The organism is Corallococcus terminator (genome assembly GCF_003611635.1).
GTDB lineage: Bacteria > Myxococcota > Myxococcia > Myxococcales > Myxococcaceae > Corallococcus > Corallococcus terminator.
In genome coordinates this window covers 1-98,487 of record NZ_RAVZ01000004.1, presented here as the reverse complement: position 1 = coordinate 98,487, position 98,487 = coordinate 1, and the positions used below count along the sequence as shown (strand labels likewise).

Here is a 98,487-nt window from a genome sequence, read left to right as displayed (position 1 = left end):
GGCGGGTGCTGGGGCTCGTGCCCAAGGAGAAGCTGCCCACCTACAACGTCTTCTACGAGGGCCGCACGTTCGGCCACGGCCAGCCGGGCATGGCGGAGACGCACCGGGGCGTGCCGCTGGGCGACTACCTGTTCCAGTTCGACTTCGGCGTGGTGGCGCCGGAGGTGTGCGAGGACATCTGGAGCGCGGATGGCCCCATGCGCCGCCGCGCGTACTCCGGCGGCGAGCTGGTGGTGAACCTGTCCGCGTCCCCCTTCCGGCTGGGCTTCTGGGACACGCGGCGTGAGCTGCTGGCCACGCGAGCCTCCGACCACCAGGTCACCATCGCGTACGCGAACGCGGTGGGCAGCAACGACGGCCTCATCTTCGACGGCGGCGGCTTCATCAACCAGAACGGCCGCCCCGTGCTGGAGACGCCGCGCTTCCAGGAGGGCTACACCACCGCGGTGGTGGACCTGGACCGCACGCTGCGGCTGCGCACGGAGAACACCACCTGGCGCGTGGACCGCGAGTCCTGGGTGACGTCCGGCGGGCAGAAGGTGCCCACCGTGGACTGCACACAGGTGAAGACGAAGCGCGAAAAGCTGGCCTACCCGGTGCCCGCGCACCGCAGCTTCTTCCTGCCCGCTCCGGAAACCCGCAGGCCCGCGCGCGTGGCGCTGTGCGAGGACATCCTGGACGCGCTGGCGCTGGGCGTGGGCGACTACTTCGAGAAGACGCGCGCCTTCAAGCTGTTCGGCATCGCGCTGTCGGGCGGCCGGGATTCGCTGCTCACGCTGCTCATCGCGCACCGGTACGCGAAGCGCGCGCGGCCGGACAATCCGGGCTCGCTCATCCAGGCGTTCTACATGCCCAGCCCCTACTCCAGTCAGCAGACGCGCGACGCGGCGGAGACCATCGCGCGCGAGCTGGGTGTGGCCTTCCAGGTGGTGTCCATCGAGGAGGCCTTCGAGCGGGAGAAGGCCGCGGCTCAGCAGATGCTGGGCGACACGAAGCTCACGCCCATCACGGAGCAGAACATCCAGGCCCGCATCCGCGCGCAGCGCATGTGGAACTGGAGCAACTCCTGCGGCGGGCTGTTCCTCCAGACGGGCAACATGAGTGAGAAGTCGGTGGGTTACACCACCATCGGCGGCGACCTGATGGGCGCGCTCGCGGTCATCGCCAACGTGCCCAAGACGGTGGTGATGTACCTCTTGGACTACCTCCAGGAGACCACCGGCTACGAGGGCATCCGCAAGGTGCTGGCCAAGCCCGCGGGCCCGGAGCTCGCGCATGATCAGGTGGGCGAGGAGGAGCTGATGCCCTTCCCCATCCTGGACGCGTGCTTCTACCTGCACGCGGGCGAGAAGCTCACGCCGTCGGAGATGCGCACCGCGCTCACCGCGATGTTCCCGGAGGTGGAGGCGCAGCGGCTGGGGGGCTACGTGGACCGCTTCGTGAAGCTGTTCCAGCAGTCCATCTACAAGTGGGTGCAGGCCCCGCTGTCGCTGCACATCGGCAACCTGGACCTGGACCGGGAACGCGCGCTGCAACTGCCTGTCGTTACCGGTTCGGCGTGGCTTCGCGACGCCTGAAGGATGTCTGCCTTTGACGCAGGGGAGGGAGGCGGACGGGCCCCTCTCCCCTGTGAAGTGGCTCTGAAACCACGTCTCCTCGCCTGCTGGGGGGGCGAGCGGGGCGGCTGTCCTTGATTCCCCGTCAATGCCTTGCCGGATGTGGCTCGCACGACAACCTTCATGTCAGTCAGTCGACGATGGAGGTATGGGATGAAAGCGAAGATTCTGGCGGGCGCCGTCGCGGCGCTCATGTACGGAACGGGTGCGGCGGCGGCGGAGAAGGATTGCCCTCCAGGGCAGGCCGCGGTCCACAAGGACAAGGCCCAGATGGACCAGGACAAGAGCGCGCAGGCGGCGCCTGAGTCGGTCCAGGAGGAGGACATCATCCTGGAGGAGGTTCCGCAGGATGAGTCGCTCCAGGGGACTGGAGGCAGCGGTTCGGCGTCGATGGATGACTCCCAGAGCCCGAGCACCAGCGGCACCGGGGGAAGTGGTGCCATCTACCTGAACCAGCAGTTGCGGTGCGAACCGGTGGAACAGTCGGGGACGGGCGGCAGCGGCGGCATCACGGAGCCGCAGTCGAGCGCGCCCGTCGAGCCTCCGCCTCCCGCGGCGGCCCCCGTGGCACCCGTGGCCCCCACGCCGCCTCCGCCTCCCGCGAGTGACATGAGCACGAGCGAGAGCGATCTGTCGGGCACGTCGTCCAGCGCGGACGCCACGGGTGGCAGCGGCGTCGCGCCGGCCACGGACTTCCGCCCCTCCGCGACGGCTGACGACATCGAGCCGTTGGAGGTGGAGAAGAAGAGCAAGAGCGACACGAAAGGTCTGACGCTGCTCATCGGCGGTGGTGTGGAAGGCTACACCGGCGCCCTGGCTCCGCAGCTTGCCCCCGGTCCGTCCGCGGGCGTGACGGCGTCGATCAAGCCGACGTCCGTGCTGGGCATCGAAGTCGGTTACTCCGGCGCCTTGAACAACATCAAGGACGCGGGGGTCTTCGGTGCCGACGACGGTCCGGACCTGGTCCGCAACGGTGGTCAGGCGGCCCTGACGCTCGCCATCACTCCGACGCCGGTGCAGCCGTACCTGCTGGGCGGCATCGGCATCAGCAACTACCACTTCCGCGGTGGCGAAGCGCTGGGCTACAGCGATGACACCGTCGGCAACGTGCCCGCGGGTGTGGGCGTGCGCGGCCACTTCGGCCACTTCACGGCGGACCTGCGCGGTAGCTACAACTTCCTGTTCGACAAGCAGTTCGCTCCCAACATCGAGAGCGGCGGCGACCCGTCGGGCGGTGGTAGCTACAACGCGTCGCTGAACGTGGGTGGCACGTTCTGAAGCTGAAGCCTGAATGAAGACATCCATGGCAGGAGCTGGCGGCGGGGAGCCCGGAAACGGGAGCCTCGCCGCCTCTCTCTTTTTTCCGTCATTCCGGGGGCGGGGCGGCAGGGTGTCCGGAATCGACCGGCGCCTCGCCGCCCTCGTGCTTTTTTCACCGAGCGGGCGGGCGTTCAGAGCGGCGGAAGGCTGCGAGCGCCGTTAGAGTGCGCATTTTTCCACGGTGGATTCCCGCCAAGGAGTCGCGCACATGAGCTTGGGCATTGAAGACGTGAAGGTGGGTACCGGGGCCGAGGCCACCGCGGGCAAGAAGGTCACCGTGCACTACGTGGGCACGCTCACGAACGGCACGAAGTTCGACAGCAGCCGGGACCGGGGACAGGGCTTTTCGTTCAGCCTGGGCGCGGGTCAGGTCATCCAGGGCTGGGACCAGGGCGTCGCTGGCATGAAGATTGGCGGCATCCGCAAGCTCACCATCCCGCCGGACCTGGGCTACGGCGCTCGAGGCGCGGCCGGCGTGATTCCCCCGAATGCCACGCTGCTGTTCGAGGTGGAGTTGTTGGAAGTTCGTTAGGACCCGACCTTCACCCCCAGACACCGGAAAAAGAGAGGCCGTTCATGGCGACGCTCGAGATCACGAAGGACAACTTCAAGGAGACGGTGGGCAAGGACGGCATCGTCGTGCTGGATTGGTGGGCGACCTGGTGTGGCCCGTGCCGCGCGTTCGCGCCCGTGTTCGAGAAGACGTCCGAGCTGCACAAGGACATCGCGTTCGGGAAGATCGACACCGACGCGCAGCCGGACCTGTCCGGCGCCTTCCAGATCCGCTCCATCCCCACGCTGATGGTGTTCCGGGACGGCATCCTCCTGTTCGAGCAGCCGGGCGCGCTGCCCCAGGCGGCGCTGGAGGACCTCATCAAGCAGGTCCGCGCGCTGAACATGGATGACGTGAAGCGCGAGGTCGAAGAGCAGCGCAAGGCCAAGGGCAGCGCCCCGGAAGCCTGACGTCTGGCCGAGCCCCTGCCCGTTCGCGGGCAGGCGCCCCTACGGCGCGGCGGCGGTGCAGACCCCGCCGCCATTCAGGTGCGCCTGGTCCACGATGCTCTGGGTGACGAACGCCTGGAGCGTCCTCAGGTCATAGGCACCGGGTTGGTAGACGACCGGTTGCCCCTGGGCGTCCCGGAGTTCGCCGCCGTCCAGGCCGTGCAGGTCCAGCAGGTCCTGGGATGCCAGCCCCTCCGGGGTGATGACGTGGTTCGCGTCCGCCGTGGCGGCGATGGCTTCGAAGCGAAGCTGCACGCCACGGTGGGTGCCCAGCCGGTCGTAGAACATGTGCTCGGCGTGGATGGTGAGCTCCGCCTCCGCCACGGAGCCCTCCGGCACCACCAGGCCCTGCGTCCCGTCCACGCCGTTGATGCAGTCCACCATCCGCGCGTTGACGGGGAAGCCCATGTGGAAGGTGTAGAGGCCCCGGGCGGGGTCACGGTGCTGCGCGCGGCCCTCCACGAAGTAGCTGAAGCCGCGCTCGCGCATCATCGCCAGGTCGTCAGGGGACACGGAGTCGCCCGCGACGGTGCGCGCCTCTGGCGGGCTCACCCGGAAGCCCACGCCGTAGCGCCCCGCCTCCAGTCCCGTCAGCCCGCTGAGCGGCACGTCCCCCTTCTGCACGTCCACCAGCACGTGCTCCGGTGAGGCGTGAACGTCCCCGGCCGCGGAGGTGAGGGTGAAGTCCCCCACGGACACCAGGTACTTGCTGAACTGCACGGACCAGTTGTCCTGGAAGAGGTGATCCGCGTAGCCGCGCTGCGTGCCATCGCCTCCGCTCAGCGTCAGCCGCACGTCACCCCGGGCCGCGGTCTCCCCGCAGCCGGTGGCCGCGAGCCCCAGCGTTCCCAGCAACAGGGGAAGGCGCGTCCACCGGGCCTGGTTGCGTCGAATGCTCATGCAGCAGGTTGGTATTTGTAACATGGTTGCAAGTCAAGTGCGGGTTGCGATATCCACGGGGCGCTGTCTGGAGGACCGCCTGCGTCGGGTGGTCACCGTGGAGCGAGGTCGTTGCCTGTGTTCATCCCGACGCTGGTGCTCTGGCTGTTGAGCGCGTCGCCCGAAGTGCCCGTGACTCCCCCCGTGCCCGTGGACGCCGCGCCGCCCGTGATGCCGGCGGACGCGTCCGCGTTGACGCAAGCAGTGCACGTGCTGCTGCGCCTGACGATTGACGACACGGGCGAGGTGTCCCGGGTGGACGTGCGCGAGTCGGGAGGTGTGCCGTTCGACCGGGCGGCGATGGCGGCGGCCCTGCGCTGGCGCTTCGAGCCCGCGCGCCGGGGGGATGTGGCATTGGAGGTCCAGGTGGACGTGCCGGTGACGTTCGAGCCGTCGGCTTCACCAGGAGGGGTGGCGACTTCCTCGACTGAAGAAAACACTCCTCCTCCAGGCCCGAAGCCGCCGTCGTTCTCCACCACGGTGCGAGGACAATCCGTCGCGCCGCCTCCGGTGGCGGTGGGGGACTTCCACATCACGGTGGGACAGCTCGCGGATGTGCCGCGCAACTCGGCCACGGACCTGCTGTTGCTGGCGCCGGGCGTGATGCTCGCGAACCACGGCGGGGAGGGCCACGCGGAGACCATCTACCTGCGCGGCTTCGACGCGGGCGAGGGCAAGGACGTGGAGATGCGCCTCAACGGCGTGCCCCTCAACGAGGTCTCCCATGCCCACGGCCACGGCTACGCGGACACGTACTTCATCATCCCGGAGCTGGTGCAGTCGCTGCGTGTGACGGAGGGACCCTATGACCCTTCCCAGGGCGACTTCGGCGTGGCGGGCACGGTGGACTACCAGCTCGGGCTGGAGCGTCGGGGCATCACCGCGTCCGCCAGCTACGGCAGCTTCGCGTCGCGCCGGCTGTCCCTGGTGTGGGGACCTCCCGAGTCCACCGACGCCACCTTCGTCGGCGTGCTGCTGCGCCAGGGCCACGGCTTCGGCCCCAACCGCGCGTACGCGAACGCGGGCCTGATGGCCCAGACGGAGCTGCGCCTGGGACCGGAGACGCGGCTGCGCCTGTTCGGCGCCAGCTACGGTGCGCGCTTCTCCACCGCCGGCGTGGTGCGCGAGACGGACGTCGTGGACGCGCGCTTGCCCTGTGACGCGGACGCGGACTCGCAGTTCTTCTGTCTCTACGACCCGAACCAGGGAGGCGCGAGCCAGCGGCACCTCGCGTCCGTGGAGCTGGTGTCGCGGCTGGAGCGCGGTGGGCGCTTCGTGCAGCAGGCCTTCGCGGTGACGCGCCAGATGCGCAGCCGGGAGAACTTCACGGGCTTCCTCCAGGACACGCCCCCGGTTGGAGAAGCGCAGCGCGGTGACAACACCGAACAGTCCTACCAGGGCACCACCGTGGGCCTGCGAGGGCGCTACACCCCGGGCCTCACCTGGGCGGGCCAACCCCAGCCGCTGGAGCTGGGGTACGTGGCCCGCTACGACAACGTGCACACCCGCGCGCGGCGCCTGCGCGACAAGGGCGGCGCGCCCTATGCCACCGTCTTCGACAACCAGGTGCGCACCACGAACCTGGGCGCGTACCTGTCGCTGCGCGGGGCCCCCATGGAATGGCTCACGCTCCGGGGCGGCGTGCGCGTGGACACCTTCCTGTTCGGCGTGGAGGACCTGAACCGTCCGGAGTCGGACCGGCAGGGCTCGCGCATCCCCGAGGAGTCCGTGGAGGCCTACGGGTTCTTCGCCAGCCCCCGCGCCAGTGCCGAGGTGCGCCTGACGCCCCAGCTCACGTGGCTCACCAGCGCGGGCCTGGGTGCGCGCTCCAGCGACGCCGCGGGCCTGTCCGACGCGGAGTTCGCACCGTACGCGCGGGTGACCTCCGGTGAGACGGGCCTGGGCTGGCGCTGGGCCGACGACGCGGGCGCCTCCGCGTTGGAGGTCCGGGGCGCGGTGTTCGCAACGCGCGTGTCGCAGGATCTGGTGTTCAGCGAGACGACGGGACGCAACCAGCCCATTGGCCCGTCGCAGCGGCTGGGCGCCTTTGGCACCGCGCGCTTCCAGTGGAACCAGCGGCTGGATGTGCAGGCGAGCCTCGCGTGGGCCCGCGCCACGCAGCCGCTGCCCGGTGCGTCCTCGTGGCGGCTGTGGGACGGCGCGGTGATTCCGTACATCCCGCAGGTGCTGGGCCGGGTGGACGCGGCGTGGCGCGGCACCGCCACGGTGGCCCGGCAGCCGGTGGGGTGGAGCCTGGCGTTGGGGCACAGCGCCATCGGGCCCAAGCCCCTGCCATTGGACCGCTACAGCGAATCCATCTTCCTCTTCGACGTGGCGGCCCGCGCCCGCTGGCGCGCAGTGGAGCTGGGCGTGACGGTGGAGAACCTGCTGGACGCGCGCTGGCGCGAGTCCGAGTTCAACTACGTGTCCAACTTCCGCGGTCCCGACGCGCCCGCGTCCCTGCTGGCCACGCGCCACTTCTCCGCCGGTGCCCCGCGCACCGTGCGCGGCACCCTCACCGTGTACCTGGACCTCCAGGAGGACCGGCCATGACCTCTGCCTTGCGTCCCTCGCGTCGTGCCTTCACGTGGCTCCTGGGCGGTGCGCTCGTGGCGGGCGTCCACGCGTGCGGGCTGTCCGGCACCGGCGGTCGGAGCATCACCTTCCGCATGGGCCTGCGCACGGCCCTGGCGCCCGGTGAGGACACCGTCGGCGTCTTCACCACGGACACCGGCTGGCGCGTGGCACTCACCACCGCGCGCATGGTGCTGGGCCCCATCTACCTGTTCGAGAAGGCCTCGCCGCTCCAGCCCCAGGCCCTGCTGCGCCGCGTGGGCGACCTGCTGCTGCCCACCGCGCACGCGCACGAAGGGGACTTCTTCTCCGGAGGTCGCGTGCTGGGCGAGTGGGACCGGGAGGTGGTGTTCGACCTGCTCGCGCAAGCGGGACAGGCGCGGGTGCTGGGGCAGTCCCCGGGCATCGCGGGCGTGGCGCGGTCGCTGTCGCTGCTGCTCCAGCCGCCTTCCCGGGCGCTGGGAGCGGAGGGCGACGTGATGGAGGGCCGCTCCCTGTTCCTGGAAGGCGTCGCGACGCAGGCGCAAGCGCGAGTGCCCTTCCGGATCGCGATGGACTTCCCGCCTCCCGTGGAGCTGCAACGCGTGGACTTCGTTCCCATCCAGGCGGACCTGGACGACGAGGGGTTGTTCGCGCTGGAGGCACAGCCGCACCGCTGGTTCACGGGCACGCGCTTCGACCGGCTGACGGTGCCGACGGAGGGCACCGTCGTGGACGTGGGGCCGGAGACCCAGGTGCACCGCGCGCTGAGCGTCAACGTGCGGCGCTTCGATGCCTTCACCGGGGCGTGGGAGCCCGCGGTCTGAAGGGAAGGGCGGGAGCTCAGCCCGGCTGCCAGAACGGTGTCAGCGTCAGCTCCACGTTCCCGAAGGGGTCCGCGCGCACGCGGTCCTCGTCGACGAAGATGTTCTTCAACACCCAGCGCTCGTGCTCCTGACGGAACACCTCCAGCACGTGGTGCACGGGGTTGATGACCCAGGCGTGGTGGATGCCCGCGCTCGCGTAGCGGGGCAGCTTCGTGGCCAGGTCCAGCTTCGCGGTGGCGGGCGACAGCACCTCGCAGATCCAATCCGGCGCGCGGTCGATGAAGGAGCCATTGGGCATCGTCGGGGGCCGTCCGCCCACCCAGCCCGCAAGGTCCGGCACCAGCACGTCCTGGCCCAGGAGCAGCCGGGGCTCGGAGGTCCACCACCAGCCCTCCGGCGAGCGGCCCAGCAGCGAGGACAGGCCCTTGCGACGCGCGACGGACGGCGAGGAGATGTAGAGGACGCCATTGAGCGCTTCGCCCACCAGGTAGTGGGGCAGCGTCTGCACTTCCTCATGGGGATCGAGCGGCTTGTGGGGGATGGGCTGGCGCATGCGGTGGGCCTCGGGGTGGGGCTTCACCGTAACGAGCGCGCCCTTTTCGCCGCATCGGACCGCCGGGGAGGGCGACCTTGTCCTGGTGGACGTGGGCCCCTCCCCGCTGGACGTGTCTGGCTATTCGCGCTCCAGCACGAATTGAATCTTCTCCGCCGGCACGGGTCCGAACTGGAACAGGTAGATCTGATCCCCGGGTTCGGATGTGAACGTCAGCGTGTGGGTGATGCCGCCGCAGATGAACCGCGCGGGTGCGAGCACCGACGCCACGTCCGTCCCGCCCGCCGTGTCGTTGGTGACCTTCGTGGCCACTTCCTGGTCCAGGTAGAGCGTGACGTGCTCGGGGTTCTCCGGGTCGGAGATGAAGGACGTGTAGCCCCCGAAGCCCGCTTCTCCCGAGCGCAGGGTGACGTCGTAGAGCGCGTGGCCGGTGTGCGTGTCGGGCGGGAAGTCGAAGGGCGTGCGGCCCGCGGTGACGGCCTCCGGTGTGTTGACCAGCGTGTGCGCGCACGCGTGCTCCAGCGCCGGGTCGCGCGCTCCCGTGGTGAAGTCCAGCGCGCCGTCGCCCAGGCCTGACGTCGTTGGCGCCAGCGCGTGTCCGGCCCCGTCCTTCAACGCGGTCAGCTCCACGGTGTAGCGCGTGGAGACCTCCAGCGGCCGGGTGCTCTCCTCGGTGCGCGGCACGGTGACGGTGAGCGTGCGCGCATCCCCGGACCAGCTTCCGGTGAGCACGCGGGCCGGCACCGTGGAGTCCGTGCGGTCGCGCAGCGTCACCTGCGCGAAGGTGGGGTCCATGGGTTCGCTGAAGCTGAGCGAGAGCACCTTGCGAAAGGCGATGAGCGGCTTCTCGCCGGAGGTGTCCAGGTACATCTCCAGCGGGTAGACGTCCGTGGCGCCCTCGCCTGGCTGCGAGGTGGTGACGGTGGCGGTGGACGTCGGGTCGGTGCCGGCGTCAAAGCCCGTTCCCGCGTCGGCGCTGGTGCCCGCGTCGGAGCCCGCATCCGCCAGGGTGCCGGCGTCCGGCGTGACGGTGGGCTCTTCGTCATCACAGCCGGTCAGGGCGAGAACAGCGCAGGTGGCGAACAGGAAGGCGGCGGAGGACGGACGCATCGGGGCGGTTCCTTCAGGGGACGTCACGGGGGAAAGGCCCACGCCGGAGCACCCTTCCGAGGGAGATGCTCCAGCGTGGGAGCAGACCTTGTTCAGGTCCGCGTCAGCGTGGGACGGAGGGTCAGCGCGCTAGCACTGCGACCCGTCGCAGTTGTCGTCGATGCCGTTGCCACAGATTTCAGTGGCACCGGGGTTGATGCCGGCGCCGGAGCCCGGCGTGTCGTTGCAGTCAAAGCGCTGCGTCGTGTAGCCGGAGGGCGGCGTGCACGCGGTCAGCACGGAGGTGGTGTTGTTGCCGTACCCGTCGCCGTCCGCATCCTGGTAGTAGCGGGTGCGCGTGTCGTTGAGGAACTCCGGCACCACCGTGATGGCATTGCCCGTCGCCGGGCCCGTCGCGACGATGTACGTCGTGCCGGCTGTCAGGTCGTAGACGGACACGGACACGAGCGAGCAGCCAGAGGCCGACACGGCGTGCGTCAGCGCGGAGGCCACCGTGGCGCTGGTGCTGCCATTGACGACGGTGATGGGCACGTTCTGCGTCCGGTAGAAAGCGTAGGAGCCGGTCGTCGCCGGCACGTACGTCACAGAACCCTCCGCGCCGGAAGGCAGCGCGAGGTCATAGGCCTTGTGCTTCGTGCTGATGCCGGGCGCGCTGGTGGTGCGCGTGGCGTTCGCCGTGATGGACACGTGGTCCGTGGGGTTGCCGGCGTGGGCGCACGCGTGCGTGGTGATGCCCGTGCCCATCGACGTGCAACCGGCCTCCAACTCCTGCGAGCCCTGGGCCTCGAACGTGGACTCCGGCTCCTCCATCGGGCCGCAGGCCACCAGGCCGAACGACAACAGCGCGCTCAGCGCGGTGCGCTTCGTCTTCATCATGGGGTTGTTCCTTTCGGGATGCCGGGCGCGGGGTGCCATGCGGCTTCAAGCCGCCGGTGCGCCCGGTGGCTGAGGTCATGCCGTAAAGGTAACTCAGTTGCAATAGTTTCCCGGGTGATTCCAGGCCCGGGTCACTGGAGGTGTTCGATGACGAGCCCGAGCTCGGTGAACGCGGTGGGGCCGAAGGTGACGGTGTACTGGACCTTGTCGGTCAGCTCGTAGCCGACCATCTGCTTCAGGCCGTCGCAGAAGGGGCCGGTGGCCTGGGTGGCGACGGGGTCGATGACACGCTCGCCTTCCTTCACGGTGACGGCGATGTCCGGGGTGCTCACGAAGAGGACGAAGTCCCCGGTGGCCCACGCCTTGAAGTTGAACGTGCCCACGGACTGGCCGTTCTCCTGGCGCAACTTCACGGTGTAGTGCGTGTGGAAGTCGTCCACGCGCGGCTGCCGGTCGGGGGACGCGGTGACGGTGGAGAAGGGGCCATTCGTGACGTGGAAGCAGGCGTGCTCGCCGTTGTCGCCGAAGTCGAAGCCCTCGCGCGGGACGTAGTCCGGGTCCGGTACGCACGACAGGCCCTGCTCGCTGGCCAGGTAACCCCGGTCGCAGTGACACCAGTCGCCTTCCGGCTCCCGGTGGATGTGCCCGTTCGGCTTGCACGGGTCGGTCTGCTCCTGCGGGTTTCCGTCGTCGGGCCCGGCGTCGCCGCCGCAGGCGGTCAGCGCCGCGATGCTGCCGGCCAGGAGGAGGGCACGGAACGGGATGCGCATGGGGGGACTTCCTAGCTGGAGTCTGGATGTAGATGCAATTGAGATACAGAAGTTGTCGGATGTTGGGAAGGCCCGGGCCCGCGGTGGCGGTCCCGGGCCTTCTTTCAGACGCCCCTGGAGGGGTTACTCCTCGTGGCCTTCGTGCGCCGTCTCCTCGATGACGAGCAGGAAGGTGGCGGCCTGGGGGACGACGGCCGCGAAGTCCACGCGGTAGTCGATGCCACCCTCCAGGTCCGCGGTGACGGCGGTGCGCAGGGTGCCGCAGACCTCCTGCGGGACCTGGTAGCGGCACTCCAGTCCGACCTCCTCATTCGTGGCCGCGTTGACGATGCGGACGGCGCGGTAGCCGGAGGTGAGGAGGGCGTACTCGTTGGACTCCTCTGGCGTGAAGATGACGGAGCCCGCGTAGCCCAGCGTCCACTGCTGATAGGTGATGGCCGGGAGGGTGATGTTGTACGCGGTGTGCCCGACGCTCACGTCCACGAAGGATGGACCGCCGAGGGGCGCCGCGGTGACGGCCTCGAAGGGGCCGTATTCGGCGTGGAAGCAGGAGTGTTCGGCGACCTCCTCCAACTCCTCCGTGTCCTGGCAGGCGGCGAGCAGCTCCGACTGCTGGGTGATGGGGGCCGCGGCTTCCGGCGTCTGCTCCTCGGTGGTGCCGCAACCGGCGAGCAGGAAGACCGCGCTGGCGGCGACGAGGGCATGGGTGGACAGGTGCTTCTTCATGGGGGGCTCCTGGGCATGGGTGCTGCGGGGTGTGAGGGCAGGGGCTAGGAGCGGTCCGGGCGCAGGACGAGCCACGGGACGCGCACCTCGCCCGAAGGCAGGCGCTCGGGTGGGAGCTGGAGGTGGGCGCTGTGCGCGCTGGGGGAGAGGCCGGAGGCGCGCTCCCAGGCGTCGCGGAAGGACGCCTCGTCCGGGAAGGTGACGCGCGACACGCAGCCCGCGGCGTAGCAGTGGGGGGCTTCGGCCTGGACGGGCCGCACGTCCCGGCTGATCCGCTCGTGCCACGAATCCAGCGCGGCGCGAGCGTCCTGCGTCCACGGCTCCGCGCTGTCACCGGACGCAGTGAGTTCGGCGAGCACCGCGTCGCGGCGGGCCTGGGGGCTCGCGTGGTCCGCGCGCAGGGCCTTCACCAGCCGCACGCGCGTGTCCGGCAGGGCGCGGCGTGCGCGGTCGCGCAGCTCCGGCTGGGGAGGCCCCTGGACCTTCAGCGCCGCGTCCAGGAGTGCCTCCGGGGGAGGCTCCAGCTCGGCCAGGGGCTCGGCGGGCGCGGCCTCCCGCACCGTCGCGGGCCGGGCGACGGCCACGGGGTGTGGTGAGGGCTCCACGGGTGTCGGGTGCGTGACGGAGGGTGGGGTGGGGATCGCGTCGGCGGAAACTTCCACGGGGCGCTGGAGCCAGCCGAGCGCCAGACACGACAGCACCACCCCCGTGCCTCCAACACTCCAGACGATGCGGTTCATGGGTCCCCTCAGGACGCACCCGTGGCGGTGCGCGAGCCGCCTCGCCTTCCGGCCAGGGGCCCGCAATAGATGCCATCAAGATCCATATGCAATCAAGTTGCATTTAAGGATGGCCTCCCGGGCTGGGAAGGGTCACGGGGTGGACGTGACCTCCTTTCCACGAAGGTTTGCTGTCCCTGGGGGCCGGGCTTGCGGAAGATGGGGTGTTGTCTTCCCCGCAGGCCCGAGGTGCCGTCGCATGAGAGGGTCGTCCTTCTTGTCGCGTGTGCTGGTGTTGACCGTGCTGGTGCTTCCCGCGTTGTCCCAGGCGGGCTCCTACCTGCGGGTGGTGAGCTGGAACCTCCGCCACGAGGGATGGGCGGCGGAGCAGACCTACCTGGAGGACGCGCAGCAGTTGTGGAACCAGTTCGGTTCGGGCAGCACGTCGAACAACGGCTTGGACCTGGTGTTCCTCCAGGAGGTGATGAACGCGGCGGCGGCGCAGGCCATCGCGCAGAACCTGACGCAGGTCTCAGGGATGACGTGGACGGCGGCGGTGACGCCGCTCATCGGGAGGTCGTCCTACAAGGAGTCGTACGCGGTGCTGTACCGGACGGACACGGTGTCGCTCCTGTCGTCCACGGTGTGGAGCGACACGGGAGACCTGTTCGAGCGCGAGCCGCAGGTGGTGAAGGTGCGCCACGTGCCCACGGGCGCGGACTACACGTTCCTCAACTGGCACACGGTGTGGGGCGTGGCGGCGGACCGCACGCTGGAGGCGCAGGCCATCGACGCGGTCTTCGCGTCCGTGCAGTCCTCGAGCGGCACCGACCAGGACGTCATCCTGGTGGGCGACCACAACATGGCCTGCACCCATGCCTCCTGGAGCGAATTGAAGGCCGTATCGCCCGCGGTGACGTGCAGGCTGGATACGCCCACCACGCTGAACTCGACCGGGGGCTTCGCCAACGCGTATGACCACTTCTGGTTGCAGGACACCTACGTGACGGAATTCTCCAGCACGGGCCGCGACTACATCGGGAACACGAAGGACTACGTCACGCGGCTGTCGGATCACGCGCCGGTGTGGCTGTCCCTGTATTCCAACAGCGACACGGACTGACGCCGCATGCGCTGGAAGCAGGTCCTGACCGGTGTGCTCCTGGGCGCGGTGCTCCTGGCTGCGTGGTGGGCCGCGTCCCGGAAGGACGAACCACCGCGCGTCCCGGTGCCGTTCGCGTCCGTGGAGGTCGCGGACGCGGGGGTGCGCGAAGTTGTCCCCGCGGTGGAGACACGCGAGGCGGCGGACGCGGGCCTGTGGCTGCGGGCGACGCTGGAGGGGGCGCATCCGTTCGTCGGAGAGGCGCGCGTGGGCGCGGCGTTCATCTCCGACGAGGACCTGCGGTGGTGGAAGCAGGGGCAGGCGCGCGGGGAACATGCGGGGCCTTCGCGGTTGGAGGACCTGGCCAACGTGCGCGGATGGGTGACCGCGCCCGTCACCGCTTCCGCGCAGGGCGGAGTGCTGGGGCCGCTGGAGGTGCCTCCAGCGCCGCGCTACCAGTTGGTCGCGTTCGAGCCGGACGGGACGTTCTGGTGGGGCGACCACGTGCCGGTGTCTGTTCCGGAGTCAGGGACGCTGGACGCAGGCGAGCTGCGGGCGACGCGGCCCACGGGCGTGCGCGTGCGGCTGGCCGGTGCGAGGGATGCGGCGGGGGCGTTCTCCGTGCGCATCGAGCGCGACGTGGATCCGGCGGATGCGGAGCGGGCCAGTGCCTTGCTGGTGGTGCTGCGGCTGGTGGCGCCGGAGTTGATGGTGGCGCTCCAGGACGGACTGCCGGTGCCGCTCGTGAAGGACGGCGACACGGCGCTGGCGCCGCTGCCTCCGGACCGGGCGGTGCGCTTGTGGTTGCGCGCGCCGTCGGGAAGGGAAGGGGGGCCGGTGGACGTGCCGCTGCGCGAGGGCGCGGTGGGCACGGTGACGCTGGACGTGGCTCGGCTGTTCCCCGAAGGCGTGGGTGGCACGGTCACCCTGCGGGGCCGGGTGCTGCTGGGGCAGACGTCACGGTCCGCGGGGCCGGCGGTGTTGCGCACGGAGGAGGGCCGGGAGGTGCCGGTGGACGTGGAGGGGCGCTTCACGGTGCCGGATGTGCCGACCTGGCGCGCGTCGCGCTTCACGGTGTGGCGGGAGGAAGGGGAGGCGGGACGGCCGATGGCGCCCTCGCATGCGGAGTTCACCTTCACACCCACGGCGGAGACGGCCGGGACGGCGGAGGTGGTGTGGCGCATGCCGGTGTACCGGTGGCTGGTGTTGCGGATGGATGGCTTCACGCGGGTGCAGCTTCAATCACAGGCGCAGTCCCCCTATCCGGTGTACCTGCTCCAGCGCCGCGATGCGCGAGGCGCCTGGAGTGATGTGGCCGCGCAGGAGTTCATCCCCGAGAAGGACGACGTCGCGGTGTCCCTGCTGGAGCCCGGCACGTACCGGGTGCAGACCGCGTCTTCACCCTATGCGCTGCGCCCGAGCACCGAGGCACGTGCAGGCGCGGACGACGCGGACGTCGAGGTGAAACTTTCGGCGGAAGAGGTCCCGGCCCCTTCCTGCGAGGTGCGCGTCACGCACGAAGGGCGTCCCGTGGTCGGGGCGCTCGTGACGGCGGACGGTGGGGACCGCTCGATGCCGCCCGTGCGCGGGGAGACGCGCACGGATGGACGGTGGCCCCTGGGGCCGGTGCGCTCCGAACTGCTCCAGGTGCGGGTGCAGGCGGAGGGGCATTCGGACTGGGAGGGCGACGGGGTGGAGGCGTGCCGTCGCTCGGGCGTCATCGAGGTGAGGCTGTAGGCCTCGCGCGGGTCCCTGTCAGGCGGCGGAGGCGGTTAGAACTTCGTCGGCGACGAGGGTCGGCGTGGCGCCGTCCTCTTCCTCTTCCTCGGTGGCGCGGGCCTGGACGCCGAGTGCTTCCACCCACAGCTCCAGGATGTCCATCAGGGCGCTGCGCGTCTCGCCCTGGAGCGGGGCCAGCAGCCGCGCCATGCGCTCCTGCACCAGCGCATCCGCCTCCTCCGCGACCGCGCGGCCTGCGTCGGTGAGGCGCACGCGCACACGCCGACGGTCATGGCGCACCGAACGTTCGCGGCGCACGAGTCCCCCCTCTTCCAGACGGTCCACCAGCCGGCTCAAGCGGGGCATGGCGAGTCCACCCAGGCGATGGGCCAGTTCGCCCACCGGCAGCAGACACTCCGCGCGCAGCCACCAGAGGGCCTGGAGCTCCAGGGGCTCCCAGCGGGGATGTGGCAGGGACGCCAGGGGGCTGGCCAGGGCGCCGCAACGGGCCGCATCGACAAGGAGGTTCCGCAACCGAGCCACCTGCACGCGCACATCCACCGAGAGCTCCGTCATCCACCCCTCCATCCCGGAGATGGGCCAGCATCCGGCCACGCCAGCCCCGCCCTGGGGTTCCGCGGGCAAAGCCCGCATGGGACTCAACGTGGATACGTGACGGACATATCGGCCGGGTCGGACACGGTGATTTTCAATTGGCGCTTCGCGCGTCAGCGAAAGGCTACGGCGTCGAAGGACTTCCCATCGGTCGAGAAAGCCAGATGGTGCGGGTACACCGCCCACAGCCTTCCACCCGTGACCTTCAGCTTCGCGAATCCCGGCGCGGGCGTGGGCACCTCCAGCGCTTCGTGCCGTGTCCCCCCCATGCGAAGGACCTGGGGACCCACCGTGACGAACAGGTGCCCCTGGAAGGACGCCGCCGAATACAGCCGACCTTCCGGCAGCGCGATGGGTGTGGCCTTGTCACTCCCGGCCGGAAGGAAGAGGACCTCTTCGTGGGTGGACAGGTAGAGCCCACCGTCGGGTCCAGGGTGGACGCTCCGCACCCCCGCCTTCGTGAGGTAGCGGGGCTCCAGCGCTTCGCCCTGGAGCGTCCACAGGCCTTCATCCCCGAAGACGAAGAGCGTGCCCCCGTGGGTGAAGAATCCCCGGAGGTCCTTCTGCTTCGCCTTGAGGCGCTCGAAGAGCGGCCCCCTGTTGGTGGGCGTGAGTCGCCCCAGGCCATTCGTGGAGCAGATGACGTAGCTGATGCCTTCGTGCGCGACGCCGTTCTCCAGGTCGAGCCCGGGGGGACCGGAGACCTCCTCGACGGTCCACGCGCCGGAGGTGTCCTTGAACGCGACCGCGGATACGCCGAAGGCCGTCAGGCCCCAGTAGAAACCCAGGACCTGGAGGACCGGTGCCACGTGTCCGTACGGCAGGGCCTTGGGCAGGCGGATCCGCTTCCAGTCCGTGCCGTCGTGGATCAGCAGCCGGTTGAAATCCACTTCGTAGGAGGGCGCGAAGGGGTCCACCTCGTCCTCCTCCACCGTCACCTGATCCATCCACACAGTGTCGGACCAGGGCTGGTTCCAGGCGATGCCCTCATCGAAGTCCCACAGGTCGTCGCCGGACACGTGCCCGTAGTCCGCGGTCGGATGGGGCGTGCCCGCGAGCGCCACGATGTGGCCCGCGTCCGTCACGTGGACATCCGCGAACCCCAGCGACGTGGAGAAGCGGTCCTCGGAGGCGGTCTTCTTTTGCGCTGTCATCCCGCGCTTCTAGCGCCGCGCCCGCGGCTCAGTCCCCGCTCGCCCTGCGCTTCGCGGACTTCGCCTTGGCGTGCGCCTTGTCGAAGCCTTCGTAGAAGCGCACGGCCTGCTCGCCCACCATCTGGATGTGCTGGTTGTTGAGGTACGCGGTGATGGGCGCGGCGACCAGCGGCATGGCCCGCCCCAGCGTGCTCATGCCGCCCTTGGCGAGCAGCAGCGCCGCCAGCTTCCCCAGCACCTTGGGCCCGGAGCGGTGCAGCGGCCCCAGCCCGTTCGCGTAGCCGAACAGGTCCAACAGCTCTCCGCGCGCGCGCTCCGTCTTGAGGTTCGCCTTGTAGAGCGTGGCCACGTCGGTGAGCAGGATGATCTGCAGGTAGGCCATGAACACCAGGTCCGCCGGCAGGGAGATGAGCCCGAACACGCCGCTCACCCCGCCCACCATGCTGGCCAGGCTCTTCTTCTCATCCACCAGCCGCTGCGCCAGCTCCTTGGTGTTCGCGGACGGGTAGCGCTTCTCCAGCGCCGCCACGCGCACCTTGGCGCGCCCCACCTCCTGCTGGATGAGGTCCGACAGGCGCACCGCGCCCAGCTTCTTCAGCTCCGCGGGGGTGAGCTTCTTCATGAAGCCCAGCCGCTCCGTCACGCCGTCGTAGAAGGCCATGTCCTCCTCCTTGCGGCCGCGCTCGCGGCCTGTCGTCTAGTAACCCCGCTCGGCCAGATACAGGTCCACCAGCGCGCCCTCCTCGTACCAGGCGTGCCGCATCTCCGCCTGGAACCACCGCGAGTCGGGACGAGCCTGACGGATCTCCACCTTCACCCGGTTGGGCCCCGTGTCGATGACCGACGCGCGCGCCTTGCACGCCGCGCCCGGCTCCTCGCCGAAGCCGCCCTCCAGGCACACCTCGTCCCCCACCGACAGGCGCCGCGTGTACTCGCTGGCCAGGTAGAACGCGTCGTCACAGCCGCTGCGCACGGAGGCCTTGCCCAGCGCGGCGCAGCGGTTCTTGGCGGGCGCGGGGAAGACCGGCACGTTCGAGGACATCGCGTCCTCCTCGTTCGGGTCCTTCTGGTACATCGCCGACCTGCAGCCCGCGCCCATACACGCCAGGGCCAGCAGGCCCGCCCACGTCCACCTCATCGCGCCATCACCTCCGGGACGGGGGATGCCCGCGCCCCCACGCCTACAGGAAAGGGCAGGGAGCATGGCAGACGGGGCCAGGGCCGGCAAAAGGAGCCGGACCCCGGGGGCCGTCCTCAGGCGATACGGCGCGCGGGGCCGGGGATTTCCTCGGTGATGCCGGGAACCACCCGATTCTTGCCGTCCACGAACACCACCGTGGGCTTCCAGGCGGTGAGCTCCGCCTCCTCGACCTCCGCGAAGGTGGCCAGGATGACCAGGTCGCCTGGCTGGTTGAGGTGCGCGGCGGCGCCGTTGATGCAGATGACGCCGCTGCCGGACGGACCCTCCAGGGCGTAGGTCTCCAGCCGGGTGCCGCGCGTGACGTTCCACACCGCGACCTTCTCGAACGGGAGGATGTCCGCGGCCTGGAGCAGGTCGCGGTCAATGGTCACCGACCCCTCGTAGTCGAGGTCGGCCTGGGTCACCGTCGCGCGGTGGATCTTGGACTTGAAGAGGATACGGCGCATGGCGGGGGGGCCCTCTGGAAGCGGCGCAACCGTAACGGCTCCCCCGTCCGAGGACAACATCCCCGGTGGGCCGCGCACCGCCTGCTCCCCTGCAAGCCCCCCACCCTGGGGCGCCTGGCTACTTGGTGAAGTTGACCAACTGGCTCAGGTTCAGGGGCACGGACTGCGCGTCCGAGGTCAGGTTGCCCGTCATGCTCACCTGCGCGTTGCCGCCCGAGCGCAGGGCCATGGCCGCCGACGCCGCGCTCGCGAAGTTGATGGTCAAAGGCAGCGTCACCTGCTTCGTCCCGCTGCCTTCGAGCATGCCCAGGTTGCCCGTGGACAGGGTGCCCACGTTGGCGCCCGCCACCTTGATGGCGCCGGTGATGCCCGCCACCGGCAGGGGGAAGCTGTTGCGGTTGGTGATGGAGAGGGGGAACTGCACCGTGGCCCCACTCAGCGTGACATTGGTGATGCGCGGGGACTGGAACTGCACCTGGGGAATCTTGGGCACCGGGAACGTGCCCTCCTTCTCCAGCGGGAACTTCAGCACGCCCAGCGGCGTCTGGATGCCCAGCGTGCCCTGCGCCTTGAAGGCCGCCGCGTCCTTGTTGAGGAACGTGGTCACCACCGGCGCGATGTCCGCGAACTTCACGTTGGCTGGGAAGACGAGCTCGCTCTTGCCGTTGGACTTGAGGGCCAGGCCGTTCTTCGGCTTGCCCGCGACCAACTGCTTGCCCTCCACGAAGAAGGCGTAGTCCACCGACGCCAGCTTCAGGCCCAGGCTGTTGGGGTTGTCCACCTCGTACACCAGGTCCACCGTGGCATCCGACAGCGACGCATTCGCCAGCCGCGCCGTCTTGAACTTCATCGTGGGCTTCTTGAAGGCGCCGCTCAGCAGGCTCTGGAGCGCGGCACAGCCGCTGAGCATGGTGATGGACAGGGCGAACAAAACCAGGAACGCGCGATTCTTCATGGGCATGGGCGTAGCAGAGGACGCACCCCGGGCGCGCGGGATTCAATCGCGTCCAGGACCGGGCCTCCGGCGGCGAGGGTGCACCTTCCGCACACCAGTGGTATGCGGCCAGGGACTCCCCCGCGCCGGAGGTTGGCCCGCCGTGACAGGTGGCATCTTCTCTCACCCCCTCGCCACCTCCCCGGGAGCGCCCGCCGGGCTCCCGCGTGGACCGTGGGCGCTCTTCGCGCTGACGGCGCTGCTGGCGCTCGCTGGCTGCTCCCGCCCCTCCAGCGGTGCCACCATGGATGCTCCAGGAGGCGCTGGAACGGCCTCCGCCGCGATGCGGCGCATGGCCCTGAAGCCGTGCCGCCTGGACGGGGTGGCCGCGCAGACGCTGTGCGGCACGTTGGAGGTCTTCGAGGACCGGGCCGCCGCGACGGGACGGAAGATTTCGCTGCGCGTGGTGGTGGTGCCCGCGCTCGCATCGCAGCCCAAAGAGGATCCGCTGGTCTTCCTGGCGGGCGGCCCCGGCCAGGCGGCCTCGCGCACGCGCATCCTGCCCGCGCTGGAGCGGATCCGCCGTCAGCGCGACATCATCTTCGTGGATCAGCGCGGCACGGGGGATTCGCACCCGCTGGACTGCGAGGCGCTCAATCCGTCACGCGTGTCGCTGGCGGAGCGCTTCGCGGACCGCGAGGACGCGGACGTGCTGCCCCAGTGTCGCAAGGGCTGGGAGGCGGACGAGCGGCTCTACACCACGTCCATTGCGATGGACGACCTGGACGACGTGCGCGAGGCGCTGGGCTACGCGAAGGTGAACCTGTGGGGCATCTCCTACGGGACGCGCGCGGCGCTGGTGTACATGCGCCAGCACCCGGACCGCGTGCGCACCGCCATCCTGGATGGCGTGGCCCCCATGGGGCAGTACCTGCCGCTGTACGCCGCGCGCGACGGCCAGCGCGCCCTGGACCTGCTGCTGGAGGCGTGCACGAAGGACACCGTCTGCGCGACGGCGTACCCGGACCTGAGAGCGCGCACCGAGGCGCTGCTCGCGAAGCTGGACGCCGCCCCCGCGAAGGTGCGCCTGCCCCATCCGCGCACGGGCGTGACGGAGGACTTCGTGCTCACCCGGCGCGTCTTCACGGCGGAGTTGTTCGCGCTGCTCTACAGCCCGGACGTCGCGTCGCTGGTGCCGCTGATGCTGGACCGCGCGTCGAAGGACGACTGGACGACCTTCGTCGCGCTGTCGCTGGGCCTCACGGACGAGGTGGCTCGCACCACCAGCCGGGGCATGTTCCTCGCGGTGGTGTGCGCGGAGGACGCGCCCTTCTTCACCGTGGAGGATGCCGAGCGCGAGGCGAAGGGAACGTGGTTCGGCTCGCGCATGGCCATGGATGTGAAGAAGGCGTGCGCGCAGTGGCCTTCCTCCACCGTGCCGAAGAGCTTCCGCGCGCCGGTGGTGTCGGACATCCCCACGCTGCTGTTGTCCGGCGAGTTGGATCCGGTGACGCCGCCGCCCTGGGGTGAAGAGGCGAAGCGAACGCTGTCGCACAGCCTGCACGTGGTGGTGCCGGGGCTGGGACACAACACGGTGGGCGCGGACTGCGCGCGCTCGCTGATGGCGGAGGTGCTCACGCGCGGCAGCGTGGAGGGCCTCACGCCCGACTGTGGGAAGGGCCTGAAGCGGCCGCCCTTCTTCACCTCCTTCGCCGGCCCCGTGCCGTAGGTCAGGAACCGTGCGCCCATGATTGAAGCCAGGAACCTGCACAAGCAGTTCGGCAAGGTGACGGCGGTGGAGGACGTGACGTTCACCGCGGAGGACGGCGTCATCACCGGCCTGCTGGGCCCCAACGGCGCCGGCAAGACGACGACGCTGCGCATGCTCTACACGCTCATCCGCCCCGACAGTGGCACCGCCACCGTGGACGGCGTGGACGTGGCGAAGGAACCGGAGAAGGCCCGGCGCGCGTTGGGAGTCCTGCCGGACGCACGCGGCCTCTACCCGCGCCTCACCGCGCGCGAACACGCCCGGTACTTCGGCGAGCTGCACGGGCTGTCCGGCGCCACGCTGGACGCGCGCGTGGAGGAACTGGTGGAGCTGTTGGACATGAAGGACATCGCGGACCGGCGCACGGAGGGCTTCAGCCAGGGCGAGCGCGTGAAGGTGGCGCTGGCGCGCGCGCTGGTGCATGGGCCGCGCAACGTGCTCTTGGACGAGCCCACCAACGGGCTGGACGTGATGGCCACGCGGTCGGTGCGCACGCTCTTGCGCAGGCTGAAGGCGCAGGGCTGCTGCGTGGTGTTCTCCAGCCACGTGATGCAGGAAGTGGCCGCGCTGTGTGACCGCATCGTGGTGGTGGCGCGGGGGCGGGTGGTGGCGGACGGGACGGCGGACGCCCTGCGCGCGAGCACCGGCAAGGACAGCCTGGAGGAAGCCTTCGTGAGCGTGATTGGCAGCGAGCAGGGGTTGCGCGAATGAGGCGGCTCGTCGGGACGGTGCTGCGCAAGGAAGTGTACGACCACGTGCGCGACCGGCGGACGCTGGCCTCCGCGTTGATTTTTCCGCTGTTGGGCCCGCTCGTGTTCCTGGTGATGTTCAACGTGATGGCCTCCTGGTACCGGCAGGACCGGCCGCTGGAGATGCCGGTGGTGGGCCGCGAGCACGCGCCCAGCCTGATGGCCTTCCTGGAGCGCTACGGCGCCAGACTGTCGGAGGCGCCGAAGGACTACGAAGCGCTGGTGCAGGCCGGCAAGCTGGACGTGGTGCTGGTGGTGCCGGACGACTACGCGCAGGACTTCGCCGAAGGGCACACCGCGGCGGTGCGGTTGGTGGTGGACAGCTCGCGCAACAAGGCGCGCCAGTCCGTGCAGCGCGCGCAGCGGATGCTGGCGGTGTACTCGCAACAGACGGGCAGTCAGCGCCTGTTCGCGCGCGGCGTGTCACCGGAGCTGGCGGTGCCCGTGCGCGTGGATGAGCTGGACCTGTCCACCCCGGAGAAGACGGCGGCCACGGTGCTCACCACCATCCCGCTGTTCCTGGTGATGGCGGCGTTCGCGGGCGGCATGCAGGTGGCCAGCGACACCATGGCGGGGGAGCGCGAGCGCGGTTCGCTGGAGCCCCTGCTGCTCAACCCCGCCCCTCGCGGCGCGGTGGTGGCGGGCAAGTGGCTGGCCACGTGCGCGATGGCGGCCACGGGCGTGGTGCTGTGTCTCTTGGGATACTTCCTGGTGGTGAAGCGCGTGCCCCTGGAGGACCTGGGCGTGCGTGCCCGGTTCGACGCGCCGGCCGCGATGGGGATGCTGGCGGCGGTGCTGCCGCTGGTGCTCGCCGCGTCCGCCGTGCAGATGTGGGTGTCCACATACGCACGGTCGTTCAAGGAGGCGCAGACGTACCTGTCGCTCCTGATGGTGCTGCCCACGCTGCCGGGGATGATGCTGGCCCTGTCGCCCATCCAGACGCAGACGTGGATGTTCGCCGTGCCGGTGCTGGGCCAGGAGATGCTCGCCGCGGAGGTGATGCGCGGTGAAACATTGGGGCCGGTGCCCTTCCTGCTCGCGCTCCTGTCGTGCCTCGCGGTGGCGGTGGTGGCCCTGCGCTTCACCACGCGGCTGTTGTCCCAGGAGCGCATCATCTTCGGCAGGAGCTAGCAGGCAGGCTCGCGGCGGCAGGCTCCCCGCGAGTGTCTTCGGGGTGCCGGTTGTCATCCTGTTCGCGTGACAGGGGCGGCGAAGTGCCGTCCAATGACACGTGATGACGCCCGAGCGAGAAGTCGATGCCCTCCTGCCCCTCGCCCCGACGTCGGTGGCCTCCTCGCAAGGGGAGCCCCGGTTCGGGACGTATCAAGGGGAACTGCCCGAAGTGGACCTGCCCCGCCTCTTGGGGAAATGGGCCCCGGGGCGCACCACGCGCCTGCTCAAGCGCAAGCGCTGGCACTACACCTTCGTCGCCACGCAGGAGGTGGCGGCGCTCTTCGCGGTGGTGGACCTGGGCTACACGGCCAACGCCTTCGCGGTGGCGGTGGACCTCCAGGAGAAGAAGCCCCTGTGCGACGTGAGCTTCCTGGGCGTGCCCGGGCCGCTCGCCGAGGTGAGCGACAAGCCGGGCGCGGGCCTCACGGCGGCGTTCCGCACGCTGGGCGGCAAGATGTCCGTCAAGCGCGGCGAGGCCGACGAGCGCTACCAGGTGGAGGTCGACGTCAGCCGCATGCGCACGCAGTCGCTCCAGACCTTCCAGTGGAAGGGCGAGCTGCTGGTGGCGGGTGGCCCTCCGGCGCTCACCGTCATCGCGCCGGTGGCGGGCGACGGGCTGGTGAACGTCACCCAGAAGCGCAGTGGCCTGTTGGCCTTCGGCAGCCTGGAGGCGGGCGGCAAGCGCTTCCGGCTGGACGGCGGCGTGGGCGGCATGGACTACACGCAGGGCTATCTGGCGCGGCACACCGCCTGGAGATGGGCCTTCGCGGCGGGCCGGCTGCCGGACGGCACGCCCCTGGGCATCAACCTGGTGGAGGGCTTCAACGAGGGTGTCACCGAGGCCAACGAGAACGCCGTCTGGCTGGGAGACAAGCTCTACCCGGTGGGCCGCGCGCGCTTCGAATACAACGCGAAGGAGCTGCTCGACCCCTGGCGCATGACGACGGACGACGGCGCGGTGGACCTGCGCTTCAAGCCCATCTACGTGCACCGCGAGGAGCGCAACTTGCGCCTCATCGTCAGCCACTTCGCCCAGCCCGTGGGCTTCTTCGAGGGCACCGTGCGCGTGGGCGGCCGTGAGTTGGCGGTGTCCAACGTCCCGGGCGTCAGCGAGGATCAGGACATGCTCTGGTAGGTGCGGAGCTGGCCGCGTTGATGCGCGGTCTGTCCCGGCTGGAGGCGGCCGTGCATGTGCGTGGCGCGAAGCCTTGACGCCGTCGCCATGATTCAAGGAAGCACCGGGCGCGCGCTGTAGGCTTGCGCCCTTGTCTGCCTTTGAGGAGGACCTCGCGCCATGTCCTGCCCGCACTGTGGTCAGCCGCTGCCTGAAGACCCTCCGTCGCGGACGTGTCCCCATTGTGGCCGGACCGTGACGCGGGCCGGGGACGCGCCGGATTCGCCGGTGATGGATGACGTGGCGCAGAAGGCGCAGCGGGCCGTGGACTCGGCGGGCCGCGCGGTGCAGGGCGTGCTGGATGACCCCCGGCTGCGCGAGCGATTGCCTGGGGGCTCGCTGCCGCTGCTCGGCGCGGGGCTGGTGTCGGCGGCGGTGCTGGTGCCGGTGCTGCCCTTCGTGGGCGGGGGCCTGGACCTGCCGTGGGCGGTGTTGATGCTGGTGGCGGCGGGGATGCTGGGAGCGCGCGAGTGGAGCGCTGCGGGCAGGCCGCTGCCGGATGCGCTCAAGCCGGTGGTTTCGTGGGCCGCGCATCCGGCGTTCCTGCCGATGTTCACCGCGCTCACGGTGACGCAGGCGTTCCTGTCGCTGGGGCTGGGCGTGGCGGCCCTCTTGTGGGTGCTGGCGGCGCTGGTGGTGGGCTCCGTGCAGTGGCGTGCGTTCCGGCTGTCGTCCGCGGCGCAGGCGGAGCTGCCCCGGCGTCCGGCGGAGGTGCGGCTGAAGCGGTGGGTGTTCGCGGGCGTGGCCGCGTGTGCGCTGGGCCTGCTGCTGCCGTGGAGCGCGTGGTCCGGTTCGCTGGTGCCCACGGCGTATCTGCACCGCGAGCGCACCATCACCGTCGACGACAACTTCGGCCGGGAGATCCACGACGACAATCAGTGGAGGTTCAACACGCTGGTGTCCCCATCCACGCGAGGTGGCGGCAGTGGACGGGGCCGGATGGGCGCGACGGGCGTGTTGTTGGGGTTGCTGGCGCTGGGCGTGCTGGGGTCGGTGCGGCGCGCGCGTCAGGCGGTGCCCACGGTGGTGGCGCCGGTGCTCGCCGGGCTCATCACCTTCTGGGCGTTGACGGGCCTGTCGGCGAGGCCCGGACCGTGGCTGTTCCTGCTGGGCATCCTCGCGGTGGACGTGGCCGTGGCGCGAGAGTGGTTGGGGCACCGGGGCGCGGCGCCCCCTCCAGAGCCTCCGGCGTCAGCGTGACGGGGTGGCGCGGGCCTCGACGATGGCGCGGAAGGAGCGGCGGTGCAGCTCCTCCAGCGTCAGGCCGGTGGCGCGGACCTCTTGCTCCGTGAGGGCGCCGCACGCGAGTCCGCGCAGGAAGAAGTTGAGCAGGCCCTGGCCGGTGGCGGCGTCGTCGAACACGCCCCCGAGCATCGTGGCCTGGGCGGCCTTGTCCACGAACGCCTTGAGGCGCTGGGACGACGGCTCCAGGCCCTCCAGGAAGAAGGCGTAGACGGCGGCGTAACGCACGGGGAGCTGGGCGGGGTGCAGGTCCCAGCCCTGGTAGTACGCGCGCTCCAGCGAGTGGCGCGTGTTGCGATAGGCCACCTGCCACGCGCGGTGCACGGCGTCGGTGTTCTCGCGTCGCTGGGTGGGGAGCAGCGGGGTGTCGCCCTGTTTGCGGTGCGGGCCCACGGGCATGACGGTGGTGGCACCGTCGGACAGGCGCACGCCGGTGCCGGCGAGGAGCACCTGCACGGTGTCGCGCAGGTAGTCACAGGCGGGGTGGAGCATGCCCTGCACGTGCGCGCTGACGTTGAGGGCGGCGGTGTAGTCGTAGGAGCCCAGGTGCACGTGGGAGCAGCGGCCCTCGCCCGCTTCCACGAGGGAGCGCAGGTGGGGCCGGCCGCGGGCGTCGAAGAGGGCCTGGGGCGTCTCCACCATCAGCTCCAGCATCAGCGCGCCGGAGGGGAGGCCGTGGACGGACTCCAACTCCGATAGCAGGTGCGCCAGGGCGGTCACCTGTTCGGGCACGGTGACCTTGGGCAGGGTGACGACGAAGGACGGCGGGAGCCTGCCGCCGGTGTGCTCCAGCAGGGCGGTGACGAAGAGGTCCAGGGTGCGGGAGGCGCGGGCGTACAGCTCCTCCGTGAAGGACTTCACGCGGATGCCGATGAACGGGGGCAGGGTGCCCTGCTCCAGGCCGCGAGCGACCTCCTGGGCGGCGGAGACCGCGTGGGCATCCTCCTCGGCGTCGGGGCGGTGGCCGTAGCCATCCTCGAAGTCGAGGCGGAAATCCTCCACGGGCTCGCGCTCCAGCTTGTCCACGACGCGGGCGTAGACGCGCTGGGCGAAGCCGCCGTGCTGGGGCAGGCCCAGCCCATGGGCGAGCTGGGCGCCGTCCGCGGCGTGGTCACGCAGGGCCGCGAGGGCAATGTCGCCCATCTTCCGCGCCGTGTTGGCACGGAAGAGGTGGGCGCCGCCGTACACGGTGTGCACCGGCTGGCGCTGCGGGGATTCACCCGGGTACACGCGGGCGAACGCCGTGTTGGCGCGGCGCAGGGCGTCGCGGGAGGCAGCGGAGCGTTCGGGCGTGAGCGTGGTCTTCATGGGCTGCCGGATATCATCATGGCCTGCGCTTCAGCCACGCGGACACCTCTGGGGACACGCGCTCGCGCAGCGCCACGTCCTGCGTCAGCCGCTCCAGCGTCTGCGCTGTGGCCTGCTGCGCCTCCGGGACCGGGTTGGCCTGGAGCAGGGCCTTCACCTGCTCCAACTGCTCTCGCGTGCGCAAGAGGCCCAGGCCTTCCACCACCCGGCGCAGCAGCATGGGCGCCGCGCCCGTGCGCGAGACCAGGTCCTTCCAGCGCGCCTGCAGCTCCTTCCACCACGCGTCGCGGCCGGTGCGGTTGCCCAACAGGCCCGTCGCGAAGCTCGCCACGTCCTGCGTCTTCACCGTCTCCGAGAACAACAGCGCCTGCGCCCGCTCCGTCAGCTTCGGATCCTCGAAGGACGTGAGCGCCATCAGGTAGCGCCGCTGCGTCGCGGGATCCGGCTCCGTCGGCATCCGCTTGAGCAGCTCGTCGAACAGCGCCGCGTCGCCCGCCCGCGCCACCATGCCCACCGCCGTGTCCAACAGGTTCGCGTCCAGCGCCGTGGTATCCCCCTGGAGCATCCTCGCCACCAGCGGCCGTGCCTCCGCCAGCGTCTCCGGGCTGCGCGCCAGTCCACCCACCGCGCGCACCAGCGCCGCGCGGCGCAGCCGCACCCGGTCCTCTTCTCCCTTCACGGACTGCCAGCCCAGCTTCTTCAGCCCGCCGCCGAGCAGCGACTCCACCCACCGACGGAAGCGCTCCTGGTCCTCGCCCTCCGTCAGCCGGTTCTCGATGTACCCGAGCCGCCCGATGAGCTCGTCCAGCACCGCCTCGTCCTCCTCGTCACCGAAGCGCCCCGCCAGGTCCAGCAGGTCCGCCACCGGCGCCTGCCCCGCGCGCACCAGCGCCCAGGTGTCCGCGAGCAGCGAGATGCGCTCCGACGGCGCCAGCGTCCCCAGGTGCGCCGTCAGCTTGTCCAGCACTGGCTTCTCGTACGCCACCCGGTAGAAGCCCGTGGAGCCGCCGTTCGCGCACAGCCACTTCACCTCGCCCGTGCCCTCCAGCGTCACCGTCGTGCTCGAGTCGCGGAACAGCACGCGCTGCTCCCGCACCCCCGCGCCGTCCTCGAAGCGCAGCACCATGGGCACCGGCCACGTCTCCGGGCTCTTCACCCCCGGCTCCGAATAGAGGCGCCGCTGCGTCAGCTCCACCTTGCGCCCCTCCACCTTCACCGACACCAGCGGGAAGCCGCTCTGGCCAATCCACGCCGTCGCCAGCTCCGACACCGGCTGCTTCGCCGCCTCCCCCAGCGCGTTCCACAGGTCGTCCTTCACCGCGTTCGCTCTCGCGTGCTTGCGCATGTACAGCCGGATGCCTTCGCGGAAGGGGCCCTCGCCCAGGAACCCTTCAATCATCCGCAGCACCGCGCCGCCCTTCTCATACGTAATCGCGTCGAAGCTCTCACCGGCCTCGCCCGCGTTGCGCACCTCGCCGTGGATGGGGTGCGTGGACTTGAGCGCGTCCAGCGCCAGCGCGCTCGCCCGGTGCGCGTCGAAGTCCAGCCACATGCGCCAGTCCGGCCGCCACTGGTCGACAATCTTGAACGCCATCCACGTCGCGAACGCCTCGTTGAGCCAGAGGTCGTCCCACCACACCATCGTCACCCAGTTGCCGAACCACTGGTGCGCCAGCTCGTGCGTCACCACCTCCGCCACCCGCTTCTGCACCGACAGGGGCGCGGTGGCCGGGTCCAACAGCAGCGCCACCTCGCGGAAGGTGATGAGGCCGGCGTTCTCCATCGCGCCCGCCTCGAAGTCCGGGATGCCCACCTGGTCCACCTTGCCAAAGGCATATGGCAGCCCGAAGTACTCCTGGAGCCGGGGCAACACCTGCAGCGCCGCGTCCTGGCCGAACTTCGCCAGGTGCGCCTTCTCCTTCAGCGCCCACGTGCGCACCGCCACGCCTTCGACCGTCTCCTCGGGCGTGCCGACGAGCGGACCCACCACCAGCGCGATGAGATAGGAGCTGAGCAGCTCCGTCTCCTGGAACGTCACCTTGCGCAGCGCCCCGTCCGCCTCGTCCTTCACCACCTTGCCGTTGCCCAGGACCGTGTGGCCCGGGGGCACGCGCACCGTGAGGGCCCAGTGCGCCTTGAAGGCGGGCTCGTCGAAGCAGGGAAACAGGCGCCGCGCGTCCGCGGCCTCGAACTGCGTCGCGGCCACCTGACCCGCCGCGTACAGGCCTCGCAGGCCGTCGGAGAAGTGCCCCGTCCACAGCACGTCCAGCGTGGCGGCGCCCGCGGGCAGGGGAGCGTCGAAGGTGAACACCACGGTCTCGCTCAGCGGCACCACGCGCGCGGACGCGGGCTTGCGCGTGTCATTGCCGGAGCGGAAGGTGACCTCGCCCAGCTCCAGCGCGTTGGCGTGGAGGATGATCTCCGTCGTGGGCTGGGACAGCTCCAGCTCCACGCGCTCTTCGCCCGTGAACGCGCGGCCCTCCAGGTCCAGGGTCACCGTCGCCGTGTAGCGGCGCGGACGGAGGGTGGTGGGCAGGCGGAAGTTCTTGTCGTCGGTGGGATGCGCCATAGGGGCGCGAATCTAGCGCCGGCCGCGCCTTGTGCTCGCGCTCCATTTCCCAGTGTCCGCCGCTTCACGGCGATTCGGCCTTGGGCACCGGGGGGACGAGCTGCCGGAAGAGGCTCGACTCCCGCTGGAAGAATCCCTCTGTGTGGAACGAGGCGGACAGCTCCAGCCAGAGGAAGTCCAGGTGATGACAGAGCTCGTGCAGGAACGTGCGCAGGTACGTGCGGAAGGCCACCACCCGCCCCCGGCGCGCGGTGCGCCGCCACACCTGGATGCGGGGCCGCTGCCCGGGCGCCCAACTGTAGAGCCCATGCAGCTCTCCCGCGTCGTCCGAGGGCCGCGTCTCCAGCACCTCTACCGCCACCCCCGGCACCCCCAGCTTCCGGGTCAGCGCCTCGCCCAGCGCCACCGTCGCATCCTGCAGCGCCTTCAGGTCCCCGGACCCCAGCGCCTCGCGCACCGCGTCCACCCGGGGCCGCAGCGTGGTCGGGGCCCGGAGCGGCACCTCCGTGACGGCGTCGCTCTGGCGGTAGAGCCGCTGCTCGGCCGGTGACAGCCGCTGGTAGTAGGCGAAGCGCACCGGGTGGAGTCTAACCCCGCCCCGACGGGGAGGCCGTACATTGGCCCTGGAGCACCTCCACCGGGCGACACCGTCGTTGGCCCGCGAGCATCCCGGAGCGGCGCGGATGGCCTTGCCCGCGGCGCTCACGCAGACTGGCGGGCATGGTCTCCCGTCTCTTCCACGTGGTCCTGCTGGCGTTGGTCACCGTGCTGGGGTTGTCCTTCGCGAACGCGGTCTCCGGCGTCTCCGTGCGCGGGTTGGAGCGGCTGTTGGACATGGCGGTCTATTCGCCGCTGTCCTGGGGGGAGTCGGTGGTGGCCCGGCGGCTGTTGGAGTGGTGGGCGCTCGCGCTGACCGGGGTGCTGTTGGGTGTCCTTCAGTCGCGCGTGTTGCGCAAGGCGGGCCTCCAGGCGTCCGGGTGGGTGACGGTGACGGCGCTGGGCCTCGCGGTGGGGCTGGTCGGCTCTCGCGCGCTGGCCACGAGCCTGGGCGTGTCGCAGGCGCTGGCGCCCCTGGGGTTGGGGGTGGTGATGGGTCTGGCGCAGTGGTCCGTGCTGCGGCGCGAAGCCCATGGCGCGGTGGTGTGGGTGGCGGCCTGCGCGGTGGGCTATGGCCTGGCCGGGCCGGCGGCGGCCTGGGGCGAGCGCACCCGGCGGGCGGCCCAGGCGGCGGGCCAGTTCCGTCAGGTGTCCTCCATCTCCTGGACGGCGCAGGGCATGGCGGTGGTGGCGCTCGCGTTGTGCACGGCCATCGGGGCCGCGTTCATCCTCGCGAGCCTGCGCACGCAGGTGCTGCCGGGGCCTCGCTCGCGGATGCCCGGCGCGGTGGCGCAGTGGGCGGTGCTGGGGCTTTTCCTGCCGCTGCTGATCACGATGGAGGCCCGGGCGCGGTCGGAGTCCCGGCCACGGGGCCCGGTGTGCGGCTTGCCCTCCGCGGTGCCGTCCCTGCCTCGGGAGCCTTCCTCGCCGCGGCCGCGGAAGCGGGCGGTGGAGGCGCGGCCTGTCGTCGAGACGCCCTCGTCGGGCTCGGGGGTGTACAGCCCTGGATGTACCGCTCGGGGCTGCGGATCGAGCTGGGGCGGTGGTTTCGATGCCAGGGTCACCGAGCGCGTCCAGACGTCTGGCATCGTCATCCCTGATGAGGACCGGGTGGCTCCCGACGATGCGCCGGATGACGTCCTCTACCCCGAGGCGCCGCAGGCCTCCCCTGCCCTCAGGACGCGCCCCCTCCGCATGGGTAGCGTGCCGTGAACGCCGAGGGGTACCAGCAGGCGCCGTTCCCGTGAGCCATGGCGCGACGGGCCCCTTCGGGTCTCGCGAGTCCGCCGCGTCCCCTCCACGCTGAACCTCCGCCAGGGCGCGGAGGGCAGGGCGTGCCGCTGCCGTGGGTGGGAACTTCCTTGCCCACCGCATGCAGGCGCTGTGTGTGTCGCCGTCCTGAGGTGGACACGCGGGGCCCCGTGTGGGGCGGGCACGCCCATTGCTCTATCGCGAGCGCATGGGACGAGGCGTGTGGGTGGGCGCGTTGGTGAGCGCGCTGGTGTGGGGGGGCGCGGCCGAGGCCGCGAACAAGGCGACGGCGACGAAGCGGGCCACGCCGGTGGTGCTGGCGGAGCGGGCGCTGTGGCGGGCGAAGTCCTGGGTGGGGCTGACGACGCTGGCGTCGGTGAGTCAGACGATGAACGACGACTGCTCGGGGATGGCGCGGCTGGCCTTCCAGCAGCGGCGGTTGGACCTGCTGCCCGACGACGTGATGCCGGAGGAGAACGGCGTCACCGCCATCCACCGCAAGGCGCAGGCGCTGGGCATGCTCACGGAGGCGCCCACGCCGGGGGCGCTGGTGTTCTTCAAGGAGACGTTCGACCGCAACCGCGATGGGCTCATCAACGATGGCCTCACGCACATCGGCATCGTGGAGCGGGTGGGCGCGGACGGCACGGTGACGTTCGTGCACAAGTCCGGGGGGCTGGTGAAGCGCTCGCGCTTCAACCTCCTGCAGCCGGAAGCGCGCCGGGATGAGAAGGGCCGCGTGGTCAACGACTGGCTGCGCCGCAAGGGGAAGAAGACGCGCGGCTTCCTGGCCGGAGAGCTGGTGGCGGGTTTCGCCGCAGTGGACGAGCGCTGGCGCTCGCCCGAGCCGCAGCAGCGTCTGGCCTCCGTCCAGTTCGTGAAGGGTGACGCCACGGGCGCCCGGCGCTAGACACGGCTGGCGATGTCCAAGGTCGAAGCCGAAGGTCCGTCCGAAGCCCCGAACTCCGAGTCCGGCTCGGAGCCCGATGCCGCGTCCACCTCCGGCACGGAGTCCCCGGTCTCCAGCGCGAAGCAGGCGACTGGCGCGGAGCCCGTGGCCTCCACGGCCGCGCCATCGGAGGTCCCACCTGGGAAGCCACGGCGTCGACGGTGGGGACGCTGGCTCATGGGCGGCCTGCTGCTCACGGGGCTGGGGCTCACCACGCACACGTACGTCACGCTGCCGGATGCGCGTCCCCTGGCGAAGGAGAACCCCAAGACGACGGCGCTGATGGAGCAGCGGGCGGATGAGGCGCGCGAGGCTGGACGCAAGCCCCGCCGTCGCCAGCAGTGGGTGTCCCTGTCCGCCATCTCCAAGCCCGCGGTGGACGCGGTGCTCCTCTCCGAGGACGCGAGCTTCTACCTGCACGACGGCGTGGACACGGTGGAGCTGGCGCGCGCGGTGGGGCAGGCGGTGGAAGAGGGCAAGCTGGGGCGGGGCGCGTCCACGCTCACGCAGCAGTTGGCGAAGAACCTCTGGCTGTCCACGGACCGCAGCCTGCTTCGCAAGGCGAAGGAGCTGATGCTGGCCCACCGGCTGGAGGAGGCGCTCACCAAGCAGCGCATCCTCACGCTGTACCTCAATGTCGTGGAGTGGGGAAACGGCGTGTATGGCATTGAAGCCGGGGCGCGTGAGCACTTCGGGGTGTCCGCCTCCCAGCTCACCGTGGCCCAGGGCGCGGTGCTCGCCTCGATGCTGCCGTCTCCGCGCAAGCGCTCACCGTCGAGCGGTTCGAGCGCGCTGTTGAAGCACTCCCACCGCGTGGTGCATGCGCTCAAGGTCTACCGCCGCATCAGCGCGGAGCAGGAAGAGGTCGCGCACAAGGAGGTGGACCGGTTGCTCGGCCGCGCGTCCGAGGACACTGGCGACGACGCGGATGAGGACGGTCTGTAGCCCTGGTGGATTCCTTCTCAGCAATAGACGCCTGTAATTGGCGTGAACTCCCAGTGTGCTTGCAAGTGTTCACTCCTGGTGTCATTCTGGCTAAGCCTATTTTTACGGCTAAGTTGGAAATCCAAGGAGTAAAACATGACCCTCCATCCTGCCTCCTGGCGTCCCGCCCTCCTCGCATCGCTGGCCGCCGTGGCGCTTGGCGGCTGTGGCCCCGAGGCCCCGCTTCCGGACGAAGAACCCACGAAGGACGCCCTGGGCGTCACGTCCCAATCCATCTCCAGCGGGGGGCATGACTACCTCTTCGTCCGGACGCCCAAGACGTGGCAGCAGGCGCAGTCGCTCTGCTCGGTGAATGGCTACAAGCTGGTGACCATCGACAACGCCACGGAAGAGGCCTTCCTCGCGGTTCACGAAGCCTACGCCGGCCTGTACAACTGGTGGATTGGTTACAATGACATCGGCACGGAGGGCTTCTTCGTCTGGGACGGCCCGACGTCGTCGTACACGAACTGGTATCCGGGAGAGCCGACCAACAACTCCAATGAGGACTGTGTCGCGGACCGCTTCTCCTACGGGTCGAGCATCCGCAGCGAACTGTGGAATGACGCCCCCTGTAGCATGGAGTTCCCGTTCATCTGCGAGCGCTCCCCGGACCTGACGGCCAACGAGGGAAGCTTCAGCTTCACCGCGACGAATACGGCGTCCGCGACCACCGGGACGACGAACCATGCGGTGGTGTTGTACGCAGGCCAGCTGGTCACGGTGGCCACCTGCGGCGTGCCGGGAGCCACGGGCACCGGTGACACCTACCTGCGGATCAACGACTCCACGGGGACGCAGGTCGCCTTCAGCGACGACGCGGGTGGCGCCTGCGGCTCGCGGTCCAATTTCTCCTTCGTGGTGCCTTCCTCGGGCACGTACACCATTCGCGCCGGTTGCTTCGGCACCACGTCCTGCAGCGGCACGGTCGCGTACAACCACTGAGTCCGTCTTCCGTTGCGTCGCCGGGCCGCCGCCTCGTCAGGGCGGCGGCCTTCAGCTTCCGGCCTGCTCCAGCGTCCAGCGCGCCAGCTCATCCTTCCGCGCGAACCAGACTCCGGGCTGGCGCTGGGCGTAGCGGATGAACTCCTCCAGCATCTTCACGCGCCCCGGCCTGCCGGAGATGCGGTCGTGCATGCTCACGGACATCATCCGGCGGCGTCCACCCGCTTCGGCATACAGCGCGTCGAACTCGTTCTTGAGCTCGCTGGCGAACTGCTCGGCGGTGTAGTTGCGCAACTCGAAGTTGATGATGTCGTTCATGCCCAGTGTGTAGGGCACCACCGCGAAGGGCTTGCCCCGCACGTCCACGACGAAGGGCTCGTCCCGGCTCACGTCATCAATGTGATACAGGAAGCCCAGGTCCTGGAGGATCTCCAGCGTCCGGGGCGTGCCCCGCATCCAGAAGGCATTGAAGCCCACGGGCGTCTGTCCCGTGGCTCGCTGGATGGCGCGCACGTTGGCCTCGTAGGAGGCGCGCTCCTCCTCGGGCGTCATGGAGAACTGGGGCGTCCACGTCTGTCCATGCGCCGCGGCCTCGTGCCCGCGCTCCACGATCTCCTTCGCCAGCGCGGGGTTGCGCTCCACCGCCTGCCCCACCATGTGCGAGGTCACGTGGATGCCCCGCCGCGCGAACATTTCCAGCAGGCGCGGGATGCCCTCCTTCACGCCGTACTCGTACCAGGTGGCCACGGGCAGGTCCGGGTACTTTGGGTCGATGGGAGGGAAAGGACTGCTCGCGCCGCGCTCGGGCTGCGCGCCGGATTCGAACTGGAGGGACAGGGAGATGGCCAGCCGTGCCCCGTTCGGCCAGAAGCCCTTCTTCGTGGAGGCGGCGGGCTCCTTCTTGCCGCGCGGGGGAACTTCCGGCGCGGCTGCGCTCGCGGCGCGTGACATCGCGAGCGCACCCGTGGCCAGGGCGCTCTGTGACAGGAATTGACGTCGGGTGCTCATGGGAGGCTCCAGGGTAGGGGAGGGGATTCAGGACGCCGGATGTGACGTGGCCGCCGTGACGGGCAATCGCAGCCGGTCCAGGGACAGACGGTTGAAGCGGGCGGTGCCCAGCAGCGCGGCGTAGAAGCCGACGTAGAGCATCTGCACGCTCAGCGTCTCCCACTCCCCGCGCAGCGCCGTGCCGAAGACGAGCGCCATCATCAGCAGTCCTCCGGCGGCGAGCACGGGGCGCGTCAGCAGACCGACCAGGAGCAGCGCGCCCACCAGCGTTTCCGCGAAGGGCAGGACGAGCGCGAAGGGGCGCACCAGCGCCGAGGGCATCAAGGAGCCCGTGAAGGCCTTCACCAGGCTGTCGGCGAAGGCCCCGGGGCCGCCCACCAGCCGGAGGACTCCGTGCAGCAGGATGTTGAGGCCCAGGGTGACGCGCAGCAGGGCGTAACCGGCCTCGCCGTCGGTGAGGCCGAACAGGTGTCCGGACTCAGGGGGCGTTCCGGTGGAAGGCGTTCGCATGGTTTCTCCTCCGGGAGCGCGTCGCGCGCGCCCCGTGGTCCTTCTCTTGCGCCGCGCGGTCCGGATTGGGAACGTGGCCTGGAGGAACGACGCCTGTGCCCCAGCGGAAAAGAACGACGCCCCTGCTGTTCGATGAGGTCATGCCCCTGCACGCCTTCGTGCGCGCCGTGGAGGACGGAGGCTTCTCCGCGGCGGCCCGGCGCCTGGGCCTGACACCCTCCGCGGTGAGCAAGCAGGTGGCCCACCTGGAGTCCCGTCTGGGGGCTCGCCTGCTGCGGAGGACCACGCACCACGTGAGCCTCACGGAGGCGGGCAGCCTCTTCTACGAACACTGCCGCCGGGTGCTGTCGGAACTGGAGGATGCCGCGCTGTCGGTGACGGCCCTGGACGAGCACCCCCGGGGGCTGCTGCGCATCGCCGTGCCCGCGGTGCTGGGCGAGGTCCAGGTCGCCGCCATGGCCGCCGCGTTCCAGGCCGCACACCCCGACGTGCAGGTGGACCTGGACGCCAGTGACCGGCTGGTGGACCTGGTGGAGGAAGGGTTCGACGTGGCGATCCGCATCGCGGACGAATTGCAGGACAGCACGCTGGTGGTGCGGCGGCTCGCTCCCGAACAGCGCATCCTCTGCGCGAGTCCCGCGTATCTCCAGCGGCGAGGGACGCCGCGCACCCCGGACGACCTGATGGCGCAGGACTGCCTGGTCTTCAAGCGCGGCCAGGGCCCCATGGAGTGGCAGCTCGAAGTCGCGGGCGGTCGTCGCAGCCTGCGCGTGTCGGGACCCTTCCAGGCCAACAACAACCTCATCCTGCGGCAGGCCGCCCTCCAGGGACGCGGCATCGCCAACCTGCCCGTGTATCTGGTGCGGGACGAGCTGAGCGCGGGCACGCTGGTGCCGTTGCTTCCGGACACCCCGGTGGTCGGGCGCGGCATCTTCCTGGTCCATCCCCACCGCCGGCTCATCCCCGCGAAGGTGCGCGCCTTCGTGGAGTTCTGTCTCCAGGCCTTCGAGCGCTTGCGCTGAACCACGCGCTTCAGCGCCCCCAAGGGAGGGCCGTCCCAGGGAGGCGCTGAAGCGTTGCTACAACCCACCCACCGCGTTCCCAGGTTCGGTACAGGCAACGCATCCGCTCTGGAAAACGGGGACGGGCTTCCATCAGTGCGTTTCACCGGCCCGATTGGATCCATTCACCCGTGCGCTCCACTCCGGGGCAGAGCGCCTCGCACGCCGGGTCTTGAAAGGAGGCCTGTCCGCGAGGCCCCGCTCGGCAGGAAGCTGGGGGAGGCTTTGTCTGGCGGTGGGGCAATGCTGGACGTAGCGTGAACGCCAAAGGACATGACCGCCTCTTCTCCCCCCTCCGCCCCAGGCGTGGAGGACGAACGCGAACGGGTGCTGGCGCTGCTGCGCCGCCACGGCTGGAACGCGACGTCCTTCCAGGTGCTGCAACCGGGCTTCCGCTACTGGTTCGCGCCAGCCGGCGACGGGTGCGTGGCGTACGTGGACACCGGCGGCGCGTGGGTGGCGGGAGGCGGCCCCATCGCCGCGCCGGAGCGGGTGCGGGCGCTGGTGGAGGGCTTCCACCAGGCGGCCCGGAGCGCGGGCCGTCGCGTGAGCTTCTTCGCCACCGAGTCCCGCTTCTCCCAGCTCGTCCCCTTCCACGAGCTGCCCATTGGCGAGCAGCCGGTGTGGGATCCGGCGAACTGGGAGACGGTGGTGCGCGGCAGCCGCAGCCTGCGTGAACAACTGCGCCGCGCCCGGGCCCACGCCGTCCGCGTGCGCGAGGTGCCCGCGGAGGTGATGGAGACGCCGGGACATCCACTGCGCGAGGCGGTGGAGGTGCTGGCCGAGCACTGGCTGGACTCCCGGCGGATGGCGACCATGGGCTTCCTGGTGGGACTGGCCCCGGACGCCTTCGCCCGTGAGCGCAGGGCCTTCGTCGCGGAGGTCGAGGGCCGCGTGGTGGGCTTCCTCTCCGTGACGCCCGTGTTCGCGCGCGACGGCTGGTTCCTCCAGGACCTGCTGCGCGAACCCTCCGCGCCCAACGGCACCGCGGAGACCCTGGTGGACGCGGCGATGCGCGCCGCCGCGGCGAACGGCCGCCGGTACGTGACGCTGGGATTGGCGCCGCTTTCAGGCCCGGTGCGTCCCTGGCTGCGATTCGCGCGCAACGCTGGCCGCCCCCTGTTCGACTTCGAGGGCCTGCGCGCCTTCAAGGCCAAGTTCCGCCCCGACGCCTGGGTGCCCCTGTTCCTCTCCCACCCCTCGGATGAACCGGCTGCGTGGGCTGTCTACGACGCGCTGCGAGCGTTCGCGCGGGGCAGCCTGGTGAAGTTCGGGCTCGTCACCTTGCTGCGCCGGCCCCGCTTCTTCGTGCGCACGCTGACCGCGCTGCTGGTGCCGTGGACGGTGCTGCTCGCACTGCCGTTGAGTGCCCGGTGGTTCCCCTCGCCCTGGGTGCAGTGGGGCTGGGTGCTGTTCGACGCGGGGCTCGTCACGGGCCTGCTGCTCCTGATGCGCCGCTGGCGGGATGGACTGGCCACGCTGCTGGGGCGGCTCACCACCGTGGATGCCTGTCTGACATTGGTCCAGGCCGTGACGTTCAACGCGGCTCGGGCCCGGGGGCCGTGGGACTGGTGCATCATCGCCGCATCGGTGCTCGCCCCCGCCACCGCGTCCGCGATGCTGTTGCGCTCGCGCGACCTGCGGGTCCCCGAAGCGTAGGGCCCGCGCGGCTCCACCGTAACGCCGCGCGCGATTGTAACGGGTCGGGGTAATGGATCGCAGCCGGGTCGGCCAAGCTGTTCGTAGCCGGGGCGGCCAAGCGGATCGGCCCAGGGTCGGCCAAGCGGATCGCCCGCCGGAGAAGAGGCAGAGGCGGTCCGTGCAGGGCGTAGGCGGTCAGAAGAAACGTGGCCAGTGGGTAGGTTGAGAGCCTACCTGGGCAGTCATCCCATGCATCCTCGCGCCCCACCGAGCACCGCCGGAGCGGTGTGCGGAGGGGCGCGCGCGGATGAGTTACCGGAGAGTCGACATGGACAGGTTGAGAGAGCTGGTGCGGCTGCACCGGATGGGGACGGGTGCGCGCGAAGTGGCCCGGCTGTTGAGGATGGGCCCGAATACGGAGCGGGCGTACCGCGCGGCGCTCACGAGGGCGGGGATGCTGGAGGGGCGCCCGGAGGAAGTGCCCGAGTTGGAGACGCTCAAGGCCCTGGTGCAGGAGCACCGGCCTGCGAGGGTGCCCGCGCAGCAGACGTCGTCACTGGTGGAGTGGCAGCCGCGCGTGGAGGCGTGGCTTGCCCAGGGGCTGGGCGCGCGCGCCATCCACGACAGGCTGCGGCTGGAGGTGGAAGGCTTCAGCGCCAGCGACTCGGCGGTGAAGCGGATGGTGCGGCAGCTGCGCAAGGCGAGGGGCGTGAGGGCGGAGGACGTCGCCATTCCCGTCGTCACCGCGGCGGGCGAGGTGGCGCAGGTGGACTTCGGCTACGTGGGGAAGCTGCTGTGCCCCCGGCAGAAGGTGCCAAGGAAGGCCTGGGTCTTCGTCCTGGTACTGGCGCACAGCCGCTACCTGGTGGCGGACATCGTCTTCGAGCAGTCGCTGCCGACGTGGCTGCGGCTGCACGTGGAGGCCTTCGAGCAGTTGGGGGGCGTGGTGCAGACGGTGGCGCCGGACAACTTGAAGGCCGCCGTGCTGAGAGCGGCCTTCACCCCGGACGAGCCATCCGCCCTCAACCGCAGCTACCGCGAGGTGGCGCGGCACCAAGGCTTCAAGGTGGACCCGACGCCGCCGTACGCGCCCCAGAAGAAGGGGAAGGTGGAAGCGGGCGTCAAGTACGTCCAGTCCAACTTCTTCAAGGGCCGCGAGGGGCAGGACGTTGACGTCGTGCGCGCGGACTTGAAGAAGTGGCTGGCGGAGGTGGCCAACGTGCGACGGCACGGGACGACGGGCCGGCGCCCGGTGGATGTCTTCCGCGAGGAGGAGCTGCCCGCCCTCAGGCCCCTGCCCGTGAAGCGCTTCACGACCGTCCTCTGGAAGGCCACGCGCGTCCACCAGGACAGCCACGTCCTCTTCGAGCGGCGCTTCTACTCGGTGCCCTGGCGCCTCGTCGGCAGCGACGTCTGGCTGCGCGTCACCGACGCCAGCCTGGAGGCCTACGCGGACGACGTGCGCGTGGCCACGCACGCCCGGCGCGGCGGTGGCCTCTACAGCACCCACGAGGCGCACCTGCCCCAGCACCGCGCGGACCTGCGCCACCGCAGCCGCGGCTACTGGGAAGAGCGGGCCGCGAGGCTGGGCGAGGACGTCCTCACCTACGTGCGCGCCGTCTTCGACTCCGACGACGTGCTGTCGCAGTTGCGCGCGGTGCAGGCCATCGTCACCCACCTGGAGGGCTTCCCTGCCGAGCGCGCCCAGGCCGCCGCCCGCAGGGCCCACTACTACGGCGCGTACACCTCCCGGGCCATCAAGAATCTGCTGCGCCAGGGACTGGACTTGCAGCCGCTACCCCTGGCGCTCGCGGCCCCGGCGTCGCCCTCTCTTCCTCAGCCGCGCTTCGCACGCAGCGTGGCCGAGCTGCTGCACCCCTCCGTCGTGCCCCAGGAGTCTGAAATTGAGTCCCACTGACGAGCTCGTCCCCCTGCTCAAGAAGCTGCGCCTGTCCGGTGTCCTCCAGTCCCTTCAACTGCGCACCCAGCAGGCGGTGGACGATAATCTCTCTCACTCTGAATTCCTCTACCGCCTGCTGGGCGACGAGGCGGAGCGGCGCGACTCCAAGCAGCTGTCCCAGCGCGTGCGCCGCGCCTCCTTCGAGCACGCAAGGACGCTCGAGGACTTCGACTTCCACTTCAACTCCAGCGTCCCCAAGGCCAAGGTGCTGGAGCTGGGCACGTGCGGCTTCTCCTGGAGCGCCACGACAACGTCCTCATCGTCGGCCCCACCGGCGTCGGCAAGTCCCGCCTGGCCCAGGCCCTCGGCCACCGCGCCTGCCGTGCCGGCTACAGCGCCCTCTACCTGGGCGCCAACGAGCTTCTCCAGCAACTGCGCGCCGCCCGGGGCGATGGCAGCAGCTACGAAAAGCGCCTCGTGCGATTCACCTCGCCCGATTTGCTCATCATCGATGACCTCGGCTTGCGTGGCCTCACCCAGAATGAACCCGCGGACCTCTACGAAGTGGTCCGCCAGCGCTACGAGCGCAAGAGCACCGTCATCACCTCCAACCGCGCCATCGAGGAGTGGCCGCCCCTCTTCGGCGACCCGCTGATGGCCAGCGCCGCCATGGACCGGCTCCTCCACCACTCCCACGTCCTCGTCATCGAAGGCGACAGCTTCCGCAACCCGCCCCCCACCCGACGCCGGAAGTCCTCCTCCCAGGAGGCTCGGTAGTCGCCGGAACCGATCCGCTTGGCCGACCCCACCTCGCCATCGCCGCGAACTCGAACAGCGGCTGCCTGACGAACTCGTCACCCCGATCCGCTTGGCCGACCCTCATGCGGTCCATGACCCCGGCCGTTGACAAGCGTGCTGATGGAGAACCGCACCGGGCTGGTGGCGGACATCACGGTGGAGGTGGCAGCGGGCGAAGCGGAGTGGGTGGGCGCGCTCAGGATGCTCAACCGGCAGAAAGAGAAGGGGCTGGTGCCCACGACGCTGGGGGCGGATGCCGGATACGACGTGCAGCGCTTCGTGGATGGCACGCGCGAGCGCGGGGTGACACCCCATGTGGCCCAGACGCGCGACGTGCGCCGCGCCAGCCGAGTCGACGGACGCACAACACGCCACGGGGGCTATGCCCTGAGCCAGCGCGCCAGAAAGCGAGTCGAGGAGATATTCGGCTGGATGAAGACGGTGGGCGGCTTCAGGAAGACACGCTACCGAGGCCAGGCGAGGACGGGCCTGTGGGCCTACTTCGTCGCCGCCGCCTACAACCTGACACGCATGGCCCGACTCATGCCCGCCTGACACGCCGCGCGCCTGCCGGGCAGCAGTTCGCCCCGGGTGGGCCTGGGGACGGGGCTGCAACCGCAGCAGGGCGCCTCCCTGGTCGTCAGAAAACCGCTCGAAAACCTCTCATTGACGAGCCGGACCCGCGTGGAGCAGCGCGTCCAGCCCGAAACCGACTTCTTCAGCAGCCTGCTAGTACTACTTGATCAGATGCGAGAGGGGCCGCGAGGTGGGGTGCGTGCGCCGACGTGGCGCAGGCAGAGCGGGCAGTGGCCGATGCGGCGCAACAGCAGGTGCTGAAGCCGACGGCGCACCTGAGGCAGCGTCCACTGCGTCTTGCTCCGGGGGGAAAAGCGCTCGACGGAGCGCGAGGAAACCGTGGGCCACCATGCAAAGCGTGGCGTGGTGGTGAAAGCCTCTCCAGGTGCGGCCTTCGAAGTGGTCCAGCCCCACCTCCCCCTTCATCTCCTGGTAGTCCCGCTCGACGCGCCACCGCAGCTTCGCCAGGGTGACGAGGCGTTTGAGCGGCGTGTCCGCCGGCAACGACGAGAGGTAGTACTTCGTCGGCGCGGCTTCCCCTGAGGACCACTCGCAGAGCAGCCATTCGGGAGCCCCTGGCTCCTTGCGCACCACGTGGCCTTCGGCCGGCTGGATTCGCACCGCGGCGAAAGTGGACGACTGAAGGCCGCGACTGCCCTCGCGCCAGCTGACGCGGCGGTACTCCTCTTCGGGCAACTGGCGCGCCAGCTCTTCAATCGTCCAGGGTTGCACGCCGCTGTCGTCGACGAAGCGCGTCCGGGGGCGTCCGTACTCGCCCGCCTTCTTCACCGGGCGGTGCGGCGTGGCCCCCGGAGGCCACACCTTGTGCTGTCCTGGCACGCCGACGAGGTAGGGCAGTCCGCGTGCCGTAAGGCCTTCGCGGAACTCCCGGCAATTGCCATACCCCGCATCCGCCAGGACGACGTGCCGCCGCACGCCCCATTTCAGCGCGTCGTCCAGTTGCTCCAGCGCCAGCTCCCATTTGCGCGCCAGGCCCACCGCCTCGGGGACACCTGCCGCCTTGCGTCTGGCCGCGTCCTTCACCCAGTCCTCGGGCAAGTACAGCCGCATGCCAATACACCCGCTGCCTCGGGGCCCCGCCAGATGCAGGCTGACGGCCACCTGGCAGTTGTCCGTGCGCCCCAGCGTGCCCGAGTACTGCCGAGCCACACCCACCGAGTGTTGCCCCTTCTTCGGAAAGCCCGTGTCGTCCACCACCAGCGCTTCCAACTCCGGCACCTGGGCTTCCAGCTTCCGCGCCAGTCTCTCTCGCAGCCCCTCGTCACTCCACGTCCCCTGCGAGACGCACTGCTGCAGCCGCTGGCGCATTGCCTCCACTTCACGCACGTCCTCCACCAATCGTGACGCCATCGGCTCGATGCTCTTGCGCTCCCCGTCCAACAGCAGGCCTGTCACGTAGGCCTCCATGGCGCGGCGCCTCTCCAGCCGCCCCATCCCCGCCACCATCTCCTCAAGGTAGGCGCTCAGCGCCTCGTCCAACTTGCGCAGATGTGCCGGTGTCATCCCGGCCGTAGATCACGGCGGCCACCTGGATTCAAGTGACCGAGTAGTACTAGGGGGCCTCTCCCATGCGCTGAGTCAGTCCATCAGCGTCTTGAGTTCTGCCATGCCCTTGGGGAACTTGCAGCGCTCGTGGTGGTGACGGCCGCGCTGGTGAGTCGCTCAATCGACATGACACGCGCTTTGACGAAGCGATGCCGCGACCGGCCTTCGGGTAGCCACCGGGCGGAACGCAGTTCCGCTCAGAAGAGTGCCCAACCCGGGACGCGCGGGTAGGGAATGGCGTCGCGGATGTTCTGCAATCCGCACATATAGACGATGAGCCGCTCGAAGCCCAGTCCGAAGCCCGAATGCGGCACCGTGCCGTAGCGCCGCAGATCCCGGTACCAATGATAGTGCTCGGGCTTGAGGCCGAACTGATGAAGGCGTCTATCGAAGACGTCCAGCCGCTCCTCGCGCTGGCTGCCGCCGATGATTTCGCCGATGCCCGGGGCGAGCACGTCCATGGCGGCGACCGTCTTCCCATCGTCATTGAGGCGCATGTAGAAGGACTTGACCTTCTCCGGGTAGTTGACGACCACCACGGGGCGCCCCACGTACTCCTCGGTCAGGTAGCGTTCGTGCTCGGTCTGCAAGTCATTGCCCCACTCCGGCGCGTACTCGAACTTGCGGGGCGCCTTCTTCAGGATCTCGATGGCCTCGGTATATTCCAGCCGCTCAAAGCTGGTGTTCAGGAAGCTCTCCAGGCGAGCAATGCCACCCTGTTGCTGGCGCTCCTCGAAAAAGGCCAGTTCGGGGCCACACTCGGTGAGCACTGCCTTGAAGACGTACTTGAGGAAGCGCTCGGCCAGCGCCGCGTCTTCGTCAAGGTTGGCAAATGCAATCTCCGGCTCGATCATCCAGAACTCTGCCAAGTGGCGCGTGGTGTTGGAGTTCTCCGCGCGGAAGGCCGGGCCGAAGGTGTAGACCTTGGACAGTGCGAGGCAGTAGGCCTCGACATTGAGCTGACCGGAAACGGTGAGGAAGGCCTCCTTGCCGAAGAAGTCCTTGCTCCAGTCAATCTTCCCACTGTCGGTCCGCGTTGGATTGACAGCGTCCAGCGTGGAGACGCGGAACATCTGTCCGCCTCCTTCGGCATCACTGGTGGTGATGAGGGGAGTGCTGACCCAGAAGAAGCCCTCCGCGTTGAAGAACTGATGGATGGCTTGGGCAGCGACATGACGAACGCGCGCGACGGCCCCGAAGGTATTGGTGCGCACGCGCAGGTGGGCCACTTCCCGCAGAAACTCGAGCGAGTGCTGCTTGGGTTGGATGGGGTAGGTGTCTGGATCCTCCACAAAGCCCAAGACCTGCACCTCGTCGGCCTGCACCTCGAAGGACTGGCCCTTGCCCTGCGATGGCACCAACGTGCCGCGGCACACCACCGAGCAGCCTGCTGTCAGGTGCAGTACCTCATGGGTGTAGTTGGGCAGGTTGCTGGAGGCCACCACCTGGATGGGCGCGAAGCACGAGCCGTCGCTCAGATGGATGAAGCTGAGTCCTGCCTTCGAATCGCGACGGGTACGCACCCAGCCGCGCACCTCGACCTTGGCGTCCGGTCCGATGGACCCATCCAGCGCCTTCTTTACACTAATGACCTGCATGCCTTTCGCTCCCTTCGCAAACCCACAGCGCCCTTAGCCGCAGGCAGGCGCCGAGGCAAGCGACTTCACCCGGGAGTCCGCCTGCCGCCCGAGGCAAGGTCGTTCAGGCTGGAAGGCGTCGGAGGTGTACTGGCTGCCGTTGGCGTGGCGGATGGCCAGGCCCGGGGCGACACCGTCAGTCGTACGCACCGAAGCGGGCCTTGACGCCCTGAAGAATGGGCTTGGGGGCTTCGAAGCGAGTCCCCAGCACGCGTCGGGCTTGGCTTGGCGCCAGCAGCCCCGCATGGTGCATCAGCCGCAGGCAGCGGACCTTCGATGTGCGCACGCCCTGCAGACGGTACCGAGCCCGCGCCTTGCGGTTCCCCTGTCGGAGCACGGCCTCCTTCTTCCGCTTCGCGGAGAGGTGACCGCGCTCCGCCGTCCTCGCCCTGCTTCCGATGCTTCTTCACATCTGCCTGACGCAGGGGAGGCCACCCCATAAGGCGGTTGTCTGGAAGGAGGTTGTCTGGGTAGTCAAAGGATTAAGTAAAATTCCGCTATTGCGGTTTTGAATGCTGTGTTGCCTGTTGCCTATTGCATATTGACTCCCAAGCTCGTAGTGGATTTGCCAAGAATTGCGCTGGCGGCGGGGGCGTTGGGCTTTGGCGTTGGGTTTTGGCGTTGAGGTGTCAAGAATGACAGAGCGTTCGGGTGCCAGGGGCGCCATCTTGATGGTTCATGGGGTGGGGTGCACGGGAGAGGTATGGAGCCGCATGGCCGGTCACTTCCGGGAAGTCGGTTGGCGCGTGGAAACGCCGACGCTGCGGCCCCACCTTCGGTTGGGCAGTGCTCCGCCCGCTGAGCTCTTAGGGGTAAGGCTGGCCGACTATGTGGACGATATGGACTTGGAGGCGCGCCGGCTCAGGGCGGAGACGGGGCGGTTGCCGATTGTCTTCGGACACTCCATGGGGGGGCTCCTGGCGCAGAAGCTCGCGGAGCGAGGCATGACCCGCGCGGTGGTGCTGTTGGCATCCACCGCGCCCTCGGGCCTCCCGCGCAAGGCGACGCTGGCCCCTCGGTTCATCTTTGCCAACATCCTTTATAGCTTAAGGCCCGAGGCACGTGCACACCGCTTCTGGAAGGCAGGATTCAGCTGGGGGATGTTGAACTGTGTTCCGCGCGCTCGGCATGCGCGTCTCTATGAAGGGACCTGCTACGACTCGGGCCTCGTCTACCAGGACCTGTTCTACCGTGCCCGGGATCCCCAGCGGACCGGGTACGTCGACGAGGCGCGCATCGAGGTGCCTGTCTTGACGATCGGAGCGGCGAGGGACCGGGTCATCCCTATCGAGACACAGCGGTTGGTGGCAGACAAATACAGGCAGATTGGAAAGTACCTGGAGTATGCCCACCATGCCCATTGGATTGTCGATGAGCCTGGGACTGAACGGGTGATTGCAGACATCGCGGCTTGGCTGGATGAAAAGGTTGCCCGGTGAGGAGCACATCGAGATGAGCATGGACATCCCTGCTACCAGCTATTCGAAGGTCGCCGACCAGTACGACTCGGAATCGAACGAAACGTCCTTCTGGGGCGAGTTCGCCCGCAGGGCCTACGAAGGCTTCGTCCTCAAACCCAATCACCGCCTCGTCGTGGACGTCGGGTGTGGGACGGGACTCGCGCTCCACCATCTCCAGGGATGCGCGCCCGAGTCCACGAGGTTTATTGGCGTCGAGCCTTCGGAGTTGATGCGCCTGCGGGCCCAGCAGCGCAACAGGAATGCCGCGTCCGTCGAATTGCGTGAAGGATCCTTCGAGGCGTTGCCGCTCGCGGATGCTTCGGTGGACTACCTCTACAGCATCTGGGCGTTCCACTGGTCGAGCGATCCCCGTCGCGCTTCGGCGGAGATCCGCCGCGTCCTCAAGGAGGACGGCGACCTGGACATGTGGTTCATCGGCCTGAACACCGGGCGGGAGTTTGCCTCGAAAACGGCCGAGGTGCTCTCCCGGTACGTCAACCTTGAGACGCGTCTGCGCGCAGCGTCGATGATGGCTGCCTTCGACCGGAACGTCGTCGACGAGCTGTTCTCGGGCTTTGCCCTCCCCGGACTGACCATCACCGAGGAGACGGAGTCGCACTATGACTCCCTGGAGGCGCATTGGGCGTGGCAGATCCGCTCGGAGGCGCACTTCTCGGTCATCCCGCCGGAGAAGCGGGAGCAGTTCGACGCCGAGTTGCGCGCCGCGCTCGCCAGCCTGGGGGATGAGCGTGGCGTGCCCTACACGCGCCACAGCTTCCACGTGCGCTACCGTCACGTCGAGCGGGCCATCTTTGCCGTGCCTGAGTGGATGGACCGGGCGCGCACGCTCGGGCCGCCGGACACCACCCAGCGCCCCGTGGCGCTATGCACGTTGGAGGCTGACAGCGCCGAGCACCTGCGGCACGGAGCGCAGTTGCTCGCAGGTTACGTGGAGAACGCCTCGGCCAGGGAGCTGCTGCTGGAGGACGTTCGCGCCACCGTGGGTGCGAGCACCAGGGAGGGATTGCACCGGCTGGCCCTCGCGGCCCCCAGTGCGCAGGTCCTGGCGCAGGGGCTGCGCGTGGCCGCAGAGGGGCGCATCCCAGCGCTCGGAGCCCGGCACGTGCGGGAGCGGCGACCCGTGGTGGGCTTTCTCTTCACGGGCCAGGGTTCCGCGCGCATGGGCATGGGGCGTGAGCTGTTCAAGACCTGCCCCGCCTTTCGCTTCGGCGTGGAGGCGTGCGCGCGGATTTCGGATGTCCTGAGCGGTGGGTCTCTCGTCGAAGTGCTGTGCAGTGAGGATGACGAGCCCATCGAGGACAGCGTGCAGGCGCAGTTGGCCCTCTTCGCGCTTCAGTACGCACTGGCTCACCTTTGGCGTTCGTGGGGTGTACACCCGAACGTCCTGGTGGGGCACAGCCTTGGCGAGTACGCCGCCGCCTGCGTGGCGGGGGTGTTCTCACTGGAGGACGCGGTCGCGCTCGTCTTCGGTCGGGCCCAAGCGATGCGGGACCACGCGAGGCCTGGCGCTCTGTGCGCGGTACGCTCCGACGCCGAGCGGCTCGCCCCCTTGCTGGCCCGCCGCGACGGGCGCGTCGTCATCTCCGCCTTCAATGCGCCCGAGAGCCTGGTGCTCGCTGGCGAGGAGGGTGAGTTGGAGGCCCTGCGCCAGAGCCTGGCGGCCGAGGGGATTCGCACGACGCCGCTCCAGACGGCCCATGCGTTCCACTCGCCGCTGATGGTGCCCGCCGAGCAGCCCTTCCGGGACGTCTGCGCCTTGGTGCGCTACGCGCAAGCGAAGATCGCGCTCGTCAGCACGGTGGTGGGAGGGCAGGAGGTGGATGTGTCGAACCCCGAGTACTGGGTCCGGCACATGCTGGAGCCCGTGCAGTTCTCGGCGGCGGTGGAGACACTCGCCATGCGTGGCGTCACGGCCTGCGTGGAGATTGGTCCCGGCGCGACCCTGATGAATCTGGTCTCTCAATGCCTGGGCGACAGCGCGCCCCTGTGCGTGCCCTCACTGAACGGGCCTCGCGACAACTGGCCGTCGCTCGTCGCGGGCCTGGGGGCAATCCAGGCGCAGGGCGTGGCCATTGACTGGGAGCGTTTCGCGCATGCCGGCGCGCCGCGTACCGTGTGTCTGCTGATCCAGGGGGAGTCTGCGGCGGAGGGCGTCGGCACTCCGCAGGCCACGGGCGACTCGCCTGGCCACTCGAACACTTCGCCCTGGGCGCGACGGCTGCGGGAGTTGCCACTGGCCGCGCGTCCGCGGGAGGCGCGGCGGCTGGTGCGGCAGGAGGTATCGGGGCTGCTGCGCCGGGAGCTGAGCGAGGACTCCGACCGCGCGGGGTTGATGGAGCTTGGCTTTGACTCGCTGCGCTCGGTCGCGCTGGCGCGCCAACTGGCCCACCAGATGGAGCAGCAGGTTTCCGACACCCTCACCTTCGCTCGCCCCAATGTGGACGCGCTCGCGCGCTTCGTGCTCGAGACGCTCCAGCTCTCTGAGCCGACAGAGTCCACTTCGCGCGTGGCCGCCGAGGCACCCCGGAATGATGCCTCGGAGCCCATCGCGATCGTCGGCGTGGGGTGCCGGCTGCCGGGAGGAGTGGTCGACATGGAGGGCCTCTGGCGGCTGCTCGATGGCGGTCGCGACGCCGTGGGAGAGTTCCCCAAGGAGCGGTGGGACGTGGCCGAGTGGTTGGACGCGGATCTCGATGCGCCGGGCAAGACGTGTGTGACGCGCGGCTCGTTCCTGGACGACGTGGCAGGTTTCGAACCCTCCTTCTTTGGCATTTCTCCGCGCGAGGCGCTGCGGATGGATCCGGCGCACCGGATGCTGTTGGAGGTCTGCTGGGAGGCACTGGAGGATGCGTCGGTGGCCCCGCGCTCGCTGGTGGGCTCGCGCACAGGCATCTTCATGGGCATCGGCCCGTCCGAGTACGAGGGCGCGCGGCCTCTGGCGTCGAACTCGGCGGTGATCGACGCCTACTCCGGGCTGGGGACGATGCCCAGTGTCGGGGTGGGGCGGATTTCGTATGCGCTCGGATTGCAGGGGCCGTGCTTCGCGGTGGATACGGCCTGCTCGTCCTCGCTGGTGGCCATCCACCAGGCGTGCAGGAGCTTGCGCACCGGGGAGTGCACCCTGGCGCTGGCCGGCGGCGTGTCGCTGATGCTCTCGCCGAGCACCTTCGTGTTCCTGTCCAAGAGCCACGCGCTGTCCACGGATGGCCGCTGCAAGACGTTCTCGGCGGACGCGGATGGTTACGGGCGCGGTGAGGGGTGCGCCGTCATCGCGCTCAAGCCGCTGAGCAGGGCCCTCGCGGACGGGGACCGCATCCTGGCCCTCATCAGGGGCTCGGCGATCAACCACGATGGTGCGAGCAGCGGCCTGACGGTACCCAATGGAGCCGCGCAGGAGGAGGTGATCCGCCAAGCCCTGCGGGACGCGAACTGCGAGCCGACATCGGTGGGTTACGTCGAGGCGCACGGCACGGGCACGCCCCTGGGGGATCCCATCGAGGTCGAGGCCCTCAACGCCGTGTATGGCCAGGGGAGGAGCGCGCAGGAGCCGATGCTCCTGGGGTCGGTGAAGACGAACATCGGCCACCTGGAGTACGCGGCGGGAATCGCCGGGCTGCTCAAGACCGTCCTGTGCCTGAGGGAGGGGCGGATTCCCGCGCACCTGCACTCCCGGGAGCTCAACCCCCGGGTGGCATGGGATGCGCTGCCGATGCGCGTGACGCGCGAGCCCACGCCGTGGCCGCAGTGGAATGCGTCGCGGCGGGCGGCCGTGAGCTCGTTCGGCATGAGCGGTACCAACGCGCACGTGGTGCTGGAAGAGGCGCCACGGGCCCAGGAGGGGGCTTCGGGCACACTCGCGCGCCCGCAGGAGCTGGTGGTGCTGTCGGCCCGGAGCGCGAGTGCACTGGATGCCATGGCGGCGCGGCTGGGTGCGCACCTGGACGCGCATCCACGGCTGGGCCTGGACGAGGTGGCCTTCAATCTGGCCGTCGCACGCAGCCCCCTGGAGCACCGGCTGGCGCTGCCAGCCACGTCGTGCGAGGAGCTGCGGGCGGCGCTGGCGGTAGCGGCGCAGGGGCAGACCCCCGTGGGCGCCGTACGGGGCCGCACCTCCACGGCAGGCGTACCCAAGCTCGTCTTCGTCTTCCCCGGCCAGGGCTCGCAGTGGGTGGGAATGGGGCGGCGGCTGCTGGCCCAGGAGCCTGTCTTCCGCGCCGCGCTGGACGCCTGTGAGCAGGCAATCCAGTCCGAGGCCGGCTGGTCGGTGCTGGCCGAGCTTGCCGCGGACGAGGCCACTTCACGTCTGGAGCGGATTGACGTGGTGCAGCCGGTGCTCTTCGCCCTGGAGGTGGCGCTCGCGGCCCTGTGGCGCTCGTGGGGAGTGGAGCCGGATGCGGTGGTGGGGCACAGCATGGGCGAGGTGGCAGCCGCGCACGTGGCCGGCGCGCTCTCGCTCGAGGACGCCGTGGCCATCATCTGCAGGCGCAGCCAACTGCTGCGGCGCATCCGCGGCCAGGGCGAGATGGCGCTCGTGGACCTCTCGCGCGCCGAAACCGAGGCGGCGCTGCGGGGCTACGAGGACCGGCTGAGCGTGGCGGTGAGCAACAGCCCCCGCTCCACCGTGGTGGCGGGCAGTCCCGAGGCGCTCGCCGAGGTGCTCGCGGTGCTCGAGGCCCGAGGGGTGTTCTGCCGGCGGGTGAAGGTGGACGTTGCCAGCCATAGCCCCCAGGTGGAACCCCTGAGGGAGGAGCTGCTGGCGGCGCTCGGCGACCTGCGGCCTCGGGCCACGGAGCTGTCCATGCGCTCGACACTGACCTGCGCGAGCGTGGCGGGGGAGGAGCTCGTCGCGGACTACTGGGCCGACAACCTCCGCCTCCCGGTGCGCTTCGCCGACACGGTGCAGGCCCTGCTGCAAGACGGCTACGGGCTCTTCATCGAGATGAGCCCCCATCCGATCCTGACGATTCCCATCGAGGAGTGCCGGCGGGACGCGGAACGTTGGGGAATCACGGTGGGCTCGCTGCGGCGGGGGCAGGACGAGCGCTCGGCGATGCTGGAGTCGCTGGGGGCCTTGTGGGTTCAGGGCTACCCGGTGAGCTGGGAGCGCCTCTTCCCCGAAGGCGGGCGCCGTGTGCCCCTGCCAACCTATCCCTGGCAGCGCGAGCGCCACTGGCTCGAGCTGTCGTCCGAGGGCGTGTCGGGCTCCGGCCGCCGCGCCGGGGCGGGCGCCCACCCGCTGCTGGGGGACGTGCAAAGCCTCTCTACCGAGGTGACCACCCAGCTGTGGGAGACGACCTTGGACCTGGAGCGCCTGCCGTGGCTGGGCGAGCATCGGGTGCAGGGGGCGGCGGTACTGCCGGGCGCGGCATACCTGGAGATGGCGCTGTCGGCCGGAGCCAGGCACCTGGGCGAGGGCCCGGTGCATGTCACCGACGTGGTGCTGGAGCACGCGCTGGCCTTCGCGGGCGATACGGCGCTGTCCGTGCAGATGGTGACGACCGAGGAGCAGCCGGGGCGGCTGCGCTTCCAGGTGGCCAGCCGTGCCTTGGATGCGGGCCGTTCCCCCTGGCGTGTTCACGCGCACGGGATGGTGCGCCGGGTGGAGCAGGCCGAGGCCCCGGTTGGGCTGGATCTGCCCGCGCTGCGCGGCCGACTGGCGGGGGCGGTCCCGGCCGCGACGCTCTACGAGGCGCTGCGCGGGATGGGGCTTGAGTATGGGCCCTCCTTCCAGGGCCTCGTGGAGTTGTGGCGCGGCCAGGATGAGGCGCTCGGGCGGGTGCGGTTGCCCCAGGCCGCCGGTTCCCCGGCACCGTACTGGCTGCACCCGGCGCTGTTGGATGCGTGCTTCCACGTCCTGGCCAGTGCGCTCGCCGATGGTGGCGACGCGATGCCGTGGGTGCCCGTGGAGATTGGCGCGCTGCGGCTCTTCCAGCGGCCCTCGGGCGAGCTGTGGTGCCACATGCGGGACGTGAGCGCCGGGCAGTTGTCACCCCAGCGGCGAGCCGCGGATCTGCTCATCGTCGACGGCACGGGCGCTCGGGTGGCCGAGGTCACCGGGCTGGTGGCGCAGCGGCTGGCGGGCGGCGCCCGGACCGTCGAGCAGGACCGTTGGTTCCTGGAGCTGGATTGGGAAGCCGCAGTGCTTCCCCCGGGCAGGACCGGGGCGGGGCGATGGCTGCTGCTGGGCGATGGCGGTGGGCTGGGCCCCAAGCTGCGCTCCGCCCTGGAGGAGCTGGGCCATGCGGTCTTTCACGCGACAGGACGCGACACGAACATTGCCCGTGTGAAGGCCTTGCTGGCCGGGTCCTTCGGCGGGCGGGCTCCGACGGCGGTGGTGCACCTGGGCAGCCTGGAGACTTCGGGGGAGCCCGGCCCGGACATCCTCGAAGCGGCGCTGGTGCGTGGCTGCGACAGCGTGCTCGCCGCGGTGCAGGCCCTGGCGGAAATGGGCTGGAGGGATGCGCCGCGGCTGTGGCTGCTGACACGTGGCGCCCAGGCAGCGCGCGCGGGCGCGGTGTCCGTGGCGCAGGCCCCGTTGCTGGGGCTGGCGCGCGTCATCGCCCTGGAGCATGCGGAGCTGCGCTGCATCCGCGTCGACCTGGACGCGGCCTGTCCGCCGGGCGAGCACGACATCGTGCTGGCGGAGCTGCTCGCTGATGATGCCGAGGAGGAGGTCGCGCTGCGCGGCGGCGAGCGGCTCGTGGCTCGGCTCCGCAACCGGCTGCCCGAGGCCGAGCGCAAGGAGCGGCTTGAACTCGCTGGAGACAAGCCCTTCCGATTGGAGCTGGACCGACCCGGAGTGTTGGACGACCTGGTGCTCCACCCCCTGCGGCCGCGCGAGCCCGGCCCCGGCGAGGTGCAGATCGCGGTGGACGCAGCGGGGCTCAACTTCCTCGACGTGTTGCTGGCGCTCGGGATGATGCCCAACGACGTGGCGGAGGCGTCCGACGCGCCGCTGTTGCTGGGCGGGGAGTGCGCCGGCCGCATCACCCTGCTGGGCGAGGGAGTCACCGGCCTCGCGGTGGGGCAGCCGGTGGTGGCCTTGGCGCAAGGGGCTTTCGCTTCGCACCTCACCCTTCCGGCCACGCTGGTGCTGCCTGGGCCCTCGGGGCTGTCCGCCACTGACGCGGCAGCGATGCCCGTGACGTATCTGACCGCCTGGTATGCGCTGGATCAGGTCGCCCAGCTACAGCCCGGCGAGCGGGTGCTCATCCATGCGGCCACGGGTGGAGTGGGCCTGGCCGCCGTGCAGTGGGCGCGGCATGTAGGAGCGGAGGTCTACGCAACCGCCGGCACGCCCGAGAAGCGCGACTACCTCCGGTCACTGGGGGTGCCGTTCGTCAGTGACTCGCGCTCGGAGCGGTTCGTTGCCGACGTGCGCGCCTGGACCGGCGGTGAGGGCGTGGATGTGGTGCTCAACTCGCTGTCGGGAGAGCTCATCGGCAAGAGCTTCGAGTTGCTGCGTGACCACGGTCGTTTCGTGGAACTGGGCAAGCGCGACTACTACGCCAACAACCGTCTGGGCCTTAAGCCGTTCCTGCGCAACCTGTCATTCTCCCTGGTGGATCTGCGGGGGATGATGCTCAAGCAGCCCGCCCGGGTGCGCACGCTCTTCCAGCAGGTGATGGAGTGGGTGGCCCGCGGCGTGTTCACCCCTCCGCCCGTCTCGGTGTCGCCGATCTCCCAGGCCGCGGAGGCCTTCCGGAAGATGGCCCAGGCACATCACCTCGGAAAAATCGTGCTCACCCTGGCGGATCCGCGGGCCCACGTACGGGTGCCCGCCGATTCGGGCGTCACCTTCCGCCGCGATGGCAGCTACCTCATCACCGGCGGATTGGGCGGGCTGGGCCTGAAGCTGGCGGCGTGGCTCGCGGACCAGGGCGCCGGCCACCTGGTGCTGGTGGGGCGCTCGGGGGCGGCCAGCCCGGAGCAGCGCGCCGCGGTGGACGCGCTGGTGGCTCGGGGCACACGGGTGACGGTGGCGCGCGCCGACGTTGCCGACCCGGCGCGGCTGGCGCAGGTCATCGCCGAGGTGGACGCGTCGGGGATGCCATTGCGCGGGGTCATCCACGCCGCCGGCATCCTGGAGGACGGAATGGTGCAGCAGTTGGACCCTGCGCGCCTGCGCCGCGTCCTGGCGCCGAAGGTGCTTGGCGCATGGAATCTGCACGTGCTCACCCGCGAGGCCCCGTTGGACTTCTTCGTCTTGCAGTCCTCGGTGGCGGGCCTGCTGGGCTCGGCAGGACAGGGCAACTACGCCGCTGCCAACACCTTCCTGGATGCGTTGGCGCACCAGCGTCGGGCGGAGGGCCTTCCGGCGCTGAGCGTCGACTGGGGTGCCTTCTCGGAGGTGGGGCTGGCCGCCGCGCAGGAGAACCGTGGCGTGCGTCTGGCGTCGCGCGGCATCCGCAGCCTGACTCCCACCGAGGGATTGGATGCGCTGCGGCGGCTGCTGGACAGCGATCGGGCGCAGGTGGGGGTGGTTCCCCTCGATCTGCGCCAATGGGTGGGCTTCAACCAGGCGGCGGCGTCCTCGCGGACGCTGTCGCGGCTCATGGCCGAGCAGCGCGCGGGGGGCGGGCTGCCCACCGGGGACAAGCAACTGCTGGCGCGCCTGTCCTCCGCCGAGCCTGGGGCTCGTGCGGAGCTGATGAAGGAGTTCCTGCGCACACAGGTCTCGCAGGTGCTGCGCCTGCCCGAGTCCCGGCTGGAGGCGGATGTCCCCTTCTCCAGTCTGGGCATGGATTCGCTGATGGGACTGGAGCTGCGCAACCGCATCGAGGCCGCGCTGGGGATTCGCGTGCAGGCGACGCTGCTGTGGACGTACCCCACCGTGGCCACCCTGGCCATCCACCTGGCGCGTGGAACCGGCGCGGCTCCCGCCGAGCAGGCTGGGCGGCTCGGGGCCACCTCCGCCGCCAAGGCGGAGGTCGAGGACATGTCGCAAGACGAGTTGGCGCGGATGATCGACGAGAAATTCGAGGTGCTCGCATGAATGCTCCCAGCACTGGCGCACAACAGGAGCGATTGAAGAAGGCCGCCGTCGTCATCCGGCGGCTGGAGGAGCGGCTCGCGTCCCTCGAACAGGTGGAGCAGCAGCAGCATGAGCCACTTGCCATCGTCGGGATGGGCTGCCGCTTACCCGGCGGCGCCGACGCCCCCAGGACGTTCTGGGAACTGCTCGATGCGGGCCGGGACGCGGTCCAGCCGCTTGAGCCTCGCTGGGCGTTGGTGGGCAGCCAGCCGGGTGCGGGCGTGCCGCGCTGGGCGGGGTTGCTCACGGAGCCCGTGGACGGCTTCGATGCGGCCTTCTTTGGCGTTCCGCCCCGCGAGGCGCGCTCGCTGGATCCCCAGCACCGACTGCTGCTGGAGGTGGCTTGGGAGGCGCTGGAGGACGCCGGCATCCCGCCGGGTGCACTCTCCAGCAGTCGCACCGGGGTGTTTGTCGGCGCTTGCTCCAAGGACTACTCGGACAGCGTCACGCGCCAGCCGAACGAGGAGCAGGACGCCTACAGCACCACGGGCAACCTGCTCAGCATCGCCGCCGGGCGGCTCTCCTATGCGCTGGGGCTGCAGGGGCCCTGCTTGACCATCGACACCGCGTGCTCGTCATCGCTGGTGGCCGTGCATCTGGCCTGCCGTAGCCTGCGCTCGGGTGAGAGCGACCTGGCGCTGGTGGGCGGGGTGAACATGATTCTCTCTCCCGTACTGATGGAGGGGCTGGCGCGCACCCAGGCCCTCTCTCCCGACGGGCGCTGCCGTACCTTTGATGCCTCGGCCAACGGCTTCGTCCGGGGAGAGGGGTGTGGCCTGGTCGTTCTCAAGCGCCTGAGTGACGCGCGGCGGGATGGCAACCGCATCTGGGCGATCATCCGCGGCTCGGCCATCAACCAGGATGGTCGCTCGACGGGACTCACGGCGCCCAATGTCCTTGCCCAGCAGGCGCTGCTGCGTGATGCGCTGCGCGACGCACGCGTCGAAGCAGACGCCATTGGCTACGTCGAAACCCACGGAACGGGCACCTCGCTGGGCGATCCCATCGAGGTCCAGGCACTCCGGGACGTGTTGGGGGGCATGCGGCCCGATGGCTCACGCTGTGTGTTGGGTGCACTGAAGAGCAACATCGGACACTTGGAAGCGGCGGCGGGCATCGCTGGCCTCATCAAGGCGGTGCTCGCGCTCGAGCACGGTCGCATCCCGAAGAATCTCCACTTTCGCAGGCTCAACGCGCATATCGAGTTGGAGGGCAGCGCGCTCATCCTGGCCACCGAGCCACTGGCCTGGCCTCGGACGGACCGGCCGCGTATGGCGGGCGTGAGCTCCTTCGGCTTGAGCGGCACCAACGCACACGTGGTGCTGGAGGAGGCTCCCCTGGTGGAGCCCGCAATCGCTGCGCCGCCGCGGGGGGCGGAGTTGATGGTGCTGTCGGCCCGGAGTCCGAAGGCGCTGGAGGCGGTGGCCGCGCGGCTGGGCCAGTACCTGGAGACCCAGCCGGAGGTCGGCCTCGGAGATCTGGCCTTCAGCCTGGCGACGACGCGCGGTCCCATGGAGCACCGCTTGGCCGTGACGGCCACCTCGCGCGAGGCGCTGAGGGCGACGCTGGTGGCGGTGGCACGGGGACAGAAACCCCAGGGCGTGTCTCGTGACACGAGCGCGTCTCGGAGTGGCAAGCTGGCCTTCCTCTTCACCGGGCAGGGGTCGCAGGTGACGGCCATGGGCCGGGGCCTCTCCGAAACGTGGCCGGTGTTCCGCGAGGCGCTCGAGCGCTGCTTCGCGCTCTTCGACAAGGAGCTTGAGCAGCCACTCCGCGAAGTGATGTGGGCAGCGCCAGGCAGCGCCCATGCAGCGCTGCTGGATCAGACGGTGTACACCCAGGCCTCGCTGTTCTCGCTGGAGTACGCGCTCGCAGCGCTGTGGCGTTCGTGGTGCGTGGTGCCGGAACTGGTCGCGGGCCACAGTCTGGGCGAACTCGTGGCCGCTTGTGTGGCGGGCGTCTTCTCGCTGGAGGACGCGGTGCGGCTGGTGGGCGCGCGCGGACGACTGATGCAGGCACTGCCCTCTGGCGGCGCCATGGTGTCGATCGCCGCGTCGGAGGGCGAAGTGGCCCCCGCGCTGGCGCCCCAGGCGGGGAAGGTATCCATCGCAGCAGTCAACGGGCCGGAGCAGGTGGTGATCTCCGGCGATGAAGAGCTTGTGCAGGAGCTCGCCGGGGGCTTCGCCGCCCGTGGAGTGAAAACCAAGCGGCTTCGCGTGTCGCATGCCTTCCACTCGCCCCTCATGGCGCCGATGCTGGACGCCTTCCGGCGCGTGGCCGAATCGATCACCTACCAGAGCCCCTCCCTTCCGCTGGTCAGCAACGTCAGTGGCAGGCTGATCACGGAAGAGGCGCGGGAGCCCGGCTACTGGGTGCGCCACGTGCACACAACGGTGCGGATGGCTGACGGGGTGAGGGCCCTGCGCGAGGCTGGAGCGACGACGTTCGTCGAGCTGGGCCCGAAGCCGACGCTGCTCGGTCTGGTGACCGCCAGCCTGCCCCAAGAGCAGCTCGCCTTGGTTGCTTCGCTGCGCACTGGTCGCGACGAGGCGGCGAGCATGCTGGACGCATTGGGTGCTCTGTGGTGCGCCGGATTCCAGGTGGACTGGGCGGGCGTCCTTGGCGCTGGAGGGCGGCGGGTTTCATTGCCGAACTATCCCTGGCAACGGGAGCGTTACTGGCTTGAGGTCTCCCCGCCCACGCTGACGCAGGCACCGGCTTCCCATTCCTCCACGGTCCCTCCGCCCGCGCTGCTGCCTCAGCGGGAACCCACCGCGGTCCGCGGCAACGCGCCCTCGCCGGCCCCTGCCCGCGAGGCCACCCTGCTCACGGAGCTGAGCGAGCTGATCCGCGGCTTCATGGGCGATTCATCCGGCGAGTTCTCCGCAGACCACGACCTGTTCCAGCTCGGGGTGGACTCGCTGGCGCTGTTCAGTTTGCGCAAGGTCATCGAGCGGCGCTTCGGTGTGCTCATTCCCATCAATGCCTTCGAGGCAGAGGTATCGACCGTCAGGAAGATGGCCTTGTTCCTGGACCAGATGATGCCGCCCGAGCCGACTCCGCAAGAGACTCCAACCCTCACGCCGGACGCGGAGGGACGGGCCGCCCAGCCCCTGCCACTGGCGGAGGACAGGGTCGGTTCGTCAGGAGGGCTGGAGCGCATCGTCGCGGACCAACTCACACTGCTACGAACGGGAGGGGGCGGTTCGCGAGAGGTGATGGAGCGCATCGTCGCGGACCAGCTCGCGCTGCTGCGGCAGGTCGGTGGCGAGGCGTCCTCCACGGGACCCCGTGCCCCCGCCCCGAAGACAGAGCCGCGGCCCGTGCCGACACCCGGTACGGCGGCGCCGGTGGACGTGCCCGGAGTGCCCGGAGCTCCGAAGGCATTCGTGCCGTACCGGCGAATCAACACGCACCGCGACCCGGAGTTGGACGCACGTCAGGGCTTGTTCCTGAAGACGCTCATCGGTGACTTCACGACGCTCACGCCGGGCTCGAAGCGCCTGGCGGATGAAACCCGGCCCACGGTGGCCAACAACCGTGCGGTGGCTGGGTTCCGGTCGTCCTGGAAGGAGATGATCTATCCCCTCCACGTCACGCGCGCGGAGGGCAGCAAGGTCTGGGACGTCGACGGCAACGAGTACCTCGACATGACGATGGGCTTCGGGGTGTTCCTCTTCGGGCACCGCCCGGCCTTCGTCGCCGAAGCCGTGGCCGAGGAACTGAACCGAGGCGCGCCGCTTGGACCCATGACGCCGCTACCGGGCGAGGTGGCGATGATGCTCGCCGAGGCCACCGGCGTCGAGCGGGTCGCCTTCTACAACACCGGCACCGAAGCGGTGATGGTGGCGCTGCGCCTGGCACGCGCTGTCACAGGCCGCTCGAAGGTGGTGACGTTCGCGGGCTCGTACCACGGCACCTTCGATGGAGTGCTGGCGGTCTCCGACGCCGACGACGCGCTGCGGGGCCTGCCGCTGGCGCCAGGGACGACCCGGGGCATGGCGGGCGACACCATCGTGTTGGAGTACGGCGCTCCGGCCTCGCTCGAGGTCATCCGCCGGCATGCCACGGACATCGCGGCGGTGCTGGTGGAGCCCGTGCAGAGCCGGCGCCCGGACCACCAGCCCCGGAGCTTCCTGGAGGAACTGCGCGGCATCACCGCCGACGCTGGGGTGGCGCTCATCTTCGACGAGGTCATCACCGGCTTCCGTACCGGGCCAGGGGGCGCGCAGGCTCACTTCGGCATCCGCGCCGACCTGTCCACCTACGGCAAGGTGATTGGCGGCGGACTGCCCATTGGCATCGTGGCCGGCGCGCGGCGCTTCATGGATGCCGTGGACGGCGGCGCCTGGCGCTTCGGGGATGACTCGGGCCCCAAGGTGCAGAACACCTTCGTCGCGGGTACCTTCTGTCACCATCCATTGTCGCTGGCCGCGGCGCGCGCGGTGCTGCGGCACTTGCGTGACGAGGGCCCCAGCTTGCAGCGGCGGCTCAATGACAGGACCGCCGCGCTTGCCAGCGAACTCAACGCGCACTTCGTGCGTGTGGGCGCTCCCGTGCGTGTCGTGCATTTCGGATCGCTCTTCCGCCTCGAACTCAAGGGGGATTGGGAACTCCTCTACTATCGGCTGTTGAGCAAGGGCGTCTACGTGTGGGAAGGGCGCAACCTCTTTCTCTCCACCGCTCACACGGAGGAGGACATTCGCCGCTTCAGCGCCGCGCTGGCGGAGAGCATCGACGAGATGATGGCGGCCGGGTTCGCCCCTCCGCCCGGGCCTCGTCCCTCCAGAAGCGGCCCCGCACCGCACGCCCTTCCGGTGTCGGTGCCTCCTCCGGCACTGGCGGGCGGGCCGGTGGATCACCCCACGTCCTTCATCCAGCGCGGTCTCTACTTCCAGTGCCAGTTCCCAGACGGGGAGATGGCCTACCACAACCACGGTGCCTGGGAGGTTCGCGGCGCCCTGGACGCGACCCGCGTGGAGGCGTGCTTCCGGGAGATCCTCCAGCGACACGAGGCCCTGCGCAGCACGTTCGTGATGGACGACGACGGGCGGCTCGTCCAGCGTGTCCACCCGGCGGCGGGCCTGGAGCTCGAGCACGCTACGGGCACGGACATCGACGGATGGCTGAGGCGGTTCATCCGTCCCTTCAACCTGGCGAGCCCTCCGCTCCTTCGCGTGGGGCTGCTGGGGGTGGAGGAGGAGAGGTATGTGCTGGCCTTCGACATGCATCACATCACCGCGGATGGCACCACGACCACGCTCGTGGTGCGCGAGTTCATCGCGCTCTACATGGGTGAGGCGCTGAGTCCAGTGGCGCGGCAGGGCCATGAGCACGCCACCTGGGAGCAGAAGTACCTGCGGTCCGGGGCGGCTGTGCAGGAGCGCTACTGGCGCGAGCGGTTCTCGAACGAAGTGCCGCGCCTGGAGTTGTGGCTCGACTTCCCCAGGCCCGCGGTGCAGCGCTTCGAGGGCGGAGAGATTCACCTGCGTCGTCCCTCGCGGCAGCTGCGCATACGGGCCCGCGAGTATGGCGCGTCCGTCTACATGGTGCTCTTCGCCGCCTGCCACACGCTGCTGCAACGGCTCACGGGACAGCGTGACATCACCCTCGGCACGGCCCAGCTTGGACGCCAGCGAGGCGGTTTCGAGGATGCGGTGGGCATGTTCGTCAACGCGCTGCCCGTGCGTGTCTCGGTGGGCGCCAACGCCACCTTCAGCGAACTGCTCGCCGAAGTGAAGCGGCGCTGCCTTGAAGCCAACGAGCACCAGGACTTCCCCCTGGGCGTCATCCTTGAGCGCCTGAAGGTGGGTGGCCACGGGTACAACCCCTTCTTCGACGTCATGTTCTCCTACGAGCACGCGGAGGAGCGCATGGCCGTGAAACTGCCCGGGCTCACGCTCCGTGAGGTGCCGATCGCACGCAGGGCGACGCCCTATGATCTCAACCTGGAGGTCATCGAGGCCGGGGGCACGCTGGACCTCCGCATCGCCTACTGCGCGGCGCTGTGGAAGCGGGAGACCGTTGAACGGTACGCGCGCTATTTCGGCGCGGTCCTCGATGCCATCGAGGGCGACCCCGCGCGCCCGCTCGGCGAGCTGCCCCCGCTGCGGATCCAGGAGGTTTCGCTGCTGAGCGAGGAGGAGCAGCGCCAACTGCTGCTGGAGTGGAACGACACGGCGGTGGATTTCCCGCGCGAGCAGTGCGTCCACGAGTTGTTCGAGGCCCAGGTTGAGCGCACCCCGGACGCCGTGGCGCTCATCTTCGGGCAGGAGCAGCTCACATACACGCAGCTCAACGTGCGAGCCAATCAGCTCGCGCACCGGCTGCGGGGGCTGGGCGTGGGACCCGAGACGCTCGTCGCGCTGTGCCTGGAGCGCTCCATCGACATGATGGTGGGGCTGATGGGGATCCTCAAGGCAGGAGGGGCCTACGTACCGCTGGATCCCACCTATCCCGAGGAGCGCTTGGCCCACATGCTGGAGGACTCAGGTGCCAGGGTGCTCATCATGGGGGACGGCGCGCAGCACCTGCTGTCGCGAGCGCGCGTGAACAGGGTCTGGCTCGACGCGGAGCGGGTGTCGCTCCAGCAGGCTCCCGGCCACAACCTCGCCTCGGGCGCTCGCGGCCACCACCTTGCGTACATCCTCTACACCTCGGGCTCCACGGGGAGGCCCAAGGGCACGGAGGTCACCCACCGCAACGTGGCGAACTTCTTCACCGGCATGGACGAGCGGCTCGGTCGCGAGCCGGGGACGTGGCTGGCTGTCACCAGCATCTCCTTCGACATCTCGGTGTTGGAGCTGTTCTGGACGCTGGCTCGCGGCTTCCGGGTGGTGCTCCAGAGCCCCCTGCAGCTCGCACCCACGTCCTCGCGCGGTCCGGCACCCAGGCTCAGCGAACAGGGGGACAGGGGCATCGACTTCAGCCTCTTCTACTTCGCGAGCGCCACCGGTGGTGACAGCTCCTACGAGCTGCTGATGGAGGGCGCGCGGTTCGCCGACGAAAACGACTTCCTGGCGGTGTGGACGCCGGAAAGGCACTTCCATGACTTCGGAGGCCTGTACCCCAATCCCTCGGTGGTGAGCGCGGCGCTGGCTACAGCCACCAAGCGCGTGGGCATCCGGGCGGGCAGCGTCGTGCTGCCGCTGCACAATCCCATCCGCGTGGCGGAGGAGTGGGCCATCGTCGACAACCTTTCCCAGGGTCGCGTCGCGCTCTCCTTCGCCTCTGGCTGGCACGCGGACGACTTCACGCTCATGCCGCAGAACTACGCCGCGCGTCGGCAGCTGATGATCGAGGGCATCGACACCGTGCGCAGCCTGTGGCGGGGAGAAACGCTGGACTTCGTCGGTGGCACCGGCCAAGCGACGCAGGTGCGGACGCTACCCCGGCCCGTGCAGGCCGAACTGCCCTACTTCCTCACTGCGGCGGGGAACCCGGAGACGTACCGGCTCGCAGGCGAGCGCGGGGCTGGCCTGCTGACCCACCTGCTCGGGCAGGACCTTAATGGACTGGAGAAGAACCTGCGCCTCTACCGTGAGGCGTGGGCGGCGGCCGGTCACACCGGCCCCGGCCACGTCACGCTGATGATGCATACCTTCGTCGCGCACGACGAGGACTTCGTACAGCGCACGGTGCCCGGCCCGCTCACGGAGTACCTGCGGCGGTCGGCGGACCTGATGAAGGCGGCGCTCGGCGAACTCGCGGGCTCGACGTCCTTCGAGGGCCTGCCGCAGCAGGACATGGACTTCCTGCTGTCCAAGGCGGTGGAGCGCTTCATCCGCGACATCGGTCTGTTCGGTACGCCCGAGTCGTGTCTGTCCCGCATTGAGCAGCTCAAGGCTTTGGGCGTCGATGAGGTGGCGTGCCTCATCGACTTTGGCGTCGAAACCCGGGACGTGTTGGCCAGCCTGGTGCACCTCAACAAGCTGCGCGAGTCGAGCAATGCGCGGCCCAGGGCGGACGAGTCCATCGCTGACAATCTCCGGCGCCACCGTGTCACACACCTGCAGTGCACGCCGTCCCTGGCGCGCATGCTGGTGACGGACCCGGACACCTTCGACGCGCTGCGCGGTCTGCGGAAGCTGATGCTGGGTGGCGAGGCGCTGCCCCCCTCCATCATCAAGGACCTCGCATCGCTGCCGTGCGAGCTGCACAACATGTACGGCCCCACGGAGACGACCATCTGGTCGTCCACCTCCCGTGTCCACGGCGAGGACGCCATCACCATCGGCAAGCCAATCGCCAATACGCAGTTCTACATCTTGGATGAGCGCAAGCAGCCAGTCCCGGTGGGGGTGATTGGCGAGCTCTACATTGGAGGGGAGGGGCTGGCCCGCGGCTACCACGACCAGCCAGCACTGACGGTCGAGCGTTTCCTGCCGGACCCGTTCAGCGGGTGTCCTGGCGCGCGCATGTACCGCACCGGAGACCACGCACGCTTCCTGCCTGATGGGCACGTGAAGTTCTTCGGTCGAGTCGACCAGCAGATGAAGATCCGGGGCCACCGGATCGAGGTCGAGGAGATCGAGCGCAGCCTGGCCCAGCACCCACGCGTGAGGGATGTCGTCGTTGTCGTTCGGGAGGTTTCCTCGGGGGACAAGCGTCTCATCGCCTACATGACGCCAGCATCGGGACACGCCGGTCCTGTGTCTTCCGAGGACCTCGCAGCGTTCCTGAGGAAGCGCCTCCCAGCGCCCATGGTTCCCTCGGACTTCGTGATGCTTGAGCAGTTCCCCCAGACGGCCAACGGAAAGGTGGATCGCAAGGCCCTGCCGGCCGTGGAGAGCCTGCCGCTCAAGCGTGCCCAGTACGTGGCGCCGAGCACCCCGACCGAACTGCGACTGACGCAGATCTGGGAGGACCTGCTCCAGAAAAAACCGATTGGCATCCAGGACGGCTTCTTCGCTCTTGGAGGACACTCATTACTCGCGGTGCGGTTGATCGCACGCATCCGCAAGGAGTTCTCACAGGAGTTCCACATCGCCAGCCTGCTGACGGGGGACACCATCGAAACCCAGGCGCGGATGCTGGACGCGAACCGCGCCCCGAAACCGGCCCAGACTCCGCTCATCATGCTGCGGCAGGGCGACCGCGCAGCGCCCCTTTTCCTGATGCACCCCACGGGGGGCGACGTGAGCTGCTATGGCCCGCTAGCCACCCAGATGGAAAGTGGGCGTCCTGTCTATGCGTTGCGCGCAGTAGCGCCTGCCGAGGGCTGCGAAACGCTTGAGCAGCGGGCGGCGTGGTACCTCGCGCAGGTGCGCGCCGTGCAGCCGCGCGGCCCGTATCTGCTCGGAGGCTGGTCCACGGGAGGCATCTTCGCATATGAAATGGCGCGCCAGCTTTGTGAGGCGGGGGAGGAGATCGAGCGGCTGGTGCTGCTGGACAGTTGGACGCCCGAGGCCTACCAGCAGCACGGAGCCGACGACGTCAGCCTGTTGTTGTGGTTCGCGAGCGACGTGGGCGGAGAAGCGTTGGTGGCGGCCCTGAAGCGCCCGCTGCTGGATCAGATGGCTCCCGGGGAACGGCTCCGGCACGTCCTGGAGTTGGCGAAGGGTGCGGTCGAACAGGACCTGGACATCCAGGCCCTCTCCCAGCTCTACCGGGATTTCGAGCGCAACGCGCGGATCATCCTTGGCTACGAGCCAAAACCTTGCCCACTGAAGACGACGGTGCTGCGGGCAGGCGAGGCGCTGACATCCGGGCTGCGCGCGGCCTCCTCCGCTACCACCGACATGACGCCTGCGTGGCAGCGGCTCGTACAGGGCCCCTGTGAAAGCATCGACGTGCCGGGCTCGCACTCAACCATGCTGCGCGAGCCCCACTTGAGCTCCCTCGTAAAGCACTTGGAGTCAGTGTTGGAGGGACATCCCGTCGCACGGAGCTGAAACGGGGTGAGGCGGAGCGGGGCCGATGGAGGCCCCGCCTTCCCCCCCGTGCCATCCATCGCGGCAATGCGGCTTCGCGCCATGGATGGCTCAGGGAGACAGACGCAAGAGATGGGCTTGTGCGTGAGGACTTCTGCTCTGGCCCTTTCTCAAGAGGGAGGCTATCGCGCCGCCCGGACCAGAGAACCACCTGAAATAGGAGGCAGAGGATGGTTGATATCAGTGAGCGCATCAATATGGCCATTTCCACGGTAGAGTTGGAGCGGCGCTGGGCGGCGGTGAGGGCCGCCATGGCCGAGCGAGACATTGATGTGCTGCTGATTCAGTCAAATAACGATTTCATGGGAGGGTATGTCAAGTACTTCACTGATGTGCCATCAACCAATGGCTATCCCGTGGCCGTCATCTTCCCCAGAGACGAGCCGATGACGGTGGTTGCGCAGGGCGCGCTCGGCCTGGATAGGGAATTGCCACCCGAGGGAGATGGCCTGCGCCGAGGCACCCGACGTTTTCTGGGCTCTCCCAGCTTCGCGTCCGCATTCTACACGTCTGAGTATGACGCAGTGCTCGCGGACAGGGCGCTCGCGCGCTTCGCCACGGGGACGGTGGGTCTGGTGGCAACGGCTGCTATCTCGTTCGCGCTGGTGGACTACCTCAAGCGAAACAGCCTCGCCAAAGCGAACTTCGTGGATGCCTCGGATCTGGTCGACACCATCAAGTCCGTCAAGAGTGAAGAGGAGCTGGCGCTCATTCGGGGCACCGCCGCGATGCAGGATGAGGTGATGGAGGTGGTGCTCAAGGCCATCCAGCCCGGCATGCGCGACATTGAGGTGGCTGCCATTGCCGAGCAGGTTGGTCATGCCATGGGGAGCGAGCAGGGCCTCTTCCTGTGCTCGTCGGCCCCGGTGGGTGTGTCGGCCATCTTCGCCAACCGCCACTTGCAGAAGCGGGTGATACAGGCGGGTGACCAGTTTACTCTCCTGGTGGAGAACAATGGTCCCGGCGGTCTGTACACTGAGTTGGGCCGCACCTGCGTGCTGGGCAATGCCTCTCTGGAGATGAAGGAAGAGTTCGCCTTCGCGCTGGAGGCGCAGCACTTCATGCGCAGCCGGCTCGTGCCTGGCACCTCGCCCCGTGAACTCTTCGAAGCCTACAATGCCTTCATGCGAAAGAATGGCAGACCTGAAGAGCGGAGGCTCCACAGCCACGGGCAGGGCTACGACATGGTGGAGCGGCCCCTCATTCGCGCGGATGAGCCGATGCTCCTGCGGAAGAACATGAACATCGTGATCCACCCCTCCTACGCCACCGCGCGCACCTATAGCTGGGTGTGCGATAACTTCCTCGTCAAGGAAGACGGGCCGGCTGAGAGACTGCACAAGTTCCCCCAGAAGATCTTCGAAATCGAATGATGTTCATGGAGACGACGGCCTCGTGCGCGTCTCGCTCACCTGCATTGACTCATGGCCCATCGCTCACCAGAGCTTTGTCCACTTCGTCCCGCTCCCCGGTGACGTCCCATATGCCGCAAACGACTCCTGGCGGAGTCGCTGCCGCCCTTGAGGGGGGGCGTGCCGAGCACCTGAAGTTGCTCGCCCTGTTTGCGGAGGCAACTCTACAAGGATAGGGGCAAGCACCTGCCTTTGTTTTCGCTCAGCCAGAATGCTTTCGCGTGCGTGGCGCGACGTCATCGGTGAGGCTCAGGAACGGATTGGCATTGCGAACGCGCGCGGGTTCAACGGCGGCATGGACGAAGGGGTCGCGAAGCCAAGAGCGGACGGAGTCGCTTTCCAGGTGAGGCTGTCACAGCATGCTGTGCGTCTACAGGTACAATGGCAGCGGCGGCGGAAGGATGCGCAGTCCAGGGGAAACGGCAAGCTTATGGGATACTCCTTTGACCGAGTGGAGATTAGGGCTCACTCAGGAATTACTTGTTCGATTTTTGCGCTCTGAGGCCGATTTCCCGAGGGTGAGGACGCCTCTCATTGCCAAGTAATTTCTGAGCGGGCCCTTAACGCGCGGGATTCCGCATGTTGCCCGGGTGTAATCGTTCACGAGCTCTGGCTCTCACGAGCGTGAACTGGATTTACGTGCCGGGCAGCAGCGAGGGCGCGGGAGTGCCGTGGAGATGGGCTTCGAGGGACGCTGTGAGGAAGTCGAGCACGTTGCGCTCCTGCTTCCTGAGGCTCATGACGGCCGTGAGGATGCGCTCGACGAAGCGGCTGCCGTCCTCGCTCTGGGGCCGAAGCCCGTCTTGCGCCAGATGACCGCGTGGCGCAGGTCCCTCTCGGCGAGGTTGTTGGTGGGCTCGACACCCTCGGTATAGACAAGCGTCCAGAGGGCGTCCTTGAGTTTGAGGATTTCGCTGGCGGTGCCGGCCACCTTCTTCGGGCACACCTCCGCGGCCTGCGCCAGGAGCCGCTCCACTTCGCGCATCAGCGGCTGCATCTTCCGCTGAAAGGTGGCGCGCGTGAGCAACCCATCCCGCGCCAGGTGCCACCATTCGAAGAGGACGAAGACTTCGGCCAGCAACAGCGCTCCCTGCCGCTTCGCCTCTCCTCCACGCTCGACGAAGCCCTCGAACTCACGCACCAGGGGCGTCCAGCATACCTGCCGTTGGAGGGCGTGCACCCACTGGTAGGCACACCACCTGTCGGAGATGAGCGTGCCCCGAAAGCCCCGGCCCAACATCGTCTGGGCGACGGCCTTGCCGCGATCCTTGGCGATGAGGAAGACGGCCACGGTCGCGGTGCTGGCCACCCACAGACAGGCGCGTGCATGCTTCTGCCACCAGCCGGTTTCATCCTGATGCACGGCGGGCTGTGTCTGGACGTATGCGCGCGCCTCACTGACGGGAGCCGCGAGGGCCTGGCTCACACACTGCTCGAGGTTGCTGACGCTGCCGACTGTCAGCTTTACGCCCAGCACGTCCTCCAGCAACTCCCGCACCAGGCGCCTGGACAGGCGGAAGCGTCCGGTGGCCAGGGCGAGGAAGCCCGTCAGGCGCGGGCCGAAGTTGCCCTGGGGTACGCCTTCCGGCAACGGTGCGCAGCGCTAGGCATTGCAGCCGGCGCGCCAACCCGCGTGCGGCTCGTACTGCTTCACCTCGGACACGATGCGCGGTGATTCCATTACCTGGTGGACCCGCGCGGGCGGCGCCTCTTTCAAGCCCAAGCAGCGGCCCGGCGCAGCCCGTGCAACGCTTCGGCGCGGGCAGCGCGCAGCTCAGCACGATGGCCTCCACGGGGCAGGTCGTGCAGGTGGCGGACGTCCTCCGATATCCCGGCTTCACCACCCCCAGCCAGGGCAAGGACGTGGCCCTCCTGCGCCTGGCCACCCCGCTGACACTCAATGGCAGCACGGTGGCTGCCATTCCCCTGGCCACGCCCGCGGACGAGACGGCGGGCTATCTCGCTCCGGGCCTCACCGCCACCGTGACGGGCTGGGGCCTGACGGCCTTGAGTGGTCCCTTCTCGCTGCCGGACACCCTGCGCAAGCTGGACCTGCCCATCGTCTCCAATGCTTCCGCCATCCCCGTGTTCGGGTTCATCACCGCGGATCAGCTCGCCACGGGGACCCCTGCCCTGGGGGGCCCGGATACCTGCCAGGGTGACAACGGCGGCCCGGTGGTCGTCAACGGTGCGTCCGGGAAGATTCTCGCGGGCGTGGTGAGCTGGGGCTCGAACAGTTGCGGGCGGCCCAACACCCCGCGCCTGCATGCCCGCATCCCGTCATTCCAGACATGGCTCACCGACGCCGCGAGCCGGACGCCCACCTCGCTCCTGTCTCAGCCGGGTCTGGCCGGCCTGACGGGCACGTGGACCCATTTCTCCGTCACCGTCCCGGCGGGAGCCGCGTCCCTCAACGTGGCGCTGGGCGACGGCACGGGCAACGGCGACCTCTACGTCCACACCGCGACGCCCACGACGGGCACATACACCTGCCGGTCGAACGGTGGCGGCAACGCGGAGTACTGCTCCATTCCCAGCCCGGCCGCCGGCACCTGGTACGTCTCCGTGCTGGGGACCGCCGACTACGCGGACGCGACGCTGCGCGCGACGGGCTATTAGCCATCCATCGGTACGCTCGACAGGTCAGCCCCGAAGCTCCTGGGCTTCAATCACGCCGGAGCGGAACACGCGCGTCCGCTCCCGAGGGCTCCCTGAATCAGAGCCGATCCAGGGGCCCTCCTCGAGCCCATCCTTGACCTCTCCCTCGCCCCAGAGCCGCTTCTCGGCGGAATCCTCGGTGTGGCTCGGGGGCAGGTGATACCGCCAGGTGCCCTGCCGCACCCCGTTCTCGAAGTGGCCAGAAGCCAGGGGCGCTCCGGTCGCGTAGAAGAAGCGGAAAGGCCCCTCGGGTTTGTTGTCCAGAAACGCTCCCTGCGACTTGGTGGTGCCGTTGGGCCACTTCGCGTCCTGCATCACCGTCGCGGGGTACAGGGGCACGTATTCGTCATACATGCGGAGTTCATGGGAGGGGTCGCTCGGCCGCTTCTTCTTCGCCGTGCCTCCCGCCGTCGGTGCCTTGCTGGCCAGGAGGTGCACCTCCTGGAACCGGGCGATGAGCCAGTCCTCGAAGGGGCCCTGGTCGTCGCCGGGAATCGCGAGACTGTCCTCGACGCCCCAGACGCGCTCGCCCTGCCCATCGTTCCTCAGGCTCCAGCCGCCCACGTCGGAGAAGTCGAAGCCCGCGAAGAATGCGCCATTGGCGCGACGCACGGCCGTCTGGAGGAGCGCCTTGTAGAGGTGCCAGTCGAAACCGGGCTCCGCGAGCCCGATGGCTGGCTGCACGTGCAGGGGTACGAGTGTCATGCGGAGCTTCGGAGCCAGGAGCGACGGATACCCGCAGCGTGCGGCGAATGCGCGCAGTGAGGAGGGCACCAGGTGCGCCCAGAGCGGGTGCGGTGCCTCAGGGGTCGGTGTGCCTCTGATGAGCCAGTGGCCCTTGCCGTTCGCCTCCAGAAAGGAGGCCAGCGCTTCGAACGCGTCCGCGGCTCGCGATTCCGTCATCCCCGGAAGCGTAGGTCCCGAGTGGGCGCGGCGCCAGCGTCGAGGCGCCGCTCACCGTCGTCGCGGACGCGTCAGGCGCGGGCCCTGACGTGTCACGGACACTGGCGGCGGGCTCGCGTCTCACGCCGTGGCAGGGGCTGCCCACGGGCATGCCGCCTGCAGTGACCGCCACGAACCTCTCAACTGGAGTGTTTCCCCGTGGCCTCCTTCCCGTCGAAGTCCGCAGTGTCTCCCAGGGTGTCTTCGCGCCGCTTCCACGACGTCTGGGCCCTGGGCGCGGTGCTGGGGGCGACATGGCTGGGTGGGTGTGGTGGTCCGGAAGGCCTGCCCGTGGACGCGGCGGGAGTGGGGGAGACAGCGCAAGAGATTGTCGGTGGCACCAACGCGGCCATCACGGACTTCCCGTGGCAGGCCTCCCTGCGGAACGCGGACGGCTCTCACTTCTGTGGCGGGGCCATCCTGGGCCCCTGGTACGTCCTCACCGCGCAGCACTGCGTTGTCGGCAAGAACCCCGGGACCATGAGCCTCGGCGCGGGCAGCACGACGCGCAGCACGATGGCGTCCACGGGACAGGTCGTGCAGGTGGCCGACTTCCTGCTGTACCCGGGTTACAACTCCAGCACGATAGACAAGGACGTGGCGCTCCTCCGGCTCGCCTCTCCGCTGACCCTGAACACCGCCACGGTGAAGGGCATCACGATGGCCACGGCGGCGGATGTCGCGGCCGGCCGCACCAACGTGGGCGTCATCGCCACCGCGACGGGTTGGGGCATCACGGTCCAGGGGGGCACCCCTCCCGATGGTCTGCGCAAGGTGGAGATGGCCATTGTCTCGGAAGGCCCTTCCGGGTTCGAGCCGCTCACCGAGTACCAGCTCGCGACGGGCGGCGTGGCGAACGAGGGGGCCTGCCATGGTGACAGCGGCGGTCCCGTGGTCGTCAACGGCGCGTCCGGGAGGATTCTCGCGGGACTCTCGAGCTGGGGCTCGGCGAGCTGTGCCCGGGCCGGCTTCCCCAGCGTCTCCGCCCGCGTCTCGGCCATCGAGCCGTGGGTGACGAACATCCGCAACCGTCCCGTCAATCATCGCCTGGCCGAAGTCCTGTCAGTCCCCGCGGGGACCGGGTGGGCCCACTACGCCATCACCGTCGCGGCGGGCACCCCGTCCCTCAACGCGCAGTTGGTGGGAGGGACGGGCGAAGCGGACCTCTACGTCCACAGCGCCACGCCCACGACGAGCACGTACACCTGCCGCTCGAACCGGAGCGGCAATGCGGAGTACTGCGCCATTCCCAGCCCCGCCGCCGGCACCTGGTACGCTTCCGTGCGGAGCGTCTCGGGCGTCTCCAACACGGCGCTGCGCGTGACGACCTACTGAACCTCTGACGACGGCAACCCGGGTCACATCCAGAGAGACAGCCGAGCCGAGGGCGCCCTGAGGCCGGCAGGGATGGGTTCAGGCAGGACGGCTACTTCACGCGCTTGAGCGGCACCTGGAGCTCCGACGGCATGTGCGTGGCGTCGGCGTTGCAACCGCCGGTGGCCGGACGGGCTCCGAAGAACAGCTCATCCCCCGTGACCTTCACGACGTCCTGCTCCCAGGGGCAGGCGTTGAAGGAGAAGATGATGGAGCACCCATTGGTGCCCGTGACATCCTGCTCCTTGCCCACCGCCCACTTCTGCGTGCCACACGTCCCAGGGGGCGCGCTGTTGAGGTACTGCGCGAAGCCCTCCGCCAGCGGCGTGATCTTCAGCGTGGAGAAGAGGAAGTGGGCGGGGGACGCGCCCTGTGTCGCGCCCGCCTTGTCGATGGCCGGGGAGCGCACGGCATAGGGGCCGGTGATGACCACGCGGGACATCTTCTTTGACTCGTCGCACGTGCCGTCCGCGTAGAAGGTGATGACCGCCTTGGAGTCTGTCTTGGAATAGGTGAAGTCGCGCTTCACGTAATACTTCTGCTCCCCTCCGCCCGGGCGGACCTCGCACTGCGTGGACTTCCAGTGCCCCACGATGCTGGGCGGTTCGGCGGCGAGCGCCTGGGTGGCGAGGCACAGCGTGGCGACGACAGCGAGGGAGAAGTTCTTCATGACGGCTCCTGGTGTGGGTGACACGAGGAAAAGTAGCCCCAGGATGTGATTGAATGGACTGAAACGTCGTCACCTCCCAAATGAACAACCTTCACATCGATGTTCGCGACCTCAACCTCTTCGTCTTCCTGGACGCCGTCCTCACCGAGGGCAGCAACCGGGCCGCCGCGGTCCGGCTGGGGGTGAGCCAGTCGGCGGTGAGCCACGCGCTGGCCCGGCTGCGCCACCGGCTGGATGACCCGCTGGTCGTCCCCAGTGGCGGGCGCATGGTGCCCACGCCGCTGGCGGAGTCGCTGGCGCCCGTGTTGCGCGCGGCGCTGGAGCAGCTTCGCGGGGCGCTGCACGGCGCGCGCAAGTTCGACCCGGCCACCGCGCGGCGGACCTTCTGGCTGTCCTCGGCGGACCTCGCCGGCATGGTGGTGCTCCCACCGTTGATGCAGGAACTCACCCGCGTGGCCTCGGGCGTGTCCGTGCGCGTGCGCGGGCCCGGAGAGGGCATGGAGGACGCGCTCGAGCGGGGCAGCCTGGACCTGGCGCTCGGAATCTTCGCGAACATGCCCTCCGCCTTCCGCGTCCAGGCGCTCTTCCAGGAGCGCTTCGTCTGCCTCGCCCGGGAGGGCCACCCCGTCACGAAGGGACGGTTGACGCTCGAGCGCTATCTGGAGCACGGGCACATCAGCGTTGCGCCCCTGGGGGGGACGGGAAGTCTGGCGGATGAGGCCCTGGCCCGCCTGGGCAAGTCCCGTCAGGTCATGGTGGCGGTGCCGCACTTCTTCCTGGCCGTCTTCATGGTCGCCCGGACGGACCTGCTGCTGCTCGCCCCGGAGCGCATGGCGCTCCTGCTGCGGCCCGCGTTCCGGCTGAAGCTGCTGCGCCCTCCCGTGGAACTCGCGGGCTTCACCGTGAGCCAGCTCTGGCACGAGCGCATGCAACACGACCCGGCGCATGTCTGGCTGCGCAAGGCCATCGCGGACGCGAGCCAGCGTTCAACCTCCACGGAAAGATGAAGCCCGCGCGGGACCCACCTCGCACGGCGGGTATGGAGGTTCAAATCCAAGACACTTCACGCATCCCTCGGTCGGAGTGACATTGCCCGACTTGCCCGCCTTGCGTGAAATGAGAGCCATCCGGTCGCAGGTCGCGCGGATGTCCCGCGTGGGCTCCTGAAGGCTGGCGGGAGGGGTGTCATGCGGCTGCCTTCGGGCGTCGTCACGGTGCTCGCCGTGGTGCTGAACACCGGTGTGGGGCTCGCAGCGTCCCCGCCTTCGCAGGCCCCCTCCACGAGTCCTCCGCAGCTTCCACCGGGCGTCTCCGCGACGCTGTGGCGGCTGGCGGTGCCTCCGGGTTCGGAGCCCACGCCGGAGAAGGTGGCGCTGGGGGAGAAGCTCTTCCGGGAGAAGCGCCTGTCGGCGGACAACACCGTGGCATGCATGACGTGCCATGAGCCGGAGTTGGGTTTCACCGACGGCAAACCGCTGTCGGAGGGCATCCGCCAGCAGAAGGTGACGCGCAACAGCCCCACGGTGCTCAACGCGCTCTTCAACGCCACGCAGTTCTGGGATGGCCGCGCGGGCACGCTGGAGGACCAGGCGAAGCTGCCCATCCTCAACCCGCGTGAGATGGGCATGCCCGACGAGGCGTCCGTGGTGAAGAAGGTGCGGGCCATCCCAGAGTACGCCGCGGAGTTCCAGAAGGTCTTCGGCCGCGAGGTGAACTACGACGACCTGGCGGCGGCCATCGCCGCGTTCGAACGGATGCAGTTCTCCGGCAGCGCGCGCTTCGACACGTTCATCACCGGGGACTCCAAGGCGCTCACCGCGTCGGAGAAGAACGGCTGGGCGCTCTTCAACGGCAAGGCGCGCTGCAACTCCTGTCACGCGGGCAACGCCGTGTCGCCGCTGTTCAGCGACCAGAAATTCCACAACATCGGCGTGGCCGCGCACAAGCAGGACTTCATCACCCTGGCGCGCAAGGGCGTGCAGGTGGTGCGCACCGGGGACGAGAAGCAGATTGACGAGCTGGCGCTCCAGACGGAGTTCTCCGAGCTGGGCCGCTTCCTGGTGACGAAGCAGGAGAACGACGTGGGCTCGTTCAAGACGCCCACCCTGCGCAACGTGGGCATCACCGGGCCGTACATGCACGACGGGTCGCTCGCCACGCTGTGGGACGTGATGGACCACTACAACAAGGGCGGCGTGGCCAATCCCTTCCTGGATGGTGGGATGCAGCGGCTGGGCCTCACCGAGCCGGAGATCGACGACCTGGTGGCGTTCCTCTTCGCGCTCACGGACACGAAGTTCGACAAGCTCAACAAGGAGCAGCTCGCGAAGCAGCGCGCCCGGAAGAACACCCGGCCGGAGCGGGACACCGCCGTGGCCCTGGGCAAGAAGGGCAACCTGGGCGACCTGGCTCCGAACCCGGACCTGAACGTGAAGAACCCGGCGGACCTGGGCATCTACGGCGACGTCACCCCGGTGACGACCACCAAGCAGCGATAGCGGAGGCGCGCCATGGGCAACAAGTTCCAGAGCATCGAGTCCAAGCATTACGCCGAACGCGAGGCCTTCTTCGAGGGCCTGAAGCGGTTGGATCGCCGCGCCTTCCTTCGCGTCGCGGGCATCTCCGCCGGCATCGTCGCGGGCATGGGCAAGCTCACCCCGCAGAGCTTCCAACTGGTCAACGTGGCGGAGGCGCAGGGGGAGAAGCCGAAGTTCTCCTTCGCGTACATCTCCGACACGCACCTGTATGAGAACAAGCTCAACGACCGCTTCGTGCGCGCCATCCTCAAGGCCGTGGACGACGTCAACGCGTTGGACCCGCAGCCGGACTTCGTGCTGTTCGGCGGGGACCTGGCGCAGTTGGGACAGGCGGGGGAGCTCAAGCTGGGCGCTCAAATCCTCAAGAGCGTGAAGGCCCCCATCAAGATGATGGTGGGCGAACACGACTGGTTCCTGGACATGGGCGAGCTGTGGCGCGACCTGTTCGGCGCGCCCAACTACTCCTTCGACCACAAGGGCGTGCACTTCGTGGTGCTCAACTCCATCCATGAGAAGGATTTCTGGACGGAGCGCAAGCTCACCCCCATGGAGCGGATGAAGATCGTCGCCGGCCTGGACAATGGCATCCAGTCCCGCTTCGAGGTCGGTGGCGAGCAGCGCCAGTGGCTCCAGAACGACCTGGCCAAGGTGGCGAAGACGACGCCCCTCATCGTGTTCAGCCACTCGCCGCTCTACAAGTATTACAAGCCCTGGAACTTCTGGACCGACGACGCGGACGAGGTGCAGGCCATCCTCAAGCCGTACGACAAGGTCACCGTCATCCACGGCCACACGCACCAGTTGCTCAGCAACCGCATTGGCAACATCCAGTTCCACGGGATGCTGTCCACCGCGTGGCCGTGGCCGTACGCGCCGGAGGGCCTGCCCGCGCTCACGGTGCCCATGAACCGCGCGGATCCGTTCAGCCAGTTCGACGGCTGTGGGACGGGGCGCATGGACGTGCTGGAGTCGGGGCTCGTGGACAAGGTCTACAACCTCTGGCAGCGCGACCCCATCACCGTGCGCTCCGGCTATCTGGCCTCCAATGGCAGGCAGTCCTCGCCCCCCAAGCCCAAGCTGCCCACCTACTGAAAGCCCCGACGAGGACCCCCTCTCATGACCTTGCGAATGAAGCTGCTCGTGGTCCCGTGCGCGGCCCTGTCCTTCGCTGGCGGCGTGGCCCTGGCCACGTCCCCCGCCACGAAGCCTGCGCCTCCGGTGTCGGAGCCCCTGCCGAAGCACGCTGTGCCCGCGTCGAAGGACGGCAACCTGGTGCTGGGCCTGTGCGACGGTGAGACGTCGCTGGAGGTGGAGGGCGTGAAGGAAGGCCAGAAGCTCACGCGCGAGCAGGCGATGCGTGCCTCCGCGAAGCTGATGAGCGACTGGCGCCAGAAGAACCCGGACGCGCTCTGGGACGATGTTCCGGGGCCCGCGTTGGCGCAGGCCCCGCCCCCGGGGGCGAAGAAGTCGCCTTCGCCCGCGCCGCAGCCCAACCCGGGCGCGAAGCCCGCCGGGAACGACGTGCGCCAGGGCGGCGTGGGGGCGGAGTCCGGCGCGAAGGCGGTGCCCCAGCAGCAGAAGGCGAACGTGCAGACGGGCCACACCTACGGCGCCTACTCCGAGCGCGATGAGCAGATCTGGGCGGACTCCACGCAGGCCTTCGTGAAGGAAGGACACCGCGTGTTCCACGACGCGGAGGCCGTGGGCGGTACGGTGGGCGTGTCGTGTGACATGTGCCATCCGGACGCGGCCAACACCCACCCGGAGACCTATCCCAAGTACCAGGTGCAGTTGGGCCGCGTGGCGCTGCTGCGCGACATGATCAACTGGTGCATCGAGAACCCGGCGCGCGGCAAGCCGCTGGCGGATGGGGACCCGAGAATGCGCGCGATGGAGGCGTACATCTACGCGCAGCGCAAGGGCACGAAGCTGGAGTACGGCAAGCACTGAGGGCCGGCCCGTCGGCCCGGGTGATGGCTACGCCCGGCCGACGAGGAAGCGGATCATCAGCAGCGCAGCCATGACGTAGGCGTAGCCCAGCAGCACCCGGGCGGTGATGCGCATGGGGGACAGCTTGCGGGGAGTCACCGCCTCCTCCTGCGAGGGTGCACGGCGCATGTCGCGCATCTGAAGGAAGCGCCCCAGCCCGAGCGCCAGAATCACGGAGAGGAGCCAGAAGTCCATCGCGTCCATGGCGCGGAGCATCGGGCACCCGCCGGAGGCGATCCACCCTCCCGATGACGGATGGGATTCAGGGCCCGGGGGCTTGCCCCCACCCTCCGGGTGACGGGTTGAATGCGCCCCCATGTCCCTCGCCCTTCCCACGGATCCCAGCGGCCTGCTGGAGCGCGCTCCGCGTCTGGCCGAACTGCTTCCGGACGCCGCGCTGTCGGAGGCGCTCGCGACCGGTGACGCGTGGAAGGTGCATGCGCTGCTGGTGCGAAGGCTGGAGAAGGAGCGCCCGGGGCCCACGCGCGACCTGCTCGCCGCGCTGTTGGAGGACCGAAGGGCGTTCGTCACCTCGGCCCCGACTCCCCGGACGCCGTCCTTCCTGGGCACGGGCCTGCGGTGGAAGGGCCAGCCCTCGTCCACCTCGCCTGACGCCCCCTTCGTCGCCGAGCGCACCGTGACGGTGTTCGGGCTGCCGGTGTGGCCGCTCAATGACTACCTGGTGCGCACTGTCGCCTCGGCGCCGCTCCAGGTCATCGGGCAGGTGCCGCCCCCGGCACGGCGGGCATGGCGCCGCGCGGGCGTCGTGGGCTGTGTGGTGTTGGGGCTCGGCGTGGGCGTGGGGCTGGGGGCCATGCTGCTCACCCTGGGCCACAAGCATGCCGTGTCGGTGGTCAACGGCCTGTCGCGGACGGTGGAGGTGCGCATCGGCGCGCAGCACTGGGAGGTGGCGCCCGGAGCGCGGGTCGACGGCGTCGTGACGCTGGAGAAGGACGAAGCGCCGCACGGCAGGGCGAACTGGCCCGGTTCGGAGTGGCCCTTCGAGGACGTGGTGCTGCCCACGGACGGCGACCACATCGTCTACAACGTGCGCGGCGCGGCGACGCTGGAAGGCCACGCGCCCCCGGCGTCGCCCACGACGGGCCTGCTGGGCCGCCGGCCCCTGTCGGACACCGGCTCGCTGCTCTTCCCGGACGAGGCGCTCGTCGTCACGAAGGCGGACTGGGAATCCACCGTGCTCGCCCACATGGAGGCGGGCCGCTGGCAGGCCGCGGGGCAGGTGGCCTCCGCCGTCGCGGAGGTGGAGGCGGGCAACGTCCGCGCGCGTGAGCTGGCGGCCCGAAGCGTCCTGCTCGCGGATGCGCAGACCCACGACCACCGGCCCGGCGACCCGCGCGCGAAGAACACCGCGACCTTCGCCCGGATGCTGATGCACCAGTGGCAGAACGACCTGGGCGCCCAATCCCTGGCGCAGGACCTGATGGCTTCCGCGGGCCTGGGAAGGGAAGCCCTGGAGCGCTACTACGAGCACGAGAACGCGTTCCGGGACCAGCCGCTGCCCGCCCTCTACCTGCGACGGGCCCGCACGATGGACGTGCTGTCCTCCCTGGCCCTGCCTGAATACGAGGGCCTGGCGAAGCGCTTCCCGGACTCGCCTGACGTCGGCCGCGCCCTGCTGGAGACTCGCTGGCGCAAGGAGTTGGAGGATCCGCTGGCGTCGCGGGAGCAGACGGCGGGCCCCACCCGGGACTTCGTGCGGGAGACCTCCCGCCAGGTGGAGGTGTTCGCGGCGAAGCACCCGCCCGAAACCGTGGAGCAACTGGAGCTGTTCGTCCGCATCCACCTGCGCGCGTGGCGCAAGGACGCGGCGACGGCGCTGGTGCACCGCTTCGGGCAGGACCCCCGTCACCGGAGCTGGGAGTTCCTGGTGCTGGCCGGGCGGCTGGCGGAGGTCGTCGGGCCCGCGCACACGCCCTACGTGCTGCGCGACTGGATTCCCCCGGCGATGACGCGTCAGCCGGAGCGGATGCTGCTGTTGGACCTGCTCACCGGTCGGCGGATGTTCAAGGAGGAGGAGCGGCTGGCGCTGAAGTCCCCCATCGACCAGACGGTGCTGGGCCTCACGAGGGACCTCCTGGAGCAGCCCGCGCGCGCGATGGCGCAGGCCGCGAAGGAGCCCGACGCGGTGCTGGCCCGCATGGAGCCGGAGGTCGTCGCGCTGCTGGCCCTGGAGCTCACGCGCACGGGGGATGCGCGGGGCAAGCGCCTCTTCACCACGTCCCTGCCGCTGCTCTTCGCCCGCGACCCGCTGCTCAAGTACCTGCACTCCGGTGAGGTCACCCCGGCGTTCTCCCGCCTGTCACCCGACCTGCGCGCCGCCGCCGTGCTGGTCCGCGCCCGCCGCGAGGCGAAGGAGGGCTACACGGTGTTCACGGGTCGGCTGGACGGACTGGCGGGGCTGGATGCGCTCCAGGGCTTCGCCGTCCGCGCCGCGCCTGGCTGGATGAAGCTCGCCTTCGACACGTGCATGGACACCAAGGTGCCCCACAAGTCCCCCGACGGCGTCATGGTCATGCTGACGGGCGACCTCATCCGGCGTTGGAACCAGGAGGAGAACAATCGCGAGGGCCGCCGGCCCAACTGCGAGGCGCGGGTGGTGGAGCCCACCGGGCTGCCTCCGCCGAAGGGCGCCCCCGCCGCAGGCACCCCCGCCGCAGGCACCCCGGTGTCCGGAAACGCGAACGGCGCCGACCCCTGAAGAAGCGGGTCCGGCGCCGTCACGGTGCAGCAAGGGGCGGAAGGCTCAGCCCGGCTGGCAGACCTGGCGGAGGATGTCGAGCGACTCCAGCGCCTTGCCCGCGCCAATCACCACGGCGGAGAGCGGGTCCTCGGCGAGGAACACCGGCAGGCCCGTCTCCTCGCGCAGGAGCGTGTCCAGGTTCTTGAGCAGCGCGCCGCCACCGGCCAGCACGATGCCCCTGTCGGCGATGTCACCGGCCAGCTCCGGGGGTGTGCGCTCCAGCGTCAGCTTCACCGCTTCGACGATGCCGTTGACGGGCTCCGCGAGCGCGTCGCGGACCTCGTCGCTGGACACCGTGAGGGTGCGCGGCACGCCGGCCACCAGGTCGCGACCCTTGATCTCCATGGTCATGACCTCGTCCGTCGGGTACGCCGTGCCGATGCCCATCTTGATGAGCTCCGCCGTGCGCTCACCGATGAGCAGGTTGTACTTGCGCTTGACGTACTGGATGATCGCCTCGTCCAGCTTGTCGCCGCCAATGCGCACCGACTTGGCGAACACGATGCCCGCGAGGCTGATGACCGCGACGTCGGAGGTGCCACCGCCGATGTCGACAATCATGTTGCCGCTGGGCTCCGTCACCGGCAGGCCCGCGCCAATCGCCGCGGCCATGGGCTGCTCGATGAGGTAGACCTCCCGGGCGCCCGCGTTGGCGGCCGCTTCGCGCACCGCGCGGCGCTCCACCTCCGTGATGCCGGACGGGATGCCGATGATGATGCGGGGGTTCACCAGCGTCTTGCGGTTGTGCGCACTCTGGATGAAGTAGCGCAGCATCGCGGCGGTGATTTCGAAGTCGGCGATGACGCCGTCCTTCATGGGCCGGATGGCCACGATGTTGCCCGGCGTCCTGCCGAGCATCTCCTTGGCCTCCTTGCCCACCGCGAGGACCTTCTTGCCCCCGCGCGAATCCTGCTGCACCGCCACGACCGAGGGCTCGTTGGAAACGATGCCCTGACCGCGGATGTAGATGAGCGTGTTCGCCGTACCCAGGTCGATGGCGAGGTCGCGCGAAAACAGGGTGTGGAGCCAGTCGAACATACGGGGGCGGAAACTTTCGGAAGGGCCCCGAAACTTCCCAGCCCTTCAGACGGAGTGCGTTGACGAAACTACTACGCGCCGCAATACGGAGGAAGAAAAGCCGGAAGCACCTTGGGGTTCCGCCTGCTGGATAACCAGCTATAGCGGCCGCTGTGTTCCATTCTCCGCACTCCCGCCGTGCCGCCTGGAGGATGGACCGCATCCTCCCCAGGACAGCAGCCAGGCGGGCGGAGTCCGGGAAACGCGGTCGCGTCCCGGCGGGCCGCCCGAGCGGCCTTCAGCGCTTCACGGAGTACTTCGCGATGGCGTAGAGGGCGCGAACGCCATCCTTCCATCCAATCTTCTTACCCTCCTCGTAGGTGCGCCCGTGGTAGCTGATGGGCACCTCGAACACGCGCCAGTTTCCGCGCGCCACCTTGGCGGTGATTTCGGGCTCGAAGCCGAAGCGGTCCTCCTCCACGTGCACGGACCGCAACACCTCCGCACGGAATGCTTTGTAGCAGGTTTCCATGTCGGTGACGTTGAGCCCGCTCGTCATGTTGGAGAGCATGGTCAGCAGGTTGTTCAGCACCGTATGCCAGTAATAGAGCACCCGGCGCGGCGAACCGATGAACCGGCTGCCAAAGACGACGTCCGCGTCCCCGTCCAGGATGGGCTGGATGACGCGCGGGATGTCCCGGGGGTCGTATTCCAGGTCCGCGTCCTGCACGAGGATGATGTCCCCGGTGGCCTCGGCGAATCCCCGGCGCAGCGCGGCCCCCTTGCCCTGGTTCTTGTCCTGGAAGAGCACGCGCACTTCGTTGCGGTTCGTCGGGTTTCCCCCCAGGAGCGCCAGGCCCTGTTCGGAAAGCTGCCGCAGGAATTCACGGCTGCCGTCCTTGGAGCAGTCATCCACCAGGACGAGCTCCTTCGGGAAGTCCACGGCGATGCAGCGGCGGAGGATTTCCGCCAGGGTGGGAATCTCGTTGTAGACGGGGATGACGAGCGAGACGAGCATGGCGACCCGCCCCTATCGCGTTTCGTGGCCCCGGGCGACTCCCTTGCACACAAAATTCAGGGTCCCGCCGCCCGACGGAGGGCCTCCAGGAGCGCCTCCAGGTCCCCATCCCCGGTGAGGGGGTGGATGAGGGTGGTGCGCAGGTACACCCCGTCCGGCAGCCGCGTCTGCACCAGGTAGAAATTTCCCCCGGTGACCAGCGCCTCCCGCAGGCGGGCCTGGAGGGCATCCCAGCCTTCCTTCGGCACGTGCGCGGGCGTGTGGCGGAAGCAGACGATGTTGCAGTCCGGGGGCAGCGCCACCTGGAAGTCCGGGGTGGCCGCGAGCATGGCCGCGAACCGCCGGGCCTGGTCGTAGGACGCGGTGACGGCCTCCTCGAAGACGCGGGTGCCCAGCACGGACAGGCACGCGTACACCTTGAGGGGCATCATCTCCTTGGTGCACTCCAGGGTGCGCAGGCCCACGTCGCTGTAGGGGCGCGGGTCGTCGCCGTGGAAGAGGTAGTGGGCCTCCTGGGAGAAGGCGTCGAAGGAGCGCGCCCCGTCGCGGAAGAGCACCGCCGTCACCAGCGCGGGCATGAGCAGGCCCTTGTGCGCGTCCCAGACCACGGAGTCCGCCCGTTCGATGCCCTTCACCTGCGCGCGGTACTTCGGGCTCAGGCTGGCGGCGGCCCCGTGTGCGCCGTCCACGTGGAACCACAGGCCATGCTCTTCGGCGAAGTCCGCCACCGGCTCCAGCGGGTCGAAGGCGCCGGTGGCGGTGGAGCCCGCGCTGGCCACCACCGCGATGGGCTTGCGCCCCTGCTTCAGGGCCTCCTGGAGCGCGCCCTCCAGCGCGTCCGGCCGCACGCGGAAGGACGCGTCCACGTCCACCGGTGTGAGGCCGCCTTCGCCCCAGCCCATGATGCGGACCGCCCGGGCCAGGCAGTAGTGGGCGGAGCGGGGAACGAGCACCGTCAGGGGCGGGCCCGCATGCGCGCCGCCGTTCCACGCATCGAAGCCGGCCTTCGCCTGGCGCGCGGCGAGCAGCGCGGTGAGGTTGCCCGCGCTGCCGCCGGAGGTGAGCACGCCCCGGGCGCCCTCCGGCAGGCCCAGCTTGGAGGCCATCCACGCGAGCACGTGGTGTTCCATCGCGGTGGCCACCGGGCCCATCTCGTACACGGCCATGCCGTTGTTGAGCAGCGACGACACGGCGTCGCACAGGGCCGCCAGCGGCAGCGGCGCCGTCACCTGGTGGCCCACGTAGCGGGGGTGGTGCAGGTGGTGGGAGCCCTCCAGCACGCGGGCCATGAGGTTCGCGAAGGCCGGGGCCAGTTCGGCGGGAGGCTCCTCCGGGAAGGGCGTGGCGAAGCGCTCCTGGTTCACGGAAGGCGGGGCCCAAGGCAGCACCGGCATCGCGCCCCCCTTCAGCGCGGCCTTCAGGTAGTCCGCGAGCTGGTCCATCAGGGTGTGGGCGGTGGTCCGGAAGGCCTCCGGGTCGTAGGCGGCTTCCAAGGGCGCAAAAACGGTCGTCATGGCGGGCGCAGGCTAGCGGGTGACGGTGGAACGCGAAACGCGCCTGCTGGGACTGGCGCCGGACCCCTGCGTGAATTACCCAAAGGGGGACCGGGCGTGCGCACTCCGCGCACCTTCCGAAACGCCAGGAGGCCTTCCATGTCCCAGACGACGGTGACCATCACCTACTGCACGGCTTGAGGCTACGCCCCCAGGGCCGCCCGTGCGGCGGCCGCGCTGAAGGAAGAGCTGGAGTTGGAAGCAGAGCTGAAGAAGGGCTCTTCGGGCATCTATGAAGTCGCCGTGAACGGCCGGGTCGTCATCCGCAAGGCGGGTCTGGCATTCCCCACCGACCAGGAGGTGGTGGACGCGGTGGCGAAGGCCGTGGGTCCGTAGCGTGGCGGACCCCTCCGCCCGTTCCTCCCAAAGGGGGGCGGGCGGGCAGGGGCCACTCGCGTCCGCTCCCGGTCGTCCCCACCTTTGCCTCCTCTGCCTCATCCACGGGAGGTGACGACCGATGGCTTTCGACGACACGCCGTTCGAACGACGCTCCATCATCAGCGGCATGCGCGTGCGCGCCGCGGATGGGACCCTGCTGGGTTACGTGGCGCTCATCGGTCAGGAGCACCTCTATGTCCGGCGCTCACCCTTCAACCGGCACTGGAAGGAAGTGCCCCTGTCCGCCGTGGGACGGGTGCTCCAGGGCGCCGTCCTCCTGCGCGAGGGCACCGGCCCGCTGACGAAGGCGGACCCCATGTTTCACGGGGAAATCCCGACCCAGACCCTGCCGCTGGCCCTGATTCCGGGGGCTTCGCACGTCTGAGGCCGGGCTTCCGGCGGGGGTGGACGAAAGCCACTCGGGTGCGGCGCGAAAAGCTGAAGTGTGATTCAACCCGGGCCCATGGCCACCTCCATCGAAGACCTCTCCCAGAGGGTGTCCGCGGCCTTCGCGGACCGCACGAAGCTGAAGGACGCGGACACCGTGGCGGCGGTGCGCGAAACGCTGGCGCTGCTGGATGCCGGCGAATTGCGCGTCGCGGAGAAGGGCCCTGAAGGCTGGCGGGTGAACGCCTGGGTGAAGGAGGCCATCCTCCTGTTCTTCGCGGTGTCGGAGATGCGGGTGATGGAGGTGGGCCCCTTCGAGTTCTACGACAAGGTGCCGCTGAAGAAGGGCCTGGAGGCCGCGGGCGTGCGCGTGGTGCCGCCGGGCACGGTGCGCTACGGCGCCTTCGTGGAGCGGGGCGCGGTGGTGATGCCGGGCTACGTGAACATCGGGGCCCGGGTCGGCGCGGGCACCATGGTGGACACCTGGGCCACGGTGGGCTCCTGCGCGCAGGTGGGCCGCCACGTCCACCTTTCGGGCGGCGTGGGGCTGGGCGGCGTGCTGGAGCCGCCTTCCGCGACGCCGGTCATCATCGAGGACGGGGCCTTCCTGGGCAGCCGCTCCATCGTGGTGGAGGGGGTGGTGGTGGAGGAGGAAGCGGTGCTGGGCGCCAACGTGGTGCTGACGGCCTCCACGCAGATCATCGACGTCACCGGTCCCGAGGAGCGCGTCTACAAGGGGCGCGTTCCGGCCCGGAGCGTGGTGATTCCCGGGATGCGGGAGAAGGAGTTCCCCGCCGGGAAGTACATGGTCCCGTGTGCGCTCATCATCGGGCAGCGCAAGGCGTCCACCGACCAGAAGACGAGCCTGAACGCGGCCCTGCGGGAGTTCGCCGTCCCCGTGTGAGGACGGAAAATCCGCTGTCGCCGGGGGCGCGTATAGAACCTCGGTGACCCTGCGCGGTCCCAAGAACCCAATGGAACACCTCGACGACATCCTTCCCGAGTGGCTGCTCGGGACCCTGGAACCGGCCCGCCGGGACGCCGCCTCCCTTCACCTGGACGGCTGTGCCCGGTGCCGGGCGGAGCTGGCGCGACTGACGCCGGCCGTGGATGCGCTCGGGACGCTGATCGCCCCGGTGCAGCCCCCGGCTGAAGCCCTTCCCCGCCTGATGCGGGAGATGGAAGGCCCTGGCCGCTTCGCCCGCTGGGGCGGGCAGGTGGCCGCGTTCCTGGACGTGACGAAGGAGCGGGCGCTGTCGCTGCTGGAGTCCATGGCGGATCCGAACAACTGGATGCCGGGCCCGGTGGAGGGCGTGGAGTTGATGCCGGTGGAGACGGGCCCCGCGCGCGAGGGGATGATGGCGGCCATCGTCCGGCTCTTGCCCGGGGCGCGCTACCCCCGCCACACCCACCAGGGCCGCGAGTGGAACCTGGTGCTGGAGGGCGGCTTCCGCGAGGACAACGGCCATGAGGTGTGGCCGGGCGAGGAGCTGGAGAAGACGGACGGCTCCATGCACGACTTCACGGCCCTGCAGGGGCCCGCGTGCATCGCCGTCACGGTGTTGGACGGCGTGACGGCCTTCGAGGACCTGTAGGCGCCCGGGCGGCGTGCTGGGAGTGGGCGGGGGCGGGGAGTATGGTGGGCCGCGCATGGCTTCCAACGACCTCGCCGCCCGTCTTGCCCATACGACGCTCGAGTTGTGCCGCATCGACAGCCCCATTGGCCACGAGGGTCCCATCGCGGACCACGTCGAGGGCTGGGCGCTGCGTCACTTCCGCCGTGAAGACGTCTTCCGCGTAGGCCACACGCTGCTGCTGGGGTCGCTGGACGACCCCCGGCCCACGGTGGCGCTCATCGGACATCTGGACACGGTGCCCATGCATCCGGGCGACGTGGGCCGCACGCCGCGCATCGAAGGTGAGCGCGTGCACGGCCTGGGCGCCTCCGACATGAAGGGCGGCCTGGCGGTGATGATGGCGCTGGCGGAGGACCTGCGCCGCGACACGCTGCCCGTCAACGTGGCCTTCCTCTTGTACGAGCGTGAGGAGGGGGCCTACGCGGAGAGTGGCCTCATCCCGCTGTACGAGAAGCGGCCGGACCTGTCGCGCGTGAGCTTCGGCATCGCGATGGAGCCCACGGACGGCGTGGTGCAGGTGGGCTGTGTCGGCAGCATGCAGGTGACGGTGCGCTTCAACGGGCGCAGCGCGCACTCGGCGCGGCCGTGGCAGGGGGAGAACGCCATCCACAAGGCGGGTCCGTTCCTGACGGAGCTGTTGGGGCGCGAGCGCGTGGAAGTGAACGTCGCGGGCTTCCCCTTCTACGAGGTGATGAGCGCGACGCTGGCCAAGGGAGGCCGGGCGCGCAACGTGGTGCCGGAGGCGTTCGAGCTGAACCTCAACTACCGCTTCGCCCCGGGCAAGAGCGTGGCGCAGGCGAAGCAGGACGTGTTGGCGCTGGTGGCGGGCCGCGCGGACGTTGAGTTCACGGATGCGTCGCCCAGTGGACCGGTGGCGGCGGGCAACCCGCTCTTCCAGCGGCTGATGGCGCTCACGGGACTGCCGGCCGCGTCGAAGCAGGCGTGGACGGACGTGGCGCGCTTCGGTGAGTGGGGCGTGGACGCGGTGAACTTCGGGCCCGGTGAGACGGCGCAGGCGCACCAGCTCCACGAGAGCGCGCCCATCCCTCCGCTCGCGGTGGCGTACGAGAAGCTGGCCGCGTTCCTGAAGGGCGCTGTGTAGCGAAGCGTTGACCCGTGCGCGCCGGGGCCGGATTTTCGGCCTCGCGCGATGGCTGTCACGCGAGCATTCGTTGGATGGCGTGCATCTGCATGGGGGCGCATGGGTTGACTTCATGCGGTTGCGCGTACCCTCCAGGTGTTTTCGAACCTGGAGGCTGTTGATGAACACCGAAACGAACGCGCAGGACCCGAACGAGTTCCCGTCGCTGTCCAACACCGTGATGCCGGTCGGTGAGTCCGCCACGCCGTCGCGCCGCCGTGCCTCTGGGAAGCGCAAGAGCGCGCGCAAGGCCGCGCCCCGCCGCAGCACGGGGGCCGCGAAGCGTGCGACCACGAAGCGCACGTCCGCGAAGAAGGCGGCCGGCAAGCGTCCCTCCGCGAAGAAGGCCGCGGGCAAGCGTGGGACCGCCAAGCGCGCCACCGCGAAGCGCGGAACGGCGAAGCGCGCCACCGCCAAGCGTGGGGCCCGCAAGTCGCCGGTCCGTCGCGCCGCCGCGGGTCGCACCGCGCGCAAGACGACCGCGAAGCGCGGCACGACGGCTCGGAAGAACACCCGCGCGGGTGCTCGCAAGAGCCCGTCGCGTCGCTCGCCGCGCCGTTAGGACTTTCGCTGGCGGGAGGTGGGGAGGGTGGCCGTCCCGTGAAGGGATGCGCGCTCCCCGCGCCGCAAGGGCGCGCGCAGTGGCTGCGACCGCCGCCTCTATACTCGGCGCCGATGGCCTCCTTCGGCTCCTTCAAGCTTGGCGTCCCGCTCTTGCTCTTCCTGGGGGGATGCGCTGCTTCCACTCCACCCACCATCCTCGCTCCCGATGCGGAGATGGCGCGAGGGCCGTGGTCGGAAGTGCCCTCCGTGGTGATGCCCGCGGGGGATGCTTCCATCCCGATAGGACTCCTGCGGGATGTGGCGGAGGCGATGCTGAAGCTTCCGGGGGCGAAGACATGTGATGCGGGAACGCGGCGTCCCATTGTGGGGTTGTCCACGGAGTACTGCTCGACCGTGTATGTGGCGGGCAGTCGTGACTCCCTGTCCTGGCGGGTGGCGGAGCCCATCCGGGGGAGCCATGAGGCCTGCAAGCCGTTCTTCGTGGTGAAGGACGATGACTTCCCGTCTTCGCAGGTGTGGGTCGTAGGCTATGTCCACAACCATCCGTGTGCTGGGGCCCCGTCTTCTCAGGACCTCGGCGTCTGGCCTACGGACGTGCTCAAACCCTTCGTTTCCATGGCGGAAGTGCGCCTGATCCCTGGGAACCCTGTTCCGGCGCTCTTCAAGAACTCCGCCATCGAGATGGCCTCGGCGCTGGTGGCGGAGCGCCAGGATGGGACTCGCCTCTTTCTGCGCTACTTCCCCACGGGCGAGGTCCAGCAGTGGAGCGATGTCCGGGCTCGGTGGGTCACGCTGGGAATCTGCGCCCCACGCAGCGCTCGCCCGCCCTTCCGGAGCGTGGCTCCCGAATGTCGCACCGGTGGGTTGCGGTTACTCCGTGATTAGGTGTGGAAAATGATCAAGGCATTGACGCTTGCTGGGTGGGCCGCGTTGCTTCACGGGTGTGCTGCGCCCGCTGTCGTCTGGAAGGGCGAGGTGACGTGGCCGGACGAGCATTCGGCGAGGACTGTCGCCGAGTCCATGGAAGCCGGTGCCGCGCTCGCAGCGGCGGGGGCCATCCGTGAGGTGGTGCGGACCAACCCGTTTCCGGACCTGTTCGCGGGGTGCTCAAGCCCGGAGCAGGGCTTGGATGTCTCCGTCTTCACGGGCCCAACGTCCGACTTGTACTTCGTGGTCGTGGACCAACGGTTTCATCGCTGCGGCGGACCCAGCGGACGCGTTCTCGACTGGTGGGAGGTGTATGCGGTGACGCCCCAGGGCGTCGTGGTTGCGAAAGCTCCGACTCCGGCTGGCGAGGACCTTTCGGATTCAGCGCCACCTGACGCCGGGTCCCCTCCGGACCAGGAGGTTGCTCCGCTCGCACCGATAGCTCCACCTGCCTCGCCTTCTCCGTCTGCGCCCGAGGCTCCGGCTTCCCCTGTGCCACCGTCACCTCCCCACCCGGCGCCAGTACCTCCGGCGCCAGTGCAACCCCGTCAGTAAGGCCCGAGAGGGCTTGCTCGTTTCTCGGGCTCGACGCCGTCAACGGAGTGGCGTGAAGGAAGAGGACACCACGACAGGGGCTCGGGGGGCCTGCGCGCGCAAGACGACCACGAAGCGCGGCCCGACGGTACCCGTGCGGGCGCTCGCAAAAGCCCGTCGCGTCGCTCGCCGCACCGTTAGGAATCGCCGTCGGCGCGCCACCCTTCGAAGGCGTCCCATCCTTCAGGAGGCGCTGGAAAACCGAGCGCTCCCAGGCATTCGCGGGCCTGGGTGTTCCATCCGGGTTCCATGAGGCTTCTGGGGGGAGCGCCCGCCAGGGACTCGGCAAGCGTTCGCACCTTGGAGGCTGCTGAGCGGAAGCGCTCCGCATCCGGGCTCCCCCACGCCTTCGCGCAGAACGCCGCGAGCGCAGCCGTGCGGGACTGGAGCACTGTACGCAGCTCCTCCGCCGGGGCTTGCGTGCACCACCGCGCGTAGAGCCGCGGTGCGGCCAGCACGGTCAGGAGATTGAGCGCCTCCGCCACGAAGGCCGCTTCCTGTTCCCACGCGGCCTCAGCCACAGAAGGGCCCCAGGCGAGCGTTGAAGGGCAGCGTGTTGAACAGCAGTGCCTTGCCCGTCACGGAGTCACCGCTCGCGCACGTGTAGACCGCCCATCCCTTGATGGCGAGATCGTCCATGCCTTTGATGAAGCAGTAGGGGCACTTGCCTTCGCCACAGCTCGAAACGAAGCACGGTGTGCTTCCGCAGGTGACGGTCGCGGGCCAACCCCGCTTGATGCAACTGGGGGCCTTGGTCATGGGAGGCTCCGCATGGGCTGTCGGCGGGTTCAAGGTTCCGAGGATGCTGATTCCCATCAGCATCCCCATCCGCACCTTTCTCTCCTGCCGATACACGGAAGCCTCCTACTCTCGGGCAAGCCGCAGGAGGCTATCCCATCGGTGATGCTGCGGCCCGCTCCCCGCTTCCGCTCAAGCCGCGATGGCGCTCCAGGCATCGTCGGAGAGCCGCTGCAGGTGCTGCTGGGATTCATCAAGGAACTGGAGCACCCGCTGCGTCAGCTCAGGGCCCGCAGCATCCGGCGTGCCCGCGTTGAAGGGAGGGGCCGGGTTCGAGCGCCGCCCAGTGCGACGTGGAGCGGTAGCCCCGCAGCAGGCCCGCAGCGGCCAGCAGCAGTGACCCCGAACACACGGACGTCATGTTCGTGAGGTCGTTCATGGGTGCGCTTCTCGGTTGAGTCGAAGAGAGGAAGGACTTCACCAGGCCAGGGCTTCATGCCCCTGCGCGCGCCACACCGTGCCGCGCCGCTCGAACTGGAAGAGCGCTTCCACGCCGTGCGCGACGCGAGGCCCCACCGTCCGCTCCAGCAGGTACACGCCCAGGTCCAACCCGGACGTGACGCCCGCGGCCGTCACCAGATTGCCGTCGTCCACGATGCGCGCGGCGATGACGTCCGCCCCCGTGGCCTTCAGCGCCTCCAGGGCCGAGTGGTTCGTGGTGGCGCGGCGCCCCTTCAACAGCCCCGCCATGCCCAGCAGCAGCGAGCCTCCGCACACCGTGCCCACCGTGAGCCCCGGCTTCCCCAACGCCTGATGGAGCACGTCCGCCAGCCCCGTCCCCACGGCGCTGGCGAGCAGCGCCGGAATGGAGCCCGGTCCACCTCCACCCAGCGAACCCGCGGCGCCCGGGATGATGAGCAGGTCCGCGCGCTCCAGGTCGATGCGGCCCGTGGCCTTCACCGACATACCTGTGGGAGTGCTCGGCACCTCGCGAGCGCCTTCGAAGGAAACGAGCTCCACCTTCAACGCGCCCCCCGCGATGTCGCCACCCGCCCACAGCACTTCATAGGGGGCCAGCGCATCCAACAGGTCGAAGCCGTCGAAGAGGACGATTTGGGCAAGCATGTGGATCCTTTCGCGACGGGTCGGAACGACCCGCCGGTGGATGCCTTTTGCCTGCCGTTCCGCACCGGCCGTGAGTGGCGGAAATGCCAATCTGCAACGGGTTCCCGCCAACACGGAAACAAACCCATGACGGACGGTGGGTGAAGGTCAACCCAGTCCGCTATTCCTAATTCCCGAGATAATTCAAAATCTTCGGAGCACCACGTTTACCGTGGAGTCGGCTTCCCAACACCACTACAAGGGGCGCGAGTTCAACGAGGGGTCACCATGTCCAAGGCGCGTCACAAGCAGCCGTTCGAGCTGCCCGATTTCTACGTTCCCTGGCCCGCGCGCCTGAACCCCCACCTCGAAGCGGCCCGCGTCCACACCAAGGCGTGGTCGTACGAGATGGGCATCCTGGGCCCCGCGAACGACGGGACGCAGCGGGAAGTCTGGAGCGAGCGTCGCTTCGACGGCATGGATTACGCGCTGCTCTGCGCGTACACGCACCCGGAAGCGCCGAGCATCGAACTGGACCTGATCACCGACTGGTACGTCTGGGTCTTCTACTTCGACGACCACTTCCTGGAGGTCTACAAGTACTCGCGCGACATCCAGGGCGGTCAGGCGTACCTGGACCGGCTGCCGCTGTTCATGCCGCTGGACCTGGCGCAAACGCCGCCGGAGCCCACCAACGCGGTGGAGCGTGGCCTGTGGAACCTGTGGCAGCGCACCGTGCCCTCCATGTCCATGGAGTGGCGCCGCCGCTTCTACGAGAACACCAAGCACCTGCTCGATGAATCGATGTGGGAAATCGAGAACATCAGCGAGGCGCGCGTCTCCAATCCCATCGAATACATCGAGATGCGCCGCAAGGTCGGTGGCGCTCCGTGGTCGTCGGACCTGGTGGAGCATGCCGTCGCGGAGATCCCGGCCCGCGTCGTCCAGAGCCGCCCGATGCGCGTCTTCAAGGACACGTTCTCCGACGCCGTCCACCTGCGCAACGACCTGTTCTCCTACGAGCGCGAAATCCTGGAGGAGGGCGAACTCTCCAACGGCGTGCTCGTGGTGGAGAAGTTCCTCGAGTGCGACACGCAGCGCGCCGCGGACCTGGTCAACGACCTGCTGACGTCCCGGCTCCAGCAGTTCGAGAACACCGCCGCGACGGAGCTGCCCTGGCTCTTCGCGGAGTACGGCCTGAACCCGGCGGAGCAGGCGCAGGTCATGCTGTACCTGCGCGGCCTCCAGGACTGGCAGTCCGGCGGCCACGAGTGGCACATGCGCTCCAACCGCTACATGAACCAGACCGCCGGCCGGGAGAACCGGGAGCTGTCCATCCCGCTGCCCAGCGGCCTGGGCATGTCCGCCATCAAGCTGCCGCTGACGGCCGGCGCGCTGGGCCTGGGGCCTCGCGCCCGCAGCTTCAGCCACGTCCCCCGCCAGCACGTGGGCCCGGTGAAGCTGCCGAAGTTCTACATGCCCTACAGCACGTACCTGAGCCCCCACCTGGAGCGCGCGCGGCGCAACTCCAAGGACTGGGCGCGCCGGATGGGCATGCTGGACGAACTGCCCGGCGTGGGGCTCTACATCTGGGACGACCACAAGTTCGACGTCGCGGACGTGGCCCTCTGCGGCGCGCTCATCCACCCGGACGCGCTCCCCGAACAACTGGACCTGACGGCGTGCTGGCTGGTGTGGGGCACCTACGCGGACGACTACTTCCCCGCGCTCTACAGCTACACGCGCGACATGCCGGGCGCGAAGCTGTTCAACGCACGCCTCACGCAGTTCATGCCGGATGACGTGGAGGCCGTGAACGCCGCGGTGCCCACCAACCCCGTGGAAATCGGTCTGGCGGACCTGTGGAAGCGCACGGCCGGCCCGCTCTCCGCCTACGGCCGCAAGCTGTTCCGCAAGGCCATCCAGGACATGACGGAGAGCTGGGTTTGGGAGTTGAACAACCAGATCCTGAACCGCGTGCCGGACCCGGTGGACTACGTGGAGATGCGTCGCAAGACGTTCGGCTCCGACCTCACCATGAGCCTGTCGCGCCTGTCCAAGGGCGACGCCATCCCGGAGGCTGTCTTCAAGACGCGCACGATGCGCGCGCTGGAGAACTCGGCCGCCGACTACGCCTGCTTCGTCAACGACATCTTCTCCTACCAGAAGGAGATTGAGTTCGAGGGTGAGCTCAACAACGGCGTGCTCGTGGTCCAGAAGTTCCTGGGCGTGGACAAGGACGAGGCCGTCCTCGTCCTGAACCACCTGATGACCGCCCGGATGAAGCAGTTCGAGCACCTGGTCGCCAAGGAGATCCCGGTCGTCATCCGCTCCTTCGACCTGGACACGGACGGGCAGGAGAAGCTGCACAAGTACGTGGAGCAGCTCCAGCAGTGGATGGCGGGCATCCCGATGTGGCACGCGGCGGTGGACCGCTACAAGGAATTCGAATTGCGAGACGCCGCGATTCCCAAGTTCAAGACCGGCAACCTCGGCAGTCTTGGCGCGCTGGGCACGTCCGCGATGAAGGTCGCGGAGTTGTTCAAGCGCGAGCGCCCCTGATTCTGTCTTCGCAGTGAACAGGCTTTGATTTCTTCAACTTCTGTCTTTTCAACCTAGGGAAAGGTGACCCATGTCGAACTCCAAGACGCACGATGAGAACTCGCTGAGCCTCGGGACCGCGGCGGCACGTCAGCTTGCGACGACCACCAAGTCCGAGCCGCAGATGCAGGGCATCTCCTCGCGGTGGCTGCTCAAGCTGCTGCCGTGGGTGCAGGTGTCCGGCGGTACGTACCGCGTCAACCGCCGCATGAGCTACGCCGTGGGCGACGGCCGCGTCACCTTCACCAGCACCGGCGCCAAGGTGCAGGTCATCCCGGCGGAGCTGGGCGAACTGCCCCTGCTGCGCGGCTACGAGGACGCGGAAGTGCTCGCGGCCCTGGCCAACCGCTTCACGCAGAAGGAGTACAAGGCCGGTGAGGTCATCACCGAGGCCGGCAAGGAAGCCGACTCCATCGTCCTCATCGCGCACGGCAAGGTGAACCGCATCGGCGCCGGCAAGTACGGCGAGCCCACCGTGCTGGAGACGCTGGCCGACGGCGACCACTACAGCTACCAGGCGCTGCTGGAGTCGCAGGACTACTGGCAGTTCACGGTGAAGGCCGTGACGCCCGTCACGGTGCTCATCCTCCAGCAGTCCGCCTTCGAGGCGGTGGTGGCCCAGGCCCCGTCGCTCAGCAAGCACATCGACGAGTTCAAGGCGCGCTCCAAGAAGAAGCAGGACACGTCGGGCCAGGCCGCCATCGAGCTGGCCGCCGGCCACAAGGGCGAGCCCGTGCTGCCCGGCACCTACGTGGACTACGAGACGTCGCCCCGCGAGTTCGAGCTCAGCGTCGCGCAGACCGTGCTGCAGATCCACACGCGCGTCGCGGACCTCTTCAACGACCCCATGAACCAGACCCAGCAGCAGTTGCGTCTGACCGTGGAGGCCCTGAAGGAGCGCAAGGAGCACGAGCTCATCAACAACCGCGAGTTCGGCCTGCTGCACAACGCGGACTTGAAGCAGCGCATCCACACCCGCCGCGGCCCGCCGACGCCGGACGACATGGACGAGCTGCTGTCCACCGTGTGGAAGGAGCCGTCGTTCTTCCTGGCCCACCCGCGCGCCATCGCCGCGTTCGGCCAGGAGTGCAACCGCCAGGGCATCTACCCCACCAGCGTGGACTTCAACGGGAACATGATCCCCGCCTGGCGCGGCATCCCCATCGTCTCCTGCAACAAGATCCCCGTCACCGAGTCCCGCACCAGCTCCATCATGCTGATGCGCGTGGGTGAGAAGAACCAGGGCGTCGTCGGTCTGCACCAGGCCGGCATCCCGGACGAGATCGAGCCCAGCCTCAACGTCCGCTTCATGGGCATCAACGAGAAGGCCATCATGAACTACCTGGTCACCGCGTACTTCTCCGCGGCCGTCCTCACGCCGGACGCGCTGGGCATCCTGGAGAGCGTCGAAATCGGTCGCTCGTAGTCCCAGGCCCCCACGCACTTCCGGAGCTCTCTTCATGGCGAATCCCATCAACAACGGCGGCACCGAGCACTCCAGCCTCAGTACGGCCGGTGCACGCCAGCTGGCGACGACGACCAAGTCCCAGCCGCAGATGCAGGGCATCTCCCCGCGGTGGCTGCTGCGCATGCTGCCCTGGGTGGCGACGAACGGCGTGTTCCGCGTCAACCGGCGCCTCACGTACTCCGTGGGCGACGACCGGCTGAACTTCACCAACGTCGGTACCAAGGTGGAGGTCATCCCCCAGGAGCTGCTCAAGCTGCCGCTGCTGCGCGGGTTCGACGCGGACGAGGAAGGCCTGACGGTCCGGGCGCTCGCGAGCCGTTTCGTGCAGAAGCAGTACAAGGCCGGTGATTCCATCGTGGAGGCGGGCCAGCCCGCCGAGCACGTGTTCCTCATCGCGCACGGCAAGGCGACGAAGCTGGGCACGGGCAAGTTCGGCGACCCCGTCGTCCTGGACACGCTCGCGGACGGCGACCACTTCGGCGATTCGGCCGTGGTGGAGTCCAACGACGTCTGGCCCTTCACGGTGAAGGCGAACACCGCCTGCACCGTGATGGCGCTGCCGCAGCAGGTGTTCGAGGACCTCATCAAGAACGCCCCCGCGCTGAGCGCCCACGTGGCCCAGTACAAGGCGAACCTGAAGAAGCCCCAGGACAAGTCAGGGCAGGCCGCCATCCCGCTCAACGCCGGCCACCACGGCGAGCCCACGCTGGCGGGCGGGTTCGTGGACTACGAGCTCAAGCCCCGCGAGTACGAGCTGAGCCTGGCGCAGACCATCCTCCGCGTGCACACCCGCGTGGCGGACCTCTACAACGACCCGATGAACCAGACGGCCGAGCAGCTTCGGCTGACCCTGGAGGCGTTGAAGGAGCGCAAGGAGCACGAGCTCATCAACAACCCTGAGTTCGGCCTGCTGCACAACGCGGACCTGAAGCAGCGCATCAACACCCGGAGCGGGCCGCCGACGCCGGATGACATGGACGAGCTGCTGTCGCGCCGTCGCAAGTCACGCTTCTTCCTGGCCCACCCGCGCACCATCGCGGCCTTCGGCCGGGAGTGCAATCGCCGGGGCATCTACCCGACGGTGGTGGATGTGGCTGGCAGCAAGATGATGGGGTGGCGCGGCGTGCCCATCCTGCCGTGCGACAAGATCCCCATCTCCAACACGCTCACGAGCTCCATCCTCGTGCTGCGCACCGGAGCGGATGATCAGGGCGTCATCGGCCTGCACCCCGGAAAGCTCCCGGACGAAGTGGAGCCGGGCATCTCCGTGCGCCGCATGGACATCAACGAGAAGGCCATCAGCGAGTACCTGGTGAGCACGTACTACTCCGCCGCCCTCCTGGTCCCCGACGCGCTGGGTGTCCTGGAGAACGTCGAAATCGGAAGCTGATGTCTTGAGTTGATGTCTTGAATTGAAGACATGCGAACGGGCCCGGCGCGGATGCACCGGGCCCGTTTTCATTTCTCCACCGTGTGGCTTCAGTACTTCACGCGCAAGAGGAAGATGTCGCCTCGCAGGGGCTTCATCTTGTCCACGCCGAAGTCGGTGACGCGGTCGGTATGGCCATACAGCACCGCGTCCCCGTCCGGCATCAGCACCACCGCGGGCACCGCCTCCACGCCATACAGCTCACCCCGGGGCTCCGGCGTGACGCCCAGGAAGAGGCGGGAGGCCAGGGCCTTCCCCGTCGCATCGAAGCGCTGGGTGAAGAGCTGCGCGGAGCCCAGGCCGTCCTGGCCGGTGGTGCCGTTCTCCAGCCACGAGTATGTGTAGCCCACCGCCAGCACCTCGCCGGAGGCCTGCACCGCGACGCCCTGCATCTGGGCGTCCGGACCCATCTCCCTCGCCCAGCGTTCGGTGCCGTCCGCGGCGGTGACGACGACGAAGGGGCTGGGATTGGCCGCGCCCTTCAGCGACGCGTTCGCCCAGGAGAAGCCGCCCTGGAAGTCACCGCCGGCCACCACGTCGCCCGTGGGGCCGCGGCTCACGTCCCGCGCGGCGCCCTTCACGCCCGGCCGGACCTTGGCCCACCCGAGCGTCCCGTCCGCGCGGTACAGCGCCACGAACGGACTGCCCGACCCCGCGGCCTGCGTGGCGTGGGGGCCGAAGCGCACGGTGCCTTCGTACCGCCCCGCCACCGCGACGCTGCCGTCCTCCGCCAGCGCCAGTGCCAGCGGCTGCGCGCCCGCGCCGTCGGACTCCGCCTGTCCCACGGCGAAGGCCCGCTCCGGGGTGCCGTCCGGCGCGAACACCGCCACGCCCGCGCTGGGGCCCTTCACGCCCGCGCCCAGGTCCACCGTGCCCGGGGCGGTATAGGCGACGTACAGCCGGCCCTGCGCATCCGCCGCCACGTCCGCCACCGTCAGGGCCGGCAATGCGTGGGCCCAGAGCGTGGCGCCGTCTCCGGACAGCCTCGCGACGAAGGTGCCGTCGCCCAGCTTTCCCGTGCCCAGGTCGATGAGGCCCTGGTGGTTGCCGGCCACCAGCAGGCCGCCCGCGCCGTCCGTCGCGATGCGGACCCGGACGTCGGCGCGCAACGCCAGGGGCGCCGTGGCCACGCGGACGTCATAGGCCTGCGTCCACAGCGTCTGGCCCGCGCCCGAACGTCGGGTGAGCACCAGTTGGACGGAGTCGTCCGTGGGGGCCCGGGCGTCCAGGTCGTCGTAGTCGTGCACCGCCGCGCTGAAGAAGTCCCCGGAGGCGTCCACCGCCAGGTCCAGCGCCAGGTCGTCCTGGGCGGAGCCTTCCCTGGCCAGCCACAGCGTGGCGCCCGACGCGGGCGGCACCTGCTCCGGCTCCTTGTCGGGAGGCGGTGTTTCGTTGGAGCCGGTGTCTGGCTCCGTTGGCGGTGTCTCCGGTTCGGTGGGGGGCGGTGGAACGTCGTTCGGCACCGCGGGCTGCCCCGCCGGGCACCCCGCCGCCGTGTCCTGGCAGTCCATCGGGTCGGACGGCTTCGTCCCGCCCCCGCAACCCCAGGC

Annotated in this window: 75 protein-coding genes and 1 pseudogene; 44 read left to right on the top strand and 32 right to left on the bottom strand. The window is 69.3% G+C overall.

The window, feature by feature from the left end:
- The 4 genes from nadE to trxA all read left to right on the top strand — a co-directional run.
- A partial coding sequence (gene nadE, locus D7V88_RS01475) for an NAD(+) synthase (RefSeq protein WP_120538785.1) occupies positions 1-1,577 on the top strand: 1,577 nt, incomplete at its 5' end.
- A gap of 192 nt (positions 1,578-1,769) precedes the next feature.
- Positions 1,770-2,894, top strand: coding sequence for a hypothetical protein (locus tag D7V88_RS01470; protein ID WP_244237900.1), 1,125 nt, complete (start codon positions 1,770-1,772; stop codon positions 2,892-2,894).
- Between the two features lie 250 nt (positions 2,895-3,144).
- Positions 3,145-3,468: an FKBP-type peptidyl-prolyl cis-trans isomerase gene (locus D7V88_RS01465; protein ID WP_120538780.1), complete on the top strand. Its 324-nt coding sequence runs from the start codon at positions 3,145-3,147 to the stop codon at positions 3,466-3,468.
- Between the two features lie 44 nt (positions 3,469-3,512).
- The gene (gene trxA, locus D7V88_RS01460; protein WP_120538779.1) at positions 3,513-3,899 is read left to right on the top strand and encodes a thioredoxin; all 387 of its coding nucleotides are present in this window, start codon (positions 3,513-3,515) and stop codon (positions 3,897-3,899) included.
- A 39-nt stretch (positions 3,900-3,938) separates the two neighbouring features.
- On the opposite strand, the gene D7V88_RS01455 is transcribed toward trxA, so the two are convergent.
- A complete protein-coding gene (locus D7V88_RS01455) occupies positions 3,939-4,838 on the bottom strand; it encodes a hypothetical protein (RefSeq protein ID WP_244237899.1) in 900 nt (299 codons plus the stop codon).
- 117 nt (positions 4,839-4,955) lie between these two features.
- Here D7V88_RS01455 and D7V88_RS01450 point away from each other — a divergent pair, with 117 nt between their 5' ends.
- Both D7V88_RS01450 and D7V88_RS01445 read left to right on the top strand, forming a co-directional pair.
- The gene (locus tag D7V88_RS01450) at positions 4,956-7,430 is read left to right on the top strand and encodes a TonB family protein (protein ID WP_120538777.1); all 2,475 of its coding nucleotides are present in this window, start codon (positions 4,956-4,958) and stop codon (positions 7,428-7,430) included.
- Positions 7,427-8,257 carry a hypothetical protein gene (locus D7V88_RS01445; protein ID WP_120538776.1) on the top strand — a complete coding sequence of 277 codons (831 nt, stop codon included), beginning with the start codon at positions 7,427-7,429 and terminating at the stop codon, positions 8,255-8,257. Before D7V88_RS01450 ends, D7V88_RS01445 begins: the two co-directional genes overlap by 4 nt.
- A gap of 16 nt (positions 8,258-8,273) precedes the next feature.
- On the opposite strand, the gene D7V88_RS01440 is transcribed toward D7V88_RS01445, so the two are convergent.
- From D7V88_RS01440 to D7V88_RS01415, 6 genes are all read right to left on the bottom strand, one after another.
- Positions 8,274-8,837, bottom strand: coding sequence for a Uma2 family endonuclease (locus D7V88_RS01440; RefSeq protein ID WP_147448562.1), 564 nt, complete (start codon positions 8,835-8,837; stop codon positions 8,274-8,276).
- 93 nt (positions 8,838-8,930) lie between these two features.
- Positions 8,931-9,920, bottom strand: a complete 990-nt coding sequence (locus D7V88_RS01435) for an Ig-like domain-containing domain (protein ID WP_120538774.1) — start codon at positions 9,918-9,920, stop codon at positions 8,931-8,933.
- A 129-nt stretch (positions 9,921-10,049) separates the two neighbouring features.
- The gene (locus D7V88_RS01430) at positions 10,050-10,796 is read right to left on the bottom strand and encodes a putative metal-binding motif-containing protein (protein WP_120538773.1); all 747 of its coding nucleotides are present in this window, start codon (positions 10,794-10,796) and stop codon (positions 10,050-10,052) included.
- A gap of 131 nt (positions 10,797-10,927) precedes the next feature.
- Complete coding sequence (locus D7V88_RS01425; protein ID WP_120538772.1) at positions 10,928-11,566, bottom strand: hypothetical protein; 639 nt, start codon at positions 11,564-11,566, stop codon at positions 10,928-10,930.
- A 123-nt stretch (positions 11,567-11,689) separates the two neighbouring features.
- Entirely contained in the window at positions 11,690-12,292 is a 603-nt protein-coding gene (locus D7V88_RS01420; protein WP_244237898.1) for a hypothetical protein, read from the bottom strand.
- Positions 12,293-12,336: 44 nt separating this feature from the next.
- Positions 12,337-13,032 (bottom strand): flagellar biosynthesis protein FlhF, encoded by a 696-nt coding sequence (locus D7V88_RS01415; RefSeq protein ID WP_120538771.1) that lies wholly within the window; start codon positions 13,030-13,032, stop codon positions 12,337-12,339.
- A gap of 238 nt (positions 13,033-13,270) precedes the next feature.
- Here D7V88_RS01415 and D7V88_RS01410 point away from each other — a divergent pair, with 238 nt between their 5' ends.
- The gene (locus D7V88_RS01410) at positions 13,271-14,134 is read left to right on the top strand and encodes an endonuclease/exonuclease/phosphatase family protein (RefSeq protein ID WP_120538770.1); all 864 of its coding nucleotides are present in this window, start codon (positions 13,271-13,273) and stop codon (positions 14,132-14,134) included.
- A 6-nt stretch (positions 14,135-14,140) separates the two neighbouring features.
- A complete protein-coding gene (locus D7V88_RS01405; RefSeq protein WP_120538769.1) occupies positions 14,141-15,850 on the top strand; it encodes a carboxypeptidase regulatory-like domain-containing protein in 1,710 nt (569 codons plus the stop codon).
- Positions 15,851-15,868: 18 nt separating this feature from the next.
- Here D7V88_RS01405 and D7V88_RS01400 read toward each other — a convergent pair whose 3' ends face one another.
- From D7V88_RS01400 to D7V88_RS01375, 6 genes are all read right to left on the bottom strand, one after another.
- Positions 15,869-16,408, bottom strand: coding sequence for a MarR family winged helix-turn-helix transcriptional regulator (locus D7V88_RS01400; protein WP_120538768.1), 540 nt, complete (start codon positions 16,406-16,408; stop codon positions 15,869-15,871).
- Between the two features lie 152 nt (positions 16,409-16,560).
- Positions 16,561-17,601 carry an NADPH-dependent FMN reductase family protein gene (locus tag D7V88_RS01395; RefSeq protein WP_120538767.1) on the bottom strand — a complete coding sequence of 347 codons (1,041 nt, stop codon included), beginning with the start codon at positions 17,599-17,601 and terminating at the stop codon, positions 16,561-16,563.
- Positions 17,602-17,629: 28 nt separating this feature from the next.
- Complete coding sequence (locus tag D7V88_RS01390) at positions 17,630-18,262, bottom strand: EcsC family protein (protein ID WP_120538766.1); 633 nt, start codon at positions 18,260-18,262, stop codon at positions 17,630-17,632.
- A 36-nt stretch (positions 18,263-18,298) separates the two neighbouring features.
- Complete coding sequence (locus D7V88_RS01385) at positions 18,299-18,739, bottom strand: hypothetical protein (protein WP_120538765.1); 441 nt, start codon at positions 18,737-18,739, stop codon at positions 18,299-18,301.
- Between the two features lie 116 nt (positions 18,740-18,855).
- A complete protein-coding gene (gene panD / locus D7V88_RS01380; RefSeq protein WP_120538764.1) occupies positions 18,856-19,248 on the bottom strand; it encodes an aspartate 1-decarboxylase in 393 nt (130 codons plus the stop codon).
- Between the two features lie 118 nt (positions 19,249-19,366).
- A complete protein-coding gene (locus D7V88_RS01375; RefSeq protein WP_120538763.1) occupies positions 19,367-20,209 on the bottom strand; it encodes an LEA/WHy family protein in 843 nt (280 codons plus the stop codon).
- A 136-nt stretch (positions 20,210-20,345) separates the two neighbouring features.
- Here D7V88_RS01375 and D7V88_RS01370 point away from each other — a divergent pair, with 136 nt between their 5' ends.
- From D7V88_RS01370 to D7V88_RS01350, 5 genes are all read left to right on the top strand, one after another.
- On the top strand, positions 20,346-21,911 hold the full coding sequence (locus tag D7V88_RS01370; RefSeq protein WP_372241061.1) for an alpha/beta hydrolase: 1,566 nt from the start codon (positions 20,346-20,348) through the stop codon (positions 21,909-21,911).
- An 18-nt stretch (positions 21,912-21,929) separates the two neighbouring features.
- Entirely contained in the window at positions 21,930-22,664 is a 735-nt protein-coding gene (locus D7V88_RS01365; protein ID WP_120538762.1) for an ABC transporter ATP-binding protein, read from the top strand.
- Positions 22,661-23,833, top strand: a complete 1,173-nt coding sequence (locus D7V88_RS01360; protein ID WP_120538761.1) for an ABC transporter permease — start codon at positions 22,661-22,663, stop codon at positions 23,831-23,833. The genes D7V88_RS01365 and D7V88_RS01360 overlap by 4 nt, the downstream gene beginning before the upstream one ends.
- A gap of 103 nt (positions 23,834-23,936) precedes the next feature.
- Positions 23,937-25,010: a DUF2804 domain-containing protein gene (locus D7V88_RS01355; RefSeq protein ID WP_120538760.1), complete on the top strand. Its 1,074-nt coding sequence runs from the start codon at positions 23,937-23,939 to the stop codon at positions 25,008-25,010.
- Positions 25,011-25,244: 234 nt separating this feature from the next.
- Positions 25,245-26,249: a hypothetical protein gene (locus D7V88_RS01350; RefSeq protein WP_147448561.1), complete on the top strand. Its 1,005-nt coding sequence runs from the start codon at positions 25,245-25,247 to the stop codon at positions 26,247-26,249.
- On the opposite strand, the gene D7V88_RS01345 is transcribed toward D7V88_RS01350, so the two are convergent.
- From D7V88_RS01345 to D7V88_RS01335, 3 genes are all read right to left on the bottom strand, one after another.
- A complete protein-coding gene (locus D7V88_RS01345; RefSeq protein ID WP_120538758.1) occupies positions 26,241-27,599 on the bottom strand; it encodes a DUF6986 family protein in 1,359 nt (452 codons plus the stop codon). The two genes, D7V88_RS01350 and D7V88_RS01345, sit on opposite strands and share 9 nt — an antisense overlap.
- 16 nt (positions 27,600-27,615) lie before the next feature.
- On the bottom strand, positions 27,616-30,168 hold the full coding sequence (locus D7V88_RS01340; protein WP_120538757.1) for a M1 family metallopeptidase: 2,553 nt from the start codon (positions 30,166-30,168) through the stop codon (positions 27,616-27,618).
- Positions 30,169-30,232: 64 nt separating this feature from the next.
- Complete coding sequence (locus D7V88_RS01335) at positions 30,233-30,745, bottom strand: hypothetical protein (protein WP_120538756.1); 513 nt, start codon at positions 30,743-30,745, stop codon at positions 30,233-30,235.
- A gap of 143 nt (positions 30,746-30,888) precedes the next feature.
- Here D7V88_RS01335 and D7V88_RS01330 point away from each other — a divergent pair, with 143 nt between their 5' ends.
- The 4 genes from D7V88_RS01330 to D7V88_RS01315 all read left to right on the top strand — a co-directional run bounded on the left by D7V88_RS01330 (position 30,889) and on the right by D7V88_RS01315 (position 34,894).
- A complete protein-coding gene (locus D7V88_RS01330) occupies positions 30,889-31,977 on the top strand; it encodes a hypothetical protein (RefSeq protein WP_120538755.1) in 1,089 nt (362 codons plus the stop codon).
- A 265-nt stretch (positions 31,978-32,242) separates the two neighbouring features.
- Positions 32,243-32,926: a CHAP domain-containing protein gene (locus D7V88_RS01325; RefSeq protein ID WP_147448560.1), complete on the top strand. Its 684-nt coding sequence runs from the start codon at positions 32,243-32,245 to the stop codon at positions 32,924-32,926.
- 12 nt (positions 32,927-32,938) lie between these two features.
- Complete coding sequence (locus tag D7V88_RS01320; protein WP_341870646.1) at positions 32,939-33,910, top strand: transglycosylase domain-containing protein; 972 nt, start codon at positions 32,939-32,941, stop codon at positions 33,908-33,910.
- A 135-nt stretch (positions 33,911-34,045) separates the two neighbouring features.
- Positions 34,046-34,894 (top strand): lectin-like protein, encoded by an 849-nt coding sequence (locus D7V88_RS01315; protein ID WP_120538752.1) that lies wholly within the window; start codon positions 34,046-34,048, stop codon positions 34,892-34,894.
- Between the two features lie 51 nt (positions 34,895-34,945).
- Here the strand turns inward: D7V88_RS01315 and D7V88_RS01310 are convergent, their stop codons facing one another.
- A complete protein-coding gene (locus D7V88_RS01310) occupies positions 34,946-35,902 on the bottom strand; it encodes a polysaccharide deacetylase family protein (protein ID WP_120538751.1) in 957 nt (318 codons plus the stop codon).
- A gap of 27 nt (positions 35,903-35,929) precedes the next feature.
- Positions 35,930-36,412, bottom strand: a complete 483-nt coding sequence (locus D7V88_RS01305; protein WP_120538750.1) for a MauE/DoxX family redox-associated membrane protein — start codon at positions 36,410-36,412, stop codon at positions 35,930-35,932.
- 95 nt (positions 36,413-36,507) lie between these two features.
- On the opposite strand from D7V88_RS01305, the gene D7V88_RS01300 reads away from it, so the two are divergent.
- From D7V88_RS01300 to D7V88_RS01280, 6 genes and pseudogenes are all read left to right on the top strand, one after another.
- Complete coding sequence (locus tag D7V88_RS01300; RefSeq protein ID WP_120538749.1) at positions 36,508-37,434, top strand: LysR family transcriptional regulator; 927 nt, start codon at positions 36,508-36,510, stop codon at positions 37,432-37,434.
- Between the two features lie 312 nt (positions 37,435-37,746).
- A complete protein-coding gene (locus D7V88_RS01295) occupies positions 37,747-39,132 on the top strand; it encodes a bifunctional lysylphosphatidylglycerol flippase/synthetase MprF (RefSeq protein ID WP_120538748.1) in 1,386 nt (461 codons plus the stop codon).
- 310 nt (positions 39,133-39,442) lie between these two features.
- Complete coding sequence (gene istA, locus D7V88_RS01290) at positions 39,443-41,032, top strand: IS21 family transposase (protein WP_120538747.1); 1,590 nt, start codon at positions 39,443-39,445, stop codon at positions 41,030-41,032.
- A gap of 76 nt (positions 41,033-41,108) precedes the next feature.
- A pseudogene (locus tag D7V88_RS45435) lies at positions 41,109-41,249 on the top strand (ATP-binding protein); the annotation flags it as partial.
- Between the two features lie 47 nt (positions 41,250-41,296).
- Positions 41,297-41,791, top strand: coding sequence for an ATP-binding protein (locus D7V88_RS01285; RefSeq protein WP_279635969.1), 495 nt, complete (start codon positions 41,297-41,299; stop codon positions 41,789-41,791).
- A gap of 141 nt (positions 41,792-41,932) precedes the next feature.
- Positions 41,933-42,367, top strand: a complete 435-nt coding sequence (locus tag D7V88_RS01280) for a transposase (protein ID WP_120538746.1) — start codon at positions 41,933-41,935, stop codon at positions 42,365-42,367.
- A 180-nt stretch (positions 42,368-42,547) separates the two neighbouring features.
- On the opposite strand, the gene D7V88_RS01275 is transcribed toward D7V88_RS01280, so the two are convergent.
- From D7V88_RS01275 to D7V88_RS01265, 3 genes are all read right to left on the bottom strand, one after another.
- Positions 42,548-43,912 carry an IS701 family transposase gene (locus D7V88_RS01275; RefSeq protein ID WP_120538745.1) on the bottom strand — a complete coding sequence of 455 codons (1,365 nt, stop codon included), beginning with the start codon at positions 43,910-43,912 and terminating at the stop codon, positions 42,548-42,550.
- A 239-nt stretch (positions 43,913-44,151) separates the two neighbouring features.
- On the bottom strand, positions 44,152-45,552 hold the full coding sequence (asnS, locus tag D7V88_RS01270) for an asparagine--tRNA ligase (RefSeq protein ID WP_120538744.1): 1,401 nt from the start codon (positions 45,550-45,552) through the stop codon (positions 44,152-44,154).
- Positions 45,553-45,727: 175 nt separating this feature from the next.
- Entirely contained in the window at positions 45,728-45,928 is a 201-nt protein-coding gene (locus tag D7V88_RS01265; RefSeq protein ID WP_120538743.1) for a hypothetical protein, read from the bottom strand.
- A gap of 298 nt (positions 45,929-46,226) precedes the next feature.
- Here D7V88_RS01265 and D7V88_RS01260 point away from each other — a divergent pair, with 298 nt between their 5' ends.
- The 4 genes from D7V88_RS01260 to D7V88_RS01245 all read left to right on the top strand — a co-directional run bounded on the left by D7V88_RS01260 (position 46,227) and on the right by D7V88_RS01245 (position 67,411).
- A complete protein-coding gene (locus tag D7V88_RS01260; RefSeq protein WP_120538742.1) occupies positions 46,227-47,030 on the top strand; it encodes an alpha/beta hydrolase in 804 nt (267 codons plus the stop codon).
- A gap of 13 nt (positions 47,031-47,043) precedes the next feature.
- A complete protein-coding gene (locus D7V88_RS01255) occupies positions 47,044-56,067 on the top strand; it encodes a type I polyketide synthase (protein ID WP_158624963.1) in 9,024 nt (3,007 codons plus the stop codon).
- Positions 56,064-65,999 (top strand): type I polyketide synthase, encoded by a 9,936-nt coding sequence (locus D7V88_RS01250; RefSeq protein ID WP_120538740.1) that lies wholly within the window; start codon positions 56,064-56,066, stop codon positions 65,997-65,999. Before D7V88_RS01255 ends, D7V88_RS01250 begins: the two co-directional genes overlap by 4 nt.
- A gap of 209 nt (positions 66,000-66,208) precedes the next feature.
- Entirely contained in the window at positions 66,209-67,411 is a 1,203-nt protein-coding gene (locus D7V88_RS01245; RefSeq protein WP_120538739.1) for a M24 family metallopeptidase, read from the top strand.
- A gap of 775 nt (positions 67,412-68,186) precedes the next feature.
- Here the strand turns inward: D7V88_RS01245 and tnpC are convergent.
- A complete protein-coding gene (gene tnpC / locus D7V88_RS01240) occupies positions 68,187-69,041 on the bottom strand; it encodes an IS66 family transposase (RefSeq protein WP_120538738.1) in 855 nt (284 codons plus the stop codon).
- Between the two features lie 152 nt (positions 69,042-69,193).
- Here tnpC and D7V88_RS01235 point away from each other — a divergent pair, with 152 nt between their 5' ends.
- Complete coding sequence (locus tag D7V88_RS01235) at positions 69,194-70,069, top strand: trypsin-like serine protease (RefSeq protein WP_120538737.1); 876 nt, start codon at positions 69,194-69,196, stop codon at positions 70,067-70,069.
- Between the two features lie 24 nt (positions 70,070-70,093).
- Here the strand turns inward: D7V88_RS01235 and D7V88_RS01230 are convergent, their stop codons facing one another.
- Entirely contained in the window at positions 70,094-70,813 is a 720-nt protein-coding gene (locus D7V88_RS01230) for a toxin-antitoxin system YwqK family antitoxin (RefSeq protein ID WP_147448559.1), read from the bottom strand.
- Positions 70,814-71,209: 396 nt separating this feature from the next.
- On the opposite strand from D7V88_RS01230, the gene D7V88_RS01225 reads away from it, so the two are divergent.
- Positions 71,210-72,385, top strand: coding sequence for a trypsin-like serine protease (locus D7V88_RS01225; protein ID WP_120538735.1), 1,176 nt, complete (start codon positions 71,210-71,212; stop codon positions 72,383-72,385).
- Positions 72,386-72,476: 91 nt separating this feature from the next.
- On the opposite strand, the gene D7V88_RS01220 is transcribed toward D7V88_RS01225, so the two are convergent.
- On the bottom strand, positions 72,477-73,094 hold the full coding sequence (locus tag D7V88_RS01220; RefSeq protein ID WP_120538734.1) for a hypothetical protein: 618 nt from the start codon (positions 73,092-73,094) through the stop codon (positions 72,477-72,479).
- Positions 73,095-73,174: 80 nt separating this feature from the next.
- Here D7V88_RS01220 and D7V88_RS01215 point away from each other — a divergent pair, with 80 nt between their 5' ends.
- The 4 genes from D7V88_RS01215 to D7V88_RS44125 all read left to right on the top strand — a co-directional run bounded on the left by D7V88_RS01215 (position 73,175) and on the right by D7V88_RS44125 (position 77,581).
- A complete protein-coding gene (locus D7V88_RS01215; protein WP_120538733.1) occupies positions 73,175-74,101 on the top strand; it encodes a LysR family transcriptional regulator in 927 nt (308 codons plus the stop codon).
- 180 nt (positions 74,102-74,281) lie between these two features.
- Positions 74,282-75,592 carry a cytochrome-c peroxidase gene (locus D7V88_RS01210; RefSeq protein WP_120538732.1) on the top strand — a complete coding sequence of 437 codons (1,311 nt, stop codon included), beginning with the start codon at positions 74,282-74,284 and terminating at the stop codon, positions 75,590-75,592.
- A 12-nt stretch (positions 75,593-75,604) separates the two neighbouring features.
- On the top strand, positions 75,605-76,723 hold the full coding sequence (locus D7V88_RS01205; RefSeq protein WP_120538731.1) for a metallophosphoesterase family protein: 1,119 nt from the start codon (positions 75,605-75,607) through the stop codon (positions 76,721-76,723).
- Between the two features lie 24 nt (positions 76,724-76,747).
- Entirely contained in the window at positions 76,748-77,581 is an 834-nt protein-coding gene (locus D7V88_RS44125) for a c-type cytochrome (RefSeq protein WP_244237896.1), read from the top strand.
- Positions 77,582-77,608: 27 nt separating this feature from the next.
- Here D7V88_RS44125 and D7V88_RS01195 read toward each other — a convergent pair whose 3' ends face one another.
- Positions 77,609-77,836 carry a hypothetical protein gene (locus D7V88_RS01195; protein WP_120538730.1) on the bottom strand — a complete coding sequence of 76 codons (228 nt, stop codon included), beginning with the start codon at positions 77,834-77,836 and terminating at the stop codon, positions 77,609-77,611.
- Between the two features lie 100 nt (positions 77,837-77,936).
- Here D7V88_RS01195 and D7V88_RS01190 point away from each other — a divergent pair, with 100 nt between their 5' ends.
- On the top strand, positions 77,937-80,339 hold the full coding sequence (locus D7V88_RS01190) for a hypothetical protein (protein ID WP_120538729.1): 2,403 nt from the start codon (positions 77,937-77,939) through the stop codon (positions 80,337-80,339).
- Between the two features lie 45 nt (positions 80,340-80,384).
- On the opposite strand, the gene D7V88_RS01185 is transcribed toward D7V88_RS01190, so the two are convergent.
- The 3 genes from D7V88_RS01185 to D7V88_RS01175 form a co-directional block, all read right to left on the bottom strand.
- Positions 80,385-81,419, bottom strand: coding sequence for a rod shape-determining protein (locus tag D7V88_RS01185; protein WP_014400170.1), 1,035 nt, complete (start codon positions 81,417-81,419; stop codon positions 80,385-80,387).
- Between the two features lie 277 nt (positions 81,420-81,696).
- Positions 81,697-82,416 (bottom strand): glycosyltransferase family 2 protein, encoded by a 720-nt coding sequence (locus tag D7V88_RS01180; RefSeq protein ID WP_120538728.1) that lies wholly within the window; start codon positions 82,414-82,416, stop codon positions 81,697-81,699.
- A 56-nt stretch (positions 82,417-82,472) separates the two neighbouring features.
- Positions 82,473-83,930, bottom strand: coding sequence for a pyridoxal phosphate-dependent decarboxylase family protein (locus tag D7V88_RS01175; protein ID WP_120538727.1), 1,458 nt, complete (start codon positions 83,928-83,930; stop codon positions 82,473-82,475).
- A gap of 138 nt (positions 83,931-84,068) precedes the next feature.
- On the opposite strand from D7V88_RS01175, the gene D7V88_RS42840 reads away from it, so the two are divergent.
- From D7V88_RS42840 to D7V88_RS01145, 7 genes are all read left to right on the top strand, one after another.
- A complete protein-coding gene (locus tag D7V88_RS42840; RefSeq protein ID WP_244237895.1) occupies positions 84,069-84,305 on the top strand; it encodes a SelT/SelW/SelH family protein in 237 nt (78 codons plus the stop codon).
- 121 nt (positions 84,306-84,426) lie between these two features.
- Complete coding sequence (locus tag D7V88_RS01170) at positions 84,427-84,732, top strand: hypothetical protein (protein ID WP_120538726.1); 306 nt, start codon at positions 84,427-84,429, stop codon at positions 84,730-84,732.
- Between the two features lie 78 nt (positions 84,733-84,810).
- The gene (locus D7V88_RS01165) at positions 84,811-85,638 is read left to right on the top strand and encodes a 2,3,4,5-tetrahydropyridine-2,6-dicarboxylate N-succinyltransferase (RefSeq protein WP_120538725.1); all 828 of its coding nucleotides are present in this window, start codon (positions 84,811-84,813) and stop codon (positions 85,636-85,638) included.
- A gap of 70 nt (positions 85,639-85,708) precedes the next feature.
- On the top strand, positions 85,709-86,329 hold the full coding sequence (locus D7V88_RS01160; protein ID WP_120538724.1) for a cupin domain-containing protein: 621 nt from the start codon (positions 85,709-85,711) through the stop codon (positions 86,327-86,329).
- 55 nt (positions 86,330-86,384) lie between these two features.
- Complete coding sequence (gene dapE, locus D7V88_RS01155) at positions 86,385-87,473, top strand: succinyl-diaminopimelate desuccinylase (RefSeq protein ID WP_120538723.1); 1,089 nt, start codon at positions 86,385-86,387, stop codon at positions 87,471-87,473.
- Positions 87,474-87,633: 160 nt separating this feature from the next.
- Positions 87,634-88,074, top strand: a complete 441-nt coding sequence (locus tag D7V88_RS01150; RefSeq protein ID WP_120538722.1) for a cell envelope biogenesis protein TolA — start codon at positions 87,634-87,636, stop codon at positions 88,072-88,074.
- 113 nt (positions 88,075-88,187) lie between these two features.
- Positions 88,188-88,961, top strand: coding sequence for a hypothetical protein (locus D7V88_RS01145; protein WP_244237894.1), 774 nt, complete (start codon positions 88,188-88,190; stop codon positions 88,959-88,961).
- A gap of 1,149 nt (positions 88,962-90,110) precedes the next feature.
- On the opposite strand, the gene D7V88_RS01130 is transcribed toward D7V88_RS01145, so the two are convergent.
- The 3 genes from D7V88_RS01130 to D7V88_RS01120 all read right to left on the bottom strand — a co-directional run bounded on the left by D7V88_RS01130 (position 90,111) and on the right by D7V88_RS01120 (position 91,460).
- A complete protein-coding gene (locus tag D7V88_RS01130; protein WP_147448558.1) occupies positions 90,111-90,356 on the bottom strand; it encodes a hypothetical protein in 246 nt (81 codons plus the stop codon).
- Positions 90,357-90,618: 262 nt separating this feature from the next.
- Positions 90,619-90,774, bottom strand: a complete 156-nt coding sequence (locus D7V88_RS44120) for a hypothetical protein (RefSeq protein ID WP_244237893.1) — start codon at positions 90,772-90,774, stop codon at positions 90,619-90,621.
- A 38-nt stretch (positions 90,775-90,812) separates the two neighbouring features.
- On the bottom strand, positions 90,813-91,460 hold the full coding sequence (locus D7V88_RS01120) for a DJ-1/PfpI family protein (protein WP_120538718.1): 648 nt from the start codon (positions 91,458-91,460) through the stop codon (positions 90,813-90,815).
- Between the two features lie 267 nt (positions 91,461-91,727).
- On the opposite strand from D7V88_RS01120, the gene D7V88_RS01115 reads away from it, so the two are divergent.
- The 3 genes from D7V88_RS01115 to D7V88_RS01105 all read left to right on the top strand — a co-directional run bounded on the left by D7V88_RS01115 (position 91,728) and on the right by D7V88_RS01105 (position 96,898).
- Entirely contained in the window at positions 91,728-94,001 is a 2,274-nt protein-coding gene (locus D7V88_RS01115) for a family 2 encapsulin nanocompartment cargo protein terpene cyclase (RefSeq protein ID WP_120538717.1), read from the top strand.
- A gap of 70 nt (positions 94,002-94,071) precedes the next feature.
- Positions 94,072-95,466, top strand: coding sequence for a family 2B encapsulin nanocompartment shell protein (locus D7V88_RS01110; protein ID WP_120538716.1), 1,395 nt, complete (start codon positions 94,072-94,074; stop codon positions 95,464-95,466).
- Between the two features lie 34 nt (positions 95,467-95,500).
- Positions 95,501-96,898, top strand: coding sequence for a family 2B encapsulin nanocompartment shell protein (locus D7V88_RS01105; RefSeq protein WP_120538715.1), 1,398 nt, complete (start codon positions 95,501-95,503; stop codon positions 96,896-96,898).
- An 89-nt stretch (positions 96,899-96,987) separates the two neighbouring features.
- Here the strand turns inward: D7V88_RS01105 and D7V88_RS01100 are convergent.
- Positions 96,988-98,487: NHL repeat-containing protein (locus D7V88_RS01100; protein ID WP_208726054.1), on the bottom strand; the 1,500-nt coding region annotated here is incomplete at its 5' end.

What these genes read in the sequence shown, in the direction of transcription:
- D7V88_RS01130 (WP_147448558.1), bottom strand. Translation starts at nt 90,356, where the DNA reads ATGACCAAGGCCCCCAGTTGCATCAAGCGGGGTTGGCCCGCGACCGTC.
- D7V88_RS01435 (WP_120538774.1), bottom strand. Translation starts at nt 9,920, where the DNA reads ATGCGTCCGTCCTCCGCCGCCTTCCTGTTCGCCACCTGCGCTGTTCTC.
- D7V88_RS01365 (WP_120538762.1), top strand. Translation starts at nt 21,930, where the DNA reads ATGATTGAAGCCAGGAACCTGCACAAGCAGTTCGGCAAGGTGACGGCG.
- D7V88_RS01205 (WP_120538731.1), top strand. Translation starts at nt 75,605, where the DNA reads ATGGGCAACAAGTTCCAGAGCATCGAGTCCAAGCATTACGCCGAACGC.
- D7V88_RS01395 (WP_120538767.1), bottom strand. Translation starts at nt 17,601, where the DNA reads ATGACAGCGCAAAAGAAGACCGCCTCCGAGGACCGCTTCTCCACGTCG.
- D7V88_RS01375 (WP_120538763.1), bottom strand. Translation starts at nt 20,209, where the DNA reads ATGCCCATGAAGAATCGCGCGTTCCTGGTTTTGTTCGCCCTGTCCATC.
- D7V88_RS01255 (WP_158624963.1), top strand. Translation starts at nt 47,044, where the DNA reads ATGAGCATGGACATCCCTGCTACCAGCTATTCGAAGGTCGCCGACCAG.
- D7V88_RS44120 (WP_244237893.1), bottom strand. Translation starts at nt 90,774, where the DNA reads ATGAACGACCTCACGAACATGACGTCCGTGTGTTCGGGGTCACTGCTG.
- D7V88_RS01425 (WP_120538772.1), bottom strand. Translation starts at nt 11,566, where the DNA reads ATGCGCATCCCGTTCCGTGCCCTCCTCCTGGCCGGCAGCATCGCGGCG.
- D7V88_RS01470 (WP_244237900.1), top strand. Translation starts at nt 1,770, where the DNA reads ATGAAAGCGAAGATTCTGGCGGGCGCCGTCGCGGCGCTCATGTACGGA.
- D7V88_RS01280 (WP_120538746.1), top strand. Translation starts at nt 41,933, where the DNA reads ATGGAGAACCGCACCGGGCTGGTGGCGGACATCACGGTGGAGGTGGCA.
- D7V88_RS01165 (WP_120538725.1), top strand. Translation starts at nt 84,811, where the DNA reads ATGGCCACCTCCATCGAAGACCTCTCCCAGAGGGTGTCCGCGGCCTTC.
- D7V88_RS01465 (WP_120538780.1), top strand. Translation starts at nt 3,145, where the DNA reads ATGAGCTTGGGCATTGAAGACGTGAAGGTGGGTACCGGGGCCGAGGCC.
- D7V88_RS01260 (WP_120538742.1), top strand. Translation starts at nt 46,227, where the DNA reads ATGACAGAGCGTTCGGGTGCCAGGGGCGCCATCTTGATGGTTCATGGG.
- D7V88_RS01390 (WP_120538766.1), bottom strand. Translation starts at nt 18,262, where the DNA reads ATGGCCTTCTACGACGGCGTGACGGAGCGGCTGGGCTTCATGAAGAAG.
- dapE (WP_120538723.1), top strand. Translation starts at nt 86,385, where the DNA reads ATGGCTTCCAACGACCTCGCCGCCCGTCTTGCCCATACGACGCTCGAG.
- D7V88_RS01150 (WP_120538722.1), top strand. Translation starts at nt 87,634, where the DNA reads ATGAACACCGAAACGAACGCGCAGGACCCGAACGAGTTCCCGTCGCTG.
- D7V88_RS01400 (WP_120538768.1), bottom strand. Translation starts at nt 16,408, where the DNA reads ATGACGGAGCTCTCGGTGGATGTGCGCGTGCAGGTGGCTCGGTTGCGG.
- D7V88_RS44125 (WP_244237896.1), top strand. Translation starts at nt 76,748, where the DNA reads ATGACCTTGCGAATGAAGCTGCTCGTGGTCCCGTGCGCGGCCCTGTCC.
- D7V88_RS01420 (WP_244237898.1), bottom strand. Translation starts at nt 12,292, where the DNA reads ATGAAGAAGCACCTGTCCACCCATGCCCTCGTCGCCGCCAGCGCGGTC.
- D7V88_RS01410 (WP_120538770.1), top strand. Translation starts at nt 13,271, where the DNA reads ATGAGAGGGTCGTCCTTCTTGTCGCGTGTGCTGGTGTTGACCGTGCTG.
- D7V88_RS01115 (WP_120538717.1), top strand. Translation starts at nt 91,728, where the DNA reads ATGTCCAAGGCGCGTCACAAGCAGCCGTTCGAGCTGCCCGATTTCTAC.
- D7V88_RS01415 (WP_120538771.1), bottom strand. Translation starts at nt 13,032, where the DNA reads ATGAACCGCATCGTCTGGAGTGTTGGAGGCACGGGGGTGGTGCTGTCG.
- D7V88_RS01385 (WP_120538765.1), bottom strand. Translation starts at nt 18,739, where the DNA reads ATGAGGTGGACGTGGGCGGGCCTGCTGGCCCTGGCGTGTATGGGCGCG.
- trxA (WP_120538779.1), top strand. Translation starts at nt 3,513, where the DNA reads ATGGCGACGCTCGAGATCACGAAGGACAACTTCAAGGAGACGGTGGGC.
- D7V88_RS01120 (WP_120538718.1), bottom strand. Translation starts at nt 91,460, where the DNA reads ATGCTTGCCCAAATCGTCCTCTTCGACGGCTTCGACCTGTTGGATGCG.
- D7V88_RS01195 (WP_120538730.1), bottom strand. Translation starts at nt 77,836, where the DNA reads ATGCTCCGCGCCATGGACGCGATGGACTTCTGGCTCCTCTCCGTGATT.
- D7V88_RS01215 (WP_120538733.1), top strand. Translation starts at nt 73,175, where the DNA reads ATGAACAACCTTCACATCGATGTTCGCGACCTCAACCTCTTCGTCTTC.
- D7V88_RS01160 (WP_120538724.1), top strand. Translation starts at nt 85,709, where the DNA reads ATGGAACACCTCGACGACATCCTTCCCGAGTGGCTGCTCGGGACCCTG.
- D7V88_RS01245 (WP_120538739.1), top strand. Translation starts at nt 66,209, where the DNA reads ATGGTTGATATCAGTGAGCGCATCAATATGGCCATTTCCACGGTAGAG.
- D7V88_RS01185 (WP_014400170.1), bottom strand. Translation starts at nt 81,419, where the DNA reads ATGTTCGACTGGCTCCACACCCTGTTTTCGCGCGACCTCGCCATCGAC.
- asnS (WP_120538744.1), bottom strand. Translation starts at nt 45,552, where the DNA reads ATGCAGGTCATTAGTGTAAAGAAGGCGCTGGATGGGTCCATCGGACCG.
- D7V88_RS01345 (WP_120538758.1), bottom strand. Translation starts at nt 27,599, where the DNA reads ATGAAGACCACGCTCACGCCCGAACGCTCCGCTGCCTCCCGCGACGCC.
- D7V88_RS01190 (WP_120538729.1), top strand. Translation starts at nt 77,937, where the DNA reads ATGTCCCTCGCCCTTCCCACGGATCCCAGCGGCCTGCTGGAGCGCGCT.
- D7V88_RS01310 (WP_120538751.1), bottom strand. Translation starts at nt 35,902, where the DNA reads ATGAGCACCCGACGTCAATTCCTGTCACAGAGCGCCCTGGCCACGGGT.
- D7V88_RS01180 (WP_120538728.1), bottom strand. Translation starts at nt 82,416, where the DNA reads ATGCTCGTCTCGCTCGTCATCCCCGTCTACAACGAGATTCCCACCCTG.
- D7V88_RS01110 (WP_120538716.1), top strand. Translation starts at nt 94,072, where the DNA reads ATGTCGAACTCCAAGACGCACGATGAGAACTCGCTGAGCCTCGGGACC.
- D7V88_RS01355 (WP_120538760.1), top strand. Translation starts at nt 23,937, where the DNA reads ATGACGCCCGAGCGAGAAGTCGATGCCCTCCTGCCCCTCGCCCCGACG.
- D7V88_RS01360 (WP_120538761.1), top strand. Translation starts at nt 22,661, where the DNA reads ATGAGGCGGCTCGTCGGGACGGTGCTGCGCAAGGAAGTGTACGACCAC.
- istA (WP_120538747.1), top strand. Translation starts at nt 39,443, where the DNA reads ATGGACAGGTTGAGAGAGCTGGTGCGGCTGCACCGGATGGGGACGGGT.
- D7V88_RS01330 (WP_120538755.1), top strand. Translation starts at nt 30,889, where the DNA reads ATGGTCTCCCGTCTCTTCCACGTGGTCCTGCTGGCGTTGGTCACCGTG.
- D7V88_RS01320 (WP_341870646.1), top strand. Translation starts at nt 32,939, where the DNA reads ATGTCCAAGGTCGAAGCCGAAGGTCCGTCCGAAGCCCCGAACTCCGAG.
- D7V88_RS01275 (WP_120538745.1), bottom strand. Translation starts at nt 43,912, where the DNA reads ATGACACCGGCACATCTGCGCAAGTTGGACGAGGCGCTGAGCGCCTAC.
- D7V88_RS01250 (WP_120538740.1), top strand. Translation starts at nt 56,064, where the DNA reads ATGAATGCTCCCAGCACTGGCGCACAACAGGAGCGATTGAAGAAGGCC.
- D7V88_RS01175 (WP_120538727.1), bottom strand. Translation starts at nt 83,930, where the DNA reads ATGACGACCGTTTTTGCGCCCTTGGAAGCCGCCTACGACCCGGAGGCC.
- D7V88_RS01405 (WP_120538769.1), top strand. Translation starts at nt 14,141, where the DNA reads ATGCGCTGGAAGCAGGTCCTGACCGGTGTGCTCCTGGGCGCGGTGCTC.
- D7V88_RS01430 (WP_120538773.1), bottom strand. Translation starts at nt 10,796, where the DNA reads ATGATGAAGACGAAGCGCACCGCGCTGAGCGCGCTGTTGTCGTTCGGC.
- D7V88_RS01315 (WP_120538752.1), top strand. Translation starts at nt 34,046, where the DNA reads ATGACCCTCCATCCTGCCTCCTGGCGTCCCGCCCTCCTCGCATCGCTG.
- D7V88_RS01230 (WP_147448559.1), bottom strand. Translation starts at nt 70,813, where the DNA reads ATGACACTCGTACCCCTGCACGTGCAGCCAGCCATCGGGCTCGCGGAG.
- D7V88_RS01305 (WP_120538750.1), bottom strand. Translation starts at nt 36,412, where the DNA reads ATGCGAACGCCTTCCACCGGAACGCCCCCTGAGTCCGGACACCTGTTC.
- D7V88_RS01210 (WP_120538732.1), top strand. Translation starts at nt 74,282, where the DNA reads ATGCGGCTGCCTTCGGGCGTCGTCACGGTGCTCGCCGTGGTGCTGAAC.
- D7V88_RS01220 (WP_120538734.1), bottom strand. Translation starts at nt 73,094, where the DNA reads ATGAAGAACTTCTCCCTCGCTGTCGTCGCCACGCTGTGCCTCGCCACC.
- D7V88_RS01340 (WP_120538757.1), bottom strand. Translation starts at nt 30,168, where the DNA reads ATGGCGCATCCCACCGACGACAAGAACTTCCGCCTGCCCACCACCCTC.
- D7V88_RS01145 (WP_244237894.1), top strand. Translation starts at nt 88,188, where the DNA reads ATGGCCTCCTTCGGCTCCTTCAAGCTTGGCGTCCCGCTCTTGCTCTTC.
- D7V88_RS01445 (WP_120538776.1), top strand. Translation starts at nt 7,427, where the DNA reads ATGACCTCTGCCTTGCGTCCCTCGCGTCGTGCCTTCACGTGGCTCCTG.
- panD (WP_120538764.1), bottom strand. Translation starts at nt 19,248, where the DNA reads ATGCGCCGTATCCTCTTCAAGTCCAAGATCCACCGCGCGACGGTGACC.
- D7V88_RS01295 (WP_120538748.1), top strand. Translation starts at nt 37,747, where the DNA reads ATGACCGCCTCTTCTCCCCCCTCCGCCCCAGGCGTGGAGGACGAACGC.
- D7V88_RS01170 (WP_120538726.1), top strand. Translation starts at nt 84,427, where the DNA reads ATGGCTTTCGACGACACGCCGTTCGAACGACGCTCCATCATCAGCGGC.
- D7V88_RS01455 (WP_244237899.1), bottom strand. Translation starts at nt 4,838, where the DNA reads ATGAGCATTCGACGCAACCAGGCCCGGTGGACGCGCCTTCCCCTGTTG.
- D7V88_RS01105 (WP_120538715.1), top strand. Translation starts at nt 95,501, where the DNA reads ATGGCGAATCCCATCAACAACGGCGGCACCGAGCACTCCAGCCTCAGT.